Raw genomic sequence first — 90245 nt, 5'->3', positions numbered from 1 at the left:
CCGCGGGCGTCACCATTAATGGGATGGTCCGCCCCGTCCTCCCGCAGCATCATCTGGGCAGTCACAACAAAGGAGGTGGCATGAAAGAGGGCCGCACCCGCGAGAGAACGGATCACTGAGATGCAGGTGATGATCGAGGGGCAGTCACACTTCCGGCCTTTCGGCTTACCTTATTGGGGTTCGCAAGATCTCAATAAGGGAGTTGGAAGCATGACTGCCTCTTATGATTACCATATCGGCGTGGACTACCACAAATCCTACAGTCATCTGGTGGTGCAGGACAGTAGCGGCAAGACGTTGCGCTCCGGCCGGGTGAAGAACGACCGCCAGTCGCTGGTCGGGTTTCTGGAACGCTATCATGAGAACTCGCATGCGGTTGTCGAAGCGACGCGCAACTGGATGGTGATGTACGACTGGCTCGACGACATCTGTGATGATGTCGTTCTCGCCCATCCGTTGAAGGTCAAAGCGATCGCCGACGCCAAGATCAAGACGGACAAGATCGACGCGACGGTGCTGGCGCATCTACTGCGGGCCGACCTGGTGCCGGAGGCCTGGGCACCCGGCGAACGAGCAAGGGAACTGCGCGTGGCCCTGCGTGAACGGATGTTTTACGTGCGGCTGCGCACGATGACCAAGAACCGCATCGTGACGGTGTTTGATCGCTATCCCGAGCAGACGGCACTGCTGAAGAAGCTCGGCGACCTGTTCGGCAAGGCCGGCCGCATCCAGCTGGCGCAGGTAAAGGTCTCGTCTATCGACCGCATCCAGATCGATCGCGGTCTCGACTTCATCGGCGACATCGACGTGCGCATCAAGCAGTCGCAATCAACGATCCGGGCGATGACCAAGGCCAATGCCAATGTGAAAACTGTTGAAGACGATCCCTGGCATCGGCGAGTTCTTCGCCCGGCTGATCGACGCGGAGATTGACAACATATCGCGGTTCCGCACGCCGAAGAAGCTTGCCGCCTATGCCGGGCTGGTGCCCTCGACCTATTCGAGTGGCGGCAAGACTTATCACGGCAAGATCATCAAGCAGGGCAACAAGTGGCTGCGCTGGGCTTTCGTCGAGGCGGTGACGCCTGCGATCGTCAGCGATGCGCAGCTTCGAGCCCAGTACGACCAGCTGAAGGTCAGAGGAACCAACAAGGCGCGTGTGGTGATCGCGCGCAAGCTTTTGACGATCGCCTTCCAGATCCTGCGTGACCAGCGCGCTTACGAGCCGCGCGGCACCAGCCAAGAGGAAGGCGCGTCGACGATATCCCGGCTGTCCTGATTGCGTGCTAGCGAGCCCGGCAGGACTGGGCTGCGCCTCTCAAGGAGAATGGGAAGCCGGGAGCCGAACGCCACTATGTGACCGAAGCCGTGTGCATCAAGTCGGCGCGCCGCAGACGATCGTCTTTGCCATTCAGCTTGAGGGTCATCCGGTCTTTTTCGAGATGCGGAAACACGCGAGTCGTGACCGCGTCGTAGAGCGGAGCCATGCGGACTGAGCTGAACTGCGCGTTGCCCGGCTCTGCGATTTTCAGCAGTGCCATGTTCTTCAGGTGCATGTCCCCATCGGCGATCAGCCAGGCGAATAAGGATCGCTTGAGGACAAGCAGGACGTCGTCTTCGGGGGAGGTCGATAGCGGTCTTAGTGCCCGCGCGATTCGCTCCATTGTGCCGTCGTATTTTGCTTCCGTGGGCACACCGAGCACTGAGCAAAAATCCTCAAGCGCCAAAAGACGCTTGTCGTCAAGGCTCGTTCTGATGTCGAACCGCTCGACGAGGAGCGCCGGAGGCATCCCGTCAGGCATGGGGACGAGCGCTGTCGCGGGCGTCTTGAAACCGGCCGCGCTGCCCAAAGCGAGCGACTGCCATTCGATCACTGGCAGGGCCTCGAATCCACCTGTACCGGCAGGCTTGAGGATGTGGGTGAACGGTTTGCCGGTACTGGGGGAGAGAGTACCGTCGGTATTGAGGAACATCGGCGCTTTGATCTGAATGCCCGATAAACGGGGCGTATCGGTACGCTCGAAAATCTGCGCCAGATTGCGTTCGAAACTCTGCTCTAAATCGCCGCGACCCGGCCCTGCATACTGGCCAGTGAAGACAGAGTTCCTAGTAAATCCATTGAGCCGGGTTAGCAGGATGTCGGGCGGCAGGGCGGAGAGATCGCTCGCATGCTCGACGATGTTGATGTTCGACATGTAGCGTTTGCCCGAGCGCAGCATCGCGCGCTCGTCGCGGTAGTTCAACACTGATTCAAGCCAGCCTTCAGGCAACAGCGACAGGATGAAAGGAGGCAGCTTCCCCGGCGTGGTCTGGCGAACAAGTGGCGGGCCATCCTGATCGTCTGGATTCCAGCGCCACTCAAAACCATCATGTGTAAGATTGCCGAGTGGAGCGCCGTGCCACGTTACTATCAGATCGAGCGCGGCTTCGTTGCGCGCAGGCTCCGCCGTCAGTGGACGGCGGAGGAGGAAGCGCTCGGCGTGCTCGCCTTCGCGATACCACTGGTTTGCGCGGGCAAGCGCCCATGTTGCGTCGGCAGCGCCTTGGGCGACGCCGTATTCTTCTATGAGGCGGTTCGCAATTGCCTCGCGCATCGTCTCTGCGAGGGCGAGCAGGCAGAAGTCGAGGCGTTCATTCTGCCACACCATAGTCGGATCCGCCACATGTAGGTCGGCGGAGTCCTTCAGCTATTGTTGAGCGCGAGATTATTCGTCGTCACGGGACGCCCGTGAGCCGCGGGCCAACGCTCATAATGGCGGGCTCGGCGGAAAGCAGCCTCTTCGCCGCTGCCCTGACCTGTTCGAGTGTCACCTGCTCGATGAGGGCCGGGCGGCGCTCGATGTAGTCTATACCGAGCTTGTCGAGCTGCAACTGGACGAGCGTGGCTGCAATCGAGCTGGAGGAACCCAGATTGTTTATGGCATAGGCGCCGGTGAGATCTTTCTTGCTCGCCTCGAGCTCGGCCTCGGTCGGACCCTCTTCCGCCATTTGCTTCACCACCTTGCGCATCAGGCTGAGCGTCTCGGCCGCCCTGTCGGCGCGCGTTGCCGTAGTGACGACGAGCGCGTTGGAATGCTGGTGGTCGACCAGAGCGGAGTCGACACCGTAGGTGAGGCCGCGCTTTTCGCGCACCTCCTCCCACAGACGCGACGTGAAGGGCGAGCCGCCGAGAATTTGGTTCATCAAGACCGCGGCGTAGAAGTCCGGCGCGCTGCGCTTGACGCCAGGCCAGGCCAGCTGCAGGGACGTCTGCGGCAGGTTATAGTTCACCTCTACCTGCTGGCCGAGCTTGGGATTAACATCGGCGACTGGGGCGAGGGTCTGCTTCTCAGGCAAATCGCCGAACAGCTGGTCGAGCTTTCCATTCAGTGTCTTCGCATCGATGTCACCGACCACCGCGACATGCAGGCCGTCGCGGGCGAAATTCCCCTTGTGAAAGGCGCTGAGATCGGCCGGCGTGATGCCAGCGAGGCTCTCTTTGGTACCTTCGCCCGGCCTCGAATAGGGATGCGAGCCATAGATCGCGCGCAGCCATTTGCGTTGGGCGAGCGTGTCGGGATCGCGCTCGTTGGCGATGATGCCGGACAGGATCTGAGCGCGGATGCGGTCGATCGGCGCCTGGTCGAAGCGCGGCTGGTTGACCGCCACGCGAAGCAGGTCGAAGGCGCCGTCGCGCTGCTCGGCCAGCATGCGCATCGAGCCATAGGTGCCGTCGCGCTGTGCCTCGAAGCTCATCTCGGCGCCGACATGATCAAGCTTGATCTGGAAGGCCTCGCTGTCGAGGTCGCCGGCGCCTTCGTCGAACAGGCCGCTCATCAGATTGGCAAGCCCTTCCTTGCCGGGCGGATCCTGCGTCGCGCCGCCATCGAAGACGAAGCGGATGGAAATGATCGGCACTGTATGGTCCTCCACCAGCCAGGCGTTGATGCCCTTTTCAGACGTCACCTCCTGGATCGTCATCGCCGCACGGGCGATGGGCGGCTGCATGAGGAAGAAAATGGCTAGGGGAAGCATGGCAAGCAGAGTAGCGAAGCGCGGGACCCTCCCTTTTTCAAAGAGAGAGGATAGGGCGCGTGCAACGACGCCGCGATGTTGGTTCGTCATCACATCAATTCTCCGTCTTGGGCAAGAGATAGCCGGTGGTCGAATGGTCGAGATTGAGATAGCGAGCAGCGACCGCCTTGACCTGGTCGGCGGTGACCTTGCGGATGCGGTCCGGCCATTGCTGAACGTCCTGGACGTTGCCGCCGGTGGCGAGCGTCGAGCCGTAGATGCTGGCCATGTCCTCCTGCTCGTCGCGGGCAAAGATCATCGAGCGGACGAAACGGTCCTTGGCTTTTTCCAGCTCGTCGCTGGTAACGCCCTCTTTCGCGATGCGGGCGATCTCGGCGTCGACCGCTGCCTGGACGTCGGCAAACTTGGCGTCGCCGCGCGGCGCGCCATAGACGGTGAAATTGGTGTCGTCGAGCATGGTGCCCTGGAAGAAGCCGCCGGCCGCCGCGGCAATGCCTTGCCTGACGACAAGCTCCTGATAGAGCCGGCTGCGGTTGCCGCCGCCGAGGATTTCGGACAGCACGTCGAGCGCTTCGGCTTCGCCGGGCTTTGCCGTGTGATAGGACGGAACCACCCATTGCGTGGTGAAGCTCGGCACGCTGACGCGCCCGTCGGTCAGCGTCACCGTACGCCTGGTGTTCTGCTCGGGCTCAACGGGGCGGATGCGGGGCGGCAGATCCGGGCCACGCGCGATCTTGCCATAGGTCTTTTCGGCTAGCGCCTCGACCGTTTCCGGTTCGACATCGCCGGCCACCACCAGCACGGCGTTATTGGGCGTGTAATATTTGTTGTAGAAAGCTATCGCGTCGGTGCGGTTCAGCTTCTCCATCTCCTGCATCCAGCCGATGACCGGAATGCGGTAGGGCTGGTTCTGCCACAATGCGGTGGCGACTTCCTCATCGAGAATCGATTCCGGAACGTTGTCGATCCTCAAGCGGCGCTCCTCCAGGATCACATCCCGCTCGGTGTTGATAACATCATCCGTGAGGGTGAGATTGCGCATGCGGTCAGCCTCGAAGCTCATCATCTGCTCCAGGGCCGAGGGCGCCACTCTTTGGTAGTAGGCAGTAAAGTCATAGGAAGTGAAGGCGTTGTGCGAGCCGCCGATCTCGGCCACCGCGCGGTTCAACTCGCCGGCGGCATGGTTGCTGGTCGCCTTGAACATCAGATGCTCGAAGAAATGGGCAATGCCGGACTTGCCTGGCGGCTCGTCGGCACTGCCGATCTTGTACCACACCATATGGGTGACGATCGGTGCGCGGTGATCGGGGATGACGACCACTTCCATGCCGTTGTCGAGCAGGAAAGTCGTCGCCTTGATGTCATCGGTGGTCGCTAGGACCGGAGCGGTGCTCACAAACGCTAGCGCGGTCGCAAAAAGCGTCCCGCGCAGCCAGCCGGACCGAAGGTTCAGCGATGGCTTAGCTTGTGGTGATCGGGCGATGGGCAAAGTTCGAGGCAAAGTGAGTTGTCTCCTATGTTGAGGGTGCTGCGTGCTCGTCCCACTTAGTAGTGGGAGAGAGTGGGGCGGTGGACAGCCCCGAGCCAGATGAGCCATCATGTTGCGAGGCCTGACTCGAGCGTCATCTTTGAGTGAATCAAGGTGAGGGGCATTCTTTGGTGGATGATCATCGGATGACTTCTCCTTAGTTTGTGAGGCGTTGCGGAATCGCGCACATACCGTGCCAAACGAGAAACTCGTCTCGGCAATGTGATTATCCGCAGTCTGCTATGTTGCGTATCCGACATTGTCGGACATCGGAGATCGCCGAATGGGAAGCGCGTGCCGCTTAACACGATGTCTTCCGCGTCATCGCCGGATGGGCGGTGACCGCCGGCAGCATGAGCGAAATTGCGGCGAGAAAGCGCAGAAACGCCCCCCGTTTGTCAGCTTCGCCTTCCAGCTAAATGTGCTGCTGCGGTCAAATCAGGACCCGCAGCAACCGCCATAGATCTACTTCGTTGATGCAATATACCTTGTCGCTGATGATGTAGACCTTGTCGGTGTCGTCTCGCATGGCGCCGATCTTTGTTCTGATGGCGGCTAGCCGAAGGACTTGCCGCAGGAGCATTTGTGCCGCACGTTGGGATTGTCGAAAACAAAGCCCGAGGACTTCAGGTCCGTGACGAAGTCAACGGTCATGCCGGTGAGATGGGGCTGGGAGCTTGCGTCGACGAACACCTTGATCCCGTCCGTCTCCATGACGGCATCCCCCTCGCGCAAGACGCTTTCCAGCCCCATCAGGTATTTGAAGCCGGCGCAGCCGCCCGCCTCGACCATGATGCGAAAGCCTTCCGCCGGTTCGTCGGCGCGGGAAAGCGCGGTCTTGATGGCGGCGACGGCGTCTTCAGTGAGTGTGATCATGGGATTATTTTCTGCTGATGCGTTCGCAAGCCACGCTGCACAGAACGTGCCAGAGAGAACAAATCCATAAAACAACGGTTTAGCGGATTTGGCCCCCAGTCTGACATCCAACAATTGTCGGATGTCGGACAGAGTGAAACCTTGCATACAGAAGCGGCATCGCACAAATAGCTAGCGTCGTCGCCTTAGCCAGCGTTTTCGATCATATGACCTTCATCAGTGTAAGGGTCTGAACACTTTAAGTCGTGCTGCGCTCCAAAAGCCACCTATCGTCACCACACGGTGCGGTGGCGCACACCGGGTGGTCGACAGCCGCATCGATCGCGCCTTCTCAAGACAGGCGCCACCGTTCTGCGTCGGCTCGTAGAGACCGAACGCCACTCGCGTGCTCGGCCCGTGGCCTGCAGGGCGGCCGCCATCTCGCGAGGCCGACTGAGGTATTGTAGATGCCGCCAAGCCAGGAGGTGGGCCAACGCGCTGGCTAGGGAACAATCACTGCCAAGGCGGCCACGGCTCCAGAGCCTTCATGCCGGCTTGACGCCCCGGCAGATGGCGCTGAGCGTCGCCACGACGGCTTTGCGGTCCTTCCGTGACACGGAATCAAGTAAACGGCGGATCAGGTGCACCATGCAGGTCAGAACTGTCGCCTAGGAAAGGTGCCGCCGATCGCCCCCTCTTGCCCAAGCAGTTCGCCAGCTTGCCGTCTTACCAGCCTCGCCAATCTCGTTGCGTTCTTGTTTAGGCGTTGCAACAGATCCTTCAAGGAAATTCACGGGATCTTTGCGACCGCAAATCGCTGTCAATGGTACTACGCTCACCACAACTTTCGAGTTCAGTGGCGGCAGAAATCTGGTGTCGTTTTATGGTCCGCTGCCGAACAGCATTTGCGAAGAGCGCGAAATGATCAAGCCAGCAGGACGAGGGTTCGGTTCTTCTATTTGGCGTCGTTCTGACCAATGATGATACTGGTCGATCGTCTAATGACAGCAGCACACCTTGATCGCCTTCGGATCCTGGGCCTTTGCGCGCATGCCGACCTGACTGTCTGCGAACTAGCGGAGATTCTCGATCTTCGTCGGGAGCGCGTTGCGCGACACGTCCGGATGCTCGCCAGAGCCGACTTTCTTTGCGGCAACGGACAACGTCCTTGGTCCTCATATCATCTCAATGCAGAGGGCAAGGACGGAGGGTTGGTTCAATTCTTGGTCGATCTCCTGCCCCACGACGATGGGTATCATAAGCGGGACCTGGAGCGGCTCGAGGCGGTGCAAGACGCCTGGGCGAAGGGGACTGCTGCTTGATCTTGAAAGATCTGCCCAGATGGGAGCGCGAAACTACCATGAAGAACTCCGCTGACGCAGCCATCGTAGACCCCGGCGCATACGGATCGTCTTCCTTGGTCCACGTCGATTGCCACGTTCACGAACTGCTTCTACGACAGAGGCGGCAGGAGCGAACGACGCTCAAACTCATCGCATCTGAGAACTTTGCCTCCTCAGCCGTGCTGGAAGCGACCGGCTCGATCTTCACGAATAAGTACGCCCAGGGGTATCCGGGTGAGCGCGACTACGAGGGAAACGAGATCCTCGATGAGCTTGAGACCCTCGCGATAGGGCGCTTGAAATCGCTGTTTGGCAGTGAACACGCCAACGTCCAGCCTTATTCCGGCTCGCCGGCCAATCAGGCCACCTATCGAGCACTGTTGAGTCCGGGAGACAAAGTGATGAGCTTGCCTCTCTCCGAGGGCGGCCATCCGACCCATGGTTGGGCCGGCAACTTCTCCGGCAGCGATTATCAACACGTCCCCTATGGGCTGCACGAACAGACGCAGCAAATTGACTATGACCGCTTGCGCGAGACAGCCAGGCGGGAACGGCCAAAACTCATTTGGGCCGGCGGAACTGCCTATCCGCGTGTCTTTGACTACGCGGCAATGGCAGAAATCGCTGCGGAGGCTAACTCCTATCTCGTGGCCGACATTGCGCACATCAGCGGCCTGATTGTCGCTGGAGCGCATCCGAATCCCGTGGCCCATTGCGACGTCGTCACCAGCACCTCTCACAAGTCGATCCGCGGCCCCCGTGGAGGCTTCATTTTGTCGAAGAATGAAGATCGGTATCAGGCGCTCTATCATCCCACGAGTAAGTACAATCTCGCCAGACGGATTGATCGCGCGGTGTTTCCTCAACTGCAAGGTGGGCCGCACATGAATATCATCGCCGCGCTAGCTGTTGCTTTGCAGGAAGCCGCGACCCCGTCTTTCCGTACCTACGGTCATCAGATGGTCAGGAATGCCAGGGCTCTGGCCGAGGCGCTTCTGGAGCGAGGTTATGAACTCGTCACCGGGGGCACTGACAATCACATGCTGATCCTTGATCTCCGGGACCGGCCGCTATCAGGCAAAGCCTATGCCGAGCGCTTATCGCGTGCCGGTATCATTGCGAATTTTAATATGGTCCCGGGCGACCAGCGGCATCCGGCGGTGACAAGCGGAATCCGCTTGGGGTCGCCGGCAGTGACGTCCATGGGCATGCGTGAGGGGGAAATGGTGCAGATCGCCGCTTTCATTGACTCGGTCTGCCGCCAGCCCGACGACCAGAAAGTTCATGCGAGCGTACGAAGAGACGTTGCCGACTTCTGCACTGCGTTCGGTGTCCCCGGCATCACCGACCGGTAAGCCACCCTAATCCAGAAACATCCCAGCTAACTCCAACACCTGAAGCGAGGGCATTCCATGACCAGACAGTTCGTGTTCTCTTCCGAATCCGTCGGCGCTGGACACCCGGATAAGTTGGCAGACAACATATCGGATGCCATCCTGGATGCCGTCCTTCGCGAGGATCCTAAGGCGCGCGTCGCTTGTGAGGCATTGGTAAAGACGTGTGAAACGTTGGTGAAGACAGGGATGGTCGTTCTGGCTGGCGAGATCACCAGCCACGCGGAGATCGACTACAGCCAAGTTGCCCGCGATACGATACTCGATATTGGGTACGACGACGATGCCATCGGCTTTGATGGTCGACGTTGCGCCGTCGTTCTGGCTCTCACCGAGCAGTCGCCCGACATAAGCCAGGGCGTTGACGAAGGACGAGGGCAGGATCTCGAGCAGGGGGCGGGGGATCAGGGGTTGATGTTTGGGTTCGCATGCAGCGAGACCGAAACACTGATGCCCTTGCCGATCCAACTCGCCCACCGTTTGACGAAAAGACAGGCCGAGGTCCGGAAAGCGGGACAGCTTGGCTGGCTGCGTCCGGACGTAAAGTCTCAAGTGTCCGTACGCTACGAGGGTTTCCGCCCGGTGGCGCTGGATACCATAGTCCTGTCGACGCAGCATGACGAGGCGGTCTCACAAGCCACGGTCCGCGAAGGCGTCATTGAGCAGATCATAAAACCGGTGCTGCCGACCCACCTGGATACTTCGGGGATCAGATTTCTGGTCAACCCAACAGGGCGGTTCGTGGTCGGTGGGCCCGCCGGCGACTGCGGCCTCACCGGACGCAAGATCATCGTCGATACCTACGGTGGAATGGGGCGTCACGGCGGCGGCGCCTTTTCGGGCAAGGACCCATCCAAGGTTGACCGCTCGGCGGCCTATGCCGCCCGGTATGTCGCGAAGAATATCGTTGCCAGCGGCCTTGCAGAGGTCTGCGAGGTCCAGCTTGCTTACGCGATCGGCGTGGCTGCGCCGGTGTCTATCCTCGTCAATACTTTCGGAACCGCAAAGATCGAGGAAAAAAGGATCGAGCGCCTTGTTCTTGAGCTGTTCGATCTCCGACCGAAAGGCATCATCAAAATGCTTGATCTCTTACGCCCGATATATCGCAAGACCGCGACATACGGACACTTCGGCCGTGAAGAGCCTGAGTTCACCTGGGAGAAGACGGACAGAGCCGACGACTTGCTGCGTGAAGCAGGACCGGCAGCTGCGTGATGGCCGCTGGATCAAGCGCATTCGGCAACCCATTTCAACTCGCGGACCCGCCCGCGCCCGGCGTGGCAGAAAGCCGGTGGGTTTTTGGCGGAGACATGAATTGATGCCGGACTATGACGTGCTTTGTATCGGAAATGCCATCGTCGACATCATCGCCCAGTGCGACGAGGCGTTCCTGGAGACCAACGGCATCATCAAGGGCGCGATGAATTTGATCGATACGAGGCGCGCGGAACTGCTCTACAGCCGCATGGGCCCGGCCATTGAAGCCTCGGGCGGCAGCGCCGGCAACACGGCGGCGGGCGTCGCCTCCTTCGGCGGTCGCGCCGCCTTCTTCGGCAAGGTCTGCAACGACGCGCTCGGCGAAATCTACGCGCATGACATCCATGCCCAAGGCGTCGCCTTCGACACAAAACCGCTCAATGGCGAACCGCCGACGGCGCGCTCGATGATCTTCGTCACGCCGGACGGCGAGCGCTCGATGAATACCTATCTCGGCGCTTGCGTCGAGCTCGGCCCGGAGGATGTCGAGGCGGACAAGGCGTCGGGCGCCGCGGTTACCTATTTCGAGGGCTATCTATGGGACCCGCCGCGCGCCAAGGAAGCGTTCCGGCAGACGGCGAAGTTCGCCCATGCCGCCGGGCGCGAAGTGTCGATGACCTTGTCGGACTCGTTCTGTGTCGATCGCTACCGTGACGAGTTCCTCGATCTGATGCGCTCCGGCACCGTCGACATCGTCTTTGCCAACAGCCACGAGATCAAGTCGCTCTACCAGACCGCGTCCTTCGACGAGGCGCTGGCGCAGATCCGCAAGGATTGCAAGATCGCCGCCGTCACCCGTTCGGAAAAAGGCTCGGTCATCGTGCGCGGGCACGAGACCGTCACCATCGAGGCGACCGGGATCCGCGAGCTGGTCGACACCACAGGCGCCGGCGACCTTTACGCCGCCGGCTTCCTCTACGGCTACACGCAAGGCCGCAGCCTGAAGCAGTGCGGCGATCTCGGCTCGCTGGCAGCCGGGCTGGTCATCCAGCAAATCGGCCCAAGGCCACGCCAGAACCTGCGCCGCGAGGCCGAGCAGGCGGGGTTTGATCTAGCCGGCCGATGTTGCGAGGAGCTGCCCGTCTCGCCTCGTGCAGGCTCCAGCAGCTCGACCTGTCGCATGTATTGCTCACCCGCCATCGCCAACTCGTGTGGCAACAGGTCAAGTCGCTAGACCCGCGCCCCCGGCCGCACGCGGCATGCACTTCGAGATCATCCTGACGGCTGTGTGATCGACACGGACGGTTTGAACCGGAAAGGCGACAAAAAATGCGCTACGACATCGTCATAATCGGCGGAGCCATCGTCGGCTCCTCGGTCGCCTATTATCTGCGCGAGGAGGGGTTTTCGGGCTCGATCGCGCTTGTCGAGCGCGACCCGCAATTCGCGCGTGCGGCGACGACGCTGTCCCTGGCCTCGATCCGTCAGCAATTCTCGATCCCGCAGAACATCCGCCTGTCGCAGTTCACGCTGAAACTGTTCCGGCGGCTCAGGGAAGAGTTTGGCCCGGACGCCGATATTGGCTTTCGCGAAGGCGGCTATCTCATCCTTGCCGGCGAGAACGGGCTGCCGATCCTGCGGGCCAACCACGAGGCGCAGATGGCTGAGGGCGCCGACATCGTGCTCGAGGATGCCGAGACGCTCGTCCGCCGTTTTCCGTGGCTGTCGGTCGAGGGCATTTCCGCCGGCGCCTATGGCCGCAGCGGCGAAGGCTGGTTCGACGCGCATGCGATGCTGATGCTGTTCCGCAAGGCACTGCGAACGAAGCACATCGACTTTATCACGGCGTCGGTGACCGGCATCGAGCGGCAGGGTGAGCGCGTCGCCGGTGTGACCCTCGACAATGGCGAGCGGTTCGAGGCCGGCATCGTCGTCAATGCCGCCGGGCCGAATGCCTGCAAGGTGGCAGCAATGGCCGGACTGGTGCTGCCGGTGGAGCCGCGCAAGCGCAATATCTTCGTTTTCGAGGCGGGCGAGAAATATGACGACATGCCGCTGCTGGTCGACCCAAGCGGCATCTATGTCCGGCCGGAGGGCTCGGTCTACATCACCGGCGGCGCCGAGCCGGAAGAGGGCGAAGGACCAGCCGATCCCGCCGACTTCGACCCCGACTGGCCGCTGTTCGAAGAGGTGATCTGGCCGGTGCTGGCGACCCGCATTCCAGCATTCGAGGCGCTCAAGCCGACGCGCGCCTGGGTCGGCCATTACGACTACAACACGCTCGACCAGAACGCGGTGATCGGCCCACACCCGGAGGTCGGTAATTTCCTCTTCGCCAACGGTTTTTCCGGCCACGGCTTGCAGCAGGCTCCGGCCGTTGGCAAGGCGCTGGCCGAGCTGATCGTGCATGGCGGCTTTCGCACTGTGGATTGCTCGGCATTCGGGTACAGCCGGGTTGCTGAGGGGCGGGCGTTTCGGGAGCTGAATGTGATCTGACGGAACCGCGGCGATCGCTTCGCGATTTTTGATGCTGGCGGGACAGAGGTCGCGCGAAAGATGCGACAGGCGGTGCCGCGGTACAAAGGCGTAGAGCTAAATGCGTTGAATCTGGACCGAAATCGAGCCTCAGACAAAGAAAAGCCCGCTGCCGGGAGGAGGTGGCAGCGGGCTCTATTTCGAATGAGACGCGGGAGGAGGTGCGCCCCAATCAGCGTCGGCACGACATCTGGGAGGAGTAGATGGCCGACAACATGATCATACCGATAGCCGCGGATATTGCAATGCACAATTTTCATATCGCAAGTGCGAAATGATGCCGCATCCGCTTGGTCGATCCTGAAAAAGTGCGGTCAGGCTGCGACTTTCTTGCGGGCACGCTTGGCAGGTGCCGGCGTTCCCGGTTCCTTCGGCTTGCGGCCCAGACCCATGGTCTTGGCCAATGCCGAGCGCGCCGCAGCGTAGTTCGGCGCCACCATGGGATAGTCCGCCGGCAGCTCCCATTTCGCGCGATATTCGTCAGGCGTAAGGCCATAGTGGGTAGCCAGGTGACGCTTGAGCGACTTGAACTTCTTACCGTCCTCAAGGCTGACAATGTAATCGGGTGTAACCGATTTTCTGATCGGTACGGCAGGCTTGAGAGCTTCCGGCTTTTCTGGTGCGGCACCACCAGCAGTGCCTGTCAATGCGACGTGGATCTGGCCGATAAGCCCAGGCAGCTCACCGACGGGAACCGGATTATTCGAAACATAGGCTGAGACGACATGGGCGGTGAGTTCGATGAGGCTGTCACCTTTGCTCTCAGTTTCTTCGGTCATGAAAACGCTCCTGCGGGCTTACACTAGGCGGTGGGGAATCAATTCATAGCTTAATAGTGACGACAGCGTTTTATGGCAACCAAGCCATTGCAAGATCTGTTGGCGGAACGCTACACAGCCGGCCGCAGTCGCGGATCTCCCTCTTGAACCGTCATCGTCCTGACAACACACTGTGCCATAGTCGCCGCGTCGATGCGGGCGCCTCCTCACGCAAACGGCTATTTGGAAGGTTGGTAGGAACGAATGAACGCTAAGGCTTTCAGCAGCCCCCTTTTTGTGAAGCGCGCAACGCACCTCATCCAAGAGATTGCCGGCCTTGCGGATGCAATCGATTTTCTCAATGAATGGCCGGAAGATCGCAGAGACCTGATCCACGAAGCCGCCCTGAGGGCATGCTACGATGCATACGACGGGCGCAAGCCGGTAAGCACGGCGCGCAATGCATTTTTCGGCTTTGCGAAACGGGTCGCCATATTGGAAGATCCAACCTCCGCGATGCAGTGGATCGCCGCCTGCAGATCGGGCAGTGGAAAAGTGCAGGTGTAGAGTTCGACGACATGTTTGAGACTGGCGCGAGGCGCGTCAAAGAGTGCAGTATGTCCAGCTTTCACAGCTAGACCACGCGAATGAGCAGCCGGAACCCGTTTGCGGCCCGGCGGGTGTGGCTGGCCGAGCAGCTTCACGACAAGATCCTCTTTCTGACGAAGACGGGAATTCGTCCTGACGAGGCCGCTAGTATCAGCGATCCGCCGCCGGGACCAGCCGCACCAGCTCCACAGTCAAATCGTCCATTTTGCTCGCTTTATGTTTTTGGCTGAGTGTTGATGGCCGATGCACGTCCGTAGAGCGTGACACCCCGCGAAGGTGCGTTGACCTTAGAATATGCCCTTCCGTTGCCGACGCCCCTATCCGAAGAGACCCAGCATGTACGAGCCGTTCGAGGCGCAGATCAAGGGATGGCTCGAGGAAGACCCGGCGCTCTCGGCAGCAAGTGTGTTGCAACGCCTGACAAAGATCGACCCCTCGCGCTTTAAGGAAAAGAACCTGAGAATGGTGCAATGGCTTGTGAAGGTCTGGCGCATGGAAATGGCTGGGCTGGTCATCCTCGATAGCGGTTGGTTGAAGAGCTGGCCGCTATCTCCCTCCGCCGCGACGGATTGGAGAAAGGGCCCACGTCGGCCCTATCGCGTTCGGTAACATTCCTCGGTGAGGCAATAGGGGGCAGTTTCTCAATTCGCCCGACACCTCAGTGGCGCTCAAGACGATTGCCGGCTGTTCAGGCCCTCGGCGAGCTGCAATTTGTTTGTCACCCAAGATTTGCGCGGTCAGACAATTGGGTGAAGCCAAGGGTTCTGGTCATTGAAGATTGCGGATTAGAATGCCCCAAAGTAGCTCAGCGCCGCCTTCCTGCGTCAGTTTGACATTCCGGTTGCCGCCAAGAGCTGACGCCATGCCAAGGCTTTTTAGAAAAAGTCCTTGATTATCATTATCGACGCTCAGCTGCTCATTGAAACCATTGCCGTGATCAGAATTTGAATAGGCGATCCCCTTTCCCATTACGCTGCCAAGAGAGATCGAGCAGCGGGATAACTCCTTACCGGCCCGGTAAACGGCTGCGGAGAATTTGTTCTGATCTATGACGCGAAAGCTGGTGTCGATGCCGTCGTTGCGGGCCTTCAGCTCATCAAGTGAGTTCCTGAAGTAACTCAATATGTACTCGAAGCTCGCTTCCAAAAAGCGATCACGGTCACGATCAGTGAAGACCTTCGGGAGACTAAGATTGCTGGAACGCGGGCCTTGCGCAGGACTGAGATGCGCTGCAGCGGGCGCGTTACGTACCGGCGCGGGATTGAGGATGGCGGGTTTTGCCCCCTCAAGCGCTTTGCGAATGGCAACTGTCACGCTCTGGAATGCCTCGTCAATGTCAGGATAGCTTTTTACAGGCTTGCCGTCGGTTGGTGCCGCGAGCAGCTTGCCGAACGGCGCGGCATGCCAGTCGCAGTGCCTCAGGATGACTGGAATGACCCGTGCCTCGCCAGCTCGATGGCGCTCCATGGCACGGCCCATCTCGATGTCGTAACAGTAGTCTGAGGCCAAGAAGTCCGGACTGACCAGTAACAAGATAACGTCAGCGTCCTCGAGATGACGGTCGATCTCCTTGCTGAACTCGTCCCCCGCCGCGATACGTCGATCATGCCAAGTCTCTATTAGGCCTTGGCGCTGGAGCATCTTCAGCCCAACCTCCAGCCGGTTTCGAAGCTCCTCATCCTTGTGCGAGTACGAAAAAAATAGCTTTGCCACTTCAAATGCTCTCCCTTGGCTAAACTATGCTGCTGGCTCTGGTTCATGTGAGCGCAAAACGACCTTTAACAGATAAAGTGCTGTTTCCGGGAGGCCAGAAAATTTCTAACTCACCGAGTTATGCGTCTATCGCATGACCACCATGCAAAAATGACGTTGCCTACCGAGCAGTGAACAGCTTATTGTTGAGTATCTGGCTAGAAATGTCGCTGCGAGTGGCAAACAGTGTCCGGGGCGTTTGCGAATGCGCAAACAAAAAAGCAGCGGCGATAAAATAAGCAGCCGGATAACGTGCCGCTCACGTTCCCCAAAATCTTGCAATTGTCCTTAGTCCTGCGCGCATTGCGTGTCGGTTTGGCTGTTAGATTGAGAGGTGTGACATGAGCCACGGAGACTTTCACGCGAATTCCATATCCGCCGCCCACCACAGTGCGCTGGTCGTAAAATTGTCGGTGACGTTCATGGCCGTGTTGGCCATTTTTAGCGGGCTTGCATTTTTCGCTGGGCTTTACATTGCCACAACAGACTTCGGCAGAAGCGCAGTGAAGGCGGGCTGGCTTCTAACCTGCTCGATCAGACTCTTCGGTTTGTCATTCTTTTTAGTATTGGGTTCAACGATTTTACTCGTAATTTACAGCTTCAAAAGCTGGAGAGACCATAGAGAGGCGATCTCTAAAGAGGCTTCGTTTGCTGAAGCCCTAAATAAGACTTTTGGGGGGTTCGGAGCAGTGTTCGTCGTGACATGCTCGTTGCTGTGTATGCTAGCCGGAGCTGTGTGTATGACCGTCTTGGTTCAAAACGGGTAGTAGACAAGGAAAGGGTGCACCGGTATGAGCGCCCTTTCTGGGGTTTAGTTGGCGAAGTGTAACAATAGGCAGTAAAACAACGCCGGGCTGACGACAAACAGAGCGATGATGACGCCTACGAGTTGAGCCTCTGATCTTAAAAAGTACTCGATGAGCCGTTGGGACATGGGTCCTCTTGCGGGAAGAAATACTTCAAAACATCGACTTGTTTTCAAATGTTTCCGAATCGGATGATAAAAGCGATTGCTCAACCGATATGCTTAAAGCATCGCTCCCTAATTCTCCGTCGCTGCGGTAAATTCCATGTTAACCGGCCCACACATTCGGGGAGCGGCCCAGCAAGGGATGCGCACCGAACCTCAGCTTTGAGGCGGGGACTGGCGGCCGCAGATCGTGACGAAAACGGAACTGCCCCATGCGGCGCGAGGAACGTAGGTGATGGAGTAGTTATGACTGTTGGTCGTCGGGCCGAACCAGAAGGAGGGAGAGGCGCTTTTGCCGATGTCCTGATCCGGCTGTTTCGGCGTTATCTCCGGCATCACAACCCTCATCAGGGTGTCGCTTTTCGCCTGTCTGCCATAGGGAAATCGTCATGGCTACCGTTCAGACATACAGCATGGGGGATCGGGATGTGGAATCCTGAAAGGCGGGGCTGGTTCCTCAGCGACTTATGTCTCTCCAGCCTTACAGGCCCACCCGATCGCAGCTCGTACAGAAAAGAGGGTGCTCGACCGAACTGAAGGGCGCATCCTTGCCGTAGCGCCGGATCAGCGGACGGAGAACCTGATCCCCGTTAGATTACACTTTCGCTGCCGGAAATGTCACCCACGGACGCCACGGCACGTGAGGCTTGCCCCTTCATCACGTCGCTGGCATGCAGCTTGCGGTCGAAGCGGAGACCCGAAGCGCCCTCGATTTCGGTGAGTGGAGCTTGGTTGCGCTTGAAACGCCCTGGCCCAAAGCGTTCGATTCCGAAACGGGTCACGACGTCCTGTTGGCTAACGTAAAGCCGAAGACCCGTAGGCCTTTGTTACCCTCTGTTTCGCGCACGCATACAATTTTGAAGAAACGGATGGGGTACGGGATCGGCCCTTTTCCGAAGTCTGCCTCGGGATCATCGCTGGCGAGAATGGGACCAGCAATAATGCACGCTCTCGTGTCGTCGCCCTGTGGCACGCCGACTACAACACCGCGCGGCCGCACTCCCAAATCGCCTGGCAGACCCCGGCCGAGTTCGCCAGCACCTTCAATCCGCGACGGTCGCTCGCGCTGCGCTATGCCAAAGGCTCCGCGCCAGCGCCCGTCGCTTCACCCGCCCAGCAGGGCACAACCCAGGCCGGAAACGAACTCAAAACTGGATAGAAACTGGGGGCAACGTCACCCTTGGCCGGTGAGCATCAGCGAGATCGCAATCCGCTTCAGGTCGTAGAGCTGGAAATACTCGGGGACGCCGGGGAGGGCCTTGAACCTGTCCAGTCCCTTGCGAAAGTTGTCGCGGGGCTGGGTCATGTCCGTATGTGACGGGAACAGCAACTTGCTCTCGGGCCAGCGGTCGCGTTGGGCCTGCACCATCCCGGCAACCCTGGCGTGGATTGGCACCGATCGGTAGGCATACTCATAGAGCGAGCGCGACAGCTTGATCCCCTTGGTGTTGTGTTTGTGCCATACGAGCTTGTCCAAATCAAAGTGATCGAATTCCGCCTTGGACAGGTCGCTGGGGCGCGCCATGGTCAGGAACAGGATGCCCATGTAGTTGCAGAGTTCCTGCATCTGGTCGTTGGCGGTGACCAGCCAAGCCTTGCGCAGCGCCATGTCGCGCTTGGCACGGCCTTCGAGGTGGTCGACTTCCGGCAGCACCTCCACTGCCGGATAGAAGACATGGGCCGCTATCTGCCGGATTTGTAAACAGAAGGTCGGGAGTTCAATCCTCTCTGCCGGCACCATGGATTTCAGTGGTTTAGGTAGATAGCCCCGTCAAGACCTGTCGCCATGGAACATTCATGTAACCGCGCGCTGCCAGCTACCAAAGCGCACGCACCTTTTTTTGTCGGAGGCCCAGAAACAGGCAATCGGCACCCCGCCGCTTCCGATTTCGGCTTGCAAGTATTCACAACCTTGAAGTTTTTTGCGGACGCCAGATACTCATCAGATTATAAAAGGGTACACCGGGGGGCGCTGCTTACGATTATGGACGATCTCTTTGCGATAAAATGTACTTGCTCAGTTCCAGAGCGTTTGGCCGTTTTCGGTCACATCGGCGGAAATCGAATAATTCAAGTCGCCCATCCCGCGCGACAAGTTGTTGCAACACTCCAACAAGGACAGGTGATACGCGGGCGAACATCTTGGCGTGCCGTCTCGCCGGAATTGGGCTCGATCGCAATCGTCGACTACGACACAGCTTCACTTTTGGGTTGCGACGCGGTCTTAAAAATCCCGGACATTTCTTCCTCCTTGGCCGTCACACAGGCACTAGAGGCTGGCACGGGCATCTGGATCGGGCCTAAGCCAAGGAAGCTAGGGCTGGGGCAGCCCGGACGTGATGCTGTTACCGCATCCTGGAAAGATCGGTTCAATCTGATCAGCGAGGAGTATGAGGGGAACCGACGCACGCGGGTGGGCCTGCGGCCGCCTCAGGTCGGAGCTATCTATGCAGTAAAGGCCCATTGGAGTGTTTCTACCCTGCCTGCGACGCTTGTCTTGCCAACCGGAGCTGGCAAGACCGATACTATGGCGGCGCTATTGGTTTCCGAGCAGATCCCGCGGCTTTTGGTAATCGTCCCGTCTGACCCTCTCCGCCGGCAAATTGGTTTGAAGTTCGCCCAGCTCGACGTTTTGAAGACGGCGGGTTTAGTGCCGAGTGACCTACGCCACCCTTCAGTGGCCATCCTCTCTAGAGGGCTCAAGACTGCCCAGCAAATCGATGAGCTTGTGGCTGAGTCCAATGTGGTCGTGACCACAATGAGTCTGCTGACAAAGATGTCGGAGGAGCTAAGAGCTCATTTAGCCGCATCCATGAGTCATCTGTTTGTTGATGAGGCGCATCATGTCGGCGCCAACACCTGGCGCGACTTCAAAGCCTTGTTCAGCGGCAAAGCGATTCTTCAATTTACAGCGACGCCGTTTCGCAATGACGGCCGCCGTCTCGATGGGAAATTCATTTACGTCTATCCCCTGCGACGCGCCCAGAAAGACAAGCTCTTCACATCAATAACCTATGTGCCGATCCATGGACACGGGGAGAGCGATACCGATCGGCAAATCGCGCTTCGCGTAAAAAACCAACTGCTGGAAGACGAGGCGAAAGGGTACAAACACTTGGCGATGGCCCGGACGGGCTCAGTCAATCACGCCACAGCGTTGCATCAGGTTTATCTTGCGATAGCTCCCGAAGCCGTCCCCACACTGATCCACAGTGACATGTCGAGCTTGCAAAGGGCCGCTGCACTTACGGAGCTACGCTCGGGCCGCTCACGGATTATAGTCTGTGTCGATATGCTGGGGGAGGGCTTCGATCTGCCTGATCTCAAGATTGCCGGGCTCCATGACAAGCATAAGAGCGAGTCTGTCACGCTTCAATTCATCGGGCGTTTTACGCGGTCGCGCCAGGATCTAGGCACCGCCACTGTCATCGCCAATGTCCAGGCTGGGGATACGGCAAGCAGCCTCAATGCGCTCTTTGCCGAGGACGCCGACTGGAACCATATTCTGGCGGTCATCGGCCACAACCGCACCGAACGCGAACGCCGCCGTGAAGATCTGTTTGGGGGCTTCCCCGATGCCGCAATCGAAACGTTTCCGCTGGAGACGATCGAGCCGCGTTTCAGCACCGTGATATACCGGACCACCTGTACGGAGTGGGACCCCAAAGGTGTAGAGCTAAGCTCCGGGCCTTGGTCGACAATCGTGGAGCCTCCGGCAATTAATGCGGAGAGCCGCCTTGTTCTCTTCGTAAGGCGTGATGAAGAACGGCTACGCTGGACGTCAGTCAAAGCCGTTCGCAACGTCAGCTACAATCTGGTTATGGCCCATTGGGACCCGGATCTCGCTTTACTGTTCATACACGGCTCAGATCTCGCCGATCTGCACACGGAGTTGGCCAAGGCGCTGGCCGGCGACAGCGTCCAGCGGATAACAGGCGAACAGGTCTTCCGGGCCCTTTATGGGTTCCGCCGCCTGATGTTGACAAGTCTGGGGCTTAGCGAAACGCAAAGAAAACCGGTGCGCTATTCGCAATTCATGGGATCGGATATCGCCGATCAACTGGATACGCTTCCGGGGAACCGGTCGCGGACTAAGACCAATCTGTTCGGGCTTGGCTACGTTGACGTACAGGAAGTTGACGAAAATGGCGGCATTATCGGTACCCACCCCGCCAAGGAAACAATCGGATGCTCACAGAAAGGCAAGTTTTGGTCGTATCAGTCGTCTAACAGTTTTTCGGAATGGATCGATTGGTGCCACGATATTGGGCGCAAGGTCCTGAATGATAACATCACACCGGAAACGATTCTTCGAAACGTCGTTCGCCCCAAGCGGTTGACGGCGGTTCCATCAGCCAAAATTGCCATAGGCATCGCTTGGCCTGAGACCTTTCTCGAGGCCGCGGAGGACCGAGTCGACCTTATCATCGAAGGGCAATCGGTCCCGCTCTATAACTGCGAAATTGAGCTCGACGAATTTGCGGTCACCGACGTGATCAAGTTTAGGGTCTCGAGCGGCGAACTAAGCTCCCATTTCGAACTTCGGATTGGAGCTAGTGGCGCCTTGTTTACGCAGAAGGCAGGCCAGGATGTTCAGGTGGTTAGGGGCCGGGCGCGCAAGGAGAAGCCGCTCGTTGAACTATTCCATGAGGACCCCCCACATATTTACTTTGCCGACGGTGATACCCTCGTGGCACCGGATATTTTGGAACTATCGAAAGATACGGAATTTCAGGCCTTTGATCCGGAAAAAATCCTTCCAAAGGATTGGTCCGGGGTTGATATCAGGGCGGAATCCCAAGGCCCCACAAAACGTACCGACACTGTTCAGGGCCGCGTTGTTGACATGTTGCGAAACAGCGACATTCCATACGACATGATTTTCGACGATGACGGGGCTGGCGAAGTGGCCGACGTTGTCGCAATCCGGCGCTCCGGCCGAACATTGATCATCGACCTCTTTCACTGCAAATATTCCTCTGGAAAATTGCCCGGCGCACGAGTCGAAGACCTGTACGAGGTCTGTGGCCAGGCTCAGAAGTCCGTACGCTGGGCTGAGCGATTCACGAAGTTGTTGGACCATCTGCGTCGGCGAGAGCTCAACCGCAATTCTGCCGGAAAACCCACCCGATTCGAGCGCGGAAGCCTTGCTATTCTGATGACTTTCATCAGTCAGAGCCATGAGCTGCATGCTGAGTTTTCGGTAACGCTTGTTCAGCCGGGTTACTCTCGCGCAAAGGTCGTACCGGCGCACCTAGAGCTCTTTGCAGCGACCGCTGCATATCTGATGGAGACTTGGCGAATCCCGCTGCGAATATTTGCGAGCGCTTGATCTTGGGGCAGGCTCGGCGAAATAGCGATTGCCATCCCGGCTGGTGATTCTTCCTTAGGAGATTATTGGAAGCGGTGGGTGAACGACCGGTAGGCTTCATTCGCCGTACGCCTCGTTCCTGTCTTCGATCAGTTGAGCAAACCAGTTCTCAATTCCTTCAAGGTAGTCTGCCAGTTGCTCCATACCGGTTGCGAAAGTCCGGATATTGATCAGCTTGAGGGCCGGTCCGCCATTTGGCGCGGTCCGAACGGGCATCCGCCATGAGCCAGCCAACCCCGCACTTTTCGCGATGGCTTCCTAGTCCGGCGCCGGATGTTCGATCATCAAAACACAAGGGGCCCGCGGGCCTAGCTGCGGCCGCTCGGCATCGCCCACCGTCTCGTTTCTGGCCGGGCTCATTTAATACCCAAGTCCATTTCGATCGCCCGCTAACGCCGGCCTCTGGAACAGCTGACTTCGACACGCCATAACAAGGGCCTCAGCCAGGCCAGGATTGTCGAGGCGCTTCGTCACCGGCAGCTCGATTGCCTTGGGTGCGCCGGATAGACTCCCCAAGATTGCCCCGGTGTGTGGCGTTGCCGCTCACCGCCGGCGAGTGGCACCGAGCCCTACGCCCTCTGCGCTTTTTCCCGAATTGCGCGTGCCGCAGCCACCATGTTCATCAGGGCAGGGCGGATCTCCTCCCATCTGCGCGTTTTGAGACCGCAGTCGGGATTCACCCACAGTTGGCCATCCAACAATCGATCACGCGCAAGCATGATGAGGTTGGATATCTCGCCCACTTCCGGGACCCGCGGCGAGTGAATGTCATAGACGCCAGGACCGATCTCGTTCGGATACTTGAAGGTTCGAAACGTATCGAGCAGTTCCATCTGCGAGCGCGAGGTTTCAATGGAGATCACATCGGCATCCATTGCGACAATCGCGTCCACGATATCGCCGAACTCGGAGTAGCACATATGGGTGTGGATCTGGGTCGCATCGCCGACCGCCGTTGAAGCCAGCCGGAAGGATTCGACGGCCCAGTCGAGGTAGGCCTGCCAGTCGGCCTCGCGCAGCGGCAAGCCCTCGCGCAGTGCGGCTTCGTCGATCTGAATCATCTTGGCGCCGGCGTTTTCGAGGTCGCTCACTTCATCGCGAATTGCGAGCGCGACCTGGCGGCAGACGGCTGAGCGCGGAAGATCGTCTCGGACGAAGGACCAGTTGAGGATCGTCACCGGTCCGGTAAGCATGCCCTTCACCGGCTTCGGCGTCAGCGACTGGGCATATCGCCACCAGTGTAGTGTCATCGGATTTTGTCGCGACACATCGCCAATGATGATTGGGGGTCGCACAAAGCGCGAGCCATAGCTCTGCACCCACCCGTGTTGCGTGAAGGCGAAGCCGCAGAGCTGCTCGGCGAAATACTGCACCATATCATTGCGCTCGAATTCGCCGTGGACCAGCACGTCGAGTCCGATCTCTTCTTGCCAGCGAACGGCGGCTTCTATCTCTTTCTTCAGGAACGCCTCATAGTCGACGTAACTCAGCTCGCCTTTAGCATGAGCTGCCCGCGCCTTGCGAACCTCGGCTGTTTGCGGGAAGGAGCCGATCGTCGTGGTGGGGAAGGAAGGCAAGCCAAACGTGTCGGCCTGAAGCTTGGAGCGCGCGGCGAATGCGCTCTTCCGGCGCGTCATGCCGACCTTGATGCTGGCGACCCGGCCTTCGACGAGCGGATCATGCACCTTCGCGGATGCCGCACGAACTGCGGCAGCCTCAGCCGACGCCTCCAGTTCGGCGGCAACCGCGTCCCGGCCTTCGGCCAAGGCACGGGCGAGCACGACCAGCTCGTCGGTCTTTTGCGCCGCGAAGGCGAGCCACGACCTCACATCCGCATCGAGTGCCGTCTCCATGTCCAGGTCGATCGGCACATGCAGCATCGAGCAGGATGGGGCGATCTCCACGCGGTCCAGCGGCCAGCCGGCGACGATCGGCTTGATGCGGTCAAGTATGGCAGGCAGGTGCGCGCGCCAGACGTTGCGGCCGTCGATCAGCCCGAGCGAGAGCACAAGTTCCTTCTGCGCGATTCGGCTGACGGTCTCCAACTGCTCTGGAGCGCGCACAAGATCGACGTGCAGTCCCGCCACGGGCAGAGAAATTGCGGTCTCGAGATTGTCTCCCAGCGATCCGAAATAGGTGGCGACCATGATCTTCAACTCGGGTGCTGCTTTCGACAGCCGGCAGTACGCGAATTGGAGCGCATTCCGTTCGTTGGGAGTCAGATCGAGCACGAGCGCCGGCTCATCGATCTGCACCCAATCGGCTCCCGCGAGCTTCAGCCTCTGCAGGAGCTCCCCATAGACGGGCAGCAGCCGTGGCAGGAGCGCGATAGGGGTGAAACCTTCCTCAGGTGACTTCGCCAACTTGAGAAAGGTAACCGGTCCAAGCAGGACCGGGCGAGTGTGGATGCCGAGCGCCTTGGCCTCGAGGAAGTGATCGACCGGTTTCGCCGACGAGAGGGCAAAGCTCTGATCGTCCGTGAGTTCCGGCACAATGTAGTGATAGTTGGTGTCGAACCATTTGGTCATTTCCATCGCGGCAAGGCCATGCCCGTTGGCCGCATACTCGTCACCGGCATGTCCACAATCCGCGGCCTGACCTTGGTTGCCGCGCGCCATGGCGAAATAGATATCGAGTGGGACCTCGCCGTCAGTCCAGGCGGTATCGCGCCGGCACGGCGCCGACCATGGCGACGGTGTCGAGCACATGGTCATAAACCGAGAAATCGTTCGACGGGATTTTCGACACGCCGTCATCGTGCTGCTCTCTCCAGCTAGCGGCGCGTAGCGCCTTCGCCGTCGCGAGCAGGTCGGAAGCGGGAGATTTTCCGGACCAGTAGCTTTCAAGCGCGAATTTCAGTTCCCGCCGTCGACCGATACGCGGCACCCCTAGCGTTGCCACAGGAATTTGTTGAGAGACAGTCATGCTATACCCCGATGGTTGGGGCGTGGGGACAAGGAAGGCGCGAGTAGGCGGCACGAAGCCGGGCTAACCGCGACCACCGAGACACCCCGCCCGTGGACGTTGTTCGTCGTGGCAGGTCTCCTGGCTCGCGGGTCAAAGCCTCTGCCCGTCTTCCCGAGGCCGTTCGCCTCAGTGACATCAATGGACTTGGCTCGCCGCTAACAGTTGCGGGGGCAGCGCCGGCATCGCACCGGCTTCCCTCTTAGCTCCGCTACGGCAGTGCCGCGCGGAGAACCACGACATGCGCACAATCACAGCCGCTTCGGTCATTGTCAATACCATATAACGAGATGTTTATGTCATTATGCGAATAATGCCATTGCGCTGATGGGTCTCTTTCAACCCAAAGTCGCATACGCGGTGGGCAGCCCGAGTTCGGCGACGATCGGCGCGGCGGCTCGCTCCGGCAGGAGATAGCTGTCGAAACGCCGATAGGCGGAAGATCGCTCGACCCAGACATCGCTCGAACGCAGCTTGTTACGCAAGTGAGCCAGTATCGCGGTCTCGTCGAGCCCCCGGCAGGGCCGGGCGGGCTCTATGCCGCCGCGGCTGGCCGCGGCTCTACGGAGCCGGCACGCCGTCTCCGCCCATGCGGTGACGATCCCTGGCAGAAGGAGGGACCAGGGCGGGCGCTGCCCGCCCTCCCTCCGATGCGCCTTCGCCACGCCGGGCAGGGCCGCGTCCGCCGCAGGGCAGTATGCCCCGCCGCGGCCGCCAGCCCGGCCCGCCGCGAACGCGCATCGACCCGGACCCACCCGCTCTCGGCGATGGCCAGGGGTGCTGCCGCACCCTGCTTTTCGAGTCAATACCGGCAGACCCTAACGGGCTTTTTTGCAGTGCTTCGATGAGCGCTGCCGCTTCCTTGCGATTCTTTTGCACCCTGTCCGCCGCCAGCGCCCTTTCGGCATCGGTCAGGTCCGCAAAAAAGCGGAAGCCCTCGACCACGCGGGCGATCATGCCGTCGAGGTCGGGCTTTTCGTCCTTGCGCAGAAGGGCCGTCAGGTCGCCGATATCGTAGTCGCCGCTGCCCTTCACGCGCGCGGCGAGAAGGTCGTAGTCAAGGCCCCCGCCGCCGCTGTTCCAGAGCTTGAGCACAGCGAGCGCCCGGATCAGATCGCGGTCGAGCGCGCGGCGCGCGATTTCAGCCAGGTCGTGCAGGTCGCGGATTTTCGAGCGCTGGCTGGCGGCGCGGATTTTCTCGGCGACGGCTTCCTCGAACGCGATCGACGGAATCGCGGCGGGCTTGAAGGGCAGCAGCCTGAAATAGTCCTGCTCGATCTGCGCCGCCGCCGCGACCGGCATGACAGGCGTCTCGCGCGTGCTGACCTGAAGCTTGATCTTTGTGCCCCGTTCGTTGTCGGCATGAAAGCAGACCGGGTTGGCGGCGCAGCCGTCGTCGGTCAGATACCAGTCCTTGTCCTTGTCGAAGCGAAAGGACAGGCCGTGGTAGGGCTGATCCAGCGCCTCCAGCATCAGCATCATCAGGTCGTCGACGGGAATGTCCGTGCGGCGCGTGAAATCGAGGTCCGTCGCCCACGCGGACCGAAGACCATCTTGCGCAGCATCGTGCCGCCCTTGAAGGCGACGTGGTCGGTAATGCTCTTGTCAGTGAAAAGCTGGAGCAGGTAGGTCAGGATCACGTCGATCTCGACATTGCCGATGTCGCGGGCGCCGGAGCGCGCGGCGACCTTGCGCAGGTCATTGGCGGACAGCATCAGCTTTCCTCCCGCCCGCGGATGCGCGGCACTTCGGTCAGCAGGTCATCCTTTCGCGCATGGACGAACAGGCCCCAGGCGGCGACATAGCCGATATCGCGGTCGCGCTGTTCGGCCCGGCCGAAATGCGACCGGTAGCTGGCGGTTATCAGCGCCCGCACGACGGCCCTCACCGGATCGGGCAGAGGCCTGCCGACGAGGTCGGACAGGAAGCCCAGCCGCTGGAGGACCGCCTTGGATTTCATGGTCGTCGCCGCGGCCAGCACATCCTGCGGATCGGTTTCGGCGAGCGCGCTGTGCACGATGCGCGTTAGTTCCGCAGGGCCGCCGGCAAGGTCCGGGCGGTCAAGGCAATCGACGAGAGTCTTGGCCGGCGTGGAAAGGGCGACCGTGCGTCCGTAGATGTTGTAAGGCTCGTACCCGAAGAACTTGCGGACCGTGACCTTCACGAAGCGCACGGCGCTGCCCTCGATGATTTTTGCCGGGGTCTGGCGCGTGACCGCGACGAACACCGTCATAGGCTTTTGCGTAGTGAAGCCGTGCCAGGAGGCGGCCGACCACCAGCCGACATAGGAGGGTTCGACCGCGGCGGCCGCGAGGGCGAGAACATTATTCTCGCCGAGATTTTCAGGGCCGTGTTCGGGCGGAAGCAGCATGTACTTTCCGCCGACGATGCGCGACAGCCAGCCCTTGCGGACAAGGTTGCGGATGACCTTGCGCGCGGAGGTTTCGGGCACGTCCGGCCCGAGGATATCGAGGATGTCCGCCGTCTGCACCAGCGAGCGGCCCTCCGCGCGGAGAGACAGCACCACCTTGCTCTCGGCCTTTCCCAATGTGCGGAGATTGGCGTCCATGCGATTTTAGCCCTCCTGAGGCTAAAGCTCTATACAGAGTAATCTATAATGGAGCTGCCGGTCAAGGTTTTTGATTGGTTTGTATTGGAATCTAGCCCTGCAAGGGCGAAAACCGTATAAAGAACAATCACGATCTGCCAAAGCAAAAATGCTAACGGGTCAAAAGCTTAAGGAGGGAACAGCATGAGCGACGTGGCGAAGATTCTGGGGCTGATCGAAAGCTGCAACGATCCCGAATGGCTGAGATCGTGGATCAGGAACCCCGCGAGAAGGGCGAGCGGCGCGTTGCCGACGCGGCCTTCCGCAGGCTGGTCTCGGTGCTGCCGAAAGAGAAGCCAGGGACCGTCGAGCATGATTTCTGGCAGACGATCCATGCATTCGAGCATGTCCTGTCCGAAGAGCGCGGCAAAACAACCCGGCTCGCGCGCACAAGGCAGAAAGTCGCAAGGGTAGGAGAAGTTCAGACCCTTCAGGATTGGGCCATGAGCGCCAAGAGCACAGACGGCTTCACCATGCTGCTGGAGCGAAACATGCCGGAGCTGACCGGCGAGGCCATCGTGCTGCGGCACGCGGACCGGTTTGGGTTGAAGGTCGTCGCAGCGGCAAGACGGCGGCTGGAAGTGGCCGGCATCGATGTCGCCGCGCTTCCCGGCGCTGCCGCGGAATGACCGCCCGCAAAAAGGACCGCGGTTTTCGATTGCCGCCCATCGTTGCGGGCGAGTGGCGCGGCGAGATCGTCGGCGCGCCCGGCATCAATTTCGGCCAGGTCGTTCAGCCGGGGCCCGCCAGTCCGTCGAGTTCACTCACATCATTCTCCCCGCCACGCTCATCATGCCGAACGCCGCTTTCATGTGGCCGGGCGTCGTGATGATCATGGCGCCGACGCCCATGAAGACAGAATTTCCTGACGCGGGCGCGCTCTTCCACGCCGGCAGCCTGCCGTCGCTGAGCCTCTCGCTGGAAGTCACCAGGCCGCAGTTTTCCGATATGCTGCCGCGCATCGAGGCCCGGCGGTTCAAGGATTTTCACTTCACGCTGGAGGAGGAGGTTGCAGGCTCCGGGCCGGTGCGGAGCTGGGGCATGGGAGCTGCCGTCTAGCGCTTGAGCGGGCCTGCATTCATTCCGAAATTGCACTCATAGCAATTCGGCCTGGATGTTGCCGATGTCATCCGTGCCGCCGTGATAGACGGCGTGTCCCTTGGTCCAGACTGTTTTGTAGCGGGGATCGGGCCGCAGCGGGATGTCGCTCCACAGTCGGCCGCACTTGGCACAGGCGGGCGAGGCGGCGAGCAGCGCCTTCCATTCCGTCGCCGTGTGCCGTCCGCCGTTGGCGGCTCGCCGGCTGTTGCGCACCTTTCCCCGCGCATTGAGGCAATCCACGCAGCGGTTCCAGCTATTGAACCGGCAGCCGCCGCACTTCGTGCAAGTCCTGGCCTTCAGAAAGTCGCTCAACCTCTCCTCGTCGGTATCGCCCGGTTGAAGGCGCAACTCCGGTCCTGATTTTCGCACGGAAATTACAGTTTCAACCCGCGATGGTTTTCCAGGTACGTCACCGCTTTGTCCAGAGCGCGCATGATCTGAAGTTGAGGCGCAAGCTGAGCGGCAACGCCGAGGCGAATGCGGTCCTCTCGGCGACGCCGGGTCGCCGGGCTCAAAGGTGTAAAGTCGGGCCAGGTCGTCACGGTCCGTCGGGAATCTCAGTAGTTGTTCCCGCTCGGCTTGCTTAGCGTGCTTGCGCATTCGCCCATCAGCGCGCTGATGACCATAGCCGGAAGCGGAAAGGAGAGGTGGCGCCGCAAGTCGGCGGGCTGGGGCTGGGCCGCCAGCGTCTCTAACAACTGCGCGGCGATCGCCTCGTCCTGCTGCGCGAGCAGCTTCACCCCGGTTGCTGAAGGCCGGCGTCACGATCGTGCGTAACCGCGGTCATGCTCGCGCCCTCGTGCGAGACCAGCCACCCCGGCGAACCGAGAATCACCGAATCCGGGGTGAATGCCGCACTCTCTAAGCGACGGAAGGGCGGAAGGTGACCGGCAGGCGCTGCGGGCAGCGAATGACGTAAGACGGCATGTAGACGACCTCCTCCGCGGCGATGGCCAGCGCCAGATCCTCCAGCCGCCCGAACAGCGCGGGGAAGGCGTAGCGCAATTCCAGGCGCGCCAGCCCAGCGCCCAGGCAGGAATGCGGCCCCTCGCCGAACGACAGGTGCGGGTTGTGCCGCCGGGTGACATCGAACCTGTCGGCGCCGGGACCGAAGACCTTTTCGTCCCGGTTCGCCGCATGGAACGCCATCAGCACGGCGTCGCCGCGGCGGACCACGCATCCGTCGATCTCCATGTCCTGGGTGGCATAGCGGAACGGCAGATTGGCCACTGAGCTGCCCCAGCGCAGGATCTCCTCGATAGCCTGTGACCACGGAACTTGGCCGCTGCGCACCAGGTGAAGTTGCTCCGGATGCGTCAGCAATGCCAGCACGCCATTGCCAATGACGCCGGTGGTGGTCACGAAGCCTGCAGAGAACACCATGAACAGCATGTCGATGAGCTCGGTGTCCGAAACGAGCTCACCGTTGTCGCGCGCGACGATCGGGCCGAAGCCAGATCATCGCCGAGCTGGCCCCGCTTCAGCGCGATCAGGCGACGGAAGAACTCCGGGATGCGCTGCCGCGTCTGTCGCACCTCTGCGGCTGTGGCGGAGGTGCTGGCCCGGCTGTAGGTGAGCGCGACGATCTCCTCGCGCTGTTCGTCCGGCAAACCGAACAGTTCGGCGATCAGGTTGGTGGGCAGCGGAACGGCGAACTCGCACATCAGATCGGCACTGCCGCCGCGCTGTGCCATATCGGCCAGGAGTCGATCGACGCATTGTTCGATCCGTGGCGCCAGCAAGGCGATACGACTGGGCGCGAAGCTCCTGGACAGCAGGCCGCGCAAGCGCTGGTGATCGGCGGCAGGCGCCGTGACCATGTTGTCCACTTTGCACATCCCGATCAGCGGATGATCCTCGGGAATCTCGCCGTCCTGCAGCGCCCGCCACTGTCGCCAGTCCCTGTTGAAACGCTGGTCGGAAAGCATCCGCCTGAGCGTCTGGTGACGGCCTGCCGCCCAGGTCACCACATCGCCTGGCAGCGACACTCGCGCCATCCCCCCCTGGTGCAGAATCGCAGAAGACAGATTATCAAGTTGCGTGGGAGCGGCCGACACACCGATCACATCGCAATGATCGTCATCTACGCGCATGCCGACAACTCCCTTAAGAACCAACGCGGGTCCACTTCTCGGCACGGATGATCCGCGCGCGCACTTCGAAAAAGTGCCCTTCAGGGTCCTTTTCGACCTTAGAAGCGGTAAGTGACACCTGCGCCTATCAGCCACGGATCGAGCTTGGCCTTCCCGGTCAGCTTTGCGCCGCTCACCGTGACGTCGAAGTCTGGCCTGAGGAACAGCTTCTTCACGTCGAAGTTCACGCCCCAGTGCTGGTCCACCATGTAGTCGAATCCGACCTGCAGCGCGGCGCCGAATGTGTTCTTGACCTTGAGATCATCGGCGCTGCCGTCTTGCTGATGATAGAAGATCGTATAGTTCACCCCGGCGCCGACATAGGGCTTGAAGGCGCCGAAATGGGTAATGTGGTACTGCAATGTGAGCGTAGGCGGCAGCAGCCAAACCTTGCCGATATTCCCCAGCCCGCCGATGGAGCCTTGGCCTGTGATGTTGGCATAGGTGGTGCCGAGGATAAGCTCGGCTGCGACGTTGTCCGTGAAGAAATACGAAATATCGAGTTCCGGCGTCACGGTGTTCGAATACGAAAGACCGGAGCCGGGCACCGCGTTGACGTAGCCCGAATCCTCAGTGATCACCCCCAACGCCCGCAGGCGGATCTGCCAGGGGCATGGTGCTTTCGCAACCCGGGCTCCTGCCTGCGGGACGCTCTCGGCTTGCCCAACATCTGCCGCGCCGGCCTGTCCCGCAACGATGAGGACGACAGCCGCTGTTAATGCCCGCGCCACGCCAATTCGCGATCTCACCATGCTCTTCTCTCCTTGATGTTCAGAAACGACGCACTTCGCCTTGATTGAATCCTGCTCGCATCAATCGAGTTTGACGGAGCGCTCATGCGGGATAGCCCCCGCATGTGTCGTGCCAAACGAGAAGATCATTGCAAAACAAAGCGATCGCTCTGATCGCGCTGTGTCTCATGTCGGACTTCGTCGAAGATCCGACAATTGAGTGCAGCTGTGGCCGCCGCCGGGTAGCCGAATGCAGTCCCCAGTCGCCTCGGATCTGCGACGGCAACGGGCTGCACGTTTCAAAACTCTCGGAATTTCACACGCGTATCGCAAGATTGGGGACCCTGGACACCCCCAGATCGGCTTGCCCGCGTAGCAGCGGCAGTTGTCTATGGGACGCGGCCATCTGCAAACGCGATGGTATCGTCCGGAATATTATATTGGCGAACTGAATACCACGTCGCGCATACTTGCAGCTGGCGGGACAAACGCCCATGCGGCCTGTAGAGATATCCTCGGGTGCCTACATGAGCGAAGTACCACACCTTACCTTCGATTCTCGATACGACTGGCGTGAACACGGGGCCTGCTGGTCGGTACTGAGCGGGCGCGGCGCCTGGTCCTTCGGCTGCAGATAGTCGGCTGAGGCACCTGCCAAAACCTGCTCTCCCTGCCCGAGAGCCGTGTGAGTGGATCAAGCGATCTTGCAAAATAAGGCGTCCCGAGAACGGTCTTCGACTCTTGTCATGAAAGCCGGTGCACGCGCCACTCATCAATGGGAAATGCGGCAACAGTGAAGTATGTGTTCGTCATTAAATGCGAGCATCAAAAGTATGGGCCGAGCGATTCGCATAAATGTGCAATATGTTCGATTTGTGCAAGTAAAGTAGCAAATTAGTTGCATAAAAGCAACGTCGAAATTATATATAGCTGCAAGATGCACTTTGAACTTGTACAAAGTGACATCGCCGATACCGTCATGATGCGACAGATGCCCTGCGATGTGCATCTGTTTCGATCCTGGGGGCAAGGAAGGTCGTCCATCGATGTTCTCCCCCTTTTTGTTGAGAGGCACAGTTGAAGCCGCGAGACGGCTGCCAGGCCGCGAGCATGTGAAAACGCAACACATCGCCGTCCTCCAAGCTTCATGTCTTCAACGCTCTTTCAGCGGGTTGCTGAAGGAATGCTATAGGGAAAGCCACATATGTCCGGGCCGACTGATCTCGCGGATAAAAAGCGCCAGAGCGAGCTTTCAAGCTTTGTCATGAGGGAGGTGCAACGCATTCTTGCCCAATGCGATGAGGTGAGGCAGGGCGACAGGGCCGCTGTTGCGCCTTCGGGGTCTGCTTCCGACGATCTGACTGCAGTGGCCGCTGAATTGCTTGGCAGGCTCGAGGCTGAAGCAGCGCGACGCCTTAACGCTCAGGCGTGCGAGATCGCTTCCCGGCCGCGGCCAGCCGATCATCCGCTCGGGCATCCGGTACTGAAAGATTATCCGAGAGAAGGCGCGCGGATTGCTGAGTGGGCCGGTCCAGTTGCGGGCTCGACGCATCTCGAGAGACGTTTTGGAATACCGCGATCAACGCTGCATTGGTGGCAGCGACATAATGATGTGATTGCCTTTCGAAGAGGCTCCCGCAAGCATGTATTTCCTCTGGCTCAGTTCATCGACGGCAGACCTATGCCCGGAATCCGGCAGGTCCTTTCCTCGATCTCCGACCCCAGATTGGCTTGGCTGTGGCTGATAAACCCCTCGCCTCTTCTCAAGGGCCGCGTTCCTGTCGAATTGCTCAGAGAAGGCACGAACACAGAAGTTGTTGCATCTGCCGCCCGGGCTATTTCTCTGATTGAATCTGTCTGACGATTGGCCAAGCGTCGGCTGTTGTTTGCGCACATTTCGTACGCAAATGGCCAATGTACCAATTGTGCAGTTTGTGCAAATGTATAATTGTTCAATTTGTCCAAGTAATACAGTAGATTTAGTGATAAAAATGCAACTGATACTTCTGCATGTAGCTGACAAACGGAATTTGACCTTGCACTATTCCGTCCCGTGAATAGCGTCCGAGGCGGGAAGGATGCATCGTGATGCGCATCTTTTTCGATCGTGGGGACAGGGAGCGGTTCGTCCATCGACGTCCTCGCCCTTTGCAAATCATTCAAGGAGATCAAGTATGAACATCAAGAGCCTTCTTCTCGGCTCAGCTGCGGCCCTGATCGCAGTTTCGGGCGCCCGCGCCGCCGACGCGGTGACGGTCGCCGAGCCGGAACCGGCTGAATACGTCAAGATCTGCGACGTCTACGGCTCGGGCTACTTCTACATCCCCGGGACCGAAACCTGCCTGCGCATCGGCGGCTACGTCCGCTATAATATCGGCGTCGGCGATGCAGGTACGTTCGATGGGGTCGAAAACGTTCCAGACCGGCAGGGCGACGGCACCAACGATACTTATGCGAAGTATGCCCGTTTCACGCTCAGGACCTGGACCGGCCAGGAAACGGAACTGGGCACGTTGAAGACCTTCACCGAGACACGCATCACCTGGGGCAATAACAGCGGCGACTATTCCGACCAGACTCCGCCCAATGGCAGATGGATCAATCGCGACAGAGGCGTCACCCTCAATTTCGCCTGGATTCAGCTCGGTGGTCTGCGCGTCGGCAGGGATGACTCGGCCTTCGATTCGTTCATTGGCTACGCCGGCAACGTTCTCCAGGATACGCTGGTTCCCTACGGCGGTTTCGACACCAATGTCGTGCAGTACTACTTCGACGCCGGCAACGGCTTTTCGGCCGTGGCTTCGTTGGAAACCGGCTCAGAGGACGGGTCCGGGGATACCTCGATCGACAGCTACGTGCCGAATGTCGTCGGCGGCGTGAAGTGGACGCAAGGCTGGGGCGCCATCAGCGGCGTCGCTGCCTACGACAGCAACTACGAGGAATGGGCCGGCAAGGTTCGCTTGGACTTGACCCCGATCGAGAATCTGGCGCTGTTCGTCATGGTCGGCTACGGCTCGGAAAACGAAGACTTCAACGCTGGCCGCAATTTCTTCAAGGAGTGGGGCGGCAACTGGGCGGTCTGGGGTGGTGGCACCTACACCATCAACGAGAAGACCAGGTTCAATGCTCAGGCTTCGTATGACGAAGAAAAGAACCTCGGCCTCGCGGCCAACATTGAATACGACCTCGTTCCCGGCCTCAGGGTCACGGCCGAAGTCGACTACCTCAACGTCGGTTCGGATGACCGTTTCAACTGGACCGGTGCTTCCAAGGATAGCAACATCGGCGGTATCCTCCGCTTCCAACGCTCGTTCTGAGGACCAAAGGGGCTCCTTTTCTCCGCGTTCGGAAGGGGGATGCGAGCACTCGACCTTAGCCGAACCGTTGTCGGTGCGGCATTGACACGGTTATCGGCGGATTGCTTGGTGGGGCTGACCTCCGACCTGAGCATTTCGTCGATGAGAAGGGCGCCCTGTTCCCGGGCGCCCTTTTTAGCGCATCGCCTCAGGTTCGCGCAGGCGAGATGGATCGCGGAAAAAGTGAGGCGGACCGCTCTTTTCATGCCGGAACGGCATGATCCGCAAAACAACGCGGGCGGCGGTTCACGTTGGAAGGCAAAGGTGCCGAACCGGCTCCGGCCACCCGATGCCCGCCGGCGAGAGGTCCGTGACGCCGGGGCCGGCGCTTGCGGATGTCATCCAGAATCGCCTGAGTTCCAGCCCCGTCAAATGCAGGCGGGGTGATGTTGACCATCAACAACCGTCCATCAAAATCGATGGCGATGTGGCGCTACCGCTCTTCTTGACGGCGTCGTACCCTCTTGTTTCCGCTCGCGAGCCTTGACCGACTGGCTCTCGATCACGCCCGCCGTGCGAACCGGCCTCGCGCCCGCTCGGTCGCGGTCCAGTGTCAGGTGGAGCAGAATACGCCGCGCCAACTCGTGGCCCAGCCGTAGACCATCTGCCAGCGCCGAAATGCATCGGCAGCATCCGCCAGCCGCAACCCGAGCGCACAAGGTAGCGCAACCTGTTGATCAGCTGATGAAAATCAGCCTCGCGCGGACGGGTCAACGCCCCAGGCTTCGGCATTACCGGCGCGATCTGTTCCTACTCCTCGTTCGTCAGATCGGACGGGCAGCGCTTGGCTTCTTGGCGATCTGGCCACCCGGCTAGGCATGAGCGTTAATGCGTGCGAGCTCGTAAAACCGCCGTGCAAGGGCGGGCATTCGCGATCAGCCTCGGCAGGACATCTAGCCGGCTCATGGGGGCGCCCGCGCGCCTTCTGGTGGGCGCCGGGTGCTCGTGAACCGAGCCCGCTCTTCTTCGACTTGCTCAGGCAGTCTCGGCCATTCGGCTTCGCCCCCTGGCGCGGGGCAGCCTTTCGGCTGTTGACGGGCGCCGGCCTGCCGGCCGGCGTCGTTTTTTGTGGTGGCCTTCCCCCGTGGCGCGCGGTGGGCGGCACTCCCTTCTACGCCCGCCGCGGCGTCCCGCAACCCTTCGCTTGGCGCTTCGGGCCCTTCTCTCCGTTCCGGTCCTTCGGATGCGCTCCGTCTTCGACGTCGGGCCTTTCCGGTCGCTTTCGCCGCCCACCCCGCTTCCGGGAAAGGCGCGGGATTGAAGAGCGGAGGACCAAACCATGCGTGCAAAACACAAGCGTTCCGACAGCGGAGAGGCTGGCGCAAGCAGGAGCGGGCGCACGGGCGCCAGCCTTTATCAGGCCTGGGCCTGCCCAGCAACGCGGCCACCGGGCGCGCCTACTCCGGCGTCAATGTCCTGATCCTTTTGGGGGGCGGTTATCGAGCGCGCTTACCCCAGCCAGAACTGGCTGACCTTCCGCAGGCGCTTTCCCTTGCCGGCAATGTCAGGAAGGGCGAACACGGCACCACCATCGTCCATGCCGATCGCTTTGTTCCCAAAGACGAGAAGGAAGGCGTCAAGGCTGATGGCGGCGAGCCGCAGGCGGTGCCTTATCTGAAGCGCTTCACCGTCTTCAATGTCGCGCAGTCCGACAACCTGCCCGAACATCTCTATGCCGCCGCCGAGCCGCTGCCGCGCGCCAGATCGTCCCACAAGCCCAGGCGCTGATTCACGGCTGCGGCGCTGATTTTCGCACAGGCGGCGATCGCGCTTTCTACATGCCGAGCGGCGACTACATCCAAGTGCCGCCGCAACCGGCGTTCTTTCAGCAGATCGACTAGTACCGCACCTGCTTCATGAACTTGGCCACTGGACCGACCACCCGACGCGGCTTGCGCGCGACCTCTCCGGCTCGTCCGGTCCCAAGGCCTATGCGCGCGAGGAATATCGCCGAAATCGCCGCCGCCTTCGTCGGCAGCAGTTTCGGTATCGAGCCCATCGTGCGCCATGCCGATTACATCGGCTCATGGCTGAAGTAATGGCGAGCTGGCCATTATGCGAGTAATCACCAGCAGCCGACCATGTGAACGCGTGCACATCGTCAATGGTGTGAGCCCCTGCTTCAGAGCTAATGCCCTTGCTGGGCGACCATTGACGGATCACTTGAGCTTGACCCTCGGGCGGCTGAAGAATATATCCCGTTCCATGATCAACACCGCGCTCATCGCTGCCGGCTATTATGCGACGTTCCGATAGGAGCGGCGCGGTTAGATCATTGACCGGAACAAGCCGCCGTCCAGGCGGCTTTCGTTTTTCCGCGATCCTCCTGGCGGATTCACCTCAGGAGACTCAAAGATGGCCACAGCTTCGGAACTTTCCGCCGACCAGATCGAGCCGCGCTCAGCGATACTGAAAACGCTAATTGAGCGCGGCTATGTCAATCAGGCGACGAATCTCGCCGGGCTTGACGATGCCTTTGCGACAGGCATGGTGCCCGCCTATGTGGGGTTCGATGCCACTGCCGACAGCCTCCATGTCGGCCATCTCCTGCCGATCATGGCGCTGAGGCGCTTACAGCAGGCCGGCCACAAGCCCATCGTGCTGATTGGCGGCGGCACCACACGCATTGGGGATCCAAGCTTCCGATCCGAAGCGCGCCCCATGCTGACCAAAGAGCAGATTGCCGCCAATATTGTTGGCATCCGCACGGTCTTCGACCGCTTTCTCACCTTCGGAGAAGGGTTAACGGACGCAGTTATGGTCAACAACGCCGATTGGCTAGAGGATCTGCGTTGGATCGACATGCTACGCGATATCGGTCGCCATTTCTCAGTAAACCGAATGCTCTCCTTCGATAGCGTGAAGTCGCGGCTGGACAGGCAGGAAAACCTGAGCTTCCTCGAGTTCAACTACATGATTTTGCAGGCCTATGACTTTCTGGAACTGTGGCGGCGGGTGGGATGCCGGTTGCAGATGGGCGGCGCCGACCAATGGGGTAACATTATCAACGGCATCGATTTGGTGCGCCGGATTGAGGTCAAGGAAGTATTCGGCTTGAGCTCGCCACTGCTCACCACCGCATCAGGTGGTAAGATGGGTAAGACGGCGGCGGGCGCAGTGTGGCTCAATGCCGACCGGCTCTCACCCTATGATTACTGGCAGTTCTGGCGCAACAGCGAGGACGCGGATGTCGGCCGTTTCCTGCGGCTCTTCACCGATTTGCCGCTCGATGGGATCACAGCTCTGGAGCGGCTGAGGGGTGCGGAGTTGAACGCGGCCAAGGAGCGGCTCGCCAACGAGGCCACCGCGCTCGCTCATGGCGAAAAAGCCGCAAGGCAGGCCGCGGAGACGGCGAGGCAGGCGTTTGGACAAGGAACTGCCGCCGAGGGATTGCACATGGTCATGCTGACATCGGGCGAGGCCGCTGAGGGCGTAATCTTGGCCGATCTTCTCGTCCGCGCGGGGTTGGCGGGATCAAAGAGCCAGGCCCGTCGCGCGATCGCTGGCCGTGGTATCCGGCTTGACGGCGAGATCGTCGAGGATGCTGAGCGCCGCATCGACATGATTTGCGTTCCTTCGCGGCTATCGCTGGGGCGTAAGCGCCACGTTGTGATCCGCGTCGCCGACTAATCCGACGAATGGTTCTCGCTGATGTGTTGCCGGTGCGGTGAAAATATCGGCACAGCCTGTCCGCCGGCTATCGCTTCTGCCCGCTCGGGCTGAACGTGGCAGCGGTTTGCTGCGCATTATTCTCGGCATGAGATTCTCGGCTGTCGTTCAAACGTAGTCGAGGAAATTGCCATGTCACATAGATACCGCGCATTGGGGTCGGAAGGAACAGGCCTCCCGCGCTTGTACCCTGGCCTTGGTGCTGCATCCATCCGCTGCCCTGAGATCCCCCTCGCATTAGAAGGCTCCTAATTTTGAAGATACTGGCCAATCAGATGTAAATCGAACTAAACACTTCGGGGAACGCCTCTTGTCAGACCACTCCATCGCAAACAGTTTTTGAACGCCTTCCTGCATTGCCGCGCCATGACGGACATCTCGACGCAGGAGCTACCGATGGCCCGTTCGCTGGCGCGTCGCGTCGTCGAGGCGCTGGTCTTGGGGACGCAGGCGGTGCCCATCCCCTCGCGCGAGGAGGATGGCCTGCTCGACGCGGGCGCTCCGCTGCTCTAGCCGAACGGCAGCAAACCGCCAATTGCAAACTGTCAGGAAACCGCATATATTTCTGACAGGAGATTGGCGTTGCAACGACTGAGCGAACAGATTTTGGCGCATGCGGAAGGGCTGCCCGAGGGTACGCCCGTGTCCGCGAAGAGCTTGCTCCACCTCGGCAATCGGGCTGCGGTGGATCAGGCCTTGTCGCGCCTGGCGGAGCGTGGCCAGCTGATCCGCGCTGGCCGCGGCGTCTATCTGCGTCCCGTGACGAGCCGCTTTGGCACGCGGTCGCCTTCTGTGGAGCAGGCGGTCGAGGCGCTCGCCAGCCAGCGCGGCGAAGTCATCGTGTCCAGCGGTGCGGCGGCCGCCAACACCCTTGGCCTTACGACACAGGTTCCGGTCCGCTCGGTCTATTTGACCTCGGGCCGCAGCCGGAAAATGAATTTTGGCAAGCAGGTGGTCGAACTGCGACACGCACCGCGCTGGCAGCTTGCCTTGGCCAATCGGCCGGCCGGTGAGGCAGTCCGGGCGCTGGCTTGGCTTGGTCCCGAAAAGGCCGAGGCCGCGCTGTTGGCTTTGAAGCGCAAACTTCCGCAGACCACCTTTAACGAGCTGGTGGCGGCGGCGCCGCAGCTTCCGACCTGGCTCGCCCGCAGCGTGGGAAAGGCGGCGCATGGCTGACGCATTCCTCGGCCTTCCGGCCGCGGATCGCCGTGAAGTCTTGGGCGTCGCGGCGGACCGATCCGGTCGCCCGGCGCACCTACTCGAAAAGGATGCCTGGGTGGTCTGGGCGCTTGCCGACCTGGGCGAACACCTGGTCTTCAAGGGCGGCACATCGCTATCGAAAGCCTACGGGGTCATCCGTCGATTTTCCGAGGACGTCGACCTCACCTATGACATTCGCGCGCTTGCCCCTGACCTGGTGAGCGACAACGGCGAGGCCTTGCCGAAGACCCGGAGCGAGGAAAAGCGCTGGTCAAGCGAAGTGCGCAAGCGACTACCCGAGTGGGTGGCGGGAACGGCGCAGCCGACCATCGCGAATGCCCTGGCTAGCGAGGGATTGGCGGCGGCGATCCGCGTCGAAGACGACAAGCTGTTCATCGATTACGAGGCGACGGTGACCGGTTCGGGATATGTCGCGCCAAGCGTGATGCTCGAGTTTGGGGCGCGTTCAACCGGTGAGCCGGCGAGTCCGCGCAATGTCGTCTGCGACGCGGCGGGCTTAGTGGAAGCGGTGGAATTTCCCACCGCGCGGCCGCGCGTTATGCACGCCGAGCGGACGTTCTGGGAAAAGGCGACGGCGATCCATGTCTTCTGCCTGCAGGCACGACTGCGTGGCGACAGGTTCGCGCGGCATTGGCATGACGTCGCCAGGCTGGATGAGGCCGGCCTGGCGACCACCGCGGTGGCAGATAGAGAACTCGCCCAGGCGGTCGCGCGCCACAAAAGCATGTTTTTCGCCGAAAAGGCGGCCGGCCGCGAACCGATCGATTACGTGGTCGCGGTCAACGGCGGCCTGCGTCTTGTGCCCGACGGCGACGCGCTGAAGGCGCTGGAGGACGACTATTTTCGGATGGTCGAGGACGGTCTGCTGCTGGAGGGGGCCGGGCCCTTCGAGGCGCTTATGGCGCGATGCGCCGACGTAGCCGCGCGGGCCAATCGCGTGGGCGCATAGGAGGGAAGATGCTGACTCGAGGATTGGCATGGCGACGGTGTGAGCCGCATATTCGCGCACGGGGCACGTCCTGATCAACCGCTCTCCACACTTTACCCGGTGCACGCCTTCGATCGCCGTCTCGAACTCCTGGCCGCTAAGCATGCGCAAGCAAAGGCCCACTTCGCCCGCCCCTTGCTCAGCGGCCATCATTGGAACCCAGCCTTAACTGCCAGGCAGCGCTCGCCGGACAGCGACCCGCTGGTGCTCGACATAGCCCAGCATTATCTTGGGGGCACAGGCGAAACTGATCACCACACGCGTCTGGTGGAGCTTTCCGACCGGCCAGGCTTCTGACGCCGACAAGAACGTTGCCTCGCTCGGGAAGTATCATTTCGATCTCGACGACTGGCGGATGCTGAAGTTCTTCTTCTTTCAGGCGCCGGTCGACGAGGGCACCGGCCCGCATGTCTATGTGCGCGGCAGCCACAAGCCTCGCATCCTCAAGCATCAATTGACGCTGCTCGTCGGCCATTCGGCGCAAGAGGTTCGCAAGGTCTATGGCGATGAGAGCCCCGTCACGCTGACCGGCGAAGCCGGCCTCGACTTCGTCGAGGATCCGTTCGGCATTACATGGGCACCGTGCCTTCGTGCACGCCACGGCTGATGATCAGAGTCGGCTTCGGCGCAGTCGCCGCCCTCGCGGCGGCGCTTCCATGGCGAGCCGGTCATTCGCTGATATCGCAAAAGTCCTGAAACAGCCTTCCCCAGACCAGACGCGCTTGGTTCTCCCTCGGGCTAGTGGTGCCGTTGCGCCGCCATTGGGTGAGCTGGCACATGATTGGATTGGATCGAGGTGATTTGACGCCGGTTCCGCCTCGACTGACCCAGATCAGGGCCATGTCCTTGTCGGCGTGGTTTGATCGACCAGTCTTCCAGGGGAAGACTCATGTGCTGACCGACAGCCTGATCCGCTCCCAACGTCTTGACAATCCGAACCATACGGCGGGCAAATGACGCTTCACCAGCCAGGAACCGAAGTGAGAAACGCGCTTGAGGCGATGCGGCGGGCCATAGATCGTAGCGCAATCGACGCACGACATGCGGCTCGACTCCAGCAGCGTCTCACGAAGATAGCCGACGCACTGGCGGCACGCTGATGGCCGGCTGTGACGACAGCTTCGACATCATTGTCGTTGGCGCCGGGCCCGTCGGACTTTCCTTCGCGGCATCGCTTGCCCACAGTGAGTTCAAACTGGCGGTGGTCGAAGGGCAGTCCCTAGAAAGACTGGCAAGTCCGGGTTTCGACGGTCGCGAGATCGCGCTCACCCACGCCTCGATTGGAATTCTTCGCGAGCTCGGCGCCTGGGATGTTATCCCCGCTTCGGACAAGTCACCGCTTCAGGGCGCACGCGTCCTCAACGGATCGAGCCCTTTTGCGCTGTGTTTCGATTCTCCCGGCGTATCCGCGGGACCACTGGGCGTTCTGGTCCCGAATTGCCGCATCCGCGATGCCCTGTTTAAGATCATCCGCTTGCAGGGCCATGCCCGGATGCTGTGCGGCCACTCGGTCGTGCGTGCAACAAACAGCCGCCAGGGAGCAGTCATAACGCTCTCCAACGGCAGGCAGCTGACCGCTCGGCTTCTGGTTGCCGCCGATTCGCGTTTTTCCGCCACCCGCAATCTGCTCGGTATCGCCGCCGATATTAATCGGCTTGGCAACTCGATGCTGATTTGCCGGGTGAGGCACGAGCGCCCCCACCGCCAGATCGCGATTGAATGGTTCGATCACCATCAGACGGTAGCGATGTTGCCCCTCGCGCAAGGCGTGTCGTCGCTGCTTTTGACTTTGCCCTCAAACGAGGCCGACGGACTGCTTGCCCTTGACGACGAGTTGTTCCTGATTGAGTTGACAAAGCGCTGTCGAGGGCGCCTCGGCAACATGAGCCTGGCAAGCCAACGCCATATCTATCCGTTGGTCACGAGCTGGGCGCACAGGTTCCGGGCGCCGAGCGCCGCACTGATCGGCGACGCTGCCATCGGCATGCACCCGGTGACCGCGCATGGCTTCAACATCGGCCTCGGCGGCCAGAAGCAGCTCGCCCGTGGTATCCAGACAGCATGGCGCGACCGTCGCGACATTGCCGATCCCGACATGCTCCGCAGATATGAAAGCCGACTGCGCCTGTCGGCGGCGCCGCTCTATCATGCTACGAGTATCCTCGTCGGACTCTACTCAAGCGAGCATCCGGCGGCACGGCTTGCAAGGCATGTGGGGCTGCGCCTCGGCCAACATCTTCCCTTTGTCCGTCATGGCATTGCGGCCATGCTGAGGCGGTGAAGTGTGCGGAATTCCCGCGCGCCGCCAAGCGTTTGTCGGCCAACGCCACACAGGCGCGGACCCAGCCACGCCCAATTCCACCTTCGATGTGTTTAGGGCGTGGATGGTTGTCATCCGAACAATCAATTTTGCCAATCCTGCGGACCCTACTAGGGGTGTGACCGAATCAAGTGCCTCGGCCTGCAGGCAGGCCCGACGAAGAAGCCTGAGCACCAACCACCTATGCCCATTGGAGTACAGAAGGCAACGATCCGAAGACAGTGGAAATTGGTGCCGGATGCTCCCAGAAGCGCACGAAGTGGGCAACCACACGGTGAAGCGTGGTGGTGTTTGACATCGGGTCTCACGAACGGCCCCGCTTTCAGAATTAGCGTGCCCGGGCCCCGACGCGCGCACCCATATCGGCAACGCGCCGAGTTAGAAGACGCGGCCCCGCCGAACCCCGCGCAGGGAAAAAACGACGATGCCGAAATTCAGGTTTCACAAGCTTGCAGCTATTGTTGTGCTTGTCGGGTTCGCTGCCTGGATGGCGACGGGCGAGTTCTCGTCCGTCGGCAGTGCGGACGCCGACAAAACCAAGGCGGGGGAGGTCGAGCAGCCAAAGGCGGCCGACGCCGGCAAGGCCAAGCCCGCCGAGGCGGAGCAGCCCAAGGCGCCGTTGCGCACGGTCGCGGTCATAACCCCGCCTAGGCGTACCTATGCGCGCGCGATCCGGATTTCCGGACTGACCGAAGCCGACAAGCGCGCGGTCCTGGCGACCCGGGTCGCCGGCCTCATCGACAAGCTGCCGGTCAAGCAGGGTCAGCACGTCAAGACCGGCGACCTCGTGCTGATGTTGGCCGCCGAGGAAAAGCTTTCGGCGCTCAGCAACGCCAAGCAGCTTGTCGCGCAGCGTCAGGCCGAACTCGATGCGGCCTCGCGGCTGGCGAAAACCGGCAATCTGCCCAAGTTGCAGGTCGATACGGCCCGCTCCAACCTGACGCTGGCCAAGTCGCAACTGGACGCCGCGCAAGCCGAACTCGACCGCAACGAGGTGAAGGCCCCGTTCGACGGCGTCATCGACCGGGTGCCGGTGGAGCTTGGCAGTTCGGTGATGCAGGGCGGCGAGGTGGCTACCATTCTCAGCCTCGACCCGGTGATTGCACGCGGCGAAGTCAGCGAGCGTGATCTCGGCTATCTGAAGATCGGCAACAAGGCCAGTGTACGGCTGGTCAGCGGCCAGAATGTCGAGGGCACCGTGCGCTACATCAGCCGGGATGCATCTTCGACAACCCGTACCTTCCGGGTCGAAGTCGCCATCCCTAATCCCGCGGGCGCTATTCCCGCCGGCATGACCGCCGAGATTGCGCTGAAGGCACAGCCGACGGACGCCGTGATGCTGCCGCGCTCGGTGGTGACGCTCGGCGACAAGGGCGATCTCGGCATTCGCGCCGTCGACAAGGACGACAAGGTCGTGTTCTTCCCGATCGATCTGGTCGACGACACGCCGATCGGCCTGGTGCTCGGCGGCATTCCGGCGGACGCCCGCATCATCGTCGCCGGCCAGGAGCTGGTGAAGGAAGGCGAAGTGGTCAAGCCGGTCGAAGCAGACCAGGCGACCATCCAAAAGCTGTTGGGCGAAGCGACGACCGGGACGCAGTAATCATGGACATCGTCAAACTTGCAATCAGCAATGCCCGGCTGACCATTTCGGTCCTGGTCTTTCTTATCCTTGCCGGCGCGGTCGCCTACCAGTCGACGCCGAAGGAAGCGCAACCTGACGTTCCTACCCCTTATGTTCACATAAGTGTCGCCTATCAAGGCATTGCGCCCGAAGACGCTGAAAGACTTCTGCTTAGGCCTCTGGAGACAAAGCTCAAGAGTCTCAAGGGGCTAAAGGAGATGAAATCATCCGCCTATCAGGGCGGCGCCTTTGTCTTTCTTGAGTTTCTGCCGTCGATAAAAGTCGACACCGCGGTGACTGATACACGCTCGAAGGTTCAGGACGCGAAGGCTGATCTGCCGCAAGCGGCAGAGGAGCCGGTTATTACCGAGGTCAACATCTCCGAGTTCCCCGTCCTGGTCGTGACGTTATCAGGCGAGGTGCCCGAGCGCGTGCTGACGGCGGCGGCGCGCGAGCTGCGCGACCGCATCGAGGAAGTGCCTGGCGTGCTCGAGGGCTCGCTGCAGGGTGCCCGCGACGATCTCGTCGAAGTGGTCATCGATCCGATGAAGCTGTCTTCCTACGGGCTACAGCTCGACCAGCTGATCCGTGCGGTCGGCGCTTCCAACAGTCTTGTCGCCGCCGGCAACATCCAAGGATCCGAAGGTAAATACGCGGTCAAGGTTCCCTCGCGGATCGAGACGCCAGAGGACGTGGCGGCGCTTCCGGTCGTCGCCGGCACCAATGCGGTGGTGCAGGCCAAGGATATCGCCACCATCCGCTCGACCTTCAAGGACGCCGAGACGGTGACCCGCCTCGACGGCAAGCCGGCGATTGCCATCGAGGTGAAGAAGCGCATCGGCTCCAACCTGATCGATACGATCGGCAAGGTCAGGGAGGTGTCCGACGCCTTCATCAAGACGATGCCGGAGGGCATGCACGTCACCTACACGCAAGATAAGTCCGTCTTCGTGAACCAGCTGCTCGGCGACCTGCAGAACCACGTGATGATCGCCGTCATTCTGGTGTTCATCGTCATTCTCTATGCGCTGTCGGGCCGTGCCTCGCTGCTGATCGGATTGGCCATTCCATCGTCCTTCCTGATCGGCATCCTGTTGCTGGCGATGATGGGCTACACGATCAACATGATCGTGCTGTTCAGTCTCATCCTGGCGGTCGGCATGCTGGTCGACGACGCCATCATCGTCACCGAATTCGCCGAGCGGCGTATGAGCGAGGGCATGCCGAAGCAACAGGCGTTCGCGCTTGCCGCCAAGCGCATGGCCGGCCCGGTCATCGCGGCGACGATGACGCGAATTGCCGCCTTCTCGCCGCTGTTGTTCTGGCCGGGCATTATCGGCGACTTCATGAAATACATGCCGATCACGCTGATCGTGACGCTCTCGGCCTCGATGCTCTACGCACTGGTTTTCGCACCGACGCTGGGCGCCATATTCGCCAAGGCGCCCGCCCATCACCCAGACGACAATCGCGACGGCTGGTACATGGCCGTGGTCAAGCAGGCGGTGCATTTCCCCATCACCGTGCTTGTCCTCACTGTGGCGCTGTTGTTCGGCGTCGGCTACGCCTATTCGAAATTCGGCGCCGGCGTCGAATTCTTCCCGAATGTCGAGCCTGATTATGGCCTGCTCTATGTGCACGCCCGCGGCAATCTTTCGCTCGCCGAAATGGACGCGGCCACCAAGACAGCGGAAAACCGGCTGCTCGGCTGGCCGGGCGTGAAATCTGTCTATGCCCGTGTCGGCAAGACGCGGGGCGGCGGCCAGGACGTTCCGGAAGACGTGGTCGGCGTGATCCAGTACGAATTCGTCGACTGGCGCGAACGTAAATCGGCGAACGCAATCCTCGACGAACTGCGCGGCGTGATGGCCGGCATTCCCGGTGTCGACGTCGAGGTTCGCGTGCCGGAAGCCGGCCCGCCTACCGGCAAGCCGATCCAGATCAGGCTTTCGGCCGTCGATCCGAAGGGCCTTGACGACAAGGCCCGCGCCGTTGCCGCGCGCATTGCCAAGGTGCCCGGCGTCATCGATATTTCCGACGGTCTGGCGCCGCCCGGCGTCGACTGGGCGCTTGAAGTCGATCGCGCCAAGGCGGCGCAGTACGGCATCAGCCCAACCGCGGTCGGGACGGTCGTGCAACTGGTGACCAACGGGCTGAAGCTCAGCGAATACCGGCCCGCCGGCGCCGATGATGCAGTCGACATCAGACTGCGCCTGCCCGACGATCGGCGCACGCTGTCGACGCTGGACGAGCTGCGGGTGCAGACCGCACAGGGCTCGGTGCCGATCTCGAACTTCGTCGTGCGCAAGCCGGAGCCGACGGTCGGCATCCTCAACCGCATCGACGGTGCGCGAACGGTGGTCGTCCAGGCCAATCTCGCTGCCGGCGCCCAGGTGGCTGCCGTTCAGCAGGAGGTCACCAAAGCTGTCGCAGACATGAACCTCGGCAGCGGCATTCGCTGGAAGCTCGCCGGTTCGAACGAGGACAGCGCGGAGGCCAGCGCGTTCCTCAGCAAAGCCTTCGGCGCCGCGATCTTCCTGATCTTCCTGGTACTTCTGGCGCAGTTCAACAAGTTCACCAGCGTCTGGCTGGTGCTGTCCTGCGTGGTCATGGCGACGATCGGCGTGTTCCTCGGGCTGCTGCTGACGGGAGAGGCATTCGGAATCGTTATGTCGGGCATCGGCGTCATCGCGCTGGCCGGCGTGGTGGTGAACAACAACATCGTGCTGATCGACACCTACGACCGGTTGCGCGAAGAGGGCTGGGACAAATACGAAGCCGTTCTGCAGACCTGCCGCGAACGTGCCCGCCCTGTCGTGCTGACGGCGGTGTCGGCGATCCTCGGCGTGCTGCCGATCGCTTTCGGTCTCGGCCTCGAAATCTTCCATCACGAGACGACGATCAACGCGCCGTCGACGCAATGGTGGATTTCGCTGTCTTCGGCGATCGTCTTCGGGCTGTCCTTCGCCACCGTGCTGACGCTGGTGGTGACGCCGTCGATGCTGATGGTGTTCACGCGTAGTAAGAACAGCCGCTTCTATGCATTCTTCCGTCAGGTGTTCCGGCGCGGCAAGACAGTCGGTGCCACTGTAGAGGCCTCCGCATGGCCGGGCTTGCGCGACGAGCCGGCGATCGCCTTCCCGAAGCCGCCGAATAGGCCAACTTTGCTTAGACGCCATGCTCAACAAATCGTTGACCGAGATGACACGCATCGAGTGCCGGGCGCGTCGATCAATGAAGACTGCCTGCTGGCCCGCTTCCGAAAGCCGATTTCCGCTTCCTGATGAAACGAATTGTCGAAGTTGACTTGGAGACACTGTGCGCTTCGTGGTGTCAAGCTAACCCTATATGTGGACGTCTAAGAGCGCCCGATTGCAACAAGTTAGCTGGATCCAGTTGATGGTCACAACTGCTGACGTATATCCGGCTTCTTCATGCGGATCGATGTTCAGCGAGGGCGAGCCTCGACGGGTTTTCGCCCGCTTCCACCTCAACGGCCCCAGAGGTCGGCCGAAGCTTTTGCGGTCCACACATCAGGTTCGGAAGCGACGGGGTGACCGTTTCCCCATCTCCGCGATTTTTGCTGCAAGGCCGAGGTGCGCCCTCCTTCTCGCTCTCCAGGTCCGGGCTGCTTTAACCGACAGTACCGGTTGCCAGGCAGCGAGCATCGACCAGACGATTCTTGTTGCCGAGCCCGACGCCGCGCCATTGGGATGCCGCCTTTGCCGCAACTTGTCGAGCCTGAGGCTTCGCGGAACCTGTTTGCCGCCGGCGCGATCCACAGCTGCGCGATCGCCTATGGATCATCAGCGTGCGTCAACGGTCGCCGCGTTTGCTGACACGTGATCGCGCTTCGGCACGAGGCGCTGCCACCCCGCTGGCGGCCGCTCTTGAAGCAGGTTGTGTCACCGACAGCTGCCTCGGTGCCGTCGCTTTATGGGCCAATCGAGCACGGCTGGAAGGTTCAGATCATGGGCCTTCGAAACGCGTGGTTTTAACATCCATAGCGTGGATGCTCGCGATCTAAACAATCAATTTTACCAATCTGGGCGGGTCGTTCATAGACCCCCACATGACATGCACCGCCGTTGCTCTACCGCGTGAGGTGCACAAGAGAACCCGAAAAAGAGGAAGTCTTCGCATGCGCTCTGACGTGCAGTGGAGGTTGTGCTGGGAAAATGAGTTGCGGCTTTCCGATCACCTCGAACTCTCTGAGTTCTTCCGGAAGACCTATGAGCCTGTCGGCGCCTTTAGTGCAAAGCAATTCGCAGGCGGTCGAAGTTGGGCCGGTGCAAGGCCGGAGGTCCGCGCAATCGGCTATGATGTGCACGGGGTAGCGGCTCACTTGGGCGTGCTGCGCCGATACATCAAAGTTGGCGACGCTGATCTGCTTGTCGCTGAACTCGGTCTATACGGCGTGCGTCCGGATCTTGAGGGGCTAGGAATCGCCCACTCGATTAGCGCGATGTATCCAGTGCTGCAGCAGCTTGGCGTTCCATTCGCTTTCGGCACGGTTCGGCACGCGCTCCGGAACCATGTTGGGAGGTTCTGCCGCAAAGGCTTCGCGAACATTTTGTCGGGCGTTCGCGTGCGTTCAACCCTCCCGGACGTGTACCACGATCTGCCTCCCACGCGAGTCGACGACGACGTACTCGTCATGGTGCTCCCAATTGGACGCTCAATGAGCGAGTGGCCGGCCGGCACTTTGATCGATCGGAACGGTCCGGAGCTATGAAGAACACCCGCAATGATATCAGTCAGCGCGACCCGACCCTCATGGCATTGGTGGATCTGACTCCAGCATTGACCGCAGATTTAATTATCCACTCGCTTCCTCAAATTCACTGAAGAATCTGACATCTCATGAACCTATTTGCCTCAGCCAGTATTGTTGCCGTCTGCTCTTATGCGCTGCTGTCGACCGTCTATAAAACCGCGCAGGTGCTTTATACCCTGCCTGCAAACGTACCGCCAACCTCGGGCGAACCGGCCGGCTGTGAGCTTTGGCCGAGCGTCGATGTCATTATCCCGTGCTACAACGAGGCACCTCGCACCCTCTCGGACTGCCTGGCTTCCATTGCAAGTCAGGACTACGCCGGAAAACTGCAGGTCTATGTTGTTGATGACGGCTCTGGAAATCGCGATGCCCTCGTTGGTGTACACGAGGAATACGCGCACGACCCGAGGTTCAACTTCATTGCGCTCCCAAAGAATGTCGGAAAGCGCAAGGCACAGATTGCGGCGGTTCGCCGATCGTGCGGAGATTTGGTGCTCAATGTAGATTCGGACACGATACTCGCGCCGGACGTCGTCACAAGGCTTGCGCTGAAAATGCAAGATCAAGCGATCGGCGCCGCCATGGGCCAGTTGGTGGCTAGCAATCGCAGTGAAACTTGGCTGACGCGATTGATTGACATGGAATACTGGCTCGCCTGCAACGAAGAGCGGGCAGCTCAGGCTCGGTTCGGTGCCGTCATGTGTTGCTGCGGTCCGTGTGCCATGTACCGGCGATCCGCGCTTGTTTCGCTGCTGGATCAGTACGAGACGCAGCGCTTTCGAGGGAAGCCGAGCGACTTCGGTGAGGACCGCCACCTTACGATCCTGATGCTGAAAGCAGGCTTTCGAACAGAGTATGTCCCGGAGGCCGTCGCGGCAACAGTCGTTCCCAGCAGCATGGGTCCCTATTTACGCCAACAGCTTCGCTGGGCCCGGAGCACGTTCCGTGACACTTTTCTGGGGCTCCCACTACTGCGCGGCCTTAATATTTACCTCACATTGGACGTGATTGGGCAGAATCTTGGCCCATTATTGCTCTCTTTGTCGCTCCTGGCTGGGCTCGCGCAATTCGTAACGACAGGTACTTTGCCTTGGACGGCATGCCTGATGATCGCGGTCATGACTATAGTTCGCTGCAGCGTGGCAGCATTTCGTGCGCGCCAACTTCGATTTCTCGGATTCTCGCTCCACACACTCATCAACATCTTTCTCTTGCTCCCATTGAAAGCATACGCGCTGTGTACATTGAGCAATAGCGATTGGTTGTCGCGAAGCTCTGCGGCCAATGTGCCAAACACCGGCGGCGCCATTCCAAAGCCCAACATGGTGGGATCTGAGGCAACTTACAGCGAACAGCAATAGTCACGTGATCGCAGGTGGAAAAGTTTTGAGCCAGGACCAGAAAGATCAAGTGTTGAGTCGGAAGTTGGACCCAGAGGATTTGCGGCGGATCGAGACTGGTCCGATCGATCGGGAGTTTCACGGGCAGACAAGCGCGAAAAGCTCCGTGCATGACTCTCTGTCGACCGTGGCAGTCGATTTCGCCGGCGTAACCAAGTCGTATGGGAACAAGGTCGTTGTCGACGAACTGTCGTTCACCGTTGCTTCGGGAGAGTGTTTCGGCCTTCTCGGACCAAACGGGGCGGGCAAGAGCACGATTGCGCGTATGCTCCTCGGCATGACATGCCCTGACGCGGGCACGATCACGGTGCTCGGCGTCCCGGTGCCGGCGCGCGCTCGGCTGGCACGTAGGGGCATTGGCGTGGTCCCGCAATTCGACAATCTTGACCAGGAATTCACCGTGCGCGAGAACCTGCTGGTGTTCGGCCGCTACTTCGGCATGAGCACACGCGAGAGCGAAGCGGTCATCCCGTCGCTTCTCGAGTTCGCTCGCCTCGAGCGCAAGGCGGATGCGCGCGTCTCGGAACTGTCCGGCGGAATGAAGAGGTGCCTGACCATGGCGCGGGCGTTGATAAACGACCCCCAGCTCATTGTGATGGACGAGCCGACCACCGGCCTCGACCCGCATGCGCGCCACCTGATCTGGGAGCGGCTGCGCGCCCTGTTGGCGCGCGGCAAGACGATTATCCTGACCACGCATTTCATGGAAGAGGCTGAGCGATTATGCGATCGGCTGTGCGTGCTCGAAAGGGGTCGCTACATCGCCGAAGGCCGCCCGCAGGCGCTGATCGACGAGCATATCGGATGCCAGGTCATGGAGATTTACGGCGGCGACCCGCACGAGTTGCATTCGCTGGTCAAGCCGTATTCTCAGCGCATCGAGGTCAGCGGCGAAACCCTCTACTGCTACGCTCCAGACCCTGATCAGGTGCGCACGCAACTCCAGGGGCGACCAAGTCTGCGCCTTCTTCTGCGTCCAGCCAATCTCGAGGATGTTTTCTTGCGGCTGACCGGGCGCGAGATGGAGGAGTGAACGATGATTGAAGGTCTTGCGGCGGTGCTGCCCGCCAATGCGTGGAACTGGGTTGCGGTGTGGCGCCGCAACTATCTGGCATGGAAGAAAGTCGCATTCGTGGCGATTCTCGGTAACCTCGCCGATCCAATGATCTACCTTTTCGGCCTCGGTACCGGCCTCGGCATAATGGTCGGCCGCGTCGACGGTGCGCCCTACATCGCCTTTTTGGCGGCCGGCATGGTCGCGGTCGGTGCGATGACCGCCTCTACCCTCGAAACACTGTACGCGGCTTTCGCTCGCATGCATTCTCAACGCACATGGGAAGCCATGCTGTATACGCACGTTACCCTCGGCGACATCGTTCTGGGTGAACTGGCGTGGGCAGCCACCAAGGCCTTCCTGGCCGGTATGGCAATTACCATTGTCACCGCAGCGTTGGGCTATACAGCCTGGCCGTCCGTCTTTTATGCGCTGCCATTCATTGCTCTGACAGGGTTCGTATTTGCCAGCCTCGCGATGGTCGTCACCGCACTTTCGCCCAGCTACGATTACTTCGTATTTTACCAGACGCTTATCCTTACACCGATGCTGTTCCTGTCGGGCGCCGTTTTCCCATTGAATCAGCTGCCTGACACCTTTCAACAGATAGCGCGATGCATGCCGCTGGCACATGCGATCGACCTCATTCGTCCGGTCATGCTTGATCGCCCGATCGGCGGCATCGCCCTGCACATCGGGGTGCTCGGCCTCTACGCGCTGTTGCCATTCTTCCTCTCGATGGCGCTGTTGCGCCGCCGACTGATGCGCTGACGCAAAAGAGAAGGAGATAAACCATGCGCTATGGACGCAAATAAAAACGACATCGCCAGCGTGTGCCGCGAAGGGTTTTGGCTGGCGTCGATTCAATCTCACAACGCTATGGAACGCCCGGCGTCTCGAGCACAGGATCTTATGTTGATCCCGGCGGACCTCATAGAATTCCTTGAGGCCGGTGATGTTTGGCTGGCGTTCGGGCGCGAGCGACAACGCGGCCTGTCTTTCTGATCGAACGGTCTCGAGAAGGCCAATTTAGTATTCCTGTACGACAAATGGAGAGCGAGATGCTGTGTCTAGGATTGAACGGCGGATTGGACAAAGTCTATGAAAACAGGTTTCAGATTCCAAACACATTCATGCACGATGGCGCTGCGGTGCTCGTCCGGGACGGACAGGTCATTGCGGCGGTAGAAGAGGAGCGCCTCAATCGGATCAAACATTCAAACAAGCTCCCAATTAGTGCGGCTCAATTCTGTCTTTCAGCAGCTGGGGTTCAGCTCAGCGAAATCGATCGAGTGGCGTTCTACGCTACCGAAGACTATAGCAACGCCATGCTTGAAAACATGCTTGTTTCCCAGCCGGACGCCTCCATTCCGTTGGATGCTAAACTGTTGATGCAGCAGCTGCTGGCGCAGGAGTTCGGTACCGAGCTCGATGCTTCGCGTATCTCATTCGTAAGTCATCATCAGGCGCACGCCGTGAGTGCTTTTGCAATGTCGGGCTTCGAGCAAAGTCTGATTTTCGCGATTGATGGCTCTGGTGATTTCCTGTCGGGCCTTGTGGCGGTTGGATCTGGTACTGAAATTACGCAACTTGCGACTTTCCCAGAGAACAATTCTCTCGGGCAATTTTATCTCGAGACGATCCGGTATCTCGGCTACGGCTTGTTCGATGAATATAAGGTAATGGGGCTTGCCCCCTACGGCGATCCCGTTCCCTATCGCGAGCTTTTCGAGCAATTCTATGAACTCTCTGCAAACGGCGAGTATCGCGTTCACCTGGACCGCATCGGTCCGACTTTGCTCCGCAGCATTCAGGTTCGGAAAAAGGGAATGCCATTTACTCAGCAGCATATGGATGTGAGTGCGTCGTTACAGGAAGCGCTCGAACGCATCGTGTTTCACATTCTTCGTCATTATCGTGAGGCCACCGGGATGACGCGGTTGTGCCTGGCCGGCGGAGTTGCGCACAATTGCTCCATGAACGGCAAGCTGCTCTATTCAGGACTTTTCGAAGACATCTTCGTGCAGCCCGCATCGCATGACGCTGGATGCGCATTAGGCGCCGCGCTAATCGTGTCTAATGAGCTGGGCCGCCCAGCGCCGCGTACGCGATTGCAGGAGGTCTATTGGGGGCCGGAACTCGCGAGCGATGACGCTGTCGAAGAGGAACTAAAGGCATGGGCGGGGCACCTGGAGTTTGAACGCACTGAGGAGGTGGCGGATAGGGCAGCCGAATGGATGGTCGGTGGCGCCGTGATCGGCTGGGTGCAAGGTCGTTCGGAGTTCGGGCCGCGAGCGCTCGGAAATCGCAGCATTCTTGCCGACCCCAGGCCCGCTTCAAACAAGGACCGGATCAACGCTATGGTCAAGAAGCGGGAAGGATATCGCCCGTTCGCCCCGTCAGTGTTGGAGGAGGATGCGCGCGAATTTTTCGACCTCCCGGGCAGTGCGTGCGAATTTCCCTTCATGAATTTCGTAGTTCGTGTGCGCGATTCCAAGCGTGATTTGCTCGGCGCCATCACGCATGTCGACGGTACGGCTCGGCTGCAAACAGTATCGCGCAAGGCCAGTCCGGCCTACTGGGACGTCATCAATGCCTTCAAGCAGCGGACAGGCATCCCAATTCTGCTCAATACGTCCTTTAACAACAATGCAGAGCCGATCGTAGATTCAGTTGCAGACTCGATTGCCACGTTTCTGACAACAGAGCTGGATGGACTTGTGGTCGGGCCGTACCTCGTCAAAAAACGGGCCGCAAAGCTGCAGGATTGGACTGCGCTCGCGGTTTCATTGCCGCCTTATGTATCCCTGCATAAAGTCCGCGCATATACGGCGCAGGATCGCCACGAGACCGTCTGCGAAATCCGAACGGATCACCGTGACTGTGCGCGTATTTCACATCGCTTGTTCGATCTGCTGACGCGGATCGAAGGCGAAGCCGTGCTCGCGGATCTCCTCGACACAATTACGCCGGATCAGGGCCTGCGCGAGGCTCTCACAGGAGAGCTGCGACTATTGTGGGAGCAGCGCCACGTTCGGATGCATCCCTCGCAAGCTGCTCGCGTCCACCAAAACTGATGCCAAAGCCTGGACGACCGATAACAGCTGCCGAAACACCGGTGTGTCCAAGCACCTTCATATGACACGCCGCCTGGTGGGATCCGGAGCAATTGGCCGAACACCCGGATCCTGATCCAGCCCGACAGTCATTTATTGCAGCCGCAGGTCATCGACTGGTGCCGCGACAACTATATCGACTTCATCCTCGGCCTGGCTCTCACCGCGACGTTGCGCAAGGCATGTCGCGAATCTGAAGCCCAGCACGATGGCGCGCTTCGAAGCGTCGGCGAAGGGCGAGTCCGAAGGTCAAATTCGTTGACGGAGCCGGCAGTTGGAGCCGCGTCGAGCGCGTCATCGCCCCGTGTCGAGCTCAGCGGATGAGGGCGCGGCCAAGGCGAGCTGTTGGACGTCTGCAGCCGCATTGGATGTCGAGGATAAAAGCGTTGACATCGAGAGATCCAGAGGAAGGGATTTGGTCGGTGAGGCTCTGAAGCGACCAGTTTGGGTCAAAGCGATCCCTGGCGCCATAAAGCAAGGCGATAAGGCGGCGCAAACTCGGGTATCTGGCGGAGCGGGTCAGGCCGGCCGAGTGATTGATCAGACTGTCGGCATCGCCAAGGGTAAGCCGCGCACGACGGGCCTAGCGCGAATGGTGGCGGCGATATCCGGATGGCCGGGACGTCCATTGGTCTGCTACTGCAAAAGCCCGATGTGGCGGCTTGGCTCTCACATGCCGAGCGTCTGAGTGCTTCCGGCAGGGCGAACAGCCTCGGCGAATAGTTCCGCCGCTTCCTCGACCGTTTCAGCAGAACGGTGGGTCTGCTCCATTCGCTTGAGCAGCCCGTTGTGCAACATCTTCAGCCGCGCGGCGTGGTAGATAGCGCTGCGCTTCTGGCCATCCGAGTTGAGTGGTTCGAACAACGTCATGGTCCAGAATCCTCAATGCGCGCTTGGCAGCGCTATCTTCAGCAGCCGCCTTCTGGCTGCTTTCGCACTCGCCTGCTCGGCCCGTATGCGGCTGCAAAGGGCACGACTGACGGCGAGCCCGATGTTGTCGGTGAGCATCGTCTTCGCCTGCTTGAGAGAGAGTTCCGCTCGCTTCACTCGTTGCCTCGCGACCGCCTGTTCCAAAACTACAAGCTCGACCATTGTGCCGCATCCTTTGCCTTTGCGGTCCCTTCCATTAGAAAACCGTCACTAACCGGTTTCGTTCCGGTTGCCGCGAGGGATGCATGACCTCTCTTCCGGATCCGCAGCTCGAAGCCTACGTCGCCGCGGTGGTGGCGGCCACTGCAGCGGCCAGGGCTAACGCCGATCAAGCTATGGCAAACCTGCTGGGGTACATCGATCATGGGAGCTCAGCGATCCAAGTGCCGGGCCCGATCGCGCCAGTAACTGCGGTAATTTCTCTGCCCATGGGGGACTAGACGGAACCCACTAGCCTGTTTACCAGTTGACAAGGTGCGTAGTTTACATACTTATGCACGGCATCCACACGGTCTCAGAACTGACAGCTTTCCGTAGGGCGGCGCAGGCAGCCGGGATGTCCGATGAGGACATTGAGGACTTCGTCGACCATATTGCGGCCAATCCGGATGACGGCGAGGAAATCGTCGGAACGGGTGGTTGCCGGAAGGTCCGTTTCGATTCGTGGCAATAACAAAGGTAAGAGCGGAGGCGTTCGCACGATCACATTCTACACAGGTTCGGACCTTCCGGTGTTCCTTAACACCGTGTTTGGGAAGAGCCAAAAGGTCAATCTTTCCAAGGCGGAACGTAATGCACTTAGGAAGATGACGGGGGCCATTGTGGAAGAATATGCGCGGCGCGTCCAGCCGCTAGCCGCAGGTGGAGAAAGAGCATGAGCAAGAAGGTATTCGATCAGATCGCGGAGGGCCTGCAGGAAGCGCTTGCCGTCGCACGCGGCGAGGCCGAGCCCTATAAGCTTCATGTGCCCGCCGAGATCGACGTCAAAGCAATCCGTACGAAGACTGGCCTTTCGCAGAAGGACTTCGCGTCCACGTTCGCCTTCGGCTTCGATCAATTGAAGCAGTGGGAACAGGGCCGTTCGCGGCCCGTACAGGCCATGCGCGCCTATCTACTGCTGATCAACTCGAGGCCTGTCGAGATGGTCAAGGCGCTTCGCGATCTGCACAGCGAGATCGTTAGCGAACCGCCTGCGCGCAAGTTCGGCTGAAACAAAAACAACCCGCCTTCGGCGCGAGCCTTGGGCGGGTTTGGCAGCGCGACTACGTCAGGAATATATTCCTCCGTTGCGGTGAAACCGTTCAACGGAGATCATTTGAAGGCTGAATGGGGTCGACGGTCATCGTGACGCCAATCCTGAATAGGCATTCATTAAAGTGTACGTATAATCCTTGTGAGGCTCCAGCATCAAAACGGACCGCAGTTCGGGACCTGTCGGGGTAAGTGAGATTACGCCAACCGAGTCATAGACTCCGCCTGGAGCGGTCCATAACAAGATGGGCTGTCCTTCCAGTCCGGCTTCGACTCCTTCCAGATTGGCCAGCCGCATTTTCAAGATCTCGGTCGCCGGATTGCGCGCGCGTAGAGCCGGCCGCCCAAAGCGGCGGCGGCCTCATTCGCCGCAGCGCTTTCGAATCCGGAGGTCTAGTTCAGGAAGACGGATAGTTTAACGGCACTGGAAAAACCAGCCGGACCGTAGCAATGATGGATCGCGCGGGTAGCCGAATTGGCCTTTCGCAAACTGTGCCAGTCGTGGATCGGTGGGCATCTACTTCGGACGTGCTCTTGGCTTTCGGGAAGAGTAGCTGCAAACTGGTTCAGTTGGCAGGAAAAGAAATGGTCCATTCTCCAGGTCCCGGTGGCTCAACCCGCTCGTACGGCATGGGTGCGCGCCAGATCTACGAAGCGCTTCGCGAGCAGATACTCAGAGGCATCTACGACACCGGCAGCCAACTGCCGTCCTCCCGTGGGCTCGCCGAGGAACTGGGAGTCTCGCGAACGACCGTCACCGTCGCCTACGAGCAGCTGGCCGCGGAGGGTTTCATCGACGTCCGTCAAGGCGCGCGCCATCGTGTCGCATCCTCACTGCTCGGACCTGAGCTAACCGCCAATCCCCCAAAACGGGCCGGCCCGGGTCACTTGTCAAACTATGGCGAACGGCTGCGTGGCACTCCCCGCTGGCCGGATTACCTGCCGAACACGCTGAAGGTCGATTTCCGATATGGCGTCCTGGCGTCCTCAGATTTCCCCGCGTCGGTTTGGAAACGCGCGATGAACGCGGCGATGGCGCAGCGGCCGGCACGGCTCGCCTATGACGATCCGTGCGGTTCGCGCCGGCTGCGCCAGGCGCTTCAGGGCTATCTCTGGCGCGCCCGTACTGTGCGCTGCGAACCCGAGCAGATCGTCATCGTCAATGGTTCGCAGCAGGGCCTCGATCTCTGCGCGCGCCTGCTGCTCGACCCAGGGGACAGCTTCGTCATCGAGGACCCCTGCTACAGGATGGCGCGCCAGGTCTTTGCCGGTACAGGTGCCACGCCCGTTCCCGTCGAGGTTGACGAGGACGGCATGCAGACGGAGCAACTGGCGGGGGTCGCGGCTCGGCTGGCCTATGCGACGCCCTCGCATCAGTTTCCGCTCGGCGGCGTCATGCCGATCGCGCGGCGGAATCAGCTTCTGGAATGGGCGCGGGACCAGGGCGCCTATGTCATCGAGGACGACTACGACAGCGAATATCGCTACGATATCAGTCCCGTTCCCCCGCTGCACAGCCTCGAGGATCATGGGGCCGTCATCTACCTCGGCACCATCTCCAAGACGCTCTCGCCGATGCTGCGCATCGGCTATCTCGTCGTCCCGGCGGGATTGCAGCAGGTTTTCGAAACCGCCAAGCAGTTTGCCGACCGGCATTCTCCGGTGGCGGAGCAGGAGTCATTGGCCTCTCTGATCGAGAGCGGCGGCTATGAAAGCCATGTGCGCCGCGTGCGCCGCCTTAACGGCGAGCGCCGGCAGGTATTGCTGACCACCCTGAAACGGAGTTTTCTAGATCGGATCGCCGTCCAGGGGGCAGAGGCTGGACTGCACGTCGTCATATGGTTCAACGACCTGCCGCGATCGCGTGAAACGGCGTTTGTCGAAGCCGCGCAATACGCGGGTCTGGGTGTGCACCCCATTTCGCCGCTTTATCATGGGCAGTCGGGAGCAGGCGGGGCCGATCGCGTCGGGCTTGTCATGGGCTATTCCGGCTTGAGCATCCGGCAGATCGAAAAAGGCGTCGAGATGCTGCGGGACGTCGTCGCTCAACTCTGAGACGCTTATGGTTTCCGCACGCGAGGTTAGGACACGTTCGCGGGTGCTCATCGTAAACAGTTCATCGTCGAAATAGTTGCGCAGCCGGGCCACGGCCGCGCTCATGGCCGGCTGACTAAGATTGATGCTGGTTGCCGCCCCGTGAGACTGCGTTCGGTCGGTGCGAGGAGGTTCAGATCAAGGCCTTTGTCTCATCATCCGCAACGTGGATGCTTATCATCGAAACAATCGATTTTGCCGATCGGACAGGACGTCGCATAGGAAAAATTCAAGGATGCAGCCCTAAGGGGATTGTCGATGTATGCGTTGGCTCCGAGGAGCATTTTTCTGGTGTGTGCCTCCTGGTCTGGGCCGAATATTAAGTGAGTCGATCCGGCGTTATGCCGATTGCGCGGTCGATGAGCGAATGGCCGACCGGTACACCAATTGACCGGAAGGGTCCGGGGTTATGAAACATCTTGATGACAGATGCGAGGTGCGGAGTGAATGCGCTGACGGCACCGGCCGTCGCAGCGTTTATCTGACGTTTGACGACGGTCCCGATCCATTTTTCACACCACAGATACTCGATGTGCTGGCGCAAAATCGGGTGCCAGCGACTTTCTTCGTCATTGGCGCCTACGCCGCAGAGCACCCGGATCTCATCCAGCGAATGATCGCAGAAGGGCATGAGGTAGGCAACCACACGATGTCTCATCCGGATCTGTCCAAATGCAGCTTGGGCGAAGTGCAACGTGAGGTATTTGAGGCGAACCATGCCATCATGGGAGCATGCCCGCAGGCCTCGATCCGCTACATTCGCGCACCGTACGGCGCCTGGAGCGAAGAAGTGTTCACTGCGTCAGAGATCGCCGGGCTGGCGGCCCTTCATTGGTCGATAGACCCAAAAGACTGGTCGCGCCCCGGCACCAACGCGATCGTCGATGCAGTTCTCGCCTCGGTGCGGCCAGGCGCCATCGTGCTCTTGCACGATGGTTGCCCTCCCGACGAGTCGAGACGCCGCAGTCAAGCCAGTCTGCGCAACCAGACCGTCTTGGCGCTGTCCAATCTGATTCCGGCATTAGATGCCTGCGGATATGAAATTTGCTCGCTTCCAGAACATCACTGAAATGCGAGATCCTATGTACCTGCTTTCCCAGCCAGCACCTTGTGGTCTCGCTTATGAAAGGCTTACAAGCCGTTTACGCCCTGCGGACAAGCATTTCGTCGACATCGGACGAACTGGTCGGCTCCGGCCGTTTGGCTGAGCGTAGACCTTGTTATCACCTGCTACAATGAGGACCCGCGCATGCTCTCGGCATTGCCTGGCATCCCCCGTAGGCTCCCTCTTCGACGATTGTTTTATTATCGTTCACTTGCGTTAGATCAATTCATTGGGTTTGCCGGAGGCCGTCCACAAGGATTGGCAAACTAGCCGCCGTTGCCGTTATGCGGGATACGCCCCACCGCTCGGCTGCGAAGGAGCGGAAGGCGTCCCTCGACTCGCACACCCCGCTGTGGATCTGCTCCTTGATCTCGCGATGATCGGGGGCGCGATGCCAGTTTTCACCAACTGGACCACGTCGATAGCTTCTGACTGGCTGTTTCCAGTAGGCCAGATTGCCGGTACCTGACTGGTAACGCAAGGAGTTTCGCGATGTACATCCCTCCCGCTTTCCGCGACGACGACAAGGAGTCCCTGCGCGCGACCATCCGCGCGGCGCTGCTGGCGAACTTCGTTACAGTCACGGCGGAAGGGCCGCTCGCAACGTCACTGCCCCTCTTCCTTGACGAGAGCGAGGGCGAGCACGGCGTGATCTACGGGCACCTGGCGAAGGCCAATCCCCAGTGCCGTGTTCCACCCCTGGGCGACGGCTTGGCCATCTTCATGGGGCCGGACGCTTACGTGACGCCGGCATGGTATGCGACCAAGCGGGAAACCGGGAAGGTCGTCCCGACCTGGAATTACATCGCCGTCCACGCCTATGGTCCGGTCGAGTTCTTCGAGCATGCGGGAAGGCTGCTGGACGTCGTGAATCGTCTCACCGACCGCCACGAGGGCGAACGCGCCTCGCCTTGGGCAGTGTCGGACGCGCCACCGGATTTTGTACAGGCGCAACTCCGCGGAATCATCGGCCTGCGCATGCCTGTCAGGAGGCTGGAGGGCAAGCGCAAAATGAGCCAGAACCGGAACGCGGCCGACCGCGCCGGCGTGGCCGCGGGCCTCGCGGCGAGCGAGCGGGCATCTGACCGCGAGATCGCCGCTCTCATCCCAAAATAATCATGAACTTTGTCGGAAATCGACCATGGTGCCGGAACTGACCCCATTCGCCCTGTACCTCGCCGCGGCCTCCGTGCTCGCCGTCACGCCCGGTCCGGGCATCTTCTACGTCGCCGCGCGCACGCTCGCCGGCGGTCGTCCGGAAGGTATCGCTTCCAGCTTCGGCACGGGGCTGGGCGGCATGATCCACGTCCTCGCCGCAAGCTTAGGTGTCTCCGCGATCGTGCTCGAGAGCTCGGAACTGTTCTCCGCATTAAAGCTGTTCGGCGCGGTCTACCTCGTCTGGCTCGGCTTTCGCACCTTTCAAGCCGCCCGCCGCAAGGGAGCGACTGGCGGCGATGACGACGCCCCGGTGGGTCCAGTCGGACCCCGGCAGGCGTTTCGTGAAGGGGTGCTGGTCGAGGCTCTCAACCCGAAGACGGCAGCCTTTTTTCTAGCCTTCCTTCCGCAGTTCGTGAACCCGAGCGCAGGGCTCGTAGCTCTGCAATTCGTGGTGCTTGGCTCCGTGTCGATTGCGCTCAACACGCTTGCCGACATCGTGGTTGCCTTCGTGGCCAGCGGCATTCAAGAGGGCGCGGCAGCGCGTCCCGGGTTGATCCGCCGCCTGAGGGAGGCGTCGGGCGGTGCGATGATCGCGCTGGGCGTCGGCCTCGCTTTGGCGAAGCACCCTGCTGCCTGAACTTTGAATCCGATCGGTTTGGGCATCTCTCCGGGTTGGCGAGTTAGTTTGCCGGAAGCAGATGGATGGCTGCGAGCCAGCTTCGGTCATTGCACCTATTCAGGCGATGTCTCAGGAGGCGTGGCACCACAGTGAGAGAAACGTGAGTTCGAATGCCTCGCCTTCCTCATGCCCATCACTTCGGGCCCTCGCCAATCAACGCACGGTAGAAGCCAGTCAACCGAGAATGACGGCCGTTTCATAGAAGGAAAGCCAAGCCATGCGCCAAGCAGCGCCCCGCTTTGCACTCGACCACATGGCGACGCCCGGACTTGACGTCAGGGCACTTTTCGCTTTTGCCCGTGACCAGGGCCTGACCGATGTCCAGATCCGCAGCCAACAGCGCAGCAATGCTATTGCACGCGGCATGCCGGCGGCGGACGTCCGGTCTGCCGCCGCCGAAGCAGGCGTTGGGATTATTTCCATCAATGCCTTGCAGCGCTTCAATGAGTGGACACCCGGCCGCAAGGCCGAGGCGAGCAGGCTCGCCGATTATGCGGCGGCCTGCGGAGCCAAGACGCTCATGCTGATGCCGGTCAACGACGGCTCCTGGCCCGCCAATGGCGAGCGCCGGGGCGATCTCCGCGTCGCCTTGAAGGCGCTCAAGCCGATCCTCCAGTCGCGCGGCCTGATCGGTCTCATCGAGCCGCTGGGCTTCCAGACCTGTTCGCTTCGATCGAAGAACGAAACGGCTAAGGCCATTGCCGCTATTGATGGCCAGTCGGTCTTCCGCCTCGTGCACGACACGTTTCACCACACGCTGGCCGGGGAGACGTTCTTCTCCTGCGACCTGACCGGTCTCGTGCACATTTCAAGAGTGAACGATCCAATCCACTGGATTTACCCGGATCGCGTCCTAGTCGGTTCCGACAATGGCAGCCAGATCCGGGCGCTGCTTGATGGCGGTTATGCAGGCCCATTCTCATTCGCGCCGTTTGTCGACGCAGCCCACCCGCTGGTCGATTTCGCAGGCGCACATGCCGCGAGCATCGATCTAATCCGGCAAGGGCTATTGACGCGAATGGCGGCGTGAGACGCGGGAGTAAATTAGGGGTGGCTGACACGCCTTTTGGCGTCCCGCGGAGAAGTCATTCGAGACGCCTCCTGTAACAATACCTCTCGCATCCAGATGCTTGCCGGATCACTGTTGTGAAGGGCGGGCCATTGGACGGCCTCGGTGAATGCGGGAAGCGGCAGCGGAAGTTCGACGATCCGCAGGGGCAAGGTTTTTTCGAAATATTTAACCAGCCGGAAGGGCATGGTCGCTATACGAGCCGTGCCTGAGACCATCGGCGGGATCATGCTAACAGCCTGCACGACGATCTCGACACGTCTCCTTAGACCATGCTCAAGCAAAAACTGTTCCTCGATGGAGGGCTTCAGCAGTCGCCCGAACTTGACCGCAACGTGCCTCATCGACATGTATCTCTCGAATGTCAGCTTCCCCGGCAGCTGCTTGTTCGTGGGGCAGCCTACGCATACGAATGTGTCGTCGAACAGCGCCGCTCTTGGATGCGCGCTCGACATGAAAAATTCCGCACAAATCAGAAAATCGACGTCGCCGCGCCGGAGAAGCTCATCGGGGTCGTCGTCGAGAGGCAGCAATTCGAAGCTGACGGCGGGTGCTTCGCGTGCAACACGCTCCACGACCTTTTCGAAAAACACGAGTGTGACGAAATCGGAAACAACGATCCTGAAGCGGCGATCGGATTGAGCTGGGTTAAACGGCTCCCAGGAAATAATCGAGCACTGGATTTTCAGGAGTGCACCGCGAACTGCCGGGGCGAGTGTTTCCGCACGCGCTGTTAGAACACGTTCGCGGCCGCTCATCGTAAACAGTTCATCGTTGAAATAATGGCGCAGCCGGCCGACCGCCGCGCTCATGGCCGGCTGACTTAGGTTGATGCTGTTTGCGGCCGCCGAGAGGTTGCGCTGGGTCAGCAGTGCGTCGAGCACGACGAGAAGGTTCAGATCAAGGCCTTTGAAGCGCATGGCTTTCACTTATCCATAGCGTGGATGCTCGCGATCTAAACAATCGATTTTACCAAACTTCCAGGGCGCTGCATAGGTGACCGGAGCTGACATGCACCCGATCACGCCACTGCTTCTGTAGCGTGTGCTGGGAAATGACTTGCAGGTAGCCGATCAAGTCGAACTCTCCGCCTTCTTCCGAAAGGCCTATGGGCCGACAGGGGCTTTCAGGCGGTCGAAGCTGGGCCGGTGCAAGGCCGGAGGTTCGCGCAATCGGCTCTATGTGCACGGCGTAGCGGCTCACTTGGACCTGCCGCGCCGTTCATCACGGTTGGCGAGGTTGATTTCTTCGTAGGCGAACTCGGATTGTACAGGGTGCATCCGGATCTTGAGAGACTCGGAATGAGCCATTCTATCCACGTCATGCGTCCGGTGCAGCAGCAGCTTGGCATTCCATTCGCTTTTGGCGCGGTTCGGTACGCGCTGCGGAACCGTCTTGAGAGGTTCTGCAGAGACGGCCTGGCGACCATAGTGCCGGGCGTAAGCGCCGCCACACATGATCGCGACAGCCACTGCCTCGAGGTTTTCGATCAGGCACTGGGATTTTTGTCCGCTCGGTTGCAGCCAGTCGGCCCTCGATACCACGCGATCCGCGTAAATTTCGATCCTTTGCACCGAAAAAACTGCCGCGTTGGCCATGCCCGGAAACGGCAAGTAGCAACGGCAACAAATAGGCTGGAGTCTGATGCCTGATCACATAACAGTCGGAGCAAAGGGACGCGGCTCGCGCCCAGCAGGGACAAATAACCGGGACCTAAGCCTTGATTTCGCCAAAGGTATACTAATTACCTTAGTTATAATTGGGCACCTATTGCAGTATGTTATATATCGAGGCACTGGCGCCTTCTGGCTATCGCCGTATTACAAGTCGATCTACATATTTCACATGCCTCTCTTTATGGCAATAAGCGGATATCTTTCTTCTGGGGCAATTTTGCGAAAACCGTTCACTCAAGCTGTCGGTGATCGGGCAAGGCAGTTACTACTGCCAATGCTTTTTTGGTGTGCGTTAATTTGGACATTGAAGTCCGCCATGATCCCTCATACGACAAGCTTAACTGATGGGCTGCTTGACTTTTCGAAGGAATTCATCGGAACATACTGGTTCATATGGGCGGCGTTTCTTTCGTTCATTCTAGTTAGACTTTTTACAATTTCCAATCGCGTATCGATGTGGATTATAACCGCATCTGCAATTGCGGTCGCATTCGCGCCCGTCACATTATCAATCACCCCGTCATTAAGATACACTTACCCGTTTTATTGTCTGGGGTTCTTGGTTGCCCAGCCGATCGGATGGCAGAAAAGTATCATTTGGGCACACAAATCGATTTTTACAGTCTTACTGTCGGTAATAGCTTTCATATGCTTTATTTTGTGGGGAAAGGAGACTTATGCCTACAACAATCTTGTTTTAATTCATGATGGACAGTCGGCTGAACAGGTCTTTCTGATGTTCACTGGCTCGGCGGCAGCTTCTGTAGTAGCGATGAAGCTTATGTTCCAATGTTGGAGAATTATCCATTCAACTAGAATAGCTCACTTTGTCGCGGTGGAGCTTGGTCAGAGCACGCTGCTGTTTTATCTGGTTCAGGGTGCCGTGTTTCGCCTCACGGATTTTATACAGTTTGGAGAAGCCTGGAATCTCACGACCAGAATCGCGTTCGCAAGTGTTCTTGGAGTGGCGATTGTCGTCACAGCGCTGGCAATTCGCAAGATTGCGCGCGACCTTGGATATGTGTCGCGGATCGTTGTGGGAGCGCCGCCACGCCCAAGTCCGCTCAGTTCTCAATCGCCCACAATGCTCGCGATGACAAGCAACCACGTTACGGACAGATGAGGCATGCGTTTCAAAGGCCTTGATCTGAACCTTCTCGTCGTGCTCGATGCACTGCTGACCGAGCGCAACCTCACGGCGGCGGCAAGCAGCATCAACTTAAGTCAGCCGGCCATGAGCGCGGCGGTCGGCCGGCTGCGCCATTATTTCAATGACGAACTGTTTACGATGAGCGGCCGCGAACGTGTTCTAACACAGCGTGCGGAAACACTCGCCCCCGCAGTCCGCGGTGCACTCCTGCACATCCAGTGCTCGATTATTTCCTGGGATCCGTTTAACCCGGCTCAATCCGATCGCCGCTTCCGGATCATGGTTTCCGATTTCGTCACACTTGTGTTTTTCGAAAAGGTCGTGGAGCGTGTTGCACGCGAAGCACCCGCCGTCAGCTTCGAATTGCTGCCGCTCGACGCCGATTCCGATGAGCTCCTCCGGCGCGGTGACGTCGATTTTCTGATTCTTCCGGAATTGTTCATGTCGAGCGGGCATCCAAGAGCGGCGCTGTTCGACGAGACATTCGTGTGCGTAGGCTGCCCCACGAACAAGCAGCTGCCGGGGAAGCTGACATTCGAGAGATACGTGTCGATGAAGCACATTGCGTTCAGGGTCGGCGGTGCGCAGATGCCATCCATCGAGGCACAGTTTTTGCTTGAGCATGGTCTCAAGAGACGTGTCGAGATCGTCGTGCAGGCCTTTAGCATGATCCCGCCGATGGTCTCAGGCACGACTCGTATAGCGACCATGCCCTTCCGGCTGGTTCAGCATTTCGAAAAAACCTTCCCCCTGCGGATCATCGAACTTCCGCGGCCGCTTCCCACGTTCACCGAGGGCGTCCAATGGCCCACCCTTCACAACAGTGATCCGGCAAGCATCTGGATGCGGCAGATAATGTTGCAGGAGGCATCCCGCATGTGAAGTCGCGGGCGCTCCTGGGCTGGATTTACTCAGCGCCTTGTACCGGTGCGAACCGGCGCAAAATTAGGTCTGACTCAAATTGGATGATTTTGCGTGACGGCGTGGCACGCATTTCGCGACGCTGGCAGCCGGCACCTCAGGCTGTGCGACTTTACACACACAACTCGGACAACAGCGTCCGATCGCGCGGAGACGAGGCCTGCAACCGCCAAAAATCGTGCGCAGGACCGCACCCCGCGGCTGATGCGATTGCATCTTTCCCGGCGCACTGAGGGGCCTTTGTCAGGGCGGCCTAGGGTTCGCGCTTCGGGCCGAGCCAGAACACTGTCAGGGCACCGAGGAACGAGGCAACGGCGCTGTAGGCAAAGGCACTGGCGACGCCGGCATTGTCCACCAGCAGTCCGCCGAAAATCGCGCCGGCGGCGATGGCCACTTGGAACGTTGCGGCCATCAGCCCACCGGCGTTTTCGGCCTGCTCGGGAGCGGCGCGCAGAACCATCCATGTCTGCAGTCCCACCGGCACCGCGCCGAAGGCAAAGCCCCATACGGTTACCGCAATCGTCGTGACCCAGGCCGATGCTCCCAACGTCAGCAGCGAGACAGCGGCCATCGCTATGAGCAGAGGCGGCAGAGCCGCCACTGCCTTGAGGCTGTGCTCGGCCAGAAATCCGCCGGCCAAATTGCCGAAGAAGCCGCCGATGCCAAAGGCGAGCAACACGAGCGAGATCGTCTTGATATTGAGCGCGGTAACATTCTCGAGGAGCGCGCGGATATAGGTGAAGCCGGCGAAGTGCCCGGAAGCGACCAGCAGGACGACCAGAATCGAGACTTTGATCGTCGGATTCTTGGCCACATCCAGCAGACTGCGCAAGCTGGCCACTCCAATGGGAGGCAGCCTCGGAAGGGTCATGAGTTGAACCAGCAGTGTAACGGCGCCGACGACTGCAGCGATCATGAAGGCGGTTCGCCATCCCCAGATGTCGCCGACATAGGCGCCGACTGGAGCCGCGCAAACGGTAGCGACCGTAACGCCGGTGAGGATGATCGACATGGCGCGCTGCAGGAGGTGACTTGGAACGAGCCGCATCGCCAACGCTGCCGAAATCGACCAGAAGCCTCCGAGCGCTATTCCGAGCACGACGCGGGCGGTCAGGAGAACCGGCAGCGACCCCGCGACGGCCGAGAGAACGTTCGACAGGATCAGCAGCAGCGTCATCGCCCATATGACGATCCTGCGGTCCAGGCGATTTGTGATGATGGCCATCGTCGGCGCCGAGATCGCCCCGACGATGGCGGTTGCTGTCAGCGCCTGTCCAGCTGCACCCTTGCTGATACCGAGATCATGCGCGAGCGGCGTCAGCACGCTGGCAGGCATAAACTCTGCCGTCACAAGCCCGAAGGTGCCTAAGGCAAGCGAAATGACCGCACCCCATGCGGGACCAGACCGTTGATCTGGCTGTACTGGGTCATGCAGACCTCCGTCCATGAAGCCTGGCGCGGATTCGGTCATGAACACCGTCTCCAGTTTGGATGTGCTGCAATATCGGGGGATCGCTGCGCTGACCCGGATTAGCGCCAGAAGGCCCTTTCCCTGCGGCGTTGCGCGGAGGGGATGATCAGCGCCTCACGATGTTTCGCAACGGTGCGACAAGCAATGTCGATCCCGTTTCCTTGGCCGGGTGGCGATGTCGTGATCGGAAAGCACTTCGTCGGGCGATTCCACGGCAACCATCGCCTTGATTTGAGTGCGCGTCGCCACCTTGGGAGGAGGCGATCGCGACGGTGAAAAATACCTCAGTTCGAACACGCCCCGCGGGGTCAGCATGTATTTGTTCGACGTCACCCGGCTTACCGTCGACTGGTGCACGTTGACCGCATCCGCGACAGTCCTGAAACTGCAGGCCGCAGGTGGTCGACGCCGTGTTCCAAAAAGGCGTCCTGCCGCCGAAGGCGGGTAAACGACAATTGGGCGAGCGCCACGCGTTGGTCCGTCAGTCTCGAACCAGCGATGCGCAAAGCAGCTACCGAGCACGGAGGTCTGGAGGGAACGTTCGGCGCAAATGTGCGCGTTCTCCTTGGGCGCTTTTAGGGAGCTTCGCGTTTTTGGCATGGTTCTGTGCTCGACGTGCTCTGATGGGCTCTGACGAACGACAGCAAGCGCCATGCCGTTTCGCTTGAAGGCAGCGAATCGGACTATCTTCCGGCGAAGCCCTGTTGGCTTGAGCAGGGCCGCCCGTGCTTGGCCGAGACCAAGCGCGCCGCACAATCGCTTCGTCACCCGCACCGAGCAAAGGTGTATTGTCGGGGTAATCAGCACTTGCGCACCGGCTCGGAAAGACGAAAACCGTTCCCGACGGGCCGAGCCTATGCATTGCGGCACGCCGGCAGTCACTGCATCGACCACGCAAGGCTTTGTCTCTATGCTGGAATTCTTGTGCAGACCGGCGATCTGCGAAGACGCGGCCGTCGCACCTCTACAATTGCGCTGTTGCCGCTCCCCTGTCGAAGGTCTCTGACACCTCCCAGCTCTTCAGCACGGCGCGCGCCGGTCTGCACGCGGTGAGGATCGAGTCCGGCTGGGCGTCACGGCGTTTGCAAGATCGGAGTTCCTTGATTTGCTCCCTCTGTACTTTCCGACCCGAAAACGTTGTTGTGTTCGAAGGCGGACAAGAATGTCGCAAGCGCGACCAAAAGATCGCCACGGCCGGTCTGCCGGTACGGGGGCAATTGGTGCGATGCAAACGGTACGGTAATCGGCACGCAACTTGCTCCGGCAATTTTGTCAGTGAAGACGTCAGCAGTGCTTCATGGGAGATCAGCGGTGATTGGCTGATCTGTCAACGTTAGCCGGCGTGGCGGTTGTCCTGTCGCGCCAAACGGGTCGACGCCCACTCCAGCATGTACGATATCACAGCTAGAGGATGTAGGAGCAGGCTCACCTTTTGCAAACCCGTGAGGTTTCCAGTGACCGAAGCTCAGACCCGCTATCGCCTGACCGGCATGGACTGTGCGTCCTGCGCGTCCAAGATCGAGACAGCTGCGCGTCGCATTGACGGGGTTGATGATGTCAACGTCTCAGTGGCGGCCGGTACGATGACCGTGCAACACCGCAACGACAGTGACCTTCCAGCTCTGGAGAGGTCAGTCCGAGGGTTGGGGTACGGTATCACGCTGGCCACACGCAGTGCGACCGACAGCGAGATCAATGATCGCCCTGAACATGCTGAAGGCTCGCTTAGCGACCACGGGGCGGAAGTCGACGGTCCTTGGTGGAGATCCAGAAAGGGACTGCTGACGATTGCCAGTGGCGTTGCGCTCGTCGGCGCCTACGGGATCGGTAGGGCACTGCCTCAGGTCGAAGCGTGGGCATTCATCGCTGCGATGCTCGTCGGGCTTGTACCAATCGCCCGGCGGGCCTTGATGGCGGCACTGAATGGTTCGGTATTCACCATAGAACTGCTCATGACCATTGCTGCGGTCGGCGCCGTGATCATCGGGGCGACAGAAGAGGCCGCGACTGTTGTCTTCCTGTTTCTGGTCGGGGAATTGCTTGAGGGTGTCGCGGCCGGACGTGCCAGGGCGAGCATCAAAAGTCTCACGGCGCTGGTTCCAAAGACCGCTCTGGTCGAGCGGGATGGCAACACCGAAGAGACTGCCGTCGATCAACTTGAAGTCGGCTCGACCGTCCTCGTGCGGCCCGGCGAGCGCATCCCAGCGGACGGCACTATTGTCGAGGGCGAAAGCGCGATCGATGAGGCTCCGGTGACCGGCGAAAGCACGCCTGTCCGCAAATGTGCCGGGGAAAGCGTCTTCGCCGGTACGATCAGCACCGAAGCTGTATTGCGGGTCAAAGTCACGTCGGCCGCGGCTGACAACACCATCGCGCGCGTTGTTCGCCTTGTCGAGGAGGCGCAGGAGAGCAAGGCACCGACGGAGCGCTTCATAGTCCGGTTCTCACGCTACTACACGCCGGGCGTAGTGGTCATTGGAGCCTTGATCGCGGTGATGCCGCCGCTCTTGTGGGCCGCTGATCCGAAGGAATGGGTCTACAAGGGGTTAGCCATTCTCCTCATCGGCTGCCCGTGTGCGCTGGTCATCTCCACCCCAGCGGCCATCGCCGCCGCGCTTTCGGCAGGGGCACGACGCGGCCTCCTCATCAAGGGCGGTGGCATTCTCGAAATACTGGGCTCGATCACCGCAATGGCCCTCGACAAAACCGGGACGTTGACAGAAGGCAAGCCCAAGGTGACGGACGTTGTCCCCATTGATCGCAGCGAACGCGACGTGCTGTCCATGGCCGCCGCCTTGGAGACTGGTTCGACCCACCCGCTTGCAATGGCGATCCTCGACAGGGCAAAGGCCGACAAAGTGCCTGTGCCGCCTGCGTCGGAGGCAGCGGCAATCGGAGGCAAAGGTGTAGTCGGCAAAGTTGGCGGAAAGAGCATCTTCCTAGGTTCGGCTGCGGCGGCGGAAGAGAGGGCGAAGCTGGATCACGATCAACGCGGTCGTATTGCGGGCTTCGGCGATGAAGGGAAATCGGTATCCGTTCTGCTCGTCGATGATCGGCTTGCGGGCATCATCGCTATACGTGACGAACCTCGTGCGGATGCCAAGGAAGGTCTGGAGGCGCTTCGTGCCGCTGGCATCGAGACCGTAATGCTGACCGGTGACAACCGCCGCATGGCAGAGGCGGTCGGCAAGGCCCTCGGCATACCCGTGAGATCGGAAATGCTGCCTGAAGACAAGCAGCGCGTGGTCAAGGAGCTTCAAGCTCAGGGCAAGACGATCGTGAAGGTAGGCGACGGCATCAACGACGCGCCCGCGCTTGCTGCTGCTGACATCGGCATCGCAATGGGCGGTGGTACGGATGTGGCGCTGGAAACGGCGGATGCCGCAGTGCTTCATGGTCGCGTGCGAGACCTTGCGGACATGGTCGACCTTTCGCGGCGAACCATGGCCAATATCCGACAGAACATCACGGTCGCGCTCGGCCTCAAGGCCATCTTTCTGGTCACCACGGTGATCGGCGTGACGGGGCTATGGCCTGCCATCCTCGCCGACACCGGCGCGACTGTACTCGTGACCGCAAATGCGATGCGGCTATTGGGTTGGCGAGTGTATCGTCAACCGACTTCCTGAAGCAGAATAGCAGGCCGACCCCCTGTTTCGACCGCTACGGACCAAAGTTCCTCAGTCATTCGGCGCAACTCAGATGCCCGCGAAGTATCGAAAGCGGAGGGCGACGGAAGCAGTGCAGACGAAGCAATGACAACCGCAGCGGTTCGGCTCACTGGCCTATCGATGGCGAGAGCTGCGGCCTCTCTATGCTCTGCCATGACTTCATGCGGGTATCAGCCTGACCACTGCAAGGACGCCTAGGCGCGATCGTCCCTGCACATCCAGCCAGCCTTATTGACGACGGGAGCGGCGACTAACCTGTCTTGGTCAACAGCAACCCATTGCACCAAACGTGGTCCACGCATCCCCACGCACAGGCTGCCGCTGCGTCCGGAAAGAACCCACGTCCGTTAAGGTTGGCACTCGTGTTGCAGAGCAGCGGAATGCCAGTGAGTTGTTCATATTCGACCAGGAGCTCTGCAATCGGGTGATCAGATTCTCTGGAAACTGTCTGCAATCGTGCAGTCCCGTCGAGATGAATGACTGCTGGGATTTTCTCTTTCCACTCCGAACGTGTTCGGTGATCGAACAGCATGTAAGGATCCGGCGTGCCAGGCTCGAATATCTCATGTGCACGATCCTCCAGGCATATTGGCGCTACCGGCCGGAAGTGCTCTCGACGTTTTACTTTGTTGAGGTGGTCCTTCATGTGGGACGAAGTCGCGGCCGCCAGGATGCTTCTGCCTCCCAACGCACGTGGACCAAGCTCTGCACGGCCTGCGAGGAAAACGACAGGCTTGTCGTCGGCGAGCAGGCTGGCAAGTTCTTTTAAGCTGCATGGAGCAGCCTGCCATCCGGGCGGCACGGGGCCATGGTTCAAGTTTGGCCCGCTGTAGACTGACCAGTCCAGGTGGACGAAGCCTTTGTTGGCGGCTAGCGCGCAGCAAGCGGCACCAATTGCCGACCCGCTGTCGTTCGGAAACGGAGGCACCCAGACTGTATCGAACAAACCGCTCGCGCGAAGTGCACTGTTCCATTTGATATTCAGCCCGCATCCGCCGGCGATGCACAGGTTTCGCGTTCCGGCAACCGAGTGCCCACGCAGCGCGATTGTCATCTCGCGAACGAGAAGACGCTCGAGAAAGGCATGAAACGAAGCAAGTATGTCCTCGGGCGTCTCGGCGACTAGCCGTGACTCGGCTACATCGAAGAAATCATGCACGGCCGCGAGTAACGCGTCTTCGCTGCGGCTGTTGTTCCTGTATTCAAGGGCCAGCTTCGAATCGCCGGCGAAATGTTGGTCGTAAAGCTCCTGAAATACAGTTACGATGTTTTCGTTAACAGCTCCGAGCGCGATATAGGCCATCAGCTTGCCGGCTATATCCAGATTCCAGCCGGTCCGCACTTCCTGCCTATAAGGACCGAAGTGTTGGCCCGCGGCGGCATAGGCATGACCCATCATCGGAAACAGGCATCCGATAAACCGCACTCCGCTTGGCTTCACGTAGTAAAGCCGCGGGAAGATGAAGCCGTCCCATACCAGGCAAAAGGCAGGTTCTTTGGCTCTGGCGAATGAGCTGGTGCAGTATGCGGAAGCTACGTGGCCAAGGACATGCGGATAGCTTTCATAAGAGAATATCCCGCCGCCGAGCATGAGGCCCGAGCTGTGATAAGCTGTCAGGGGACTTTTAGGGTCCCGCTCCACATAGGGTGCCCCGTTGAGAGTGACCGGTGTGCCCTCACTGACAACCTGGAATTCCGACTCGATCTCACCGTCCCAGCCATCGATGACGAACCGGTCAACATCGCGCGGATCCAGGCCATGTTCCGCCAAGGCGGCAACAATCGTTTCAAGACAATCAATGGATTGGTATCGTGGATTATTGTCGAGTTTCTCCTGCTCGATGCAAAAGATCAATCGGCCGTCCTCGACGACAGCGATTGCCCCGTCGTGGGTTAGCTTGATACCGCAAATTCGCATAATAGATCCATGTCAAGGTTAGCTGTGGGACAACTGTAGAACAACCGAGGAAAACGTGAGCTGGAAAGCACGGGACATGGGCTTTCAAGTCTGCGCTATGCAGTATCAAGTCGCATAGGTAAACTTTATTGTTTGGATATAGTGCATCCATGCCGTGGATATGCGGGCCATGCCACAGGCGACTAGCCCGCTTGATGCACGGGCATGAGCGACAGCATGCCGCCGTCGATACGCGCCACCACGACTTGCTGCGAACAGATGACAAACGGGTCAGCGGCCCGGGACATTTGCTCTTCGGTCGCCTCGTCGGCGCAGGCGCCTAGCGGCCGCAGATAGATGATTAAGTGAGCTTCGTCATAGCCGTGATACACCACTGGCCTTCGTAGAAATCGGTGGAGCAATACTCCTTCCTCATCAACCTCCGATGCGGGCTCAGCTGTGCCCGCCGCGCCGCTACGAACGATGCTAACCTTGGCGCCCGCGCGCCTGAAGGCGCGCGCTGGGTGCTCGTGAACCGAGCCCGCTTTTTCTTCGGCAGGCTCAGGCGGGTCTCGGCCATTCGGCTTCGCCCCCTGGCGCGGGCAGCCTCCGGCTGCTGACGGTCGCCTGCCTGTCGGCCGGCGCGGTTTGTTCGTTGGCCTTTCCCGGCGGCGCGGGGTGGGCGGCACTCCCTTCTAGGCCCGCCGCGGCATCCCGCAACCCTTCGCTTCGCTTCGGGTCCTCCTCTTCGTTCCGGTCCTTCGGATGCGGTCCGCCTCCGACGGCGGGCCTTTCCGGTCGCGTCTCGCCGCCCACCCCGCTTCCGGGGAAAGGCGCGGTGAGTGGCGAGCGGAGGACGAAGGAATGCGTGCAAACAACAAGCGTTGCGCGAGCGCGAAGGCGGGCGCGGCCAAGGGCGGGCGCCCGGGCGCCAGTCTCTATCAGGAGATCACGGACCGCATCATTGCCGAACTGGAGCGCGGGACCGTGCCCTGGGTCAAGCCATGGGGCAGGGCAAAGGCAGACCTTGGGCTACCCAGGAATGCGGCCACCCAGCGGCGCTATTCCGGCATCAACATCCTCATCCTGTGGGGCGCGGTGATCGAGCGCGGTTTCCCCAGCCAGAACTGGCTCACCTTCCGGCAGGCGCTTGCCCTCGGCGGCAACGTCAGGAAGGGCGAGCGCGGCACGACCATCGTTCACGCAGACCGCTTTGTTCCCAAGGACGAAATGGAACGCGCCAAGGCCGACGGCGACGAACCCCAGGCCGTGCCTTTTTTGAAGCGCTTTACCGTCTTCAATGTCGCGCAGTGCGACAATCTGCCGGACCATCTCCATGCCGCCGCCGAGCCGCTGCCGGCGCGCGAGATCGTTCCGCAGGCCGAGCAACTTATCCTCAGAAGTGGTGCGAATTTCCGTATAGGTGGCGATCGCGCTTTCTACATGCCCGCCAGCGACATCATCCAGGTGCCGCCCCAGCCGGCTTTCTTCCACCAGATCGACTATTACCGGACCTGCTTTCACGAGCTTGGCCACTGGACCGGCCACCCGACGCGACTCGCGCGCGACCTGACAGGCTCGTTCGGCTCCAAGACCTATGCGCGCGAGGAACTGGTCGCCGAGATCGCCGCAGCCTTCATCTGCAGCAGCCTCGGTATCGAGCCGACCGTGCGCCATTCCGATTACATCGGCTCATGGCTCGCCGTTCTGCGCGAAGACAACCGCGCCATTTTCCGCGCCGCCAGCCATGCCTCGAAAGCCGCCGATTTCCTGCTTGGCCTCAACGCCTAGGACGAAGGTGAGGCGCATGACGAGATCGCCGCATGAGCGCGCCCCATCACCACGCGCGACCGCCTTGCGCTTCTGACGGCGCGCCGATACGCCCGCGCTCGGCGCACAAGCCGCTCGTATCCGCCTGTTTCAAAAAAGCCGCTCTCAATCAGCCCGAACCGTTTTGAAGGAAATTCCGCAATGATCCTGCTCACCGACGAACTGCGCGCCCGTCTCCTCGCCAATGGCGCTTCCGACCCGCAAACGCACCCGTCCTTGGCACAGGCCTTCAGCGATTGCATCACCGCCCCCCGGATCGACGGAGTGCCCATGCGTCATCAGAAAGAACTAGGCGAAGGGCAGGACAATCTCGGCGTCGACCTCCTCGGCCCCTCCATCAGGCGGTGCACGAAGCACCTTCTTCCAACAGCAGCTTCTCGTGGGGCATTTTGAGCGGCCGCGGAATAAAACCGACCTCGCGCCGGCCGCGATGTTCCGTGGATGTCAAAAGCCCAATGGGCAATAATTTGTTCGACAGATGCACTCGACCGGTCCCAGTCCGCAAAAAACCGGTTTTCGCGCGACACGAAATCGACCAGTCGCGATAGGCGCCCAGGAAATCAGTGCGCTCTCTGGCCTGACCTCGCGGATGACGCGGGCCTCAGGCTCAAGTCGTTGCGCCTGTCGCTGCTGTGCTTCGATGCGGGTCCGGCGCGCTAGAAGCTCTTCATGTGGACGATGCCGCCACCCGTGCGGCCGCGCAGCCGATAGACGGGTGCGCAAGCACGGGCGCGTCGGTCCCCTTGCGAGCCGCGGTGGCGAGTTCCGAACCCTGATCCGTCAGGATCGCATTGGACCTATCGATTGCCCATTGCGCAACATCGTTAGGGCTGTCGATGATCCTGGTTTCCAGCGATGCGCGCTTCTGCGTTTACGATTTGTTGGCCAATTCGGGCTAGGGTCAGGAGCGCGATGGGTATTGCGTTCTCGCCAAGACACTCCTCGAGACTTGCAGCGTCACGCTCTGGGCAAGCCGTTTCTCCTCGCGCAGCCCGCGATTCGCGCCGACACGGGACCTATTTTCCGTCGTTGAGATCATGCCGGGCTTTTTGACGGAAAAGTACTCGTTGTTCGATTCAAACGGGAAGGGGAGGGGGCTTTTTCCCAATCTCCTACAGGCCAGTCGCCTTGGTGAGATTGACGCGGAATCGGTCGCGGCGCCGCTGATACTTTCGGGTCATCTCGGCCGAGGCATGCCCGATATTGCCGATCCGTGATTCCGGGTCATATGGGTTCACCGGCACAGATATGGGGAATGGCGCCAAACCAGAAAGATCCGCCGCAAGGTTCCAGTTTGCTATCGAATTGCAAGCGGAGAGCTTCGCAATTTCGACAGAATGCAAAGGACGACCTGTAGTGCCGATAAAAAACTTGCTGCCGCTCGGCAACCTCGGCCAAATCGTCAGGCGTCTTTATCCTATCGGCGATTTCTAGAGACTTCCTAACGTCGCCGCGGATGGTCCGTGGACCGCCTTCATTAGGAGGTCGGCAGCGAGGAGCCGGTTGATGTAGAAGCCCCCCGACCTGAACCGATTTGCGCTGAGCGGGCGCGAATTTGTTCCAGACTGGCTGACGTCGCCGGCTTTCGTCGTTTCGATTACAGAAATGTCAAAGGTTCCGCCGCCAAAATCTGACACGAGCGCGATGTGCTTGCGTTGTTCGGAGACAACCGGATGTCGGAGACCATATCGGTAATACTGGAACACCGCAAAGGGCTCGGGCAGGAAGTCAATCGAGACCGGTAATTTCTCTGGGTCAAATACGGGTTGTTAGGCCCGCGTAGTCCATCAACGTCGCTTTGTTCGGAGGTAAGGCGATGGCGGTGGAATGGACGATCACGATCGAGGGCAGGAACAGTTCGGTGATGTTTGCCGGAAGGCGGTTCGCATCGACAAGAGCTGAAACCGTCTGTCTGACGGCGACCTTGGCCTGTCGATCGAGGACGGTAAGACGATCATGACGGCGCTGCAGAGCGCGGTTGTGGACCACGAGGCGGAGACGTATACCCGCTTTCGTCGGGTCTGCCCGGATTGCCACAGATTTCGGCCGGTCAAGGACTACACGATGCCCAAGATCCGGACCGTCTTCGGCACCGTGGGGGTAGATCTGCCCCGATCGAGCGACATCCGAGCTGATGGCAAACAGGCGAACGACGCCAGCTTGAAATGCAGCTTCCCGGCGATCGCCGCAAAGAGTTCGTCATCAGCATCGATAGGGCGCATGTCCGCAGCGCCGATCCCAATCCAGCGCGCAACTTCGAGCTCGTTGTAGCTCGATGCGGCCGCGGCGGGCGGGGCGAAGGCGGCGGTCGCTGTTTCGTGACCGGCAGCACCGACCAACGGGCAATCCGGGATCGCGCCCTTCATGCCCTTCGCGAAGTAGGCTACCGCGGCTTTGGCGATGTGACGGTGATTTCGGACGGCGCCGAAATCCTGAAGCGGCTGCCCGCGCCATGCCGAAGCCGACGGCCCACATCATCGACTGGTTCCACATCGCCATGAAGATCCAGTCGATGCAGCAGATCGCCGATCATATGGCTCGTTCCCGATCGGGTCTCTCTGAAGCGCTCCCCACCATCGACCGGCACATCAGAGCGGTGGAGTGGCGTCTTTGGCATGGGCGGGTCGATCGCGCGATCCGCGACCTGGGACAACTCTTGGAGAGAGTGATCGATTTGCAGGGAGGCAGCGAGTTCTCCGTCGCCCGACCGCGGCGCGATCATCAACTATGGCAAGCGCTACGGAGCCGGGCTTCGCGACGCAACGACACTGGCTGAGTCAGCGGTGAATTCACTCGTCGGCAAGTGGATGGTCAAGAAACAGCAGATGCGATGGTCGCTTCACGGCGCTCACATGCTCATGCAGGTCCGCACGGCAGATCTCAACGGCGAGCTTCGCGATCGATTGCGGGCACCGCTCCGACAGCCAGAGCCGAACGTCCCAACTATTGAAGCCCAGACCGCCACTCCTGCGCGCCGCCTGACCCCAGAGAAGTTACCGGTCTCGCGATTGAGCGAGGTGAGCGCAATCTCACATTTAAGTGCAGTGCGACAGGCGATCCTTTGACCGCCTCAACCCTGCAGATGTTGTCTATCGCACGCTCCAGGCGTCGGCCGGCGTTTTGATCGGCACCTTCGTGGCGCCACGCAGATCGAAGCCGCATCGTGCGCCAGAAATACTGTGGCACAAGGTCGACTGGGTCAAAGTGCGGCGCTACAATGAACGTGAGAACGCGTCTCTCCCAGATTGTCGCGCTACATCAAAGGTGGCCATCCCGTGGCGACACGATCTCGAAGACCGCCACCATGAACGAAGCAGGAGATCCGCGTCGCCAGTCGCCCGCCGGCGAAAATGCGTCAGGCGAAGTGAGGATTTGCCCCCTGTTGCCTCCCCGAAGAATGTTACCTAACCATGGCGGGAAGCGGGGAGATCGCCTATCCAGTCGCCATTGATGATTTGAACGGCTTTCTCCTCACACCAGGCTTTCACGGCTATGTGCGGCGCGACAATGAAGCTGCGAGGCTTCTCATCAGAATTGTCGCGCCACAGCTATTTGCACCGCCCGCAGGCTTTTGGTCGTGAACCGTGTTTGATCGACGTTCATCAGCCTCTGCAGCAGCGGCGTAAACGCGCACTGTGCGCGGCCTTCCGGTTGTGTGTTCAGCTGTGTCCCGTTGAAGACCTTTATGTTCGGAACCTGACACACTGACGCGCAAGTATTCCGCGCAGCGCCACGAAACACTATGGTTTTGCCCTATTACTCGCACTGCCTCTTCGTTGGCCCGCAGATTGCAAGGGACATGGTGGAGGATCCGTTTACGAAAATTGCGATCTGACGGCCTCGGACCGAGGAGTTCGATATGAAACTTGCTCAAATGCTACAACTCAAAGCGATAGGCGCTGCACTGCTGAGTGCTGTCCCGCCGATCGAAGCTTTGCCGCGTTCGGCACGGGCGCAGCTGTCATGCGCCAAGCAGCGGCTTTGGTTGCTTTCCTGTCTGTCGGGCGGCAGCGAGGCTTGGCAGCGCAGGCCAAGCGGAATCCGCAGGCAATTGCGGTTCATTGCGAGGCCCAGAGCGTGAGCGATCGTGAGATGAACGCGCGGACGACCTCTGCCGCGCCTCGCGTTCGCCGACTTCAATCATCACCCACCAACGGGGACTCGCCGCACCGTACCGCTGCCATAAATTTCATCGAGGGGACGCGCGCCGTAGCCGAGGGTGAGCTACAAGCTAACAACATCACGCGTTATCATGTCACAAGATTTTATCGTGAACAAATCACCAACAGTGATTATTACGGCCAGCTTAAACACATCGTCGAGCCCTCATTCGAAGAGTTCGAGAGTCCCGGCCATCTGGACACGAGCGGCGAGCACGACAACACGGTCGTGCCCGGATTTCAGCACAAGTATGCCCAGACGGGGTTGTTGCTGGTAACGGACCGTTGCGCTTCATATTGCCGTTATTGCTTTCGCAAACGCATTGTCGGCAAGAACTCCGATGAAATCGCAACTGATTTCTCCCGGATTGCGCAATATATTGATGACCACCATGAGATGACGAACGTACTGCTATCGGGGGGGGACCCATTCGTGCTCAGCACGGCCAAGCTCGACAAAATCCTTAATCATCTGCTGCCGATCCCACATTTAGACTCGATTCGGTTCGGCACCAAAATGGTCGCCTACGAGCCCAAACGGTTCGAGGATCCCGCTCTATTGGCACTGTTCCAACGGATTCATGAAGAGGGTAAGACCGCAGTCATCGTCACACATTTCGATCACGTCGGCGAAATCTCGGCCGACGCAGAGCGCAGCATTGGCTCCTTGCGGGCTCACGGCGTGCAGTTCCTCAACCAGTCCGTGCTCCTCGCGAAAGTCAACGATGATTCCAAGATCTTGGCGGCGACCTTCGCCAGGTGTCATCAAATGGGTGTCCGCCCTTATTACCTCTTTCAGGGCCGGCCGGTGAAAGGCGCATCGCATTTCCAGGTTTCGCTGCGCCGCGGAATAGAGATTGCGCGCGGCGTCAACCAACGTCTCAGTGGCATCCAAAAAACATTCAAATACATCATGTCCCATTACACAGGAAAGATCGAGATCCTCGACCTTGGAGCCGATGGCCGGGTGTATATGCGATACCATCAAAACAAGACTCCCGAAAAGATCGGAAAGATCTTTTCCCGGCCGCACCTCGAGGGCGCCTACTGGTTAGACGATTTGCCCGAAGGATGAGATCGAAAGGCGCGGAATGCTGACCACCGTACCAGTTCGAGTGGAGCAAAAGGCCGCAGCTGCTTCCGTGGGGCAGCGCCATCAAGCGGTGGTGACCGCTTTCCCTCCGCACCGAAACCAGACCGGACGTCCTGCATGCCGGCGGGAATGCGATTGGCGCCGCGGTGACCGCGGCCGTCGATTCATGGCCGAGCCACAGAGCGATGACGGCGCGATCGACGCCCGCCTGCAGGAGGTCCATGGCCATCGTGTGCCTCAAACGATGAACAGTGACGCGCTTTCCATCCAGCGACGGTCTGGCGGTGTTTGTTCAGCATATACTGAACGCCATGAACGCTCAGCCGCTCACCTCTGGCGCTGGGAAACAGGATACTCTCTTCTCCGCGCTGAGGCTCCTTCAGCCAGTTCCTCAAGACCGCGGTCGTAGACTTAGCGAACGGGGTGGCAGCGTTCCTTGCGATCTGGTGCGGCCAGGAAGGCATCGACCTCAGGGCGGGTCAGGCAATTAACAAGGGTTCGAGTGAAGCTGTCCGGAATCACGCAAGAGAAGAACGCACTCGATCACCGGACACATCAGGTTGGAAGGCTCTTGCATCGAGGGTGGCAACCAGAGAAGAACGATGATCGGGACGCTGAAGCCATCGCCGAAGCCGCGACACGTCCGACGATGCGATTTGTCGAGCTGAAGACGGCGGAGCCGCTGGACATCCAGTCGCGGCATCGGGTTCCTTCAAGGCTAGTGGGCGCGCGCACGACGCTGACCAACCGGTTGCGCGCCATTCTGTCGGAGGGCGGCATGACTATCGCACAGGGACGCTGCAAGCTCGAGCAGGCTGTGGAGGCATTGCTCGTCGATCCGCACTTCATGGCCCGGCCGTGTCCGCCCCCTGCTTTCCCGTCTTCCAGAACGCCCGCCTTGAGCCCCCGGCACCCGGCCCGGTTCAGTTTGTCGAGTCCTCGACACTAGGCATTGTTGACCTACCTCTGAAGTACAACAGCGCAAATCATTGTTTCAGCACGCAAAAATTTCCGTTCTTAGGCCCTACCTGAGATTGGCACGACTTTTGATTGTGCCTCATCGATAGGTAGGAGCTGCCAGCCCGGCCGATATGCCAGATCTGTTCGGAACTCGCATTCCACTATCCTCAAATGTTAGATACGGAGAGCAACCATGTTCGTGCGCAGCCTGCAGGATGTAGAAGCCACCGACCACTTCGTCGAATGGGGCAGTGGCACCAGTCACCGTCTGCTTACGGAAAAGGACGGCATGGGCTTTACCGTCTGCCACACGATTGTGCGGGCGAATACGGTGTCACTTATCCAATACCGCAACCACCTCGAAGCCTGCTATTGCATCGCTGGAGAGGGCGTAGTCGAGGACATGGACGGCAATATCTTTCCCATACGTGAGGGCGATATCTATGTGCTTGACAAGCATGACAAGCATTACTTGCGCGGGGGACGGGACAGGAACCTAGTTCTCGTCAGCATCTTTAACCCTCCTCTCAAAGGCACCGAGCGCCACAACCTCGATGACGCGTCGGGTTCAACCTACTGATTGAAGACGCCGAACTCTGATCATCTCAACCGCTGTAGTATCTAGCCGGTCGAGCGTTGTTACCAACGCTGCTGCCACGAACTCGTCCTTCATCAGAGCTCTGATGTTTTTCTGGGGGCGTGTTGTCGCCGGTCAAATTTATGCGAATAAGCATAAAGAGGAGTCTTACAAAATGTCAGTCACCGCGGGTTCAAGAAAGCGAAATGCAGATATCGACTCGGTGCTCAAAGATGCACGGCAGCAATTTTTTGACCGCAATCCAAAAAGCTTGGCCCGTCATATAGACGCTAAGGAGTCACTTCCAGGCGGCAACACCCGCGCCATCCTCTGGTACAATCCTTTTCCACTCACTTTGGTGTCCGGAGATGGCTGCTATGTAAGAGACCTTGATGGCCATCAATATGTGGATCTCTTGTCGGAATACACCGCGGGACTCTACGGACATTCCGATCCGACGATAGCGGAAGCCATGATTGATGCCATCAAGGACGGTGTCATGCTCGGTGGGCCAAACCGTTACGAGGCACAGTTGGGTGCCGCTATCGTTGACCGCTTCCCTGCTGTCGAACGCGTACGCTTTTGCAACTCCGGCACGGAAGCGAATATCATGGCTTTGACGGCCGCGCGGGCAATCACAGGCCGAACCAAGATACTAGTGTTCAGAGAAAGCTATCATGGGGGCGTGATGGCCTTTGCAAACGGGGGCTCACCACTCAATTTGCCTTTCCCTTTTTTGTTGGCCGACTACAACGATGAGGATGGCGTAGAAAAGATTATGCGAGAGAATGCGGATGAACTCGCCGCGATTATGCTGGAGCCAATGTTGGGAGCTGGAGGCTGCATCATCGCCAAGCCAACATTCCTTCCGCGTATCCGGGATCTGGCTGACGAACTCGGTGCCATCTTGATCTTCGACGAGGTGCAAACCTCACGCTTAGGCTATAGGGCGTTGCACGGGGAACTTGGTATCCTTCCTGATATGGTCACGCTTGGAAAGTATCTCGGCGGCGGCGCAAGCTTCGGTGCCTTCGGCGGGAAGTCCTCTATCATGGACCGGTTTGATCCTGCACGTGCCAATTCGTTATCGCACAGCGGTACCTTCAACAACAACGTCCTAAGCATGGCTGCAGGATTGGCTGGCTTCACCAAGGTTCTGACTGAAGAAGCAAGCCGAAAAGTGAATGCCATTGGCGACTGGTTGCGAGGCGAGATGAACACCGCCCTCCAGCGGCATGCGGTTGCTGCCACAGTACTCGGCCAAGGGTCGTTGATGAATCTGCATTTTGTTGATGGCGTGGTGGAGACACCGACGCAACTCAAGGAAAGAGACGTACGCTGGCTGGAACTCTGGCACGTGGAGATGCTGCTGCGCGGCTTCTATGTGGCGCCCCGCGGACTTCTCTCTCTCTCGCTCCCCTTCGGTGAGGTCGAAGCGAAAGGCTTTCTGGAGGCATTTAGCGACTTTTTGGCAGCTCATCGTTCTCTCTTGCCTACGCGCACCAGCTAACCCGCCTTATTCATGAGCGCCTCTGGGTTGTTTGAGCTGAGCGGGCGAACAGGTGGCGGCAGGGCGTCCTTTACTGCGGCTGTGTCTGGACCTGTCAACACGCTGGATCTGAAGCTGGTTCGACGGGTGCAGCTTGCTGGCGAGCGCCAGCAACATGCTGGCCTCGGGACAGGCAGCGGCGAAGGTCAGGCGGTCGCGCGAGACGGTTTCAACAACGCGGGCGCCGAGCTTGATGAGCCTCAGCCGCAACGTGGCGAACTCGGCTTTGCTGAGATGATGGGATGCGGGCACCGCCCGGCGGAGGGTGAGCATCAGCCAGTATGCGGCGGTGTGCAGGACGAGGCGGACGTGGTTGGCGATCGGCGAACGGCAGCCAGTGCGGTCGGAGGCAAGTTGGCTCTTGTGCATCTTGACAGGTTCTCGGCGTGGCCGCGGGCACAGTAGATCACGTCGTAGAGGTGCTCGGCCGAGGCACTGTCGAGATTGGTGATGATGAAGCGGATGTCGAGGCATCGCGGTTTGATGCGGGCGCAGACGCGACCCTAAGCTTCCAGGACGTTCTCTTGATCAGGCCAAAGGATCAGCCGACACCATCAGGGCCAGCGGTCACAGTACTGCAAAAACAGGCCGGAGATATGACCACACCCGCGAACGTGCGCCTCTGTCGTCCCGGTGCTCCCGTAAAGAATCTGGCCCATAGCGCTTGCTTGCGTGCGAAAATGATGCACCAGCAAAGCTCGGGGTCAAACACGGGCAGCATTGTCGGAGAGCATCGACCAATGGAATCCTCGCGGGTGCGACTGCGGCATCATTGCGATACCGCAGTTTGCCGAGCCAGAGCTTTGGGGATGCCGTTTGCCCGCGGAGACGCCATAGATCATCAGCGTGCGCAGATAGCGGTCTTCGCGGTTGCTGATGCCGGACAATCCGGCACGCAACTTGCCTCTATGATTTTGCAACAAGGCAAATGTCGGCGGTCGCCTCAGAGTTCAGTAGCCGGCATTTCAGGTATAATGCGTGCACGTTAATGGTCCCGTCATGAACTGAGAAAGGCATGGATGCCATGCTGATTTTTCCGACCCCCATACTCTCCAGTGGTGTGCAGGTCGGCTGCATCCGGCAACAAAGCGCCTGAGGCCCGACCGTTACATGCTGGTAGACCTATGATCGGCTGTGCGATCTCAACCTCTCGGCAGAGGCGCAGTGTCTGAAGGTCAAATCTACCCGGTGTTGCCGGGACATCGCATACCGTTGCGCGTCGTCGACGAAGGGGGCGCTTACGTCCAACAGTGAAAAAAGCGGCCGAACTGCTGGTTGCAGCACTTACCGGCTCAACCTACGAAGTAATTGGCATGGATTCTACCATAGCAAGCGCCATCAAGGACAGCTACGAGCTGTTGCCGCCGCAAATAAAGGTCGCCGCACGTTGGTTGCTCGATCATCCGACTGAGGTCGCACTGCTGTCGATGAGGGAGCAGGCGCGCCGAGCAGCAGTGCCTCCGGCGACGCTAACCCGGCTTGCCAAGTGCCTAGGGTTCGATGGCTTCGCCGAATTGAAAGAGATATTTGCGGACAATATTAGGGAACTGCCGAAAAGCTTGGCCGAGCGTTGCCCAGCACAATCGGAGGCCGACGGCGATGGCGCGCTCATCTCCGATACAATTAACGCCTTACTTGGCCATCTCAGTGAGTTGGTGCAGCCCTCCGCAATTGCGGCCCTGACAGCAGCCGCCAATCTCATGTTCGAATCACGACACATTTTCTGTATCGGCCTCCGCTCGAGTTTCCCTCCAGCCCATCTGATGCATTATCTCGGATCATTGCTGGGCTTGCCCACTGTATTACTTGAAGGAATAGGGGGTACAGCCAATGATGCGCTCCGTTTAGTCGGTCCGCGAGACGCTTTACTGGCGGTGACGGTAAGCCCGTACAGTCGCCACACAATGCAGGTCGCCAAGTTCGCGGTCTCGCGCGGTGCGAAACTAATCGCTTTGACCGACAGCGAGATATCTCCGATTGCTAAATTTTCTGAAATTGTGATCCGCGTCCAGACTGAAATGCCTTCGGTTTTTCACACTACGACTCCTGCATTCGTAGCTGTAGAGTGTCTTGTGGAACTGATCGCAGCCAAGCGCGGTAGCTGCGCGCTTGAAGCGTTGGCGGCGAACAAAGCACATCTGGCAGCATTGGAAACTTATGTGCTGCAGATACCGCGCGGGCGCGATCTCTGACTCACAGATGCCTTTGCAGAGAAGGCGTATAGATGTCGGGTGGGAGCATCGGCAGTTTTTGAGCGCCGGAGAGCGCTGCTTTGGCCGCTCAGCGCAGCATTTTTCACCGGCGGATCGCGGACGGACTCCTGCTTATGCCGGGCTTCTCTCCAGGCGAATGGAGGGTGCTGACCATGCGGCGCGGGTTGTTGGCGCAGCGGCCAGATGCACCGCGTGCATCAGCCTCCCGCAACGTTGGCGATCAGCTGGTTGCGCCACCTCTGGTACGGGGCAGCTCGGGACGATGTTTGTTGGGCCACCGCTTCAGGCCGTCCGTCAATACCTGCCTCGACCAGCCGGCCGCGAGCTTGCAGGGATGTTGCATCTCGTGCCGCGCTTGACATCAGGCCCTTGTCCTCAAGCTGGCGGTTGATCTGCTCCAATATCTTGTTGATGTGTTGATCAGCGGGTCGCGCTTCAGCTCCTCGCGCAAGCGCCACAGTGTCGAATGGTCCGGCGCGCGGTTCGAAAGGCTGAAGCCGGCAAGCGGCGGAACGAAAGCCAGTCGCTTCGCGCGCCCCCCTCGTAGCGCACGTGCAGAATGAGGTCGGGTAAGGTTCACCTGCGCAAGCATGTCTCGGGAGATGGAAGTCAGCACGCTGGCGCGTTTTGAAGCGTCGGCGAAGACGAACAAGGTCCGCAGGTTCAAGGGATTGTTAGCGCAGCAACGAAAGCACGGCGAACCGGCGTGGTGAAAAGGAAAGGCAATGGGTGTTTTCGAGGCTCGATGCTCCCTGCGCTATGAGTTCCACTTCGGGCGCGTTTTTCCACATAGATGGCGGCCGTTGCGCCCAACCGCACGGGACATTGGCGCATCTGCTGGCACCATGAAAAAATGCCGAGTGTGAAATGACCACTAGACGGTTTCAACAATGGCATCGAGCCGCCGCTGACGATAAATGGCTTCTGCGGCGGCTATGGCGGGCGCCGCCATACTATCCGAATGCAAGTCACTGCTGACGTCAAACCGGCTGACCCGATCGACAACTGGCTCTCGCCGCCACAAATCCTTGCGCTCCGGAGACAGGGTTTGACGAAATGTTCAAGCTGAGTCTTCATCAGTCGAAGCCGACCGTGCAGATTGTCGCCTCACAACCTGAGGCAGGCTCCGACTGGCGCGTGCTGGGCTTACAAGATGCCGGTTCCGAAATACCGCGTGTTGGCAATGTTGAGGATGCGATTGACTAAGGTGGAGAAGCTGTGGCCGGCCGTCCTCGCGGCCAGAAAATAGGAGGCGGTCATATCGAGTGACGGATCGTGGTTGATCTCCAGAACAAAGGGCGCCCCGGAGCGATCGATCCGGAGGTCGACGCGAGCGTAATCGCGGCAGTGGCAGGCATGGAAGGTCGCAATTGAAATATCCCGCAGCACTGTCGCAAGATCGCTACCGATGTGCGCCGGGCAAATTTTCTCCGGCGCCGCGACCGCCATGTGCTTCGATTCCCAAGTCATCAAACGCGTTTCGCGGTCGCCGAAGTTCTGCTCTACCAGAGGCAAAACTTCGAGCTCCCCATTTCCGAGCAGCGCGACGGTGATCTCGCGACCTTCGATGTATTCTTCTACGAGAGCATCCTGCGCAGACTGAGTGACGGTCATTTCTACGGCCTGCCTCAACTGAGCGGGCTCATGTACGAGTTGCAAACCCCGGCTGTTGTATTCGCGAGTCGGTTTCACAACCACTGGAAATCGCAGGTCGCCAATACTCTCGGCGCCGGAACGCATCAGGCGAAAGTTCGCCGTTGGCACGCCGGCATCGCGGATGAGCCTCTTGGTGATCACCTTATCGAGCGCCAGCCCACACCCTAGCGGGTTGGATCCGGTGTACGGCACGCCGGCCATTTCGAGCATGGCTGGAACATGGATGGAAGGGCACTCCCCCTGAATTCCGGCCCCCCTGACGAAGACGATTCCCGACGGGCGACCTTGCGAATCGGGGGGCATGAACCCCTCGAGCTCAGCGAGCAGTCCTTTATCACCTTCGCACAACAGCGTCTGGTGGCCCCCCTCTTGCAATGCCGCTACCACGTTTTTGACCTCCTCGCGGTCGTCCACTTCCGGACTGGGCTGACCAAACCGGTTGATCACGCCCGTTTTGTTGTGATTCCACACAACGGCTACCCGCATGAGCTTACTCCCCAGATGTTCGGCCACTATCATGTTCATTCGCTCGGATTTTTGAACGAGGAGGACAACTCGTCCGGACCCGAGCCCCTTCACCGTGTCACACGCAAACGGCATGCCGTCGACGATTGTGGCGAGCAAGAATGGAGAACCAGCTATTTCGAATGGACGCCGTCAGAATTTGCGCCTCAGCGTATCTGGTTTCGAACAAAGACGTCGTCAATCGGACAAGGGTGCACCCTTTCGGGCAGCAGAATGAACTGCTCGTCTTCCTCTTACCTCTTCAAAAAATTAAGGAGCGTCGAAAACAATTTTCGAAAGCCCCTGGTAACCTCAGTCCGAGTTCTCAACAAGCGTATCCACGCTACGCGTTGCGCGCAGGCGAGCGGTGTCGACCAAGCATATTGCGTCAATGTAACTGACTCGTGAATTAAGGCCTGTTGAGATTCATCGTATGACGGCGGCTGCGAGATGGATGATTGCGTTGAAGCTCTGGTCGGTTTTGTCAGCTCGCATGGCGATACGCTTGAACTCCTTGAGTTTGCAGAAGAAGTTCTCGATGAGATGACGCCATTTATAGAGTTCGAGATCGAGAGGCAGCGGCAGGGCGCGCCTCAGAAGCTGCGAGATGACGATCTTGGCGCCGGGTTCGTTCAGATCGGCGATGAGGTGCTGTCCAAGGCCTTATCGGCAATCAGCCCGCCGAAGGCGACTCCGTCGACGAGCGGGGCGACGCCAACCGTATCGAAGCGATGTCCTGGGCAGGAGAACGAAGCGCACGAGATTGCCCGCGCATCGGTGAGCGCAAGAATCTTGTTAGTCATGCCGCCCTTGGAGCGGCCTGTGGCCTGGCTTTGAGTCCCGCTTTTGCGCCCTGGCCGTGACGGCGGACCTTGACGATAGTTGCGTCGAATGGCGAACTCCATGTCCGGCTGGTCCGAACAGGCATCGAAGAGCCGAACAAAAACATCGACTTTAACCCAATCGCGGTGTCGTTTGAAGACGGTATTCCAACTTCCGAAAAAGGCTGGAAGGTCACGCCACGGGCTTCCCGTGCGCACGATCCAAAGCACGGCCTGAATGAAGCGGCGGTTGTCGCTGCCGCTTCGACCTGGGTCGATTGGCTTACCCCTGGCAATGCGGTTCCATCTTCGCCCATTGGGCGTCAGTCAGTTCCATCCAAAGCTTGATGGGGTTGTCTAATCGCGGTGGGGACGTCAAGTATCTTCGCGCTTGGAGATGCGTTGGCCGGGTACACGGTTGTC

General features: G+C 59.9%; 68 protein-coding genes, 17 pseudogenes and 1 riboswitch. Of the genes and pseudogenes, 52 read left to right on the top strand and 33 right to left on the bottom strand.

From position 1 onward, the window contains the following. The first annotated feature begins 210 nt into the window (after positions 1-210). Positions 211-1279: pseudogene (locus AC0L2Y_RS26770) on the top strand (IS110 family RNA-guided transposase). An 82-nt stretch (positions 1280-1361) separates the two neighbouring features. Here AC0L2Y_RS26770 and AC0L2Y_RS26765 read toward each other — a convergent pair. From AC0L2Y_RS26765 to AC0L2Y_RS26745, 5 genes and pseudogenes are all read right to left on the bottom strand, one after another. Next, positions 1362-2609: pseudogene (locus tag AC0L2Y_RS26765) on the bottom strand (type II toxin-antitoxin system HipA family toxin); the annotation flags it as partial. 106 nt (positions 2610-2715) lie between these two features. Beyond that, positions 2716-4104, bottom strand: coding sequence for a M16 family metallopeptidase (locus tag AC0L2Y_RS26760; protein ID WP_473560592.1), 1389 nt, complete (start codon positions 4102-4104; stop codon positions 2716-2718). Between the two features lie 4 nt (positions 4105-4108). After that, positions 4109-5614, bottom strand: a complete 1506-nt coding sequence (locus AC0L2Y_RS26755) for a M16 family metallopeptidase (protein WP_473560591.1) — start codon at positions 5612-5614, stop codon at positions 4109-4111. 483 nt (positions 5615-6097) lie between these two features. Beyond that, positions 6098-6418 (bottom strand): HesB/IscA family protein, encoded by a 321-nt coding sequence (locus AC0L2Y_RS26750; protein WP_473560590.1) that lies wholly within the window; start codon positions 6416-6418, stop codon positions 6098-6100. 524 nt (positions 6419-6942) lie between these two features. Continuing rightward, positions 6943-7056 (bottom strand): transposase, encoded by a 114-nt coding sequence (locus AC0L2Y_RS26745; protein ID WP_473560617.1) that lies wholly within the window; start codon positions 7054-7056, stop codon positions 6943-6945. A gap of 318 nt (positions 7057-7374) precedes the next feature. On the opposite strand from AC0L2Y_RS26745, the gene AC0L2Y_RS26740 reads away from it, so the two are divergent. The 5 genes and pseudogenes from AC0L2Y_RS26740 to AC0L2Y_RS26720 all read left to right on the top strand — a co-directional run bounded on the left by AC0L2Y_RS26740 (position 7375) and on the right by AC0L2Y_RS26720 (position 12827). Next, positions 7375-7719, top strand: a complete 345-nt coding sequence (locus AC0L2Y_RS26740) for an ArsR/SmtB family transcription factor (protein WP_473560589.1) — start codon at positions 7375-7377, stop codon at positions 7717-7719. 38 nt (positions 7720-7757) lie between these two features. After that, complete coding sequence (locus AC0L2Y_RS26735) at positions 7758-9095, top strand: serine hydroxymethyltransferase (protein WP_473560615.1); 1338 nt, start codon at positions 7758-7760, stop codon at positions 9093-9095. Positions 9096-9152: 57 nt separating this feature from the next. After that, positions 9153-10349, top strand: coding sequence for a methionine adenosyltransferase (gene metK, locus AC0L2Y_RS26730; protein WP_473560587.1), 1197 nt, complete (start codon positions 9153-9155; stop codon positions 10347-10349). 103 nt (positions 10350-10452) lie between these two features. Next, positions 10453-11436: pseudogene (locus AC0L2Y_RS26725) on the top strand (adenosine kinase); the annotation flags it as partial. 224 nt (positions 11437-11660) lie between these two features. Further along, positions 11661-12827, top strand: coding sequence for an NAD(P)/FAD-dependent oxidoreductase (locus AC0L2Y_RS26720; RefSeq protein ID WP_473560585.1), 1167 nt, complete (start codon positions 11661-11663; stop codon positions 12825-12827). A 353-nt stretch (positions 12828-13180) separates the two neighbouring features. Here AC0L2Y_RS26720 and AC0L2Y_RS26715 read toward each other — a convergent pair whose 3' ends face one another. After that, positions 13181-13645, bottom strand: coding sequence for a Ros/MucR family transcriptional regulator (locus AC0L2Y_RS26715; protein WP_473560584.1), 465 nt, complete (start codon positions 13643-13645; stop codon positions 13181-13183). A 243-nt stretch (positions 13646-13888) separates the two neighbouring features. On the opposite strand from AC0L2Y_RS26715, the gene AC0L2Y_RS26710 reads away from it, so the two are divergent. After that, entirely contained in the window at positions 13889-14191 is a 303-nt protein-coding gene (locus AC0L2Y_RS26710; protein ID WP_473560582.1) for a DUF982 domain-containing protein, read from the top strand. Positions 14192-14569: 378 nt separating this feature from the next. Beyond that, complete coding sequence (locus AC0L2Y_RS26705; protein ID WP_473560580.1) at positions 14570-14842, top strand: hypothetical protein; 273 nt, start codon at positions 14570-14572, stop codon at positions 14840-14842. Between the two features lie 159 nt (positions 14843-15001). Here the strand turns inward: AC0L2Y_RS26705 and AC0L2Y_RS26700 are convergent, their stop codons facing one another. Then, positions 15002-15946, bottom strand: coding sequence for a toll/interleukin-1 receptor domain-containing protein (locus AC0L2Y_RS26700; RefSeq protein ID WP_473560578.1), 945 nt, complete (start codon positions 15944-15946; stop codon positions 15002-15004). A gap of 380 nt (positions 15947-16326) precedes the next feature. On the opposite strand from AC0L2Y_RS26700, the gene AC0L2Y_RS26695 reads away from it, so the two are divergent. Beyond that, a complete protein-coding gene (locus tag AC0L2Y_RS26695) occupies positions 16327-16752 on the top strand; it encodes a hypothetical protein (protein WP_473560576.1) in 426 nt (141 codons plus the stop codon). A gap of 359 nt (positions 16753-17111) precedes the next feature. Here the strand turns inward: AC0L2Y_RS26695 and AC0L2Y_RS26690 are convergent, their stop codons facing one another. Beyond that, positions 17112-17291, bottom strand: a complete 180-nt coding sequence (locus AC0L2Y_RS26690; protein ID WP_473560574.1) for a hypothetical protein — start codon at positions 17289-17291, stop codon at positions 17112-17114. Between the two features lie 838 nt (positions 17292-18129). After that, complete coding sequence (locus AC0L2Y_RS26685; protein WP_473560573.1) at positions 18130-18696, bottom strand: site-specific integrase; 567 nt, start codon at positions 18694-18696, stop codon at positions 18130-18132. A 243-nt stretch (positions 18697-18939) separates the two neighbouring features. Here AC0L2Y_RS26685 and AC0L2Y_RS26680 point away from each other — a divergent pair, with 243 nt between their 5' ends. Then, positions 18940-22287, top strand: a complete 3348-nt coding sequence (locus AC0L2Y_RS26680) for a DEAD/DEAH box helicase (protein WP_473560571.1) — start codon at positions 18940-18942, stop codon at positions 22285-22287. Positions 22288-22383: 96 nt separating this feature from the next. Here AC0L2Y_RS26680 and AC0L2Y_RS26675 read toward each other — a convergent pair whose 3' ends face one another. The 6 genes and pseudogenes from AC0L2Y_RS26675 to AC0L2Y_RS26650 form a co-directional block, all read right to left on the bottom strand. Beyond that, positions 22384-22542, bottom strand: coding sequence for a hypothetical protein (locus tag AC0L2Y_RS26675; protein WP_473560569.1), 159 nt, complete (start codon positions 22540-22542; stop codon positions 22384-22386). A 353-nt stretch (positions 22543-22895) separates the two neighbouring features. After that, positions 22896-25227, bottom strand: a pseudogene (metE, locus tag AC0L2Y_RS26670) (5-methyltetrahydropteroyltriglutamate--homocysteine S-methyltransferase). Between the two features lie 117 nt (positions 25228-25344). Next, a riboswitch (cobalamin riboswitch) is annotated at positions 25345-25544 on the bottom strand. 87 nt (positions 25545-25631) lie between these two features. Beyond that, a pseudogene (locus AC0L2Y_RS26665) lies at positions 25632-25817 on the bottom strand (hypothetical protein); the annotation flags it as partial. A 34-nt stretch (positions 25818-25851) separates the two neighbouring features. Continuing rightward, a pseudogene (locus AC0L2Y_RS26660) lies at positions 25852-26811 on the bottom strand (nucleotidyl transferase AbiEii/AbiGii toxin family protein); the annotation flags it as partial. Further along, the gene (locus tag AC0L2Y_RS26655) at positions 26772-27005 is read right to left on the bottom strand and encodes a hypothetical protein (RefSeq protein WP_473560567.1); all 234 of its coding nucleotides are present in this window, start codon (positions 27003-27005) and stop codon (positions 26772-26774) included. The pseudogene AC0L2Y_RS26660 and the gene AC0L2Y_RS26655, both read right to left, overlap by 40 nt. Beyond that, positions 27005-27859, bottom strand: a complete 855-nt coding sequence (locus AC0L2Y_RS26650; protein WP_473560565.1) for a type IV toxin-antitoxin system AbiEi family antitoxin domain-containing protein — start codon at positions 27857-27859, stop codon at positions 27005-27007. Before AC0L2Y_RS26650 ends, AC0L2Y_RS26655 begins: the two co-directional genes overlap by 1 nt. Before the next feature lie 236 nt (positions 27860-28095). On the opposite strand from AC0L2Y_RS26650, the gene AC0L2Y_RS26645 reads away from it, so the two are divergent. Both AC0L2Y_RS26645 and AC0L2Y_RS26640 read left to right on the top strand, forming a co-directional pair. After that, positions 28096-28527 (top strand): hypothetical protein, encoded by a 432-nt coding sequence (locus tag AC0L2Y_RS26645; RefSeq protein WP_473560563.1) that lies wholly within the window; start codon positions 28096-28098, stop codon positions 28525-28527. Beyond that, positions 28493-28957 carry a hypothetical protein gene (locus AC0L2Y_RS26640; protein ID WP_473560561.1) on the top strand — a complete coding sequence of 155 codons (465 nt, stop codon included), beginning with the start codon at positions 28493-28495 and terminating at the stop codon, positions 28955-28957. Before AC0L2Y_RS26645 ends, AC0L2Y_RS26640 begins: the two co-directional genes overlap by 35 nt. Positions 28958-28993: 36 nt before the next feature. Here AC0L2Y_RS26640 and AC0L2Y_RS26635 read toward each other — a convergent pair whose 3' ends face one another. The 5 genes and pseudogenes from AC0L2Y_RS26635 to AC0L2Y_RS26615 form a co-directional block, all read right to left on the bottom strand. After that, the gene (locus AC0L2Y_RS26635; RefSeq protein ID WP_473560559.1) at positions 28994-29311 is read right to left on the bottom strand and encodes a hypothetical protein; all 318 of its coding nucleotides are present in this window, start codon (positions 29309-29311) and stop codon (positions 28994-28996) included. A 290-nt stretch (positions 29312-29601) separates the two neighbouring features. After that, a pseudogene (locus tag AC0L2Y_RS26630) lies at positions 29602-29894 on the bottom strand (cytochrome P450); the annotation flags it as partial. Further along, on the bottom strand, positions 29861-30382 hold the full coding sequence (locus tag AC0L2Y_RS26625) for a cytochrome P450 (protein ID WP_473560613.1): 522 nt from the start codon (positions 30380-30382) through the stop codon (positions 29861-29863). The pseudogene AC0L2Y_RS26630 and the gene AC0L2Y_RS26625, both read right to left, overlap by 34 nt. Beyond that, on the bottom strand, positions 30358-31092 hold the full coding sequence (locus AC0L2Y_RS26620; RefSeq protein ID WP_473560557.1) for a cytochrome P450 family protein: 735 nt from the start codon (positions 31090-31092) through the stop codon (positions 30358-30360). Before AC0L2Y_RS26620 ends, AC0L2Y_RS26625 begins: the two co-directional genes overlap by 25 nt. A 98-nt stretch (positions 31093-31190) precedes the next feature. After that, positions 31191-31883, bottom strand: a complete 693-nt coding sequence (locus tag AC0L2Y_RS26615) for an OmpW/AlkL family protein (protein WP_473560555.1) — start codon at positions 31881-31883, stop codon at positions 31191-31193. Positions 31884-33066: 1183 nt separating this feature from the next. Here AC0L2Y_RS26615 and AC0L2Y_RS26610 point away from each other — a divergent pair. Continuing rightward, entirely contained in the window at positions 33067-33723 is a 657-nt protein-coding gene (locus AC0L2Y_RS26610) for an antitoxin Xre/MbcA/ParS-like domain-containing protein (protein WP_473560553.1), read from the top strand. A gap of 313 nt (positions 33724-34036) precedes the next feature. After that, a complete protein-coding gene (locus tag AC0L2Y_RS26605; RefSeq protein ID WP_473560552.1) occupies positions 34037-35179 on the top strand; it encodes a porin in 1143 nt (380 codons plus the stop codon). 358 nt (positions 35180-35537) lie between these two features. Here the strand turns inward: AC0L2Y_RS26605 and AC0L2Y_RS26600 are convergent. Next, positions 35538-36013, bottom strand: a pseudogene (locus AC0L2Y_RS26600) (transposase); the annotation flags it as partial. A 462-nt stretch (positions 36014-36475) separates the two neighbouring features. On the opposite strand from AC0L2Y_RS26600, the gene AC0L2Y_RS26595 reads away from it, so the two are divergent. From AC0L2Y_RS26595 to AC0L2Y_RS26510, 18 genes and pseudogenes are all read left to right on the top strand, one after another. Next, the gene (locus tag AC0L2Y_RS26595) at positions 36476-36946 is read left to right on the top strand and encodes an ArdC-like ssDNA-binding domain-containing protein (RefSeq protein ID WP_473560551.1); all 471 of its coding nucleotides are present in this window, start codon (positions 36476-36478) and stop codon (positions 36944-36946) included. Continuing rightward, positions 36922-37059, top strand: coding sequence for a zincin-like metallopeptidase domain-containing protein (locus tag AC0L2Y_RS26590; protein ID WP_473560611.1), 138 nt, complete (start codon positions 36922-36924; stop codon positions 37057-37059). Before AC0L2Y_RS26595 ends, AC0L2Y_RS26590 begins: the two co-directional genes overlap by 25 nt. A gap of 8 nt (positions 37060-37067) precedes the next feature. Beyond that, positions 37068-37257: pseudogene (locus AC0L2Y_RS26585) on the top strand (zincin-like metallopeptidase domain-containing protein). Positions 37258-37573: 316 nt separating this feature from the next. Then, entirely contained in the window at positions 37574-38848 is a 1275-nt protein-coding gene (gene tyrS / locus AC0L2Y_RS26580) for a tyrosine--tRNA ligase (RefSeq protein WP_473560550.1), read from the top strand. Between the two features lie 378 nt (positions 38849-39226). Then, positions 39227-39400 (top strand): hypothetical protein, encoded by a 174-nt coding sequence (locus AC0L2Y_RS26575; protein WP_473560549.1) that lies wholly within the window; start codon positions 39227-39229, stop codon positions 39398-39400. Between the two features lie 69 nt (positions 39401-39469). Further along, positions 39470-40063: a DUF6088 family protein gene (locus tag AC0L2Y_RS26570; RefSeq protein ID WP_473560610.1), complete on the top strand. Its 594-nt coding sequence runs from the start codon at positions 39470-39472 to the stop codon at positions 40061-40063. Further along, complete coding sequence (locus tag AC0L2Y_RS26565) at positions 40056-41057, top strand: nucleotidyl transferase AbiEii/AbiGii toxin family protein (RefSeq protein ID WP_473560548.1); 1002 nt, start codon at positions 40056-40058, stop codon at positions 41055-41057. The genes AC0L2Y_RS26570 and AC0L2Y_RS26565 overlap by 8 nt, the downstream gene beginning before the upstream one ends. Before the next feature lie 108 nt (positions 41058-41165). Beyond that, positions 41166-41775, top strand: a pseudogene (locus tag AC0L2Y_RS26560) (hypothetical protein); the annotation flags it as partial. A 420-nt stretch (positions 41776-42195) separates the two neighbouring features. Continuing rightward, on the top strand, positions 42196-43377 hold the full coding sequence (gene ubiM, locus AC0L2Y_RS26555) for a 5-demethoxyubiquinol-8 5-hydroxylase UbiM (protein WP_473560547.1): 1182 nt from the start codon (positions 42196-42198) through the stop codon (positions 43375-43377). 463 nt (positions 43378-43840) lie between these two features. Further along, a complete protein-coding gene (locus AC0L2Y_RS26550; RefSeq protein WP_473560546.1) occupies positions 43841-45019 on the top strand; it encodes an efflux RND transporter periplasmic adaptor subunit in 1179 nt (392 codons plus the stop codon). 2 nt (positions 45020-45021) lie between these two features. Next, positions 45022-48186 (top strand): annotated as a pseudogene (locus AC0L2Y_RS26545) (efflux RND transporter permease subunit); the annotation flags it as partial. A 995-nt stretch (positions 48187-49181) separates the two neighbouring features. Beyond that, positions 49182-49775: a NodA family N-acyltransferase gene (locus AC0L2Y_RS26540; protein ID WP_473507135.1), complete on the top strand. Its 594-nt coding sequence runs from the start codon at positions 49182-49184 to the stop codon at positions 49773-49775. 128 nt (positions 49776-49903) lie between these two features. Next, positions 49904-51178 carry a chitooligosaccharide synthase NodC gene (gene nodC / locus AC0L2Y_RS26535; protein WP_473507137.1) on the top strand — a complete coding sequence of 425 codons (1275 nt, stop codon included), beginning with the start codon at positions 49904-49906 and terminating at the stop codon, positions 51176-51178. A 49-nt stretch (positions 51179-51227) separates the two neighbouring features. Continuing rightward, a complete protein-coding gene (gene nodI / locus AC0L2Y_RS26530) occupies positions 51228-52250 on the top strand; it encodes a nodulation factor ABC transporter ATP-binding protein NodI (RefSeq protein ID WP_473560609.1) in 1023 nt (340 codons plus the stop codon). Positions 52251-52253: 3 nt separating this feature from the next. After that, positions 52254-53042 (top strand): ABC transporter permease, encoded by a 789-nt coding sequence (locus AC0L2Y_RS26525; RefSeq protein WP_473507139.1) that lies wholly within the window; start codon positions 52254-52256, stop codon positions 53040-53042. Positions 53043-53072: 30 nt separating this feature from the next. Further along, on the top strand, positions 53073-53276 hold the full coding sequence (locus AC0L2Y_RS26520) for a hypothetical protein (protein ID WP_473507141.1): 204 nt from the start codon (positions 53073-53075) through the stop codon (positions 53274-53276). A 56-nt stretch (positions 53277-53332) separates the two neighbouring features. Continuing rightward, the gene (locus AC0L2Y_RS26515) at positions 53333-55348 is read left to right on the top strand and encodes a carbamoyltransferase family protein (RefSeq protein WP_473560544.1); all 2016 of its coding nucleotides are present in this window, start codon (positions 53333-53335) and stop codon (positions 55346-55348) included. Positions 55349-55429: 81 nt separating this feature from the next. Then, positions 55430-55689, top strand: a pseudogene (locus tag AC0L2Y_RS26510) (transposase); the annotation flags it as partial. Between the two features lie 367 nt (positions 55690-56056). Here the strand turns inward: AC0L2Y_RS26510 and AC0L2Y_RS26505 are convergent. Further along, positions 56057-56257, bottom strand: a complete 201-nt coding sequence (locus AC0L2Y_RS26505) for a hypothetical protein (RefSeq protein ID WP_473507143.1) — start codon at positions 56255-56257, stop codon at positions 56057-56059. Positions 56258-56269: 12 nt separating this feature from the next. Then, entirely contained in the window at positions 56270-56479 is a 210-nt protein-coding gene (locus AC0L2Y_RS26500) for a hypothetical protein (protein WP_473560543.1), read from the bottom strand. 401 nt (positions 56480-56880) lie between these two features. Here AC0L2Y_RS26500 and AC0L2Y_RS26495 point away from each other — a divergent pair, with 401 nt between their 5' ends. The 3 genes from AC0L2Y_RS26495 (at position 56881) to pdxR (ending at position 59623) form a co-directional block, all read left to right on the top strand. Beyond that, entirely contained in the window at positions 56881-57195 is a 315-nt protein-coding gene (locus AC0L2Y_RS26495; protein WP_473560541.1) for a type II toxin-antitoxin system RelE/ParE family toxin, read from the top strand. Beyond that, positions 57192-57527 carry a helix-turn-helix domain-containing protein gene (locus AC0L2Y_RS26490; RefSeq protein WP_473507149.1) on the top strand — a complete coding sequence of 112 codons (336 nt, stop codon included), beginning with the start codon at positions 57192-57194 and terminating at the stop codon, positions 57525-57527. Before AC0L2Y_RS26495 ends, AC0L2Y_RS26490 begins: the two co-directional genes overlap by 4 nt. Positions 57528-58153: 626 nt before the next feature. Continuing rightward, positions 58154-59623: a MocR-like pyridoxine biosynthesis transcription factor PdxR gene (pdxR, locus tag AC0L2Y_RS26485; protein ID WP_473560608.1), complete on the top strand. Its 1470-nt coding sequence runs from the start codon at positions 58154-58156 to the stop codon at positions 59621-59623. Between the two features lie 3 nt (positions 59624-59626). Here pdxR and AC0L2Y_RS26480 read toward each other — a convergent pair. Continuing rightward, positions 59627-59799: pseudogene (locus AC0L2Y_RS26480) on the bottom strand (LysR family transcriptional regulator); the annotation flags it as partial. Between the two features lie 204 nt (positions 59800-60003). On the opposite strand from AC0L2Y_RS26480, the gene AC0L2Y_RS26475 reads away from it, so the two are divergent. The 5 genes from AC0L2Y_RS26475 to AC0L2Y_RS26455 all read left to right on the top strand — a co-directional run bounded on the left by AC0L2Y_RS26475 (position 60004) and on the right by AC0L2Y_RS26455 (position 63634). Further along, complete coding sequence (locus AC0L2Y_RS26475; RefSeq protein ID WP_473560607.1) at positions 60004-60075, top strand: hypothetical protein; 72 nt, start codon at positions 60004-60006, stop codon at positions 60073-60075. Next, positions 60072-60731, top strand: coding sequence for a chitooligosaccharide deacetylase NodB (gene nodB / locus AC0L2Y_RS26470; protein WP_473560540.1), 660 nt, complete (start codon positions 60072-60074; stop codon positions 60729-60731). Before AC0L2Y_RS26475 ends, nodB begins: the two co-directional genes overlap by 4 nt. 528 nt (positions 60732-61259) lie before the next feature. After that, the gene (locus tag AC0L2Y_RS26465) at positions 61260-61883 is read left to right on the top strand and encodes an FMN-binding negative transcriptional regulator (RefSeq protein ID WP_473507155.1); all 624 of its coding nucleotides are present in this window, start codon (positions 61260-61262) and stop codon (positions 61881-61883) included. A gap of 28 nt (positions 61884-61911) precedes the next feature. After that, a complete protein-coding gene (locus tag AC0L2Y_RS26460) occupies positions 61912-62562 on the top strand; it encodes a LysE family translocator (protein ID WP_473560605.1) in 651 nt (216 codons plus the stop codon). 259 nt (positions 62563-62821) lie between these two features. Next, the gene (locus AC0L2Y_RS26455; protein WP_473560539.1) at positions 62822-63634 is read left to right on the top strand and encodes a TIM barrel protein; all 813 of its coding nucleotides are present in this window, start codon (positions 62822-62824) and stop codon (positions 63632-63634) included. Positions 63635-63648: 14 nt separating this feature from the next. Here the strand turns inward: AC0L2Y_RS26455 and AC0L2Y_RS26450 are convergent, their stop codons facing one another. Beyond that, positions 63649-64593, bottom strand: a complete 945-nt coding sequence (locus AC0L2Y_RS26450; protein ID WP_473560538.1) for a LysR family transcriptional regulator — start codon at positions 64591-64593, stop codon at positions 63649-63651. A gap of 86 nt (positions 64594-64679) precedes the next feature. Here AC0L2Y_RS26450 and AC0L2Y_RS26445 point away from each other — a divergent pair. The 3 genes and pseudogenes from AC0L2Y_RS26445 to AC0L2Y_RS26435 form a co-directional block, all read left to right on the top strand. Continuing rightward, a pseudogene (locus tag AC0L2Y_RS26445) lies at positions 64680-65115 on the top strand (NodA family N-acyltransferase); the annotation flags it as partial. A 202-nt stretch (positions 65116-65317) separates the two neighbouring features. Beyond that, positions 65318-66472 (top strand): nodulation factor fucose acetyltransferase NolL, encoded by a 1155-nt coding sequence (nolL, locus tag AC0L2Y_RS26440; protein WP_473560536.1) that lies wholly within the window; start codon positions 65318-65320, stop codon positions 66470-66472. A gap of 3 nt (positions 66473-66475) precedes the next feature. Beyond that, positions 66476-67381, top strand: a complete 906-nt coding sequence (locus AC0L2Y_RS26435; protein ID WP_473560535.1) for a LysR family transcriptional regulator — start codon at positions 66476-66478, stop codon at positions 67379-67381. A 292-nt stretch (positions 67382-67673) separates the two neighbouring features. On the opposite strand, the gene AC0L2Y_RS26430 is transcribed toward AC0L2Y_RS26435, so the two are convergent. The 3 genes from AC0L2Y_RS26430 to AC0L2Y_RS26420 are packed head-to-tail and all read right to left on the bottom strand — an operon-like array spanning position 67674 to position 69491. Next, positions 67674-68891 (bottom strand): MFS transporter, encoded by a 1218-nt coding sequence (locus AC0L2Y_RS26430; protein WP_473507195.1) that lies wholly within the window; start codon positions 68889-68891, stop codon positions 67674-67676. Positions 68892-68950: 59 nt separating this feature from the next. After that, positions 68951-69037 carry a hypothetical protein gene (locus AC0L2Y_RS26425; protein WP_473560603.1) on the bottom strand — a complete coding sequence of 29 codons (87 nt, stop codon included), beginning with the start codon at positions 69035-69037 and terminating at the stop codon, positions 68951-68953. Further along, a complete protein-coding gene (locus AC0L2Y_RS26420) occupies positions 69006-69491 on the bottom strand; it encodes an RNA polymerase factor sigma-54 (RefSeq protein WP_473560601.1) in 486 nt (161 codons plus the stop codon). Before AC0L2Y_RS26420 ends, AC0L2Y_RS26425 begins: the two co-directional genes overlap by 32 nt. Before the next feature lie 890 nt (positions 69492-70381). On the opposite strand from AC0L2Y_RS26420, the gene AC0L2Y_RS26415 reads away from it, so the two are divergent. Continuing rightward, positions 70382-72520, top strand: coding sequence for a heavy metal translocating P-type ATPase (locus tag AC0L2Y_RS26415; protein ID WP_473560599.1), 2139 nt, complete (start codon positions 70382-70384; stop codon positions 72518-72520). Positions 72521-72812: 292 nt separating this feature from the next. On the opposite strand, the gene nodU is transcribed toward AC0L2Y_RS26415, so the two are convergent. Next, the gene (gene nodU / locus AC0L2Y_RS26410) at positions 72813-74480 is read right to left on the bottom strand and encodes a nodulation protein NodU (RefSeq protein WP_473560534.1); all 1668 of its coding nucleotides are present in this window, start codon (positions 74478-74480) and stop codon (positions 72813-72815) included. Between the two features lie 182 nt (positions 74481-74662). Beyond that, on the bottom strand, positions 74663-74851 hold the full coding sequence (locus AC0L2Y_RS26405) for a hypothetical protein (protein WP_473560533.1): 189 nt from the start codon (positions 74849-74851) through the stop codon (positions 74663-74665). A 472-nt stretch (positions 74852-75323) separates the two neighbouring features. Between AC0L2Y_RS26405 and AC0L2Y_RS26400 the strand changes: the two genes are divergently transcribed. The 7 genes and pseudogenes from AC0L2Y_RS26400 to AC0L2Y_RS26370 all read left to right on the top strand — a co-directional run bounded on the left by AC0L2Y_RS26400 (position 75324) and on the right by AC0L2Y_RS26370 (position 84589). Then, positions 75324-76250 (top strand): ArdC family protein, encoded by a 927-nt coding sequence (locus AC0L2Y_RS26400; RefSeq protein ID WP_473560532.1) that lies wholly within the window; start codon positions 75324-75326, stop codon positions 76248-76250. 180 nt (positions 76251-76430) lie between these two features. Further along, positions 76431-76682 carry a hypothetical protein gene (locus AC0L2Y_RS26395; RefSeq protein ID WP_473560530.1) on the top strand — a complete coding sequence of 84 codons (252 nt, stop codon included), beginning with the start codon at positions 76431-76433 and terminating at the stop codon, positions 76680-76682. 1434 nt (positions 76683-78116) lie between these two features. Then, a pseudogene (locus tag AC0L2Y_RS26390) lies at positions 78117-79195 on the top strand (hypothetical protein); the annotation flags it as partial. A 1057-nt stretch (positions 79196-80252) separates the two neighbouring features. Further along, the gene (locus tag AC0L2Y_RS26385) at positions 80253-81524 is read left to right on the top strand and encodes a KamA family radical SAM protein (protein ID WP_473560528.1); all 1272 of its coding nucleotides are present in this window, start codon (positions 80253-80255) and stop codon (positions 81522-81524) included. Positions 81525-82134: 610 nt separating this feature from the next. Further along, positions 82135-82383, top strand: a pseudogene (locus AC0L2Y_RS26380) (IS110 family transposase); the annotation flags it as partial. Between the two features lie 312 nt (positions 82384-82695). Further along, positions 82696-83082: an ectoine synthase gene (locus AC0L2Y_RS26375; RefSeq protein ID WP_473560527.1), complete on the top strand. Its 387-nt coding sequence runs from the start codon at positions 82696-82698 to the stop codon at positions 83080-83082. 172 nt (positions 83083-83254) lie between these two features. Continuing rightward, positions 83255-84589 carry an aspartate aminotransferase family protein gene (locus tag AC0L2Y_RS26370; RefSeq protein ID WP_473560526.1) on the top strand — a complete coding sequence of 445 codons (1335 nt, stop codon included), beginning with the start codon at positions 83255-83257 and terminating at the stop codon, positions 84587-84589. Between the two features lie 114 nt (positions 84590-84703). Here the strand turns inward: AC0L2Y_RS26370 and AC0L2Y_RS26365 are convergent. Then, positions 84704-85128, bottom strand: a pseudogene (locus AC0L2Y_RS26365) (transposase); the annotation flags it as partial. Between the two features lie 750 nt (positions 85129-85878). Between AC0L2Y_RS26365 and AC0L2Y_RS26360 the strand changes: the two are divergent. Continuing rightward, positions 85879-86820, top strand: coding sequence for a MurR/RpiR family transcriptional regulator (locus AC0L2Y_RS26360; protein ID WP_473560525.1), 942 nt, complete (start codon positions 85879-85881; stop codon positions 86818-86820). A gap of 1167 nt (positions 86821-87987) precedes the next feature. Here AC0L2Y_RS26360 and AC0L2Y_RS26355 read toward each other — a convergent pair. Then, a complete protein-coding gene (locus AC0L2Y_RS26355; RefSeq protein ID WP_473560596.1) occupies positions 87988-88983 on the bottom strand; it encodes a D-alanine--D-alanine ligase family protein in 996 nt (331 codons plus the stop codon). A 650-nt stretch (positions 88984-89633) separates the two neighbouring features. Beyond that, on the bottom strand, positions 89634-90101 hold the full coding sequence (locus AC0L2Y_RS26350) for an IS5 family transposase (protein WP_473560594.1): 468 nt from the start codon (positions 90099-90101) through the stop codon (positions 89634-89636). Positions 90102-90245: the final 144 nt, after the last annotated feature.

The sequence above is a fragment of the Mesorhizobium sp. WSM4830 genome (assembly GCF_055811495.1).
Note: the sequence above shows the minus strand (reverse complement) of the source record. Positions and strands in the feature narration are given on the sequence as shown.

What these genes read in the sequence shown, in the direction of transcription:
- AC0L2Y_RS26375 (WP_473560527.1), top strand. Translation starts at nt 82,696, where the DNA reads ATGTTCGTGCGCAGCCTGCAGGATGTAGAAGCCACCGACCACTTCGTC.
- metK (WP_473560587.1), top strand. Translation starts at nt 9,153, where the DNA reads ATGACCAGACAGTTCGTGTTCTCTTCCGAATCCGTCGGCGCTGGACAC.
- AC0L2Y_RS26675 (WP_473560569.1), bottom strand. Translation starts at nt 22,542, where the DNA reads ATGCCCGTTCGGACCGCGCCAAATGGCGGACCGGCCCTCAAGCTGATC.
- AC0L2Y_RS26685 (WP_473560573.1), bottom strand. Translation starts at nt 18,696, where the DNA reads ATGGTGCCGGCAGAGAGGATTGAACTCCCGACCTTCTGTTTACAAATC.
- AC0L2Y_RS26385 (WP_473560528.1), top strand. Translation starts at nt 80,253, where the DNA reads ATGCGCCAAGCAGCGGCTTTGGTTGCTTTCCTGTCTGTCGGGCGGCAG.
- AC0L2Y_RS26755 (WP_473560591.1), bottom strand. Translation starts at nt 5,614, where the DNA reads ATGATGGCTCATCTGGCTCGGGGCTGTCCACCGCCCCACTCTCTCCCA.
- AC0L2Y_RS26520 (WP_473507141.1), top strand. Translation starts at nt 53,073, where the DNA reads ATGGACGCAAATAAAAACGACATCGCCAGCGTGTGCCGCGAAGGGTTT.
- AC0L2Y_RS26720 (WP_473560585.1), top strand. Translation starts at nt 11,661, where the DNA reads ATGCGCTACGACATCGTCATAATCGGCGGAGCCATCGTCGGCTCCTCG.
- AC0L2Y_RS26640 (WP_473560561.1), top strand. Translation starts at nt 28,493, where the DNA reads ATGTCGCCGCGCTTCCCGGCGCTGCCGCGGAATGACCGCCCGCAAAAA.
- AC0L2Y_RS26680 (WP_473560571.1), top strand. Translation starts at nt 18,940, where the DNA reads ATGGACGATCTCTTTGCGATAAAATGTACTTGCTCAGTTCCAGAGCGT.
- AC0L2Y_RS26655 (WP_473560567.1), bottom strand. Translation starts at nt 27,005, where the DNA reads ATGCTGTCCGCCAATGACCTGCGCAAGGTCGCCGCGCGCTCCGGCGCC.
- nolL (WP_473560536.1), top strand. Translation starts at nt 65,318, where the DNA reads ATGCCTGATCACATAACAGTCGGAGCAAAGGGACGCGGCTCGCGCCCA.
- nodU (WP_473560534.1), bottom strand. Translation starts at nt 74,480, where the DNA reads ATGCGAATTTGCGGTATCAAGCTAACCCACGACGGGGCAATCGCTGTC.
- AC0L2Y_RS26435 (WP_473560535.1), top strand. Translation starts at nt 66,476, where the DNA reads ATGCGTTTCAAAGGCCTTGATCTGAACCTTCTCGTCGTGCTCGATGCA.
- AC0L2Y_RS26465 (WP_473507155.1), top strand. Translation starts at nt 61,260, where the DNA reads ATGTACATCCCTCCCGCTTTCCGCGACGACGACAAGGAGTCCCTGCGC.
- AC0L2Y_RS26735 (WP_473560615.1), top strand. Translation starts at nt 7,758, where the DNA reads ATGAAGAACTCCGCTGACGCAGCCATCGTAGACCCCGGCGCATACGGA.
- AC0L2Y_RS26500 (WP_473560543.1), bottom strand. Translation starts at nt 56,479, where the DNA reads ATGGTCGAGCTTGTAGTTTTGGAACAGGCGGTCGCGAGGCAACGAGTG.
- AC0L2Y_RS26750 (WP_473560590.1), bottom strand. Translation starts at nt 6,418, where the DNA reads ATGATCACACTCACTGAAGACGCCGTCGCCGCCATCAAGACCGCGCTT.
- ubiM (WP_473560547.1), top strand. Translation starts at nt 42,196, where the DNA reads ATGGCCGGCTGTGACGACAGCTTCGACATCATTGTCGTTGGCGCCGGG.
- AC0L2Y_RS26565 (WP_473560548.1), top strand. Translation starts at nt 40,056, where the DNA reads ATGGCTGACGCATTCCTCGGCCTTCCGGCCGCGGATCGCCGTGAAGTC.
- AC0L2Y_RS26740 (WP_473560589.1), top strand. Translation starts at nt 7,375, where the DNA reads ATGATGATACTGGTCGATCGTCTAATGACAGCAGCACACCTTGATCGC.
- tyrS (WP_473560550.1), top strand. Translation starts at nt 37,574, where the DNA reads ATGGCCACAGCTTCGGAACTTTCCGCCGACCAGATCGAGCCGCGCTCA.
- AC0L2Y_RS26760 (WP_473560592.1), bottom strand. Translation starts at nt 4,104, where the DNA reads ATGACGAACCAACATCGCGGCGTCGTTGCACGCGCCCTATCCTCTCTC.
- AC0L2Y_RS26650 (WP_473560565.1), bottom strand. Translation starts at nt 27,859, where the DNA reads ATGGACGCCAATCTCCGCACATTGGGAAAGGCCGAGAGCAAGGTGGTG.
- AC0L2Y_RS26515 (WP_473560544.1), top strand. Translation starts at nt 53,333, where the DNA reads ATGCTGTGTCTAGGATTGAACGGCGGATTGGACAAAGTCTATGAAAAC.
- AC0L2Y_RS26495 (WP_473560541.1), top strand. Translation starts at nt 56,881, where the DNA reads ATGAGGACATTGAGGACTTCGTCGACCATATTGCGGCCAATCCGGATG.
- AC0L2Y_RS26645 (WP_473560563.1), top strand. Translation starts at nt 28,096, where the DNA reads ATGGCTGAGATCGTGGATCAGGAACCCCGCGAGAAGGGCGAGCGGCGC.
- AC0L2Y_RS26415 (WP_473560599.1), top strand. Translation starts at nt 70,382, where the DNA reads ATGGACTGTGCGTCCTGCGCGTCCAAGATCGAGACAGCTGCGCGTCGC.
- AC0L2Y_RS26710 (WP_473560582.1), top strand. Translation starts at nt 13,889, where the DNA reads ATGAACGCTAAGGCTTTCAGCAGCCCCCTTTTTGTGAAGCGCGCAACG.
- AC0L2Y_RS26615 (WP_473560555.1), bottom strand. Translation starts at nt 31,883, where the DNA reads ATGGTGAGATCGCGAATTGGCGTGGCGCGGGCATTAACAGCGGCTGTC.
- AC0L2Y_RS26355 (WP_473560596.1), bottom strand. Translation starts at nt 88,983, where the DNA reads ATGCGGGTAGCCGTTGTGTGGAATCACAACAAAACGGGCGTGATCAAC.
- AC0L2Y_RS26505 (WP_473507143.1), bottom strand. Translation starts at nt 56,257, where the DNA reads ATGACGTTGTTCGAACCACTCAACTCGGATGGCCAGAAGCGCAGCGCT.
- AC0L2Y_RS26690 (WP_473560574.1), bottom strand. Translation starts at nt 17,291, where the DNA reads ATGCCGGAGATAACGCCGAAACAGCCGGATCAGGACATCGGCAAAAGC.
- AC0L2Y_RS26455 (WP_473560539.1), top strand. Translation starts at nt 62,822, where the DNA reads ATGCGCCAAGCAGCGCCCCGCTTTGCACTCGACCACATGGCGACGCCC.
- AC0L2Y_RS26540 (WP_473507135.1), top strand. Translation starts at nt 49,182, where the DNA reads ATGCGCTCTGACGTGCAGTGGAGGTTGTGCTGGGAAAATGAGTTGCGG.
- AC0L2Y_RS26620 (WP_473560557.1), bottom strand. Translation starts at nt 31,092, where the DNA reads ATGCGCGTAGATGACGATCATTGCGATGTGATCGGTGTGTCGGCCGCT.
- AC0L2Y_RS26430 (WP_473507195.1), bottom strand. Translation starts at nt 68,891, where the DNA reads ATGACCGAATCCGCGCCAGGCTTCATGGACGGAGGTCTGCATGACCCA.
- nodB (WP_473560540.1), top strand. Translation starts at nt 60,072, where the DNA reads ATGAAACATCTTGATGACAGATGCGAGGTGCGGAGTGAATGCGCTGAC.
- AC0L2Y_RS26625 (WP_473560613.1), bottom strand. Translation starts at nt 30,382, where the DNA reads ATGGTGTTCTCTGCAGGCTTCGTGACCACCACCGGCGTCATTGGCAAT.
- AC0L2Y_RS26490 (WP_473507149.1), top strand. Translation starts at nt 57,192, where the DNA reads ATGAGCAAGAAGGTATTCGATCAGATCGCGGAGGGCCTGCAGGAAGCG.
- AC0L2Y_RS26370 (WP_473560526.1), top strand. Translation starts at nt 83,255, where the DNA reads ATGTCAGTCACCGCGGGTTCAAGAAAGCGAAATGCAGATATCGACTCG.
- pdxR (WP_473560608.1), top strand. Translation starts at nt 58,154, where the DNA reads ATGGTCCATTCTCCAGGTCCCGGTGGCTCAACCCGCTCGTACGGCATG.
- nodC (WP_473507137.1), top strand. Translation starts at nt 49,904, where the DNA reads ATGAACCTATTTGCCTCAGCCAGTATTGTTGCCGTCTGCTCTTATGCG.
- AC0L2Y_RS26605 (WP_473560552.1), top strand. Translation starts at nt 34,037, where the DNA reads ATGAACATCAAGAGCCTTCTTCTCGGCTCAGCTGCGGCCCTGATCGCA.
- AC0L2Y_RS26610 (WP_473560553.1), top strand. Translation starts at nt 33,067, where the DNA reads ATGTCCGGGCCGACTGATCTCGCGGATAAAAAGCGCCAGAGCGAGCTT.
- AC0L2Y_RS26695 (WP_473560576.1), top strand. Translation starts at nt 16,327, where the DNA reads ATGAGCCACGGAGACTTTCACGCGAATTCCATATCCGCCGCCCACCAC.
- AC0L2Y_RS26525 (WP_473507139.1), top strand. Translation starts at nt 52,254, where the DNA reads ATGATTGAAGGTCTTGCGGCGGTGCTGCCCGCCAATGCGTGGAACTGG.
- AC0L2Y_RS26450 (WP_473560538.1), bottom strand. Translation starts at nt 64,593, where the DNA reads ATGCGCTTCAAAGGCCTTGATCTGAACCTTCTCGTCGTGCTCGACGCA.
- AC0L2Y_RS26715 (WP_473560584.1), bottom strand. Translation starts at nt 13,645, where the DNA reads ATGACCGAAGAAACTGAGAGCAAAGGTGACAGCCTCATCGAACTCACC.
- AC0L2Y_RS26550 (WP_473560546.1), top strand. Translation starts at nt 43,841, where the DNA reads ATGCCGAAATTCAGGTTTCACAAGCTTGCAGCTATTGTTGTGCTTGTC.
- AC0L2Y_RS26395 (WP_473560530.1), top strand. Translation starts at nt 76,431, where the DNA reads ATGATCCTGCTCACCGACGAACTGCGCGCCCGTCTCCTCGCCAATGGC.
- AC0L2Y_RS26705 (WP_473560580.1), top strand. Translation starts at nt 14,570, where the DNA reads ATGTACGAGCCGTTCGAGGCGCAGATCAAGGGATGGCTCGAGGAAGAC.
- AC0L2Y_RS26400 (WP_473560532.1), top strand. Translation starts at nt 75,324, where the DNA reads ATGCGTGCAAACAACAAGCGTTGCGCGAGCGCGAAGGCGGGCGCGGCC.
- AC0L2Y_RS26420 (WP_473560601.1), bottom strand. Translation starts at nt 69,491, where the DNA reads ATGCCAAAAACGCGAAGCTCCCTAAAAGCGCCCAAGGAGAACGCGCAC.